Origin of the sequence: Streptomyces sp. Sge12, assembly GCF_002080455.1 — a bacterium.
Lineage (GTDB): Bacteria > Actinomycetota > Actinomycetes > Streptomycetales > Streptomycetaceae > Streptomyces.
In genome coordinates this window covers 1,306,677-1,422,019 of the sequence record NZ_CP020555.1, presented here as the reverse complement: position 1 = coordinate 1,422,019, position 115,343 = coordinate 1,306,677, and the positions used below count along the sequence as shown (strand labels likewise).

The following is a 115,343-nucleotide window of genomic DNA, read 5'->3' as shown; positions in this document are numbered from 1 at the left end:
CGGTACGCCGCTCCCACCCCTTCGCCACGCCCCAGGGAGGTATGAGTGCTGGAGACCGGTGTCCGCCAGGTACGGGTGGCCATGGCGATGGTGTTCGGCCGGCGGCTGAACGTACGGGCCGTCGAGCGACTGGTCGCCGACGCCCTCCTGACGCTCGAGGAGTTCGGCTCCCTCGGCGACGACGTGGACGAACTGGCCGACGGGCCGTTCGCCGACCCCGACGAGCGCCGGGACCTGCAGAACCGCGCGCTCCAGCGGACCGTGCGCCGACTGGCCAAGCACTCCCCCTTCTACCGGGAGCGGCTCGCCGGCATCGACCTCGACGGCCTGACCGCCGAGACGCTCACCCGGATCCCGGTGACCCGCAAGGCCGATCTCATCGCACGGCCCGCCGACTTCCTGTGCAGCACCCCCTACCTGGCGACCCAGACCACCGGCACCACCGGCCGCCCCGTGCAGATCTGGCTCTCCCGCTACGAGATGGAACTCTGGCCCGCGCTGATCGCGCTGTCCCTGGTGCTGCGCGGCGATCTCGGGCCCGGTGACCGCATGCAGATCAACCTCAGCTCGCGGGCGACGGCCGCCGTGCAGGAGGACGTCGAGGTGTGCCGGCTCGCCAACGCCTCGTGCCACGTCGTGGGACAGATCCCGCCGGAGGAGTCGGTCGAGCACCTGCTCACCCCGGTCGGCGGCATCCGGCCCACCATCCTCACCGGCAACCCCAGTTACCTCGGACAGATGGTCACCGCCGCACGCCGACGCGGGTACGGGCCCGACGACTTCGGACTGCGTGCGATCTACGCAGGCGGGGAGATGCTGTCGCGGAGCCTCTCGGACGCCCTGCGCGAGACGTTCGGGGCCAAGACCGTCGGCGACGCGTTCGGGATGACCGAGCTGCTGCCGGTCGGCGGCCGCACCTGCGGCAAGCGGCACCTCCACATCGACCCCAACATGGGCTACACCGAGGTCCTCGACCTGGCGACCGGCGAACCCGCCGGGCCCGGACGGCTCGGCGAACTGACGGTCACGCCCTACTTCCCCTACCGCGAGTGCATGCCGGTCCTGCGCTACAACACCGGCGACGTGGTCCGCACCCTGGACGGCGAACCGGACTGCGAGCTGGCGGCCGTACCCGCCGTCTCCCACATCCTCGGCAAGGCGGGCACGCTGCACCGCACCACCGAGGGCCTGGTGACCCCGCGCGACATCCTGGAGGCGCTGGACGGCACCCCCGGCCTGCCCTGGCCGCTGCGCCACCGGGCCGAGGTCGGGGCCGACGGCCGGCTCCACGTGGAGGTCGCCTCCAAGGAGGTCACCGAGGCGGAGGTGGCCGAGCGGCTGCGGGCCCAGGACATCGACGCCCGCGTCACGGTCCTGCCGGTGGACGACGAGGAGGCGGCGCGCCTCTTCCCCCTCCGCTGCGACCTGTTGGAGCACACCTTCACCCGGAGCCACGCATGACGGTCTTCTTCCAGCTCGCGGTCACCATCGCCCTGGCGCTCGGCGTGTGCGTGGGCGCGATCGCCTACTTCCGTGCCGTGCGCACCCCGAGGCCGCCCGTCGGCGTCTTCAACGGCAGTGACATCTTCATGATGATGGGCTTCGTCCTGGCGCTGCCGTACATCTACCTGACCCTGCCGGGAGCGGTGCTGCCGGTGGTGCTCGCCCTGGTCTTCGCGGGTGGGCTGTCGGTGGGCTACCAGCCCCTGATCGGCAACGGCCGACTGCGGTGGGCGCTGATCGCCCTGCTGATCGCGAGCGTGCTCGTCTGCCACACGGCCTTCGGCGAGACCGCGCCCCCGTACTGGGTGGCGAACAGCGTCGTCGTCGTACTGATCGTCGTCTCCGCCACCAACCTCAACGTGCAGGGCGGCATGCGGCTGAAGAACGTCGCGTGGTTCCTCCTCGCGCTCACCGCGTACGACGCCTTCTTCGCCTGGGTCGTCCCGCTGACCCAGGAACTGTCCGACGCCGTCCAGGGATACCCGTACGCCCCGGCCGCGGGCCTGCGCATCGGGGAGGACCTGGGCGCCGTGGTCGGCATGGGCGACCTGCTGGCCTACGCCCTGTTCACCACCACCGCCTGCAAGGCGTACGGGACCCGCGGGCTGCGGACCGGGATCGCGCTGGTCACGCTCTTCGGGGCCGTGGCCCCCGTGGCCACCCTGCACGTCGTCGCGGCGGTCACCGACCACGCGCCGACCCTCGTCCCGGCCCAGGTGTTCTTCGGCCCGGCGGCCTTCCTCGGCTACCGGTTCCTGCGCCGCGGCGGCCCCGAGCGGCGGATGGCCGACGTGGTGTTCCGCGGGACCCGCGGCACGCGCGGCGCCCGCGGGGGAGCCGCCCCGCAGGCCCCGGCCGGCCGGGGTGCCTCCGTGGAACCCGTCGGCTGAGCGGGCCGCGCGGCCCGGGTGCGGCTAGCCTGAAACTGCGGTGCACCGGCGCGATCGGAGGACCACATGACCGCCGTCACTCCCGGTAGCGCGCAGGTGGGGAGCCGATGCCGTGACACACGCCGACTGGCTCCTGCTCCCCGCTGAACGCGGCAATCCCGCGACGTGCCTGGACCGGCGCCGCCCCGACGGCACGGCCTGGTCCACGGGCAACCACGTACAACCCCTGGTCCACGGCGCCGTCTACTTCGCGGAACTGCTCGCGGCCGTCCGTGCGATGGATCCGGGCGATCTGCTGATGTTCACCGACTGGCGCGGCGACCCCGACGAGCGGCTGGCCGGGCCCGGCACCGAGATCGGCTCCGTGCTGTGCCGGGCGGCCGAGCGCGGCGTCGTCGTCAAGGGGCTGCTGTGGCGGTCCCACCTGGACAGCCTTCACTTCAGCCAAGAAGAGAACCTCCACCTCGGCGAGGAACTCGGTCGGGCCGGCGGAGAGTGCCTGCTCGACATGCGGGTCCGGCCCGGCGGCTCCCACCACCAGAAACTGGTGGTGCTGCGCCACCGCGGCCGTCCGGAGCTGGACGTCGCCTACGTCGGCGGGATCGACCTCTGTCGCAATCGCAACGACGACGCCACGCACGCGGGAGACCGCCAGTCCTTCCCCCTGGCCCGCGCCTACGGGCCGCACCCGCCCTGGCACGACGTCCAGCTCGCCCTGCGCGGGCCGGTCGTGGGTGACGTCGAGGCCGTCTTCCGCGAGCGCTGGCAGGACCCGGCCCCCCTCAGCCGCAGCCCGCTCGTCCGGCTGCGGGAGCGGATGCACCGCGAGGACATCAGCGCGGACCCGCTGCCCCCGCAGACCCCCGACCCGGCGCCCTGCGGCACGCACACCGTCCAACTGCTGCGGACCTACCCGAACCGCCTGCTCTCCGGCTACCCCTTCGCCCCCGACGGGGAGCGCAGCATCGCCCGCGGGTACACCAAGGCGCTCGCCCGGGCCCGGTCACTGATCTACCTGGAGGACCAGTACCTGTGGTCCCCCAAGGTGGTGGCCCGCTTCGCCCGGGCGCTGCGCGATCACCCGCGGCTGCGGGTGATCGCGGTCGTCCCCAGCCTTCCGGATCAGGACGGCCCGCTCACCCTGCCGATGAACCTGATCGGGCGGATCACCGCCCTGGACGAGCTGCGCCGGGCCGGCGGCGATCGGGTCGCGGTGTACGGCCTGGAGAACCGGGCGGGAACACCGGTCTACGTCCACGCCAAGGTGTGCGTGATCGACGACGTATGGGCCTCCGTCGGCTCCGACAACATCAACCTCCGCTCGTGGACGCACGATTCCGAGCTGGGCTGCGCCGTGTACGACGAGCACCCGGACCCGCGGCCGCCGAGCGACCCGGCAGGGCTGGGGGACGGCGCGCGGGCCTTCGCCCGCGAGCTGCGCCTGGAGCTCATGCGCGAGCACGTCGAGGCCGAGGCGGGAGCCGGGACCGGTGTGGTGGACGGGCTGTGCGACCCGGTCTCCGCCTTCGAGGCCTTCGCCGCGAGCGCCGCGGCCCTGGACGCCTGGCACGCTGACGGCCGCCCCGGTCCGCGGCCGCCGGGGCGGCTGCGCGCGTACGAGTCCCCGGAGCTGTCCCTGACCCGGCGGCTGCTCGCGACCCCGCTGCACCACCTGCTCGTCGATCCGGACGGCCGCCCCCTGGGCATGCGCCTCCGCGGCAGGTTTTAGCGGCAAACCATTGAAAAAACGTACAAATTCATGTCACATAGTGCCCGTTCCCGACACGGTGGGTACCGCTTAAGTGACCAAAATGGCGGCGGGTTAGCATATGAGCACCGCCTAGCTCGAAAGATAATCCTGTGACTGTCAATGAGGACTCGTTCACCAGCTGGAAGAACCGCGAGGAGATCGCGGAGTCGATGATCCCGATCATCGGGAAGCTGCACCGGGAGCGGGACGTCACGATCCTGCTCCACAGCCGATCCCTGGTGAACAAGTCGGTGGTCAGCATCCTCAAGACCCACCGATTCGCCCGGCAGATCGACGGTGAGGAGCTCTCGGTCACCGAGACGCTGCCGTTCCTGCAGGTGCTCACCACGCTCGATCTCGGCCCGTCCCAGATCGACATCGGCATGCTCGCCGCGGACTACAAGAGCGACGACCGCGGCCTCTCGGTGGCCGAGTTCACCGCCGAGGCCGTCGCCGGCGCCACCGGCGCGAACAAGATCGAGCGCGTCGAGGGCCGCGACGTCGTCCTGTACGGCTTCGGCCGCATCGGCCGCCTCGTCGCCCGGCTGCTGATCGAGAAGGCCGGCTCCGGCAACGGCCTGCGCCTGCGCGCCATCGTCGTCCGCCAGGGCGGCGACCAGGACATCGTCAAGCGCGCCTCGCTGCTGCGCCGCGACTCGATCCACGGCCAGTTCCAGGGCACGATCACCGTGGACGAGGCGAACAGCACGATCATCGCCAACGGCAACGCCATCAAGGTGATCTACGCGAACGACCCGTCCGAGGTGGACTACACCGAGCACGGCATCAAGGACGCCATCCTCATCGACAACACGGGCAGGTGGCGTGACCGCGAGGGTCTGTCCAAGCACCTGCGCCCCGGCATCGACAAGGTCGTGCTGACCGCTCCGGGCAAGGGCGACGTCCCGAACATCGTCCACGGCGTCAACCACGACACCATCAAGCCGGACGAGCAGATCCTGTCCTGCGCCTCCTGCACCACCAACGCGATCGTCCCGCCGCTCAAGGCCATGGACGACGAGTACGGTGTCCTGCGCGGTCACGTGGAGACCGTCCACTCGTTCACGAACGACCAGAACCTGCTGGACAACTACCACAAGGCCGACCGTCGTGGCCGCTCCGCGCCGCTCAACATGGTCATCACCGAGACCGGTGCCGCCTCCGCCGTCGCCAAGGCGCTGCCGGACCTGAAGGCGCCGATCACCGGCAGCTCGATCCGCGTCCCCGTCCCGGACGTCTCGATCGCCATCCTGAGCCTGCGCCTGGGCCGTGAGACCACCCGCGAAGAGGTCCTCGACTACCTCCGCGACGTCTCGCTGCACTCGCCGCTCAAGCGCCAGATCGACTTCACCACGGCGCCCGACGCGGTCTCCATGGACTTCGTCGGCTCGCGCCACGCCTCCATCGTCGACGCGGGCGCCACCAAGGTGGACGGCGACAACGCCATCCTCTACCTGTGGTACGACAACGAGTTCGGCTACTCCTGCCAGGTCATCCGCGTGGTCCAGCACGTGTCCGGCGTGGAGTACCCGACCTACCCGGTTCCGGCGGTCTGATCCTTCAGAGCGCTCGCCGTTCGACCGGCTGCTTCGACAGGCGGGGGACAGCGGGAGGGCGACCGATGCCGACGCGCACCGGTCCGCCCCGCCCGCCGTCCCCCGCCTGTCGTGCGTCCGGGCCGCGCCCGCGGAGCGCCACGAGGTGGCGGGCCAGGGCGACCGCGGCCAGCACGGCCACCAGCGCGCACACCCCCGGCCAGCCGGCCCGGCCGTGGATCCGCACACCGAGCCAGGACCCGCCGCTGCCGCCCAGGTAGGCGCAGGTCATGTAGGCGGTGTTGAGCCGGCTGCGGGCGTCGGGGCGCAGGGCGTACACCCGCGCCTGGTTGGCGACCATGCCGCACTGCATCGCGACGTCGAGCAGCAGGGTGCCGCCCGCCAGCGCGAGGAGACCGGCCGCCCCGCCCCGGGCGCCCGCCGCGAGGACCGCCGCCGAGACGAGGACCCCGAGCAGGCAGACGAGGTTCACCCGGTCCGCTCCCGTACGGTCCACCAGCCGCCCCGCGTACGGCGTGCACAGCATGGTGACCGCGCCCCCCAGGGCGAGCATGCCCACCGCGTGGGCGCCCAGGCCGTAGACCGGGCCGGTGAGCAGCAGCGCCAGACAGGTCCAGACCGCCGAGAACCCGCCGAACACGGTCGCCTGGTAGAGGCAGGAGCGTCGCAGTTCCGGCTCGGTCAGCAACAGGCGCAACGGCGCGGCCAGCAGTGCCGGGTACCGCTCCCGCGAGCCCGCGGCGGTGACCGGCAGGGTACGGGCCAGCACGGCCGCGAGGACCAGGGCCACGGCGCCGGCCACCAGGTAGGGGGCGCGCCACCCCAGCCACTCGCCGAGCGTCCCGCCGAAGGTGCGGGCCAGCAGCATGCCCCCCGTCGACCCGCTCAGCAAGGTGCCCAAGACGGCTCCCCTGCGCTCGGCGGCCACCAGCCCCGCCGCCAGCGGACCGATGACCTGCGCGGCCACCGTGGTCATCCCGACGACGGCCGCCGCGGCGATCAGCGGGGCCAGACCCGGTGCGCAGCCCGCGGCCAGCAGACCGGCGCCGGTCAGGGCCAGGAGGGTGACGAGGAACGGGCGGTGCGGCAGCCGGTCGCCCAGCGGTACCAGCAGGAAGATCCCGGCCGTGTAGCCGATCTGGATCGCGGTCACCACGAGCGTCGCGGAACCGGGGGACGCGTGCAGGGCCGCGACGACCAGGGGGCTGACCGCCTGCGGGAAGTAGACGGTTCCCACGCCGACGGCGCAGGTCAGGGTGAGGAGCAGGAGCAACCGGCGGCTCATCGCGGGCCGCGCGTGAACCGGGTCCGCCACGGGGGGACTTGTCATGGTGCGAGTTCACGGCACCTCCGCCCCCGCGCCAATCGATGTAGCGTATGCCTCAATGATCAGCTTCGAACTCGGCGTCGAGGACCTCGCCGACACCCGCTTCGCGCTGTCGCCCCTGTACGAGACCGTGCTCAGCCTGCGCGTGCTGCGCGAGCCGGGGCTCTCGGCCCTCCACCTCCCCTGGCGCAGGTCGGTCCTCGGCGCACTCGACGGGCTCGACACCGGACTGCTGATGTCCCTGGTCGCGGCACGGCGCACGCTGCCCGACTTCCTGACCCCCAGGCCCGCGGCCTTCGCCCCCTCCTTCGAGGAGGAACTGGCCACCGTCCGCCGCACCCCCGCCGACCTGGTCCGCCGCGATCTGCTGGCCGCACACGCCCCCGATCCGCTCCCCGGCCCGCTGCACGCCGCCCTCGACCCCGGCGACGGGCCCGTCCTCGCCCTCCGCGACGCCCTGTGCGCGCTCCTGCACCAGTACTGGGAGGTCGCCGTCCGGCCGATGTGGCCGCGGATGCGCCTCCTGCTGGAGGCCGACATGACCTACCGCGCGCGGCAACTGGCCATGGGCGGGGCCCGCCTCCTCTTCGCCGACATGCATCCGAACCTGCGCTGGCAGGGCGGCGTGCTGCACATCGGGCAGATGATCAGCCGGCACCGCGTCGCGGCGTCCGGCCGCGGCCTGCTCCTCGTCCCCTCGGTGTTCGCGCACAAGCCCGCACCGCCGGTCAGCCCGCAGGAGGCGCCGACGCTGGCGTACCCGAGCCGCGGTGTGGCGACCCTGTGGGTGCGCGAGCCGGTCGCCGACTCGGCCGCCCTGGTCTCCCTGCTGGGCGCGCCCAAGGCGAGGCTCCTCGGCCTGCTCGACGAGCCGCTGCCCACGGTCGAGCTCGCCCGGCGCCTCGGGGTCACCGCCAGTGCCGTCTCCCAGCACCTGGGCGTGCTGTACGCCACCGGCCTGGTCTCCCGGGCGCGCCACGGACGGCAGGTCCTCTACCGCCGCAGCCCCCTCGGGGACCGGCTGAGCGGCGGCGGGCAGCAGGAGTGACCCGCGCGCATCACGCACGCGCCCGCGCCGGACGGCGCAGCAGGTACCCGGCCGCGGCCCCGACCAGTACGGCCATGCAGGCGATGAACACCAGCCCGGCGCCCTCCAGGCCGATCGGGTCCACCAGCAGCCCCACACCGATCACCGGCACCGAGATGCCCGCGTACGCCACCACGAACAGCATCGAGATCACCGCCGCGCGCTGATCCGGCGGAGAGGCCGCGGCCACGGTGGACAGCGCCCCGCGGAACGCCAGCCCCTGCCCGGCCCCGCCCACCAACGCGCTCGCGACGATCAGTGCCAGGAGGTCCCACCACAGCGCGCCCGCGAGCAGCGCCAACCCGGCGAGCAGCCCCGCGCAGCCCAGCGGCAGCGACCGCCTGACCCCGACCCGGTCGACGGCCAGTTGCCCGGCGGTCGAGGCGAAGAAGGCCAGCGCGACGATCGCCCCGCTCACGGCGTGGTTGTCCACGTCCAGGGACTGCGCGAGGAAGGCGGGGCTGACCGAGGTGAAGACCCCGAACAGCGCGAAGCCCACGAACGAGGCGGTCGCCGCGGGAGCGAACACCGACCGCACCTGCGGGGGCAGGCCGGGCCGCTGCGGCCGTACGGTGCTCAGCGGTGTGCGGTCCCGGACGGTCTCGGGCAGCCGCAGCAGGACCAGGGCGGACACGGCCACCAGCGCGAGGTGCACGGTGAACGCCAGGTACAGCGGCCAGGGGGCGTACTGCGCGAGCACACCGGCGAGCAGCGGGCCGCAGCCGAGCCCGCCCATGTTGGCGGCCGTCGCCACGAAGGTGGCCTTGGAGGCGCCGCCGGCGGGCGCCAGCTCCATCACGTAGGCCGTGGCGGCCCCGGTGAACAGCCCGGCGGACAGTCCCGACAGCAGCCGGCCCGCGTACAGCCAGCCCACTCCGGTGGCGCACAGGAAGCAGACGGCGCTGAGCGCCGAGAAGGCCAGGCCCGACTGCAGCACCGGACGGCGGCCGACGGCGTCCGAGGCATTGCCGGCGAGCAGCAGTACGCCGATCACCCCGAAGGCGTACACCGCGTACACCACGGTCACCATCAGCTCGGAGAACCCGAACTTCTCCTGGTAGAGGCCGTAGAGGGGGGTCGGCAGCGTGGTGCCGGCCATGCACACGGCGAACACCGCCCCGCTGAGCAAGCACTGGCGCCACCGCCGGCGATCACCGTCCATGCCGCCGACGGTAACCCCGCCGCCGCGGCCCGGCGCGGCGGCCGGGGCCGCCGCTCAGGGGCGGCCCGCGTGGAGTTCCAGCGGGCCGGCGCCCGTGGCGAGGGCGGTGAGGCAGGCGGTGATCTGGCGCCGCAGGGCGGGTTTGACCCAGCCGCGGAGGTCCGCGGGGGCCACCGTGCGCCACTGGAGCAGCTCGGTCTCGTCCAGCCGGATCCGGGCGAGCGCGGGCGCGTCGAGCACGCCGCCGTCGTAGAGGAAGCGGATCCGGGCCGGACGGCCCGCCTTGTGGGACCAGTTCACGGCCAGCAGGCGGCCGGGGGCGAGGTCGAGCCCGATCTCCTCGTGGACCTCCCGCCGGGCGGCGGCCCGCGGGATCTCGCCGAGGTCGCTGTCGATGCCGCCGCCGGGCAGGTTCCACCGGTCGGACCTGCCGTACGCCGGCTGGACCAGCAGGACCCGGCCGCCGGGGTCGGTGAACAGCACGCTCGCCGCGGTGACCGCTTTGGGACGGCTGGCCCGGTGACTGGCCGGGTCGAGGGTGCCCGAGTGCTCCAGGGCGACGCGCCGGGCCGGGTCCAGACCCGCCGGGGAGCCCGGGTGGGGCACACCGTCGACGAGGTGGGCGAAGGAGCCGGTGTGCAGGGCGGCCAGCGCGGCGCGCAGCCGGGCGGCGACCGGGGCGGGCAGGGCGGCGCAGGCCTCGTCGGGAGCCAGCCAGCGCGCCCCGGTGACCGATCCGGCGAGGAGGGAGAGCGCGGCGGCCCGGTGCGGCGGGACCGGTCCGACGAGGTGGACGTGCACGACGAGGGAACGGCCGCCCGCACCGCCCGCACCGTTCGTGCCGGCCGGACCGTTCGCGCTTGCCGGGCCGTTCGCGCCGGCCGGGCCGGGCGGCCGTGAGTCGACCGCCAGCAGCCGGCCCGCCGGCAGGGCGAGGTCCAGCTCCTTCCGCAACAGCCGGGCCAGCCCCTCCTCCGGGGTCTCGGTGTCCTCGACCGTGCCGCCCGGCAGCCGCGGATCCGCCGCGTCCGGGGGAGCCAGTACGAGGACCCGCCCGCGCGTGTCCAGGACGACCCCGGTGGCGGCCACGAGCGGGGAGGGACGGTCGGGCACGGGTGGCTCCTGGGGGTCGGTTCGGCGGCACGAGCACTATGCCCCGGCCGCGGCGGGTGCCCGGCGCCGACATGCGGGGCTCAGGCGCGGGCCAGCAGCAGGCCGCCCATGGTGACCATGGTCGCAGCGACCAGCCCGTCCATGATCCGCCAGGCGGCGGGGCGGGCCAGCAGGCCGCTCAGCAGCCGGGCCCCGTAGCCCAGAGCGGAGAACCAGGCCAGGCTGGCGAGGCCCGCGCCGATGCCGAAGGCCCAGCGCAGGTCGCCCCGGTCGGCGGCGAGGGAACCGACGAGGAGCACGGTGTCCAGGTACACGTGCGGGTTGAGCCAGGTCATGGCCAGGCAGGTCAGCACGGCCCGGCGGGCCGAGCCGCTCGTGGCCCCGTCCGTGGTGAGGGCCGCCCCCGGGGCGGGGCGCAGTACGCGGCGGGCGGCGAGGACTCCGTAGCAGATGAGGAACGTGCCTCCGGCGAGCCCGACCGCCGTCAGGGCGGCCGGCCAGGCGGTGACGAAGGCGCCGACGCCCGCGACGCCGAGGGCGATGAGCAGCGCGTCGGAGACGGCGCAGATGGCGACCACGGCGAGGACCGCGTGACGGCGCGCGCCCTGGCGCAGGACGAAGGCGTTCTGCGCGCCGATGGCGACGATGAGGGAGAGTCCGGTGCCGAAGCCGGCGAGGGCCGCGGTGACGATGCCGTAGTTCATGACCTCGACCGTAGGCAGAGCCTCCCCTTCAGTACAGCTAAAGATTTTTACGTACCATTAGCGCTCGTGATGGACGAACTCCCGCTGGACCAGGTACGCACGCTGCTCGCCGTGGTGGACGAGGGCACCTTCGACGCGGCGGCGGCCGTCCTGCACGTGACCCCCTCCGCGGTCAGCCAACGGGTCAAGGCGCTGGAGCAGCGGACCGGGCGGGTGCTGCTGATGCGGACGAAGCCGGTGCGGGCGACCGAATCGGGGGAGGTGGTGGTCCGCTTCGCCCGCCAGCTGGCCCGGCTGGAGCGCGACGCGCGCGCCGAGCTCGGGATGGCCGAGGGGATGGGCCCGGTGCGGCTGCCCATCGCGGTGAACGCGGACTCGCTCGCCACCTGGTTCCTGCCCGCGCTGACGCGGGTGCCGCAGGATCCGCCGGTGTGCGTCGAGCTCCACCGCGAGGACGAGTCGCACACGACGGCGCTGCTGCGGGAGGGGCAGGTGATGGCGGCGGTGACCTCCTCGCCCGACCCCGTGGCGGGGTGCAGCGTACGGATGCTGGGGCTGGCCCGGTACCTGCCGGTGGCGAGCCCCGCGTTCGCGGCGCGGTACCTGACGGGGGAGCCCGAGCGGGACCTGAGGGAGGCGCCGACGATCGTCTTCGACCGGAAGGACGACCTCCAGGACGCCTTCGTGCGCGCGCTGACGGGGGACAGCACGGCCGCGGCGGGGCGGGTGCGGCACTACGTGCCGACCTCGGAGGGCTTCCGCGACGCGGTGGTCGCGGGGCTGGGGTGGAGGCTGGTGCCGGAGCAGCAGTCGAACCCGCTGGTACGGACGGGGGAGCTGGTGCTGCTGGAGCCCCTGCGGCCGATGGACGTGCCCCTGTACTGGCAGCAGTGGAAGCTCGACTCGCCGGCCCTGTCGATGGTCGCGGACGTGATCGCGACGGCGGCCCGGGAGGCGCTGCGCGCCCCCTGAGCCCGATCCATGATCCGTGAGCCGGCCCACCCCGCCGGACAGCGCCTAAGCTGCGGTCCATGGAGTCCTACACGATCGGTCAGGCGGCCCGGCTGCTCGGTGTCAGCGTCGACACGGCGCGGCGCTGGGCCGACGCCGAACGCTTCCCCACCCACCGCGAGGGCACCCGGCGGATGGTGGACGGTCCCGACCTGGCCGCGTTCTGCGTCGAGGCCGCGCAGGAGGGCGCCGAGGGCGAGGAAGCCGCGTACACCTCGGCCCGCAACGCCTTCCCGGGCATCGTCACCGCGGTGAAGCTGGGCACGGTCGACGCGCAGGTGGAGATCCAGGCCGGACCGCACCGCATCGTTTCGCTGCTGACGCGCGAGGCGGTGGAGGAGCTCGGGCTGGAGGTCGGGGCGCGGGCCACGGCGCGGGTGAAGTCGACGAGCGTGTTCGTCGACCGGGCCTGAGGCGCGCCGGTCGCGGTGAGCCCGGACGCAGGCGTTCCGGCGGCGATGGCAGACTGGCCGCTGATCCGCCGAAGGGGAGTCCGCCGTTGTCCATGTTCAGCAACTTGCGCCGGGCCGTGCGCCGCAGCTACCGGCGGGCCGTGGACCTCAGCCACCCGGCCCGCTCCCCGCTCGGCAGTGCGGTGGTCAACTGCGTGATCTACCGCGAGGGCGTACGGCAGGACGACTGCGCCGAGGTCGAGGAGGCGCTGCGCCGGGTCCGCAAGACGGGCGACGGCTTCGTCTGGATCGGCCTGCACGAGCCGTCGACCCCGGAGCTGGCCGGGCTGGCCGAGCTGTTCGGCCTGCACCCCCTCGCCGTCGAGGACGCGGTGAACGCGCACCAGCGCCCGAAGGTGGAGCGCTACGACGACACGCTGTTCTCCGTCTTCAAGACCGTGCGCTACGTGGAGCACGAGGAGCTGACCGCGACCAGCGAGGTGGTGGAGACCGGCGAGCTGATGGCCTTCACCGGCCAGGACTTCATCATCACCATCCGGCACGGCGGCCGCGGCACCCTGGGCCCGGTCCGCGAGGAGCTGGAGGCGGCGCCGGAGCAACTGGCGAACGGGCCCGCGGCGGTGCTGCACGCCATGGCCGACCATGTGGTCGACGACTACGTGGCCGTCACGGACGCGGTGCAGAACGACATCGACGCCGTCGAGACGGCCGTGTTCAGCGAGGACGGCGGCCGCGGCGACGCGGGACGGATCTACCAGCTCAAGCGCGAACTCCTTGAGCTCCGCCGGGCGGTGGCCCCGCTGAGCCGCCCGCTCCAGCAACTGGCCACGCAGCCGATACCGGTCATCCCGCCGGAGACCCGTGCCTACTTCCGCAACGTGGCCGACCACCTCACCCGGGCCACGGAACAGATCGGCTCCTACGACAACCTCCTCGACTCCATCCTCCAGGCCCACCTCGCGCAGGTGACCGTGGCCCAGAACGAGGACATGCGCAAGATCACGGCGTGGGCGGCGATCGTCGCCGTCCCGACCATGGTCTGCGGGGTGTACGGCATGAACTTCGACCACATGCCCGAACTGCACTGGACCTACGGCTACCCGCTGGTCCTCGGTGTCATGGCACTCGCCTGCTTCGTCATCCACCGGGGCTTCCGGCGCAACGGCTGGCTCTGACCGGACGGGTCCATTCCCTGGGGTGCGCACGGGTATTGAGCTGTCGTCAGCTCTGGTAGTAAAGTTTCCTAACGAAGCCGGGACGCCTCAACCACCCCATGGAGGCCTTGTGTTCACCCCCCACCGCAAGATGCTGGCGATCGGAGCGCTGCTCGGCAGCGCGTTGATCGCCGTCCCCGTCACCGCCCACGCCACCGCGGCCCCCGCCCCCACGGCGCGGACCTCGGCGGCAGCGGCCGCAGGGCTCGACGATCCGGCGAAGAAGGAGATCGCCATGAAGATCGTCTCCAGCGCGGAGAACTCCTCGCTGGACTGGAAGGCGCAGTACAAGTACATAGAGGACATAGACGACGGCCGCGGCTACACGGCCGGCATCATCGGATTCTGTTCCGGCACCGGCGACATGCTCGACCTCGTCGAGTACTACACCCAGGTCAAGCCGGGCAACGTCCTCGCCAAGTACCTCCCCGCCTTGCGCAGGGTCGACGGCAGCGACTCGCACGCCGGCCTCGACCCGAACTTCACCAAGGACTGGGCGAAGGCGGCCCAGGACGCGGAGTTCAGGAAGGCCCAGGACCACGAGCGCGACCGGGTCTACTTCAACCCGTCCGTGCGGCAGGGCAAGGCCGACGGCGTCGGTGTGCTGGGCCAGTTCATCTACTACGACGCCATCGTCATGCACGGCGACGGCACCGACTCCACCAGCTTCCGCAACATCCGGGGGCGCGCCCTGTCCAAGGCCAAGCCCCCGTCCCAGGGCGGCAGTGAGACGGCCTGGCTGAACGCCTTCCTGGACGCCCGGGTCTGGGCGATGAAGCAGGAGGAGGCGCACAGCGACACCAGCCGGGTCGACACCGCGCAGCGGGTCTTCCTGAAGAAGGGCAACCTGAACCTCAACACGCCCCTCGACTGGAAGGTCTACGGGGACTCCTTCCACATCGGCTGACGGCCGATCGGCCGCTGCGGCCCGGGGCCGGAATCCCCCCTTCTGTCCCGGGCCGCGACGGCCCAGGCTGCGGTGAGGTAACGATCTGTGAGCCGAGTCGGCGGGCCGGCGCCCGTCGGGTCGATGAACACCCAGGACAATCCAGGCATTTGGTTGCCCTCAGGGGTGCTGCGCGCCCTCTGTATCCCCCTGGCGACCTGCCATCCCTCCCGAACACGGCCCATTTCGTCACGCCTTGTGGTCAAAGGCGATCGGTGGGTTTCAAGTGACGCCAGGTACGCGTGTGTTTGGTAAGAGAAGTGAAGGAAAGTTCCCATTCCGGTGGGTTGTGAACTGGCTTGACCGCGACGTAAGGGGGGCATAAGTTCTGCCCCGGCTTGCTCCAGCAGGACGGGCCGAACCAACCGTCCTCTGGGGGGACCCTCATGAACCACTACACCGATGTCCTGAAGAAGTACGCCGTCTTCTCCGGCCGGGCCCGCCGCCAGGAGTACTGGATGTTCACCCTCTTCCAGGTGGCCGTCGTGATCGTCCTCGCGATCCTGGACGCCGTCATCGGCGCCAACTCGATCATCGTGGGCCTGTACCTCCTCGGCACCCTCGTCCCGACGCTGGCGCTCACCGTCCGCCGTCTGCACGACCTCGGCAAGTCCGGCGCCTGGTACTTCATCGTCCTCGTCCCCTTCATCGGTGGCATCTGGCTGCTCGTCCTGACCGCCACCGCCGGTCAGCCGCAGCCGAACCAGTACGGCCCGGACCCCAAGGTCCTCGCCGCCTGACATCACGTACAGGCCTGATCCAGGCCTGAATGCCGGAGCGCCGCCCATGGCCGGAAACAGCCGGGGGCGGCGCTCTCGCCATTTCCGGGGCCCGCCGGAGCCCGCGTGACATGCGTCTCCCGGACTGGCGGCAGGGGGCTGTCCAGAGTGGCCCGATCACGAGATATCTTGATGTCGAGCAATGTTGCAGACGAGAGACGCAGACTGTGGAGCGGAGCATCCGGTGACTGACTCGACCATCATCTACACGCACACTGACGAGGCCCCGGCCCTCGCGACGTATTCGTTCCTGCCTGTGATCCAGGCATACGCGTCGACGGCCGGTGTGAATGTCGAGACCCGTGACATCTCCCTGGCCGGTCGGATCATCGCCGTCTTCCCGGAGTACCTCCAGGAGAGCCAGCGGATCGCCGACGCCCTCGCCGAGCTCGGCGAGCTGGCGAAGACCCCGGAAGCCAACATCATCAAGCTTCCGAACATCTCGGCCTCGATCCCGCAGCTCAAGGCCGCGGTCGCCGAGCTCCAGGGCCAGGGCTACGCCCTCCCGGACTACCCGGACGACCCGAAGACCGACGAGGAGCGCGACATCCGCGCCCGCTACGACAAGGTCAAGGGCAGCGCCGTCAACCCGGTCCTGCGCGAGGGCAACTCCGACCGCCGCGCCCCCGCCTCGGTCAAGAACTACGCCAAGACGCACCCGCACCGCATGGGCGCCTGGGTCCCCGAGTCGAAGACGAACGTCGCCACCATGGGCGAGAACGACTTCCGCTCCACCGAGAAGTCCACCGTCATCACCGAGGCCGGCACGCTGCGCATCGAGCACGTGGCCGCCGACGGCGCCACCACCGTGCTGCGCGAGTCCGTACCGGTCCTCGCCGGTGAGGTCGTGGACGCGTCCGTCCTGCACGTCGACGCGCTGCGCACCTTCCTCAACGACCAGATCGAGCGTGCCAAGGCCGAGGGCGTCCTGTTCTCCGTGCACCTCAAGGCCACGATGATGAAGGTCTCCGACCCGATCATCTTCGGCCACGTGGTCCGCGCCTTCCTCCCCAAGACCTTCGCCCGCTACGGCGCGACCCTGGCCGCCGCCGGCCTGTCGCCCAACGACGGTCTGGGCGGCATCCTGAACGGCCTGGGCGCACTGCCCGACGGCGACGCCATCAAGGCCTCCATCGACGCCGAGATCGCCGAGGGCCCGGCCCTCGCGATGGTCGACTCCGACAAGGGCATCACCAACCTGCACGTGCCGTCCGACGTCATCGTCGACGCCTCGATGCCGGCCATGATCCGCACCTCCGGCCACATGTGGGGCCCGGACGGCGCCGAGGCCGACACCCTCGCCGTCCTCCCCGACAGCAGCTACGCCGGCGTCTACCAGGTCGTCGTCGACGACTGCCGCACCCACGGCGCCTTCGACCCGTCCACCATGGGCTCGGTCCCGAACGTCGGTCTCATGGCGCAGAAGGCCGAGGAGTACGGCAGCCACGACAAGACCTTCGAGATCGCCACCGCGGGCACCGTCCGCCTGGTCGACGCCGCGGGCACCACCGTCCTGGAGCAGGAGGTCGCCGCCGGCGACATCTTCCGCGCCTGCCAGACCAAGGACCTGCCGATCCAGGACTGGGTCAAGCTCGCCGTCACCCGCGCCCGCGCCACCGGCGTCCCGGCCGTCTTCTGGCTGGACGAGACCCGCGCGCACGACGCGCAGCTGATCGCCAAGGTCAAGACGTACCTCGCCGAGCACGACACCGAGGGCCTGACCATCGAGATCCTCTCCCCGGTCGAGGCCACCGCGTACTCCCTGGAGCGCATCCGCCGCGGCGAGGACACCATCTCGGTGACCGGCAACGTGCTGCGCGACTACCTGACCGACCTCTTCCCGATCCTGGAGCTGGGCACCAGCGCCAAGATGCTGTCGGTCGTCCCGCTGATGAACGGCGGCGGCCTCTTCGAGACGGGCGCCGGCGGCTCCGCCCCGAAGCACGTCCAGCAGCTGGTCAAGGAGAACTACCTGCGCTGGGACAGCCTCGGCGAGTTCTTCGCGCTGGCCGCCAGCTTCGAGCACCTCGCGACCACCACCGGCAACGCCCGCGCCCAGGTGCTGGCCGACACCCTGGACCGCGCGACCGGCACCTTCCTCAACGAGGACAAGTCGCCGAGCCGCAAGCTGGGCGGCATCGACAACCGCGGCAGCCACTTCTACCTCGCCCTGTACTGGGCGCAGGAGCTGTCCCGGCAGATCGACGACCCGAAGCTGGCCGCGGCGTTCGAGCCGGTCGCCAAGACCCTGGCCGAGCGCGAGGAGGCCATCGTCGGCGAGCTCATCGCGGTGCAGGGCTCCCCGGCCGACATCGGCGGCTACTACCAGCCCGACCCCAAGAAGGCCGCGGCGATCATGCGCCCGTCCGAGACCCTCAACCAGGCGCTCGCACTCCTGGGCTGATGCCGTCGGCACCACCCGCGCGTCGGTGACGACGTGACCCGCTCCGCCCCGGCAGGCCCCGTGCCCACCGGGGCGGAGCCGTATCCACCGCCCCGTTCGCTGCCCGGGCAGGGCGGGGGACGCGCGAAATTCACCGTGGTCGAGCCGGCCGGCGAGGCCCTGCTCCGGGGGTTCTGTGGCACGTCGGTCCGACACGTCCTGCGGCGGTATCGGCTGCGCCGGGCTGCTGCTCGTGCTCCTCGTCCTGCCCACCGTCGGCCATCTGCTGGCCCTGCCGCTGGCACTGCCCGACCTGCTCGCGGAGCAGACACCGCCGCAGCAGCTGGACGGCTTCGGCCCGTACTTGATCGTCCATGCCGTACCGGTGCTCGTGGCCCTGTTGCCGGCACTGTTCGCGGGGCGCCGCCGGGTCGGCGGGTGGTGGCTGGTGCCGGCCCGGGCGGCGGCCCTGCTCGCGCTCGTGGCCGCGGCGCTGTGGTGGACGGAGGGCAGGGCCGGGGACCTCCCGGCGTGGAACCTCCGGGCCACGGCCGAGAGCATGGCCGCCGGACTGGTGGCGCTCGCCTTCGTCGTGGCGGTCCGCCGGTGGGACGCCTCCCGCGGCGGCCCGGTCACCACCATCGGCACCCCGCGGCCGGCGCCGGGAGAGATCTGGCTGGCCATGGTGCCGCTGCGCGAGGACCCGGCACGGCAGCTGCGGCACTACTGCGTGGTGCTGGCCGTCCACCCCGGCCATGCCGAGGTCGCCCAGATCACCACCAAGGACAAGGACGGGCGCACCGACCACATCCGGATACCGAACGACGGCTGGGACAAGGCCTCCGGCCGCGCCCACCGGGTGGAGTTCGGCCGTCCGCCGCGCCGCGTCGACTACGCGATGTTCCTCAGGTCCCGGCCGCAGGGACGCTGCCCCGCCCGGGTATGGCGACAGCTCGGCCGGCAGCAGGGCTGAGGCCGGGGGCCACCGCGTCCGCGGCCACCCGGAAGCCGATGTTCCCGGCGGAGCTGTCCGGGGTGTTGCGGGTACGGGCCGCGACCCGGTAGCGGTTGCAGTACGAGTCGTGGCACATGTGGGAGCCGCCGCGCATGGCCCGCTCCGGTCCGGCGGGTGAGAAGCGGTCGGCGGACCACTCCCACACGTTGCCGACCGTCTGGTGCAGGCCGTACCCGTTGGGCCGGAAGGACCTGACCGGCGCGGTGCCCGCGTACCCGTCCGCCCGGGTGTTGTGGCCGGGGAAGTCGCCGTTCCAGATGTTGCACATGTACCGCCCGCCGGGCCGCAGCTCGTCGCCCCACGGGTAGCGCTTCTGCTCCAGGCCGCCGCGCGCCGCGAACTCCCACTCGGGCTCCGTGGGCAGCCGGGTCCCGGACCAGGCGCAGTACGCCAGCGCGTCGTGCCAGGAGACGTGGACCACGGGGTGGTTCTGGCGGGCGGCGAAGGAGGAGCCGGGCCCCTCCGGATGCCGCCAGTCGGCCCCGGAGACGGCCCGCCACCACGGGGTCCCGGCCACCGAGGGCGAGACGGCGGCGAGTTCGGCGGTGAGGAAGCCCGCGAAGACGAAGCTGAAGCCGAAGGACTCCGCCTCCGTGACATGGCCGGTGGCCTTCACGAAGGACGCGAACTGCGCGTTGGTGACGGTGGTCGGGGCGATGCGGAAGGCCCCGACCACCTCCTCCCGTACCGGCCCCTCGCCGTCCGCAGGGAACCCGTCCGCATCCTCCGTCCCCATCAGGAACCGGCCGCCCGGCAGGGCGACGAGGTCGCGTACGGCCCGCGCCGCCGCGGGGTCCGGCGTCGGGGCCGCCGCCGCCCCGGCGGGCGCGGGTGCCGGCCGCCGGCCCGGGGTCAGGAGCTCGGCGGCGGGCTCGCGGCCGGGGGTGCAGCAGGGCTTGGGCGGCATGGCTCTCTCCTGGGGGCGGTACGGGGCGGGGTCGGTTCGGTCAGCCGGCGCGATCGGCGGCCAGTTGCGCGGCCAGCGCCGGTATGCCGAGGGCCTGTTCCTGCGCCGGGGTGGCCCGGTGGAGCAGGTTCTGCAACTGGTACGGGTCGCTCACGAGGTCGTAGTACTCCCGGAAGGCCACCTGCCCGGTGCCGGAGACCGCGCCCGTCGCATCGGTGTGCAGGTCGTAGTACTCGGTGTACTGCTTGTCCTTGGCCACGTACGAGGCCCAGGTCTTCGGCCCGGCGCCGCCCGTACCCTGCTTCCACCACTGGACCAGCAGGTGGTCCCGGGCGGCCGCGGTCAGCAGCGAGTGCCCGTCGAGGGGCGTGGCGGGGGCGATCCCGGCCGCGTCCAGGATGGTGGGCGCGACATCGATGTTGGCGACGATGCGGCTGTCCGTGGTGCCGGAGCCGAGGCCCCCGGCCGGCCAGGAGAGGTAGAACGGCACCTCGTGGGCGGGGGAGTAGGGCACGGACTTCTTCAGCCAGCCGTGGTCGGCCCAGGTGTAGCCGTTGTCGGCGGTGTAGATGACGAGGGTGTTCTCCAGCTGGCCGAGCGCCACCAGCTTGTCGTGGATGGCCTGCACGGCGTCGTCGACCGACAGCAGCGCGCGCAGCTGGCGGCGGCGCAACTCCTGCGCGTCGGCGAGGGTGGCGGTGGCGTTGCGGATGTACGCGGGCTTGTCGCTGCGGTCGGCCTCCGGGACGGAGGGGCGGCCGTTCCAGGCGGGGACGGGCGTTTCGGCGTACTTGGCCGCCGGGGTGTTCGGCTCGTGGGAGGCGTACGGGGTGACGTACGCGAACCAGGGACGGCTGTCGGTGGCCGCCTTGTCGAGGAAGGCCAGCGTCCTGTTCTTGATGACGTTGGTGGTGTAGCCGGGGAGCTGCTGGACGGTGCCGTCGATGTTCCACCAGGCGTTGTTGAAGCCCGGCCGGAGCAGGGCGAATTCCTCGAAGTGCGGCGGACTGTCCTCGAGCGCCCAGGAGTTGAGGTACTTGCCGAACAGCCCGGTGCGGTATCCGGCCTGCCCCAGCCGGCGCTGCACGGTGGTGGACCGGTCGAGGCTGTGCGAGGCCGCGTTGTTGCGCACGCCGTGGTGGTGCGCGTGGCGGCCCGAGAGGATCGAGGAACGGGAGGGCGCGCACAGGGGGGTCGCGGAGTGCCCGTGGGTGAAGGTGACGCCCTGCCCGCCGAGCCAGTTGATGAGCTTCGGGAGGGCCCAGTCGGTGTGCTTGGGCTGGTCGTCGGTGACGATCAGCAGGATGTTCGGCCGGGCGGCGGCCGCGGCGGCGGGGGCGGCGGCCGCGGCGCCGGCCAGGGCGGGGGTGGCGGCGGCCGCGGCCGCCGCCGCGGCGCCGGCGAGGAAACCGCGCCTGCCGACCGGGCCGGAGCGGGACGAGTCGCGGGGCGCGTTCCGGGGCGTGCTGGTGTGCTCGCTCACGAAGGTCTCCTGTACGTGCGGGGAAGGGAACGTACGCACGGGGGTTCTCGGCGGAGCGCGCGCACCGCCGAAACCCGCAGGTCAGACCCTAGAACCGGGGTGTGGCAGCGCCATGGCAGGGCCGTGGCGGCTCCATGGCGGCGGTGTGCCGCGCACGTAACGGCGCGGCGGGCGGCGGGCGGTCAGAGCCGGTGGATCCGCTCCTGCTCGAAGGCGAGCGGAGACCGCCCGGCGGCCAGGATCCGCAGTCCCGGGGCCACGGCCAGCACTTTCCGCAGCCAGGCCAGGGCGTCCGGGCCGAGCTGCTCCGCGCCGTCCAGGACGAGCAGCATGTCCCGCTCGGCCAGCCAGGAGGCGGTGTCGGTCCTCCCGCACGCCGACTGCGACATGCCGGGTACGGAGCCCAGCTCGGCCGTCAGCTCGCGGACGCCGTAGCCGCCGTGGAGCGGGTCCATTGCGACGAGGGCCACCCCGTCGTAGAAGTTGGACGCGATCCGCCGCGCGATCTCCCGCACCAATAAGCTCCGCGGCTCGCGGAACGCTCCCGCCACGGTCAGGACGCGCCCCCGCCGCACGGCGGTGAGCAGCCGGGACATCTCGGCGGACGTCGCCGGCAGCATTCCGGTCGACCCCTTTTCCCTCATCGACCCGGCTTCCCCCATGGCCCCGGATTCCCTCATCGGCACGATGCCCCCATTGCATGCGTGACCAGGCGCGGCGAGAGGGTTTTTTCTGGCCGCGTGACGTCGATTATGCGCCACTAACGACGCAAGGCTAGGGGAATGTCGCATTCCGAAGAACGGGTTCGCTGCGGCCCAGGTGGGGGCTCCGCACGCGTCGCCGGACGGGCTGCGTAGTTCCCGTGGTCCGTGTGACGTACGTACCGGGGCCCTGGTTCCTTTGAACAGTTGTCCGGAAGCCGGGATTGGGCTCTACTGCTGTCCAGCCCCTCCTCGGGGCATATTCGCGGGAGGGACCAGAATGACAGCGGACCGGCGAACGGACCGGCGGGCACAGCACCGTGCGGCACGGCGGGCCGGGAGCGGGCCGGTCTCGCACCGGCGCCGGCCGGCCTTCCGCGGCCGCCGGCCGCTGCTCGCCACGCTGCTCTCAGCCTTCTTCCTGGTCGGCGTCTGTGCGGCCACCGGAACGGCCTGGGACCCCCTCAGCGGAGCTTCCGTGGAAGGGGCTTCGGCCCAGGGCGGCCTCCCGGCGGCCATCGGGACCGATGCCGCCCCCGGCGCGGCCGTCCCGTCACCCGCCCCGCCCCCGGCCCCCACCAAGGGCGCGGCCGCCAAGGGCAACCCCGAGGGCGCCGTGGACACCGGCGCCGAACGCCCCACCGGCGCCCTGCCCTTCGACATGCCCCAGCCGGCCGCGCTGCGCTCCGGCGCGGCGGGCAAGAAGCTGGTGTTCGCGCACTACTTCACCCCGTACCCGCTCTCCCTCGACAACGCGGCCGCGGACCGCGACTACTACACCCGCAACTACCTCAACCCCGACGGCGAGAGCGGCAAGCACGGCAGGTACGGCGGCCTGCTGCGCGACCGGCCGCTGCCCGTCACCCCCAAGACCGGGGACTGGGAGTACGCCAACCTCCAGCAGGAGGTGCGCACGGCCCGCGCGGCGGGCATCGACGGCTTCACCCTCGACCTGCTCTCCCTCTCCGGCAAGAACTGGGACCGCTCCAACCTGCTGATGGCGGCGGCCCGTTCGGTCGACCCGTCGTTCAAGATCATGCTGATGCCGGACATGACCTCGCTGAAGACCGACGACCCCGCGGTGCTCGCCGAGGCGCTCGCCACGCTCGCCGACGCACCGGCCGCGCACCGGCTCCCCGACGGCCGGCTCGTGGTCTCCCCCTTCAAGGCGGAGGAGAAAAGCGTGGCCTGGTGGACCCGGGCCCTCGACCTCCTCCAGACCAAGCACGGCATCCGCACCGCCTTCGTCCCGCTCTTCCTCGACTTCGGCGCCCACAGCGGCGCGTTCGCCCCGATCAGCCACGGCTTCTCCGAATGGGGCAGCCGCAGCTACGTCGGCCAAGAGAGCTCCACGCGCGACGTCCAGCGGGCCCACGGCATGGGGAAGATCTGGATGCAGCCCGTGTCGGTCCAGGACGCGCGCCCCAACCAGGGCATCTACGACGAGGCGGGCAACACCGCGACGCTGCGCTCCACCTGGACGCGCGCCATCGAGGACGGCGCGGACTGGGTGCAGCTCACCACCTGGAACGACTACTCGGAGGGCAGTCAGTTCGCCCCCTCCCTGCACAACGGGTACGCGTACCTGGACCTGACCTCGTACTACCTGACCAGGTTCAAGACCGGCAGCTGGCCGAAGATCGTCCGGGACACGCTCTACCTCTCGGCCCGCACCCAGTTCGCGGCCGCCGACCCGACGGGCGACCAGTCGCTGGTGATGTCGCTGCGCAGGGGGAGCGCCCCGCCCCGGGACAAGGTGGAGGTGCTGAGCTTCCTCACCGGCCCCGGATCGGTCCGCACCACCGTCGGAACGACCGAGAGCAGCCACGAGGCCCCCGCGGGCATCCACGCGCAGCTCGTGCCGCTGAAGCCGGGGACCAGCGCGGCGCAGGTCGTCCGGGGCGGCAAGGGCGGGGTGCGGGTCGACCTGCCGTACCGGGTGGACCACCAGGTGGAGGTGCAGGACCTCCAGTACTACGCGGCCACCAGCGGACGCGAGTCGTAGGCCGGGACGGAGCCGGGCGGGGCGCCGGGCCCGGCGCCCCGCCCGGCGCGCCGGGCCCGCCGGGGCCGTCAGCCGGTCGGCGGGGCGAATTCGGGCTGGTCGAGCAGGCGCAGCCAGCTGCCGTCGGGCTGGCGCCGGACGACCTGCGCGCGGGCGCCGGAACCGTCCTTCGGCGGGGTCGAGGTGAGGGCGATGCCACCGCTGATCAGCGTCGGCAACGGCTCCTCGGGCTCGAAGACAGGGCGGTGGGCCAGCACCTGCTCCCACAGGGCCTGGATCGCCTTCCGGCCCACGGTCCGCTCCCCGGGCGGGTACGCCAGCACCGCGTCCTCCTCGTAGAGCGCGGCGACCCCTGCCGCGTCCCCGGCGTTGGAACGCTCGACGAACAGGCGGGTGATGTCCTCGGGGCGCATCGCCTTCTCGTACACGACTTCCTCCACGGGTCTCGTCGTCCGCTGCGCGGCCGTGCCGCCGTGCCGCGTACGTCCAGGCTGGATCCCCGGTGATCAGAAGTCCAACAGCTGGTTCTTCTGGAAACTAGAATCCCTGGTCATGGAACTGAGGCAGCTCGCCTACTTCGTCGCCGTCGCCGAGGAGCAGAACTTCACCCGGGCGGCCGAGCGGGTGCACATCAGCCAGTCCGGGGTCAGCGCCCAGATCCGCCGCCTCGAGCGCGAGCTGGGCGCCGAGCTGTTCGACCGCTCGGCCCGCACCGCCACCCTCACCGCCGCCGGAGAGGCCGCGCTCGCACCCGCCCGGGCCGCACTCGCCGCGGCCGAGGCGGTCGGCCAGGCCGTGGGGGACGTGGCGGGCGTCATCCGGGGCCGGATCACGGTCGGCATGGTCGTGGGCTGCACCGTGACCCCGCTGTTCGACGCCCTCGCCGCCTTCCACCGGACCCATCCCGGCGTGGAGATCGCCCTGGTGGAGGAGAACTCCGACCGGCTCGTCCAGGGGGTGCGCGCCGGCGCCGTCGATGTGGCCCTCATCGGGACGGCGACCGCGGCCCCCGCCGATCTGGAGGCCCTCACGATCGTCAGCGAGCGGCTCGTCGTCGCCGTCCCGCCCGGCCACCCACTGGCGGGCCGGCCCCGGGTCACCCTGCGCGACCTGGGCGGCCATCCCGTCATCTGCATGCCCACCGGCACCGGCCTGCGCGCGGTCCTCGACCGGGCCTGCGCCGCTCAGCACCTGCGGCCGGCGATCGCCCTGGAGGCCGGGGCCGCGGACGCGCTGGCCGACCTCGCCGCGCGCGGGCTGGGCGTCGCCGTCCTCAGCGAGTCCATGGCCGAGGCCTACCGCGACCGGCTCACCGTCCGCGTCCTCGACGACGTCGACATCCCGGCCCTGCTCTGCCTGGTCTGGCGCACCGCGCACGGCCCTGCCGTGCGCGAGCTGCTCGCGTACGGGCGTCGCTCCTTCGGCGCTGCTCACGACCGTGCTCCCGGCGGTACCCACGGCGGTGTTCACGGGGACGCGAGCGAGGGCGGTCTACCGGCATCACCGGCGGCGGGGGATGATCCGCAGGACAGCCGCACCGGATCCCCGGAGGAGCAGTGACCGAGACGATTCGTTCCGCCGGGCCCGCCCAGGCATTCCCCGGCGGGCCCGCCCTGTTCCACCTGGACCCCCGCGTCGCCCATCTGAACCACGGCTCCTTCGGCGCGGTCCCGGTCCCCGTCCAGGAGGCCCAGGCCGCGCTCCGCGCCGAGGCACACGCCGACCCCGACGCCTTCTTCATCGCCGTCCCGGACCGCCTCGCCCGGGCCCGCACCCGGATCGCCGCGCACCTCGGCGCCGACCCCGACGGCATCGCCTTCATCGCCAACGCCACCGAGGGCGCCAACCTCGCCCTCGACGCCGTCCCGCTCGCCGACGGCGACGAGATCCTGGTCACCGACCACGGCTACGGCACCGTCGTCGCGGCCGCCGCCCGCCGCGCCCCCGTCACCACCGTCGCCCTCGATCCCCGCCTGCCCGACGAGGACGCCGTACGGGAGACCGTGCTGGCCGCGCTGACCCCCCGTACGCGGGTGGCCGTACTCGACCACGTCAGCTCGCCCACCGCGCGGATCATCGCCTCCCCCCGGCTGCTCGCCGAGCTGCGCGTACGCGGGGTCACCACCGTCGTCGACGGGGCCCACGCCCCCGGCATGCTCGCCGACCCCCTCGCCGGGGGCGCCGACTTCTGGTTCGGCAACCTCCACAAGTGGGGCTACGCGCCCTCCGGCAGCGCGGTCCTGGCCGTGGCCCCACAGCACCGCAGCCGCATCCGGGCGCTCGTACCGTCCTGGGAGGACTCGCACGGATTCCCGCGTTCCGTCGAGAACCGCGCCACCGCCGACTACACCGGCTGGCTCGCCGCCCCCGACGGGCTGGACCTCCTCGAACGCCTCGACGCCGCCAAGGTGCGGGCCCACAACAGCGCGCTGGCCGCCCACGGCGCGGCCCTGCTCGCCGAGCTCCCCGGGCTCACCGCGCTCCCGCACGGCGAGGGGCTCGCGATGCGCACCCTGCGCCTGCCGGCCGGCGTCGCCGAGACCCCGGAGCGCGCCCGCGAACTGCGCGAGCGGATCGCGGCCGAGCAGGGCATCCGGGTGCTGATCTGGCCCTGGCCGGGCGGCGGCGGCATCCGCGTCTGCGGCCAGATCTACAACCGCCCCGAGGAGTACGAACGCCTCGCCGCCGTCCTCCCGTCCTGCCTCAGGCGCGCCTGAGCAGGTACGTGTCCATGATCCAGCCCTTGCGGGCGCGGGCCTCGGTGCGCAGCTCCTCGATCCGCCCGGCGACTTCCGCGAGCTTGCCCTGCACCAGGATCTCGTCCGGGGTGCCGACATAGGCACCCCAGTAGATGTAGAGGTCCTGGTCCAGGTGGGCGGTGAAGGCGTGCCGCGCGTCCAGCATGACCACCACGTCGTCCACGTCCTCGGGCCAGCCCTCGGCCAGCCGGCGGCCGGTGGTGATCTGGACGGGGCGCCCGACCCGGTTCAGGTTGGTCCGGTGCCGCGCCAGCAGCGCCGAAATGCTGCTGATGCCGGGCACGACCTCGTGCTCGAAGGCCACCCGGCCGCGCTCCAGCACCTCGTCGAGGATCGCGAGCGTGGAGTCGTAGAGGGAGGGATCGCCCCAGACCAGGAACGCGCCCGTCTCGCCGTCCGCCAGGTCCTCCGCGATGAAGCGCTCGAAGAGCGCGGCCCGCGCGCTGCGCCAGCCGTCCACCGTCGGGGTGTAGTCGGCGGGAGTCCGGTCCCGGTCCGGGTCGCGGCCCTCCACCAGCCGGTGGCCGGGGCGGGCGTGCGCGTCGAGCATCGCGCGCCGCAGCCCGGTCAGATCCGCCTTCTCCTCGCCCTTCTCCAGGATGAGGAATGCGTCCGCCGCGCCGATCGCCCTGACCGCCTGGAGGGTCAGGTGGTCCGGGTCGCCCGCGCCTATGCCGATCACTGAGAACTTCTTCACCGGGCTATTGTGCCCATCATGCGAGCCGCGCTGTTCGTCACCTGCGTCAATGACGCCCTGTACCCGCGCACCGGCATCGCCGTCGTACGCCTCCTGGAGCGGCTCGGCGTCGCCGTGGACTTCCCGGCCGCCCAGAGCTGCTGCGGGCAGCCGCAGTACAACACCGGCTACCGGTACGAGACCGAACCGCTGGTGCGGCGTACCGCACGGGCCTTCGCCGGGTACCCGTACGTGGTCACCCCGTCCGGATCCTGCGCCGCGATGATCCGCGAGCACTACCCGCGCATCGGCCGGAAGGCGGCGGCGGAGGGGCGGGGCGGCGAGCTCGCCGAGGCGGCCGCCTCGCTCGCACCGCGCGTGTACGAGCTGACCGAGTTCCTGGTGGACGTGCTGGGGGTGACCGACGTGGGCGCGTACTTCCCGCACACCGTCACCTACCACCCCTCTTGCCACGGCCTGCGCGGCCTGGGGCTGGGGGACCGGCCGCGGCGGCTGCTGGCCGCGGTCAAGGGCCTCGACCTGGTCGAACTGCCGGGCGCCGAGGAGTGCTGCGGCTTCGGCGGCACCTTCGCCGTCAAGAACCCGGACGTGTCCACCGCCATGGGCGCCGACAAGATCGCGGCCGCGGCCGGTACCGGCGCCCGCGTCCTGTGCGGCGCCGACAATTCCTGCCTCGCCCACCTCGACGGCCTGCTGCGCCGCGCGGACAGCCCGATCCGCGCCCTGCACCTCGCCGAGATCCTGGCCGCCACCGAGGAGGAACCGCTGCCGTGACCGGTACCCACCTGGGCATGCCCGCCTTCCCCGCCGCCGCGCCCGCCTTCCCGGCCGCCGCGCGGGAGGCCGTACGGGACGAGGGGCTGCGGGCCAACCTGCGGCACGCCACGCACACCATCCGTGACAAACGCCGGCGGGCCGTCGCCGAACTGGAGGACTGGGACCGGCTGCGCGCCGCGGGCCGGGCCGTCAAGGACCACACCCTGCGCCATCTCGACCGCTACTTGCTCCAGTTGGAGGAGGCGGTCACGGCGGCCGGCGGCACCGTCCACTGGGCCGCCGACGCGGACGAGGCCAACCGGATCGTCACGGACCTGGTCCGGGCGACCGGCGAGCGCGAGGTCGTCAAGGTCAAGTCCATGGCCACACAGGAGATCGGGCTCAACGAGGCCCTGGAGGCCGCCGGGATCGCCGCGTACGAGACCGACCTCGCCGAGCTGATCGTGCAGCTCGGCCACGACCGGCCGTCCCACATCCTGGTCCCGGCCATCCACCGCAACCGGGCCGAGATCCGCGACATCTTCCGCGCGGAGATGGGCGGTTGGGGACGGGCGGCGCCCGAACCCCTCGGCGACGATCCGCGCGAACTCGCCGAGGCGGCACGCCTGCACCTGCGGGAGAAGTTCCTGCGCGCCAAGGTCGCCGTGTCCGGGGCCAACTTCATGGTCGCCGAGACGGGCACCATGGTCGTCTTCGAGTCCGAGGGGAACGGCCGGATGTGCCTGACCCTGCCCGAGACCCTGATCTCGGTCGTGGGCATCGAGAAGGTCGTCCCGACCTTCCGCGACCTGGAGATCTTCCTCCAGACGCTGCCGCGCTCCTCGACGGCCGAGCGGATGAACCCGTACACCACGATGTGGACCGGGCTGGGCCCTTCGAGGGGGGCGGACGGCGACGGCCCCTCCGCCTTCCACCTCGTCCTCCTCGACAACGGCCGCACCGACACCCTCGCCGACGAGGTCGGCCGGCAGGCCCTGCGCTGCATCCGCTGCTCCGCCTGCCTCAACGTCTGCCCCGTCTACGAACGCGCCGGCGGCCACGCCTACGGCTCCGTCTACCCCGGCCCCATCGGCGCGATCCTCAGCCCCCAACTCCGCGGCACCGGAAGCGCGATCGACGCCTCACTGCCCTACGCGTCCACCCTGTGCGGAGCCTGCTACGAGGTCTGCCCGGTCGCCATCGACATCCCCGAGGTCCTCGTCCACCTCCGCGAGCGGGTGGCCCAGGGCGGCCCGGTGACCCGCGGCGGCGTCCGCGTCACGCTCCGCCCCGCGGACGGCCACACCGCCGAACGGGCCGCCATGCGGGCCGCCCGGCTGCTCCTGGACCGCCCCGGGGCCCTGCGCGCGGCGGAGCGGCTGCTCGCCCGGGCCCGGCGCCTGGCGCCCCGCAGGCTCCCCGGCGCCGGGCGGGCCTGGACCGACAGCCGCGAACTGCCCACGGTGCCGGCGGAGTCCTTCCGCGACTGGTGGGCCCGGGAACGGAGCGACCCGCGATGAGCAGCAAGGACCGCATCCTGGGCCGGATCCGCCGGGCGCTGCGCGACGACGCCCCCGCGGTGGAGATCCCCCGCGACTACCTCCACGTGCACGGCGCCCGCACCCCGGCCCAGCGGGTGGACCTGCTCGCCGCCCACCTCGCCGAGTACCGGGCCGTGGTCCACCGCACGGACGAGGAGGGGCTGCCCGCCCTGATCGCGCGGCTGCTCGCGGAACGGGGCGCCCGGTCCGTGCTGGTTCCGCCCGGTCTGCCCCCGCACTGGCTCCCGGCCGCGGGCCCGATCCGGGTCCCCGACCGCGTCCCCGACCGGGCGGCTTCCACCCCGTACGAACTGGACCGGGTCGACAGCGTGGTCACCGGCTGCGCCCTGGCCGTCGCCGAGACCGGCACGATCGTCCTGGACGCCGGCCCGGACCAGGGCCGGCGGCGCATCACCCTGGTCCCGGACCACCACATCTGCGTGGTCCGCGTCCCGGACCAGGTGGTGGACTCCATTCCGCAGGCCCTGCCGCTCCTCGACCCGACGCGCCCGCTGACCTGGATCTCCGGCCCCTCCGCCACCAGCGACATCGAGCTGGACCGGGTGGAGGGGGTGCACGGCCCCCGCACGCTCGAGGTGGTCCTCGTCGGCACACAATGAGGGCATGCCCTCCCACATCGCCCTCACGGCACTCCTCGTCCGCGACTACGACGAGGCCATCGACTTCTACACCCGCGCCCTCGGCTTCGACCTCGCCGAGGACACCGCCCGCCCGGACGGCTCCCGCTGGGTCGTGGTCCGCCCGCCCGGCGCCACCGAGTCCGCCCTGCTGCTGGCCCGCGCCAAGGACGAGGCCCAGCGCTCCCGGGTCGGCGACCAGACGGGCGGCCGCGTCGGCCACTTCCTGTACACGGACGACTTCGCCCGCGACCACGCCCGGATGACCGCCGAGGGCGTCCACTTCCTGGAGGAGCCGCGCCACGAGCCGTACGGCTCCGTCGCGGTCTTCGAAGACCTGTACGGCAACCGCTGGGACCTGCTACAGCCCGCCGCCCGCTAGCCGGGGAGCCTCCCGTACGGGGTCGACCGGCCGGCCGCCGGCCTCCACCCGGCCGGCCAGCTCCCCGGCCCACCGCACCAGGCCCGGCACGTCGACCCCGTACGGCACCCCGTCCAGCCCCTCGATCCCGGCGGCCCCGCGCCGCAGCAGCCGCGCCCCGCCGACCGCGTTGCCGCGCGCGGCGTGCGTCAACCCGACGGCGAGCTGCGCGAGGCCCCGCCAGAGCGGCGCCGCGGCCGCGGGCCCGGACTTCCAGGCGTCCTCGAACACCTCGTGCGCGTGGAACGGCATCCCGGCGGCCAGCAACCGCTGCGCCTCCCGCACGGTCTCCGCGGCGGACCGCACCACCCCCTCGGGCTGCCGCTCCACGCCGGCGGCCCCGTACGGCAGCGGCCGCCCCAACCCGTCCCGCGGCCGCGCACTGCGCGCCCGCCCGTCAACGTCCCGATCCCGTGCGTTCACCACCCCATCCTCCCTCTCGGTGATTACCGGTGCATGCACACCCCTCTGCGTGGGGTAATGTTCTGCATGTGCCGCCGAGCGCGGGGAAACCCCAGGTCGCAGGCACAACGGGACGTGGCGCAGCTTGGTAGCGCACTTGACTGGGGGTCAAGGGGTCGCAGGTTCAAATCCTGTCGTCCCGACTCGAAGGAGTCGGTCAGGGGCCGTTTCAGAGCAATCTGAAACGGCCCCTTGATCATTATGGGGGCCGGGGCGGTCCGTGTCCGCGATCTCGGGGCGCGGTCAGCGGCCGGGTGCACCGCCCGGAACGCCCCGCCGATACTCGTGCCGTACCGTCTGGTGGCGGTCCGGCGGTCATGTTTTACGATCCGTCCCATGACTGACGGTACGGATCGTACGAGCACTCCCCAGCCGGACCCCGCCGCGGGGCAGGGGGGCTACGGATACCCCCAGGGGACGCCCGGCGGTTACGGCTTTCCGCAGGTCTGGCAGCCCAATCCGTACCAGCAGCCGCAGCCGCAGCCGCAGTCCCTGCCGGGGACCGACGCAGAGCCGCCGCAGCATCCCCAGGCACCCGGGGCGCAGCAGCCGCCCCTGGAGTCCCAGCCGCAGCCGCAGCCACAGTCGACCGGGTTCACGCCCCCGCCCCAGCCCGACTGGCAGGCGATGGCGGACCGTTCGGAGTCGCAGCGGCGGACGCGCAAGCGGATCTGGATGGCCGCCATCGGGCTGGCGGCATGCGGCCTCGGCGTCGGCGCCGGGCTCTTCATCCTGGAGAGAACCGGCAAGGAGGGGAACGCTCCTGGCCCCGGCGCCTCCCGGTCGGCGACCGCCGCCCCCGGCCAGGACACCAACTCGCCCACTGTCCCCGGCGAGCCGAACCTCTTGCGCGACCGTTCCGGCCAGGTCAACATCGCGCTCAGCCCCGACGCCGTTCTCGGCAAGGTGGACAACGGCAACGTGCTGCGCCTGCGCAGCAACGGCAACTCGTACGCGCAGGCCGCCGAGCAGGTGGTCGACGCGTCCAAGGACTTCACCGTCTCCGCCTGGGTCTACAACGAGGCCGAGGGCGGCTCGCGGTTCGCCATCAGCCAGGGCGACGGCACCTCGTACTCCTTCGAGTTGGGTCGCGAGGACAGCAACGGCAAGAAGTCCTGGGTGTTCCGGATGCAGACCGACGAGAAGGGTGCGGCCTCCACCGCCGTGGCCGCCGCCTCGGAAGGCCTGAACACGGTCCGCACCTGGGCCCTGCTGACCGGCGTGTACGACGCCCAGGCCAAGACGCTGACGCTGTACGTCGACGGCAAGGAGGCCGGCCGTGCCCCGGTGGCGGCCGCCTGGTCGGGCCAGGGGCCGCTGCAGCTGGGCCGCTCCCGCCATCACGGGATCTGGAGCGGGCCCTGGGCCGGTGTCATCGGTCACGTCCTGGTGTGGGACAAGCCGCTGAGTGCGGATCAGGTTCTCGCGCTGAAGGGCGGGAAGCTCGACAAGGAGATCAAGCCTGTCGGTTCGTGGCTCGTCGGTTGAGCTCTTTTCGGCCGGGCCGGCCCTGATCCGATCATTACAGGCGGGTCACCCCGGTGGATCGGCGTCTCACGCGTCGGATAGGGTCACCGCTGGCCCGGACACCGGGTTGACGTCCGTAACAGAAACACCCAGCAGACCGCCCGGCTCGACATGCGGCCGAGACTCCACGATGTGAAGGCCCTCAGTTGCCGGGGCGCTCGTACGGCCGTCGTTCTGTTCCGGCACCGGGGGATGAATTGAATACGCTTTCCGTCGTGATTCCGGCGCTCAACGAGGCGCCCAACCTGCCCACCGTGGTCAACTCGGTGCCCACGGGCGCGCTCCGTGCGCTGGGCTGGGAGACCGAGGTCATCGTCGTCGACAACGCTTCCACCGACGACACCGCCGCGGTGGCCGCCGCGCTCGGCGCCACCGTCGTCTCGCAGCCGGAGCGGGGGTACGGCAACGCCTACCACGCCGGGTTCCGCGCGGCCAAGGGCGACGTCATAGCGACCGGCGACGCCGACTGCACCTACCCGTTCGACTCCCTGCCCGAGTTGCTGGGCACCCTGACCGAGGCCGACGTCGAGTTCATGACGACCAACCGGCTCCGCCGCGAGAACCGTTCGGCGATGAAGCGGTCCCACACCGTCGCCAACTACGCACTGAGCGCCCTGAGCCGGGCCCTGTTCCGCAACGGGCTGCGCGACTCGCAGTCGGGCATGTGGGTCTTCCGGCGCTACGTCTGGGACGGCGTCGACGTGAAGTCGACCGGCATGGCCTTCTCCCAGGAGATCAAGAACGCCGCCACCCGGGCCGGCTACCGCTACCTCGAAGTGCCCATCGAATACCGCAACCGCCAGGGCGAGGTGAAGCTCAACGCGCTGCCCGACGGGATGGCCAATCTGCGCCAGCTCTTCGAGCACCGCTTCCGCCGGCCCGGTCAGGGCCGCCCCGCCCGCTACGAACGGCGGCGCACCCCGGCATGAGGAAGCGCCTGATCCGAGCGGCCCTGGTGTTGGCCGTGGCGGCCGCCCTGTGCGCGGGCGCCTGGTCGCTGCCGCCCGTGCGGACGATCCTGCTGGACTCGTTCACCCGTCGGCAAACCGCCTTCATCGAGCTCTACTTCACCGAGAACCCGCGGTTCGACGGAGCGAGCGTCCTCGTTCCCTTCGCCGTGAACGACCACGGCTCAGGAGCCCGGTCACTGGTCGCGACCCTCACCGTCGAGGCTGCCGACGGCAAGGTGCTGGCGACCGAGACCTACCCCGTCGAACCCCACCAGGGCGCCGCGGTCCCGGTCACGGCGCGGATCCGGGCCAAGGGCAACGACGTCGCCCTGGTCCGGGTCTCGCTCACCGGGCACCCGCAGACCCTTCACTTCCGCTTCGGCAAGCCTCCGGAACTCTGATGCGCACCGTTGTCCAGATCACCCCGTACTACCCCCCGCACCTCGGCGGCCTCGAGCGCGTCGTGCTGCACCTGTCGCGCCACCTCGCCGAACGCCACGACGTCCGCGTCGTCACCACCACGCTGGGCTCCGGCGGCGCACCGCGGCGGGCCCGGGAGGACGGCGTCGCCGTACGCAGGCACCGCGCCGCCGAGTTCGCCCACACCGCGATCGCGCCCGGGCTCCTCGGCTCCCTCCTGGCCGCGCCGCGCGGCGCCGTGCTGCACGCGCACTGCGCGCACGCCCTCCTGCCGGAGACCGTGGCGCTCGCCGCCCGGCTGCGCCGACAGCCGTTCGTGCTCCACTTCCACCTCGACGTGGACGCCAGCGGCCGGCTCGGCGGACTCCTGCCCGCCTACAAGAAGCACGTCTTCGGACGGGTCGCGCGCGCCGCCGCGGCGGTCATCGTCCTGACCGAGCAGCAGGCCCGCTTCGTCGAGGACGCCTACCGGGTGCCGCCCGACCGGGTGCACGTGGTGCCCAACGGCGTCGCTGCGGAGTTCTTCCGGTCCGCCGCCGTCCCGGCCGGCGCAGCCACCGCGACCGCCACCGACCGGCCCCTGCGGCTGCTCTACGTCGGCCGCCTCAGCGCCCAGAAGAACGTGGCACGCCTGCTCGACGCGATCGACCTGACCGAGGCCCCGGTCACGCTCCGCATCGTCGGCGGCGGCGAGCTCGACGCCGACCTGCGCGCCCGTGCCGCCCGCCTCGGCCTCGGCGAGCGCGTCGAGTTCACCGGGCCCCTGCACGGCGGGGACCTCCTCGCCGCCTACGCGGACGCCGACGCCTTCGTGCTGCCCTCCGACCGCGAGGGCATGCCCCTCGCCGCGTTGGAGGCCATGGCCGCGGCCCTTCCCGTCCTGGCCACCGACGTCCCCGGCACCACGGAACTGCTCCGCGGCGTCGGCCTGCTGGCCGCACCGGAGCCGGCCGCGCTCGCCGCCGCCGTGGACCGCCTCGCGTCCGACCCCGCCCTGCGCGCCCGGCTGGCCGGCCGCAGCGCCGAGCGGGCCCGCCGCCACACCTGGGAGGAAGTCACCCGGCAGGTGGAGCTCGTGTACCGGAAGGCAGGGATATGAACCCGCCCCCCTGGCTGCGCGGACGGCTCGGCGTCCTGCTGAGCCTCGGCCCCGCCTGCGCCGTCGAGACGCTGCCCGGCGTCCCCGCCCTCCTGCTCGCCCCGGTCGGCCTGTGGCTGCTCTTCGCCGCACCCGTCCTGCTGCTGCGCGGCTTCACCGACAGGGTGGTCTCCACCCGCAGCGGCTCCCTCCTGCTGGCGGCCGGCCTCGCCGTGCTCCTCGACATCCTCGTGGCGCTGGGCGTCAACACCGTGCTTCCGCTGCTCGGGGTGGAACGGCCCCTGACCCGGTTGGCGCTGGCGTCGGCGACCACCCTCGTGCTCCTCGTCCTCGGAATCCTCGCCCCCCAGTCACCACGGCCCCTCCTGCGCGGCGCACCCCGCCGCGGCGCCCGCCCGGTCGCCTGGACGGCCGGGGCCGCACTCCTGCTGTCCGTGGCCGGACCGATCAGGCTCAACAACGGCTTGGGCGGCGCCGTCAGCACGGCCGCCCTGGTCGTCGTCACGGCGCTGATCGTCCTCCTGCTGGTACGCCGCGGACGCTGCTCCCCGCTCGTCCTGGAGGCCGGGCTCTACGCGGCCTCCGCCACCCTGCTGCTGCTCACCTCCCTGCGCGGCTGGTACATCACCGGGCACGACATCCAGCGCGAGTACCTCTACTTCCGGCTCACCCTCGGCGGCGGCTTCTGGGACATCTCCGCCTACACCGACCCGTACAACGCGTGCCTGAGCATCACCCTGCTGCCGGTCAGCGTGTTCCGGCTCACCGGCATCGAGGACATCTACGTCTTCAAGGCCGTCCTGCCGCTGCTGTTCGCCCTGACCCCCGTACTGGTCCACCGTGCGGTGCGCAATGTGGCGTCCCCGCTCGTGGCGCTGCTCTCCGCCGTGTTCTTCATGGCGTTCCCGACCTTCTTCACCGACATGCCGTTCCTGGGCCGGCAGGCCATCGCCTTCCTGCTGCTGGCCTGCGCGATGCTCGTCCTGACCGATTCCCGGCGCCCGCTGCCCCTGCGGCGCGCGGTGTTCACCGTGCTGCTCGCCGGGGTGGTCCTGTCGCACTACTCGACGATCTACGTGATCGTCGGCACCCTGGCGACCGCGTTCGCCGTGGACAAGGTCTGGCGGCTGGCCTCCCGGCCGGGCCGCGCCCATCCGCACCGCGCCGTCGGCCAAGGCGGGATGCGGACCTTCCTGACCTGGTGGGCCGTGGCCGTACCGGCCGCGCTCGCCCTGCTCTGGGCCGGTCCCCTCACCCACACCGGTGGCCAGCTCGAAAGCACACTGCGGGTCGTCGCGAGCGACCTGTTCGGGTCCGGCGACGCCCGCGGCGGCTCCTCCGACACCCGCTACAGCCTCTTCGGCGGCGCCGGAGTCACCCCGGGGGAGCGGCTCGCCGAATACCGCGAGGACACCATCGGCTACACCCGGGCCGACCGCGCCGAGGGCAAGTACCTGCCGCTGGAGAACCTCGCGAAATACCCCACGCCCGTGGCGGAGAAGGAGAACCTGCCGCTCACCACCGCCGGCCGGGCGCTGGACACCGTCGGCCTGAGCGTGCCCGCCCTCAACGGGGTGCTCCGGCAGGCCGCCGCCCTGCTGCTCCAAGTCCTGGTCCTGGTCGGGTTCGTGATCGCCCTGCGCGGCCGCAGGAGCCCCTTCACGCCCGTTCGCGACCAGGTCACCCTGACCGTGGGCGCCCTCGCGATGATGGGCCTGTTCACGCTGGTGCCGCAGCTGTCGGTCGACTACAGCGTGCTCCGCGCCTTCCAGCAGGGCCTGTTGTTCTTCGCGCCGTTCATCGCCGCCGGCGCCCTGTGGGCGGTGCGCTGGGCCGGCCGCCGCGCCCTGCCCCTGCTGTGCGTCGTCGTCGCCGGGCTGCTGCTCGACCTGACCGGGGCCGTCCCCAAGGCACTCGGCGGCTACCCCGCCCAGCTCGCGCTGAGCAATTCCGGTCCCTCGTACGACATCTACTACCCGCACGCCGAGGACCGCCGGGCCGCCATGTGGCTCAACCAGCGGGCGGCGGGCGACGACCTTGTCGTCCAGACGGACCGGTACTCCTTCAGCCGTCTGCAGACCCTCCTCACCGTCCGCACGCAGGACAGCGTCCACCCGGCGCTGCTGAGGTCCCAGTCCTACGTCCTGCTCGGCTCCACCCCCACCCGCAAGGACGAGGTCACCGTATTCTTCCGGGGCGACCTCGTGACGTACCGGTATCCGCGCGACCTCCTCGACACCACACGCAACCTGATCTACAGCAATGAAGGGGCGGTGGTCTACCGATGAACCACGTCCGGCGACGGCCCCGGGTCCTGCTCGTCAGCCACTACTACCCGCCGCACGTGGGCGGCATCGAGAACGTCGTCCGCAACGAGGCCCTCCACCTGGCCCGGCACGGCGCCGACGTCACCGTCCTCACCAGCGGCGACCGCGCCGGGACCCACCGCGAGGACGGCGTCCGCGTCGTCCGCGTCGCCGCGTCCAACGTGGTGGAGCGCCGGTCGGGCGTCCCCTTCCCGCTGTTCTCGCCGTCGCTGCTGCCCGCAGCCCTTCGCTGGGCCCGCCACGCCGACGTCGTCCACGTCCACGACTGCCTGTACGCCTCTTCCTGGGCCGCCGGACTCGCCGCGGCCGCCACCCGCACCCCCACCGTGGTCACCCAGCACGTCGGCCTGGTGGCGCACCCCTCGGCCCTCGTACGCGGCGTCCAGCGGGCCGTCTACGCCGTCGCGGGCCGGCTCCAGCTCCGCCGCGCCCGCCGGGTGCTCACCGTCAATGGCGACGTCGCCTCCTTCGTCCGCCGGCTCGGCGCCCGCGCCGAGGCCCGCCACCACCTCGCCAACGGCGTGGACACCGGCCTGTTCCGGCCGCCGGCCGACCCCGCGGAACGCGCCGCGGCCCGAGCGCGGCTCGGTCTGCCGGCCGGGCCCACCCTGGTGCTCTTCGCGGGCCGGCTCGTCCCCAAGAAGGGGTACGACCTCCTCCTCGACGCCCATGCCGGCGACGGCGCCTACGAGCTCGTCCTCGCCGGTGACGGGGACGCCGCGGCCCTCGCCGGACGCTCCGGAGTGCACCACCTCGGCTCCCTGTCCGCCGAGGACCTCGCCGACGCCTACCGCGCCTGCGACGTGTTCGCCCTGCCCTCCACCGCCGAGGGCTTCCCGCTGACCGTCCAGGAGGCGATGGCCTCGGGCCTGCCCGTCGTCACGACCGACGACCCCGGCTACGCCCCGTACGGCCTGGACAGCAGCGTCGCCCTGCTGGTGCCCCGTACCGTTCCGGCGCTGCGGGCCGCGCTCGACGGCCTGGTCGCGGACCCCGCCGGGCGGGCGGCGATGGGAGCCGCCGCCCGCGCGTTCGCCGAGGCGTCCTTCGGCTGGGACCGGCACGTGACGGCGCTGCTCGGGCACTACGGGGACGCCGGCCGTGGGTAAGCACGCCCGGCCTGCGGACCAGATGTTCCGCAGCTCGTTCTTCCTGCTGGCGTCCACGGTCACGACGGCCGGGCTGAGCTTCCTCTTCTGGGTGGTCGTGGCGCGCTTCTACCCGCCCGAGCAGGTCGGGCTGGCCACCTCGCTGATCTCCGCGACCTCGCTGCTGTCCTACCTCAGCATGTTCGGCCTCAACAGCACCCTGATCCGCTTCCCCGCCGAGGGCCGGGCCCGCAACGGCCAGATCACCCAGTCCACGGCCCTGGTGCTGCTGGTCTCCTGCGGCGCCGCCGGGATCTACCTGCTGGGGCTGCCCTGGTACGGGCACAAGCTGCTGTTCGTCCGCGACCACGCGCACCTCGCCGCCCTCTTCGTCCTGTCCTGCGCCTGTGCCTCGCTGAACCTCCTGGTCAAGTCGGTCTTCATCAGCGCCCGCATGGCGCAGTACAACGTGCTGTTCGACGGGATCCTCCAAGGCCTCGCCAAACTCGCCGCGCCCGTCGCCCTGGCCGGGTTCGGCGCGGCCGGAATCCTCGGCTCGGCGGGCATCGGCTACGCGGTCGCCGGCGCCGCGGCCCTGCTGCTGCTCCGGCGCCGCCTCGGCTTCCGGTTCGACTTCCGCACCCGGGGCACCCGGCTGCGCGAGCAACTGCGCTTCTCGGTCGCCAGCTACGTCTCCAGCCTGATCAACCTGGCGCCCGTCCTGATCACTCCGCTGATCGTGCTCCAGAAGCTGGGCGCCGCCGAAGCGGGCTACTACTTCGTCGCCTTCCAGATCGCCGCCCTCCTGAACTCCGTCTCCACGGCCGTGGGCGAGGCCGTCTTCGCCGAGGTCTCCTCCGACCCGTCCCGGTTCGGTGAACTCCTGCGCCGCTCCGCGAAGATCATCGCCGCGGTCCAGGTACCCGCCGTCGCCGTCGTCGCGGCCGGCAGCGGACTGCTCCTGATGGTGTTCGGCGGCGGCTACACCACGGCCGCGAGGGGATTGCTCGGCGTGCTCGCCGTCGCCGCGCTCCCCGTCGCCCTCAACACCTGGGCGTGCTTCGGCCTGAAGCTGGCCCAGCGGATGAAGCAACTCATCGCGGCCAACGCCGTCCTCGCGAGCACCACCATCGGCCTGGCCGCGTGGTGGGCGCCGCACGGGCTGGTCCGGGTCGGCTGCGCCTGGGGCATCGGCAATCTGGCCGCCGGACTCTTCGCCACCGCCGCCCTGTTGCGCGGCCGGCCGTCCGCGCCCCGCCCGCCGGAACCGGACGCCGACCCCGGACCGGGCCCGGCCCTCGTCGACACCCTGCCCCTGCGCGCCGTGCGGCTGCCCGGGCCCGCGGCCGCCGCCCCGCCGTCCGCGGCCCCGCTGTCCGCCGCCGCGCCGTCCGCCGCACCACCTGCCGAGAGGTACCGCCCGTGAAGATCGTGGTGATCAACGCCTACGTCCGGGAGAACGCGGGCGACGCCGCGCTGCTCTCCGTCTGCCTGCGCCAGATCCGCGAGGCGTTCCCCGGCGCCGACGTCCGGGTCGCCGGCATGGAGGACCCCGCCGTCCACCCCGCGTTCGAGGACGCCCCCAACCTCGGCTCGATCCGCCGCCACGTCGCCGACGGCACCGCTTCGCGTTCCCGCCGGATCCTGCGGAAGGTGTACGTCGGCGCGGCCGGTGCCGGCCTCCTCCTGCTGCCCCGGACCGCGGCCGCCCTGCTGCGCAGGGCCTTGCCCGCCGAGGCCCGGCGCGAGGCGGACGCCCTGGCCGGCGCCGACCTGGTGGTGTCCACCGGAGGCGCGTACGTCCTGGCCCGCCCGGGCCTCGACGGCCACCAGAACGTCTTCTTCGTCCTGCTGCCCGTCCTGCTCGCCCAGCGGGCCGGCGTGCCCGTCGTCTTCGCCCCGCAGTCCTACGGCCCCTTCCCCTCGCCCCTCCAGCGGCGCCTGGTCGCCCGCGCGCTGGGCCGGTCCCCGCTCGTCCTGGCCCGCGAGGACGTCAGCGCGGCCCAACTGCGCGGCTGCGGCCTGCCCGACACGGTCGTCACCCGCGGCGTCGACTCGGGCTTCGCGTTCGACCCGCCGCCGTCCTCCGACTGGCGGGCCCGGCTCGGCGTGCCACCGGAGCAGCGGCTCGTCGGGGTCACGGCCAGGCGCTGGCTGGCCCCGGCCGCCCAGGACGCGTACGAACGGGCCCTGGCCGCGACGATCGACTCCGTCCAGGCCACCGGAGCCCGCGTCGTGCTGATCCCGCAGGTCAGCACCGACTACCTGGGCGACGACGACCGCATCGTGGAACGCCGGATCGCCGCCCACTGCACCCAGGAGCCCCTGCTGATCGAGGACCGGGTGGACTACCGCGACCTCAAGGGCGTCTACCGGGAGTGCGCCCTGCTGATCGGCACCCGCTTCCATTCGGTGATCTTCTCGCTGACCAGCGGCGTGCCCTGCGTGGCCATCGAGTACGAGCACAAGACCCGCGGCATCATGGCCGATCTCGGCCTCGGCGCCCACGTGCTGGCCATCGAGGACGTCACACATGCCCGGCTGTGGGCGCTGGTCGCACCGCTGCTCCAGGACGACGTGGACTACCGCGAGCAGCTGCGGCGCCGCCTGCCCGGCTACGTCGCCGAGGCGGAGCGCTTCCCCGGCCTGCTGCGGGCCGCCCTGTGAACTCCCGCACGGTGGCCGTCGTCACCCCCTACTACCCGCCGCACCTCGGGGGAGTCGAGCAGTACGCGGCCCGGGTCGCCCGGGCCGTGCACGAGGCGCCCGGCCTCGACGCCGTCGTCCTCACCAGCCGGCCGGGCCTGCGCACCCGCACCTCCGTGGAGGACGGCGTGCGGGTCGTCCGGCTCGGCGCCTGGTTCCGGCTCTCCAACACGCCCGTGAGCCCCCTGTGGCCCCTTCAGCTGCGGTACTGGCTGCGCCGTACGGGCGCCGACGTGGTCCATGCGCACGCCCCCGTACCGGGTCTCGGCGACCTCGCCGTGGCCATGGCGGGCCACCGGCCGGCCGTGCTCACCTACCACGCCGGCCCGATGCACAAGGGCGGGCCCGGAACCGGCGCCGCGGACCGCCTCATCGGCCTGTACGAACGCCGGCTGCTGCCCCGGGTGTTCGCCCGGGCCCGCGCCCTGGTCGCCGTGTCCCCCGTCTCCCTGGCCGCCGGACGGCCCGGAGCCCTGGAGATCAGTCCGGGCGTCGACACCGGCCGCTTCACGCCGGGCCCGCCGCCCTCCACCCGACCGCCGACGCTCCTCTACGTCGGCCGCATCGACCGGTCCTCGGCATGGAAGGGGGTCGATGTCCTCGTCCGCGCCCTGGCCGACGTACCCGGGGCCCGGCTGCGCCTGGTCGGCGGCGGCGACGCGGTCGACGACCAGCTCGCCCTGGCCGCCTCGCTCGGCCTCGCGGACCGGGTCACCGCGTCCGGCGAGCTGACCGGACCCGATCTCGTCCGCGCCGTGCGCGAAGCGGCGGTGCTGGTCCTGCCCTCCGTCACGGCGGCCGAGTCGTTCGGCATGGTCCTCGTGGAGGCGATGGCCTGCGGCACGCCGGTGGTCGGCTCGCGGGTCGGCGGCATCCCGTACGTCGTCGAGGACGGGCGGACCGGCCTGCTGGTGCCGCCCGGCGACCCCGGCGCCCTGGCGGGCGCCTGCCGGCGGCTCCTGGCGGACGGCGCGCTGGCGGACCGGCTGGGCGAGGCGGCGCTGCGCACCGCTCGTGAGCGGTTCTCCTGGGACGGCCTCCTGGCCCGGTACGTGGACCTGTTCCGCTCGCTGTGACCGGCGGCCGCCCCCCGGGGCGACACGCCCCTATTGGGGCTGCTTCTTCGCGTACTCCTCGATGGCCGCCCGGAGCGCGGCGAACGCGGGCTTCGCGGAACCGTCGTAGCGACGCAGCCCGTAGTACTTCGAATGGCTCTTGTCGTTGCCGGTGGCCGTGTCCTGATGGGCGAACCAGAAGGCGGCGGCCACGTACTTCTCCTTCGCGGCGGTGGGCACGGTGTCGGTGGCGATCCGCGCCTGGAACTCCTCGCTGACGTGCGTGATGTTCTCCGTCCGGGACTTCTCGTCGGCGGCGGGGTTGCCCGGACCGTTGGTCGGCGCGCCCGTCTCCGTCAGCCACACGGGCATGCCGGGTGTTCCGTGCCGCTCGGCGATGCCGACCAGGTTCTCCCCGGCGCTGCTGATCTCCGTGAACACCTTGCCGTCGTGCGGGAGCTGGGGCCAGGCGTAGGGGTGGTAGCTGAGCGCGTCCACCACCTTGTTGCCGCCGAGCCGGGAGACCTGTTCCAGGAAGTCCAAGTGGGAGACGTACTTGATGGATGGCCAGGTGCCGACGGCGGCCAGACCGCCCATCAGCACGTACGCCGCCGGGTCGGCCTCGCGCAGGGAGGCTGCGGTGGACTTGAGCAGGGTGGTGTACGCCTTGGCGTCGGGCTCCGGGTACCAGAACTGGGGGAGGTTGGGCTCGTTCCAGACCTCCCACGTGTGCACGCCCTGGGGTGCGTAGCGCAGGGCGGCGAGCTTCGCGAACGCGGCGAACTTCTTGGGGTCGGCCGGCGGACACGTGGGACGGTGCCCGGTACAGGACTCGGCCCGCGCCCATGCGGGGGTGTAGGCGACGGTGGCGAGGACGTCGAGGTTGCGTTCGCGGGCCGCCTTCACGATCCGGTCGAAGCGCTGCCACTGGTAGGTGCGCGGGCTGTCGGGCTGGATGTTGTTCCAGGACAGGTCCACCCGGATCCAGGTGGTGCCCAGGCCGACCGCGTCGTTGAGGGCGGCGGCCAGGCCGTCGTCGGACTTCCAGGTCAGCGTGTCACCGTAGGAGAGACCGAGTCGCAGGTCGTGCTTCTTCGGCGGCTCGGGCGGCCGCTGGGACGCGGCGGCGGAACGCCCGCCCGCGTCGGACGCCGGGCCCGTCGAGGAAGCCGCCGCCACAACCGTCGCGGTGGTTGCCAGGACGAAGGAGACGAAGGCGACGACGAGCCGCTGCCGCGTACTTGAATGCCCCACCATGGGGTCAGCCTAAGCCAAGTGTGCGACTGCTCCTTCCCCGTCCCGGTCCGGGTCCGTGCCCTGCCCGCACGTGTGCGCACGCCCGGCCGCGGCACCCGGCCCCGGCGGATCACGGCGGCGGTGTCAGTGTGCGGGGCTATTCTTCCGGCCACAGACCACCGACTGTAAGGACCATGCGAATTGACCGGCATGTCTGCTTTTCCGCTGCCCTTCCAGGCCTCCCGTTCCCTGTCGTTCGCGACCCCCCGCACCCTGCGGGAACTCGAGGTCATGCAGTGCAGCGCGCACCTTCGGGCGAAGCCGGGCTGGTTCGACAAGATGAACGATGCCGACATCGTCGCCAGGTGGACGAGGGAGGCGATCGACCAGGGCCTCACCGAGGCGCAGGTCCGGTACGTGCTCGCCGAACTCGAGCACTACGCCGCGCTGCGCGACGGGGGAACGGGCATCGAGGTGTCCGCCGTCGACGGTGTGTGGCAGTCGGACACGCTGGTCGACGACAAGCTCACCTCCCGGCTGCGTGAGGCGGTCCGGGTCCTGGAGGAGGTTCCCGAAGAGGAGAGGGACTGGCATCCCGGATCCGGCGGCCAGGTACTGGATCTGGTTCATCCCTCGCTGTTCTGCCTGGTGAGGGATGTGAGCGGCGCACCCGACGGGGCTTGGCGCAATCCCACGGACCGCTGGTCGAAGTACGAGTTCTCGGAGAAGTTCCAGTGGCTGCCCACGGACGTCGACGTGGCCGACGACGGCGGTGCCACCTTCCGTTCGTACGTCAACAACGTCCACCCCGAGACCCACCACGAGCTCGCCGCGGTCCTGCCGGACCTGTTCGCACGCATGCTGCCGCTGCTGGAGAGGGTGCTCACCGATCTGCGCCATCCGCGGCCGCTGCGGATCGAGCCCGATCCCTACGGGTGGTACGACTCGGAACCGCAGCGCCCGGACAAGTCCGCCTTCGATGATGCCGCGCTCTACGCGGAGGCCCTGCGTGCGTGGGAGGCGGCCCAGGACGACTGGTGGGAGAACCGGCGCCCGGTCGTCCCGGACGCCCCGGCCTTCACCCCGCCCGCTCTGCCCGAGCAGTCCGCCCGGGTCGACCTGCGCGGCCGCCGCCTCCAGGTCATCGTCAAGCTGGCCACCATTCATCTCACGCCGGACCGGCCCGAGTACGCGGGCGGCTCCTGGCACGTCGAGGGGATGCTGAACGAGCGGATCGTCTCGACCGGTATCTACTACTGGGACAGCGAGAACATCACCGAGAGCCGGCTGGCCTTCCGGGCGGCGCTCGACGACCCGCACTACGAGCAGAACGACGACAACGGCCTGCGGGACGTCTACGGCCTGGAGGACGAGGATGCACTGAACCAGAGGCTCGGATCGGCGGCGACGCCGGCGGGCCGGTGCCTGGCGTTCCCGAACATCCTCCAGCACCGTGTCGGCTCGTTCCGCCTGGCGGACCCCACCCGCCCGGGACACCGCAAGATCCTCGCCTTCTTCCTGGTCGACCCGTCGGAAAGCATCGTCTCGACCTCCGACGTGCCGCCGCAGCAACCGTGGTCCGACACCTCGACCATGACGCTCGAGGAAGCCAAGGAGCACCGCGAACAGCTCATGCGGGAACGCAAGTTCTTCGTCGACGAGCACAATGAGCAGCTCTACGAACGGGAGTTCTCCCTCTGCGAGCACTGATGCCGCTGTCCGCGCAGGCTCAGGGAGCGCCGTCCGCCGGTGGGGTGGTGCGGGGTTCTGCGCGGATGCCGGCGATGACCACCGTGATGAGGCAGAAGGCGATGACCGTCTCGGCCCAGAGGAAGGCGATGTAGTCCAGCAGGCAGCCGATCGGCGGGGCGCCCGGGGCCGTGTTGCGGAAGGCGGCCAGGGCGAAGAGGGTCGCCGCCATCCAGCCGAGGGCGGGCCAGGTGAGCCCCTTGCGCCGGGTGACCAGGTACCAGCCGCCGATCAGGACCGAGACGGCGAGCGCCCACATCGCGAGCATCATGAAGATCGCGAAGAGGAACACGCTGTTGGACCGGGCCAGTTCGATGTCGAGGACTGCGATGCCCTGCGTCGTCGTGGCGTCGACCGTCGCCGAGAAGAGGACGTCGTTGTTGGAGAGCGTGACGCGGACCGGGACCTTCTCGCCGCCGAGCACCGCGCCGAACTCGACGTCCGCCCCGTACGCGTCGAACGGGTAGTCCGTGATCGAGCCGCCCGTCAGGGCGACGGGCACGTCCAGCGTGGAGATGCGCTGGTGGGCCTTGAAGGTGAGGTCGCCGCGGGTCGCCGTCGAGGTCTGGACGGTGAGGTCCTCGGCGGGGGAGACGCCGCCGGCCTCGGCGAGGGTGCCGCGGGGGGTGACCAGGACGCGCAGGGTCATCTCGCGGCCGGCGGCGTCGACCCGCTGGATCGTGGCGTTGATGTCGATGCGGTCCCGGTCGGTGCGGCCCGCCGTGTACACCGTGTCCAGGGCCTGGCGTTCCCCGAACTGCAGCCACGCCCCCACGGTGACCGCCGCCACGATGGCGATCAGGAGCAGGCCCGGCAGCAGTGGGACGCGGCGTGCGGGGTGTGCGGGGCGGTGCGGGTTCGGCACGGTGGCTCCGGTGGTGCGGGGGCTGGGCGGGGGCGGATCAGGCGGCGGGCTTGCCGGGCTGGTCGTGGGTGGAGCAGTGGATGCCGCCGCCGCCCGAGGCGATGGTGTCGATCTTCACCATGACGACGTCCCGCCGGGGGAAGTGCTCCCGCAGGATCCCGCGGGCGCGGTCGTCCGCCTTGCGGTCCCCGAACTGCGGCATGAAGACGGAGTCGTTGGCCACGTAGAAGTTGGCGTACGTGGAGACGAAGTCGTCGCCCTCGCCCGTGATCCGGTTCAGGTCGGGCTGCGGCAGGTCGATGACCTCGAAGCGGCGGCCGCGCGCGTCCGTCGCCTTCGACAGGACCGACTTGGCCTGGTCGGCGGAGCGCGACCAGGAGTCCGGCGGGGTGCCGGGGTGGGCGCGGTCCAGCAGCACCACGCCGGGGGCGGTGAAGCGTACGAGGCTGTCGACGTGCGCGTCGGTGATGTCCTCCCCGCGTACGCCGGCCAGCCAGATGACCTTCTGGACGCCGAGGGTCTGCTTGAGCTCGGCCTCGATGGTGTCCCGGGACTTCCCCCGGTTGCGGTTGTCGTTGACGATCGAGCTCTCGGTGACCATCAGGGTGCCCTCGCCGTCGGTCTCGAACGAACCGCCCTCGGCGACGAGCGGGGCCTGGGTCCGGGGGATCCCGTACTTCTGCAGCAGCAGGCGTCCGACCTGGGCGTCGTTCGTGTGCTCCTGCTTGTTGCCCCAGCCGTTGAAGTTGAAGTCGACCCCGATGACCTTGCTGCCCTCCTCGACGAACACGGGGACGGTGTCGCGGGCCCACAGGTCGTCGACGGCCAGCGGGACGACCTCGACCTCGGAGCCGCAGGCCCGCTGGGCCGCCGCCACCTGGTCGGGGCGGGCCATCATCACGACCGCCTCGTACTCGCCGACGGCCCGGGCGATCCGGGCGATGTCCTCGCGTACGTAGGGCAGGTCCTGCTCCCAGACCGAGGCGAGGGCCGGCCACGACATGAAGGTGCGGGTGTGGCTCTCCCACTCGGCGCCGAAGCGGCGCTTTCCGTCGGCGGCGGGCTGCGCGGAGCCGTCGGCGCCGGGCTGCGCGCCCGATTCGGCGGGACCGCAGGCCGCGGCGCCGAACACGGCGGCGCCGATACCGGCGAGGGTGCGCAGGACGGTCCGGCGGGTGGGGGGTGTGAACGACACGGGGGACTCCGATCGTGTGCTGGCGGAGCGAGGGGCGTCCGGCCAGGACGGGCACGGGAGGCGTGGCACGGGCCGGCGGGCCGGGCCCTACCCAAAGGGTGCACGCTTTGCACCGAGAAAGGCTGGTACGCACGGGAAAGTGATGCGGCCAGATGTCGTCCACTGTTGCACTGACTGGAAATTCAGTCAATTTGCGCATCGAGGGAACCTAGTCGGCCGATCTCGACTCCGATCGCCCCGCGCATGAGGTCGCGGGCGTGCCCCACCGGCAGCAGGCCGCTCAGCCAGCGGCTGCTCAGCCCCTCCAGGAGGGCGGTCAGCCGCTCGGCGGCGGAGCCGACGGCGGCGGGCGCCGCCGCCGGGCACACGGCGGCCAGCAGTCCGGCCACCTCCTCCACCCAGGCCGCTCCGGCGGCGGAGAGCTCGTCGCGCAGTTCCGGGTCGAAGATCGTGTGGGCCCGCAGCTCTCCCCAGGCCGTGCTGTTCTCGCGCACCTCGGGCAGGTCCTGGAACTCCAGCAGCAGGATCCGTTCCAGGAGCTGCCGCGGGTCGGTGCCGGCGGGCGGGACCCCCGCCCCGTCGGCGGCGCCGGTGTAGCGGTCGGCCCGGTCGGTGATGAAGGCCAGCGCCTGCCGCAGGATGCCGGTGCGGTCCTTGAAGTGGTAGTAGATCAGGGCGGTCGACACGCCGGCCTCGGCCGCCAGCTCGCCCACCCGCAGCCCGCGGACCCCGCGTCGCGCGATGACCCGGGCGGCGCCCTCCAAGATGGCCCGTCTGCGATCCGACACTGGGTGATCCTCCCTTCCGGCGATGTGCGTCTCGCATTGTCCCACATTGACTGAAACTTTAGTTAGCGGCACGATGCGGCCCAGGTCATTGCCGCATCGTTGAAAGAGCCACCGCATGTTCGCTCAGCCTCCCGGCGTACAGCCCGGCCTCACGGCCCTGTCCGCCGAAGACCCCCACGAGATCGGTGGCTACCGCCTCCACGCCCGGCTCGGCTCCGGCGGAATGGGGGTGGTCTACCTGGCGTACACGCCGGGCGGCCGGCCCATCGCGCTCAAGGCCGTCCGGCGGGAGTTCGCGGCGGACCCCGAGTTCCGCGAGCGTTTCGCCCAGGAGGTCGCGAGCGCCCGCCGTATCCACGGCCTCTTCACCGCGCAGGTGGTCGACTCGGGCGAGGACGAGCGGACCCCGTGGCTCGCCACCGCCTACGTACCCGGCCCCTCGCTGCACCAGGTCGTCCAGCGGCACGGACCGCTGCCGGTGCGTACGGTGCTGCTGCTCGTCGCGGGCATCGCCGAGGCCCTCCAGGAGATCCACCGGGTGGGCGTCGTCCACCGGGACCTCAAGCCCGCCAACGTGCTGATCGCGGGGGACGGGCCGCGCGTGATCGACTTCGGCATCGCGCGCGCGGCCGACGCCGCCGCCCTCACCGGTGCGGGCCTGCGCATCGGTACCGCCGCGTTCATGGCGCCGGAGCAGGCGCTGGGCCGTCCGGTGACGTCCGCGACCGACGTCTTCGCGCTCGGGGCGCTCGCCGGGTTCGTCGCGGGCGGGGTCCCGCCGTTCGGGAACGGGCCGGAGTCCGGCGCCCTGTACCGGGTGGTCCACGAGCACCCGGACCTCGGCCGGATCCCCCGTGAACTGCACGAACTGCTGTCGTGGTGCCTGGCCAAGCCTCCGGAGGACCGCCCCACGACCGCCGACCTGATCGCCGCGGTCCGGGCCCACCCCCTGGTGGGCCCGCGGCCGCAGTTCACCGAGGGCTGGCTGCCCGGGCCGGTGCTGGAGGAGGTCGGGGTACGGAGGCAGGCGCCGGGCGGGCCGGCCGGGCCGGGCGGGTCGGCACTGTCCGTCCCGCCTGCGCCGTCTGCCCCTGCCGCCCGTCCCGTACCGGAGCACCTGCAGCCGACCATGGCCGCGGATCCCGCCGCCTACCCGGCACCCGCACCCGCACCCGCCCCGGGTCCGGGGCCGCGCGGGACCATGCCCTACGCCCCGGCCCCGCACCCCCCGGCCCTGCCCCCGGCCGGGCCCGTGCGTCGTGACCGGCGGCGCGGCCGGAGCCGGCTGCCCGTCCTCGCCCTGGCCGCCGCGGCCCTGCTGGCCTGCGCCGGCGGCGCCTACTGGTTCGGCTTCCCGCCCGAGGAGCCGGACCCCGCCGGGGACCCCGCCACCGGCGCGCCCCGTACGCCCGCGGCCTCCGCGTACGTCCCCGGATACGTACAGACCGCGCTCACCGCCCCCGATTCCGGCTACGAGTTCGATCTCCGTGCCGGGAAGGTGGTCCCCGCCGAGAGCGCCGCCTGGTACCTCGCCCGCACCTCCGACGCGTTCCTGCCGTCCGAGGAGTCCGACGCCTTCGTCGCCGACGGAAGCGGAGAGCTGACCCCGGACGACTGCGCGCGGGGGATCGAGACCCGGCCGGTCACGACCCTGCCCTTCAAGGCGCTCGCTGACGAGCGCCCCTTCTGCGTACGAAGCCCTGACCAGCGGGAAGTCGCGATCGTACGGCTCGTCGAAGCGACCTCCGCCGGGTCCGTCACCATCGCCGTCGATCACTTCCGCACGCGCTGACCGGAGCAAGCGGAACCGGTCCGGGGCGGCAGGGCGACCTGCCGCAAAGGTTGACTGAATTTTCAGTTAAAGGGAAGATGCCGTGCATCCCGCCCCTCCTCATCAGGGAGTCACCATGGATGTCCACCCCCGCACCTCGCGCCGCCGCGTGCTCCAGTTCGGCGCGGCCGCCCTGCCGCTCGCGGCCCTCGGCTCCACCGCCCTCCCGGCGTCCCTGGCGCGCACGGCCTCGGCCGCGGAGACCGGCACGCTCCGCATGCCGGCCGAGACCGACCGGCACGTCCGCACGTACATGGCCTGGCCGGCCCTCTCCTCCGTGTGGGAGACCGGCCTCGGCGCGGTACGCCGGGACATCGCCGAGGTGGCGCACGCGATTTCCCGCTACGAGCCCGTCGTGGTGCTGGCCCGCCCCGGCCAGGTCGCCGAGGCCCGCTACCAGTGCGGACAGGGCGCCTACTACGGCATCCAGGTCATCGACATTCCCAACGACGACCTCTGGATCCGGGACTTCGGCCCCACCTTCGTCGTCGCCCCCGGTGCCATCGCCGGTGTGGACACCAACTTCAACGGCTGGGGCAAGGCCGGGACGGCGTACGCCCAGCCCTTCGCCCATGACGCGGCGGCGGCCCGCACGCTGCTCGCCGAGTACGAGGTGAACCGGATCCGGGCCGGTTTCGTCGGCGAGGGCGGCTCCCTGGAGACCGACGGCGAGGGAACCCTGCTGGCCACGGTCAGCTCGATGGTCAATGCCAACCGGAACCCGGGCATGAGCCAGGACCGGGTCGAGCAGGCCATGAAGGCGGCGCTCGGCATCGACAAGGTGATCTGGGTACCGGGCCTCGCCGGCCAGGACATCACCGACTGCCACATCGACTGCCTGGCCCGGTTCATCTCCCCGGGCCGGGTCATCCTCGACAAGCCCGGCCCCGGCGCCGACAAGAAGTGGGTGGCGGTCTACGAGGAGACCAAGCGGGCCCTGCAGAGCGCCACCGACGCCCACGGCCGGCGCCTGGCCATCACCGAACTGCCCGGACCGGACCGGCGCGAGATCCGCGGCCGGGGCGAGGAGTTCCTGTCCAGCTACACCAACTACTACACGGCCAACGGAGCGGTGATCGCCCCGCAGTTCGGCGACGGACCCGCCGACGGCGTCGCCCGCGCCATCCTCCAGGCCGCCTACCCGGGGCACCGGGTCGAGCAGCTCGCCATCGACGGCATCGCCTCCGGCGGCGGCGGAATCCACTGCGCCACCCAGTCGCACCCGGCCGTGCCGCCGGCCGTCTGATGGCCGGGTCGTCCCGGCCGGCGCGGACGGCCCGGCCCGCCGGGGCGGCCCGCGCACCGTCCGGCACTCCTGGTGACGGGCCGCGTACGTGCGCACCCGATCACCCCGGTAGGGTGCGGAGCATGGCGTCTCGTAGTACTCAGATCCTCGAAGCGGCCGCCCGGGTGATCGCCCGGCGCGGTGTACGCGGGCTGCGCGTGGAGGAACTCGCGGCCGAGGCCGGCGTCTCCACGGCCCTGATCTACTACCACTTCAAGGACCGTACGGGCGTCCTGCGCCATACGCTCGAGTTCATCAACGACCGCGCCGAGCGCTACACCACCGAACGGGACCCGGACGAACCGCCGCTCACCCCGCGCGAGGAGCTGGAGGAGACCCTCCTCCTGGAACTCCAGGACACCGTGGACGTACGGGAGAACAGCTCGGCCTGGGGCGAACTGCGGGCGAGCGCCGTCTTCGACGAGGTGCTGCGCGAGGACCTGGCGCGGGCGACCCTGGTGTGGGTCCAGGAGGTGGCCGCGCTGCTGGGCCAGGTCCGGCCGATGGTGCCGGCCTCCGCGCTCGCCGCGGCCGCCGAGCGGCTCACCGCCCTCCTGGAGGGCCTGAGCATGCGCTGGCTGAGCGGCGGTATCAAGATCGACCACGCCCGTGAGCTGATGCGGGGCGCCATCGACGCCGAACTGGCGGGCCTCGCGCAGAACTGACGCCGCCGGACCGGGCTCGTTCCGCCCCCCGCGGCCGGGGCGACGCCCGCCGGATCGCCGTGTTTTCTGCGCTGGAGCCGGGTCGTCCCTTTCGCCCCGCGCCCGCACAGGGGCCGTTCCGCGCCCCCCGGCTCCGCGCCGCGCCGCCCGGCTCCGTGCCGCCCCCGACTCGGCCCCGTACGGGCTCCGCGCGGCTTCTCCCCGTCTCCTGGGCGCCACCTGCCGGTCCCGCGTTCGACTCCTTCGCATCCTTGCGGACCGGGTCCGTTCAGCCTCTTGACTGAATTTTCAGTCAATGTCAGAGTGAGGATTCCGAGCAGGGCGGGCCGAACCCCCCGCCCCTTCGGACCGCCGGCCGGCCCGTGCCACCTCACGGGCCCGTGCCCGGCCCGCACTCCTCGACGCACCCCTTGAGGCGTCCCCCGGCGCGCCATCGGCCTTCGGCCGCCGCCTCGCGCACCACACCATCCGGACGGGCGACGCCCCGGCCCCGGCCGTACCCTCGCCCGCCTTCCGGAGGAAGGAATGATCATGATGGTTTCGACCGGCCCGAAGGCCGGGCGGGACGGCCGGGGGACCTCATGCCCCTGACCCCCACCGAACGCGACCGGCTGCTGCTCTTCACCGCAGCCGAACTGGCACGCGCCCGGCACGCCCGCGGCCTGCGGCTCAACGTGCCGGAGGCGACGGCGCTGATCGCGGACACGGTCTGCGAGGCGGCGCGCGACGGACTGCGCCTGGCCGAGGCCCTGGAGCGGGGGCGTGGCGTCCTCGGTCCGGACGACGTGCTCCCCGGAGTCGTCGACATCGTCACCGAGATCCAGGTCGAGGCCGTCTTCGAGGACGGCACCCGGCTGGCCGCCATCAGCGAGCCCTTCGGCGCCCTGGAGCGCGACGACTCCGCCCCGGGCGCCGTGCTGCCCGCTTCGGACACCGTCGCGGCGCCGGAGCCGGTCGTCGTCCTCACCGTCACCAACACCGCTGCCGTGCCGGTGAGCGTGACCTCGCACTTCCACTTCTTCGAGGCGAACCCGCGGCTCGCCTTCGACCGGGCCGCGGCCTACGGGATGCGCCTGGCCGTGGCCGCCGGTTCGTCCACCCGCTTCGACTCCGGCGCCACCGTCGAGGTCGGCCTGGTCCCCGTGGGCGGCGACCGGATCGCGGTCGGTTTCGCCGGGTTGGTGGACGGGCCCCTGGACGCGCCGGGGGCCAAGGCCCTCGCGCTGAAAAGGGCGGCGGCCTGCGGATATCTCGGTGCGGCCGCCGACCGGAAGGCCGGTGAGCGGGCGTGAGCAAGAAGATCCCGCACAGCGACCACTGTGCGCCGGGGAGCCGGCACATCGATCCGCACGAGTACGCGTCCGTGTTCGGCCCGCGGGCGGGGGACCGGGTGCGGCTGGGTGACTCCGGGCTGACCGTGCGCGTCGAGCACGACGCGCAGAAGCCGGGTGATGAGTTCCTGGCGGGTTTCGGGAAGACGGCGCGTGACGGGCTGCATCTGAAGGCCGCCGCGGTGCGTGAGACCTGTGATGTGGTGATCAGCAATGTCCTGGTCATCGACGCCGTCCTCGGCATTCGCAAGGTGTCGATCGGTATCCGTGAGGGCCGGATCCATGCGATCGGGCGGGCCGGGAACCCGGACACCCTCGACGGCGTCGACGTGGTCGTCGGCACCGGCACGACCATCGTCTCCGGTGAAGGGCTGATCGCGACGGCCGGAGCGGTGGACACGCATGTCCACCTGCTCTCCCCGCGGATCATGGAAGCTTCGCTCGCGAGCGGTGTCACGACGATCATCGGCCAGGAGATCGGTCCGAGCTGGGGCGTGGGCGTCAATTCGCCCTGGGCCCTCAAGCACGGTTTTAACGCCTTCGATGCCTGGCCGGTCAACATCGGGTTCCTGGCCCGCGGTTCCTCGTCGGACGATGCCCCTCTGGTCGAGGCGCTCGCCGAGGGCGGGGCCTGCGGCTTCAAGGTCCACGAGGACCTCGGGGCCCATACCCGGGCGCTGGATACGGCGCTGCGGGTGGCGGAGGAGTACGACGTGCAGGTCGCCCTGCACAGCGACGGCCTCAATGAGTGCCTGTCCGTGGAGGACACCCTGCGGGTGCTGGACGGGCGGACGATCCATGCCTTCCACATCGAGGGCTGTGGTGGCGGGCACGTGCCGAACGTGCTGAAGATGGCGGGCGTTGCGAACGTCATCGGCTCCTCCACCAATCCGACGCTGCCGTTCGGGCGGGACGCGGTCGCCGAGCACTACGGCATGATCGTCTCGGTCCACGACCTGAAGCCCGACCTCCCGGGCGACGCCGCGATGGCCCGCGACCGGATCCGTGCCGGGACGATGGGCGCCGAGGACGTCCTGCACGACCTGGGCGCGATCGGCATCACCTCCTCCGACGCCCAGGGCATGGGCCGGGCCGGTGAGACGATCCGCCGCACCTTCGCGATGGCCGCCAAGATGAAGGGCGAGCTGGGCCCGATGGCCGGCGACGGCGAGGGCGACGACAACGCCCGGGTCCTGCGCTACATCGCCAAGCTGACCATCAACCCGGCCATCGCCCACGGCCTCGCCCACGAGATCGGCTCCATCGAGGTCGGCAAACTCGCCGACATCGTCCTGTGGCGCCCCCCGTTCTTCGGCGCCAAACCCCAGCTCGTCCTGAAGTCCGGATTCCCGGCGTACGGCGTCACCGGCGACCCCAACGCCGCCACCGATTGCTGCGAACCGCTGGTTCTCGGCCCCCTGTTCGGCGCCCACGGCGCCGCCCCGGCCGATCTCTCGGTCGCCTTCGTCAGCCGTGCCGCCGCCGAGTCGGGCTCCTCCGGTGTCATGACCACCCGGCGCCGCAGGGTCGCCGTACACGGCACGCGCGGCATCGGGCCGAAGGACATGATCGGCAACGCCCGCCTCGGTGCCGTCGACGTGAACCCCCGGACCGGTCTGGTCACCCTCGACGGCGAGCCTCTGCGCTCCGAGCCGGCCCAGCAGGTCTCCCTGAACCGCCTCTACTTCCTCTAGCCGCCGCCTCGACGCCCCCACCGCTCGACCTCCTCTCCCCGCATCCTCGCTCTTGACTGAAATTTCAGTCGAGTGGAAGACTCCACCCACGCAAGAAATGAGACACCTGATGACCGAATTCCGTATGCCCGCCGAGTGGTCCCGGCACGACGGCTGCCTGATGGCCTGGCCCACCCGCGAGGAACTGTGGGGCAGCGTGCTCGCCGAGGTGAAGGAGGAGTACGCGAACGTCGCCCGCGCCATCGCCGCGTTCGAGCCCGTGACGATGGTCGCCCCGCCCGGCTTCGTCGAGGACGCCCGCGCGCTGTGCGGCGACGGGGACGGCGTCACCGTCATCGAGCTGCCGCTCGACGACTCCTGGTTCCGCGACTCCGCCCCGCTCTTCGTGCTCGACGGCGACGGCAACCGCGCCGGCGTCGACTTCCGGTTCAACGCCTGGGGCCGCAAGCACCACCCGTTCGACTCCGACGACCGGATCAGCGGTCTGCTGCTGGAGCACCTCGGGGTCGACCGCATCCCCTCCGGAATGATCCTGGAGGGCGGAGCGATCACCGTCGACGGCGAGGGCACGCTGATCACCACCGAGCAGTGCCTCCTGCACCCCAACCGCAACCCCGGCATGAACCGCGACCAGATCGAGGCCGAGCTGAAGTCCCGGCTCGGGGTCACCAAGGTGGTGTGGCTCCCGTACGGCGGCCTGCTCGACACCGAGACCGACGGCCACGTCGACGGCGTCTGCGCCTTCGCCGCCCCCGGCACGGTCGTCATCTCGCTGCCCTCCGACCCGGACCACCCCGACTACGCCCGCATGCGCGCCAACCGTGCGGTGCTGGAGGCCACCACCGACGCCCGCGGCCGCCGCCTGGAGATCATCGAGGTGCCGCAGACGGCCTTCGCCGACGTCGCCGACGGCGAGATCGAGGTGTCCTACCTCAACTACTACGTCGCCAACGGCGGCGTGGTCGTCCCGGTGGCCGGAGTGCCGCAGGACGAGGAGGCCCTCGCCGTGATCGCCACGGCCTACCCGGGCCGCAAGGTCGTCGGGGTCCGTGCGCTCGCCATCGCCTTCGGCGGCGGCGGCGTCCACTGCATCACCCAGCAGGTCCCCACCGTGCGGACCACCGGCTGACCGGCTGACCGGCTGACCGGACCGCCCGACCCGGGAAACCGGCCGCTCCCGGCGGACCGCTCAGGCGGTCCGCCCGCTCCTCCCCCCGCAACCCTCACGGAATAGAGAGCGCGACGATGACCACCTCCCTGCCCCGCACCGGCAGACGCCCGGGCGGCCGGCGCGGCCGGCTCGGCTCCGTTGCCGCGGCCGCGACCGCCACCCTGACGTCCGTCTCCCTGCTCGCGGCCTGCTCCGGGCCCCCGAAGAACGAGAACGGCGGTGTCACCGACCTCAAGCTGTCGGCCACCACCCCCGAGGCCCGCGGCGAGATCGACTCCTTCACCTGGGCCGTGTACGCCGAACCGCCCACGCTCGACTACACGATGGCCTTCGACTACCCGCAGAACACCGTCCTGTCCAACGTGTGCGAGAGCCTGATGCGCTGGACGCCGGGCCTCACCACGGAGCCCGGCCTCGCCCAGAAGGCGTCCAACCCGGACCCCACCACCTGGGTCTACGACCTGCGTCCCGGCGTGCGCTTCCACGACGGCAAGGAGATGACCGCCGACGACGTGGTCTTCAGCCTCGGCCGCCAGACGGACCCCGACAACGCCGCCGCCTGGGCCCAGGTGTTCCAGAACGTCGCCTCGATCACGAAGAGCGGGCCGCTCCAGGTCACCGTCAAGCTCAACAAGCCGGACTCGCAGTTTCCCCAGTACATGGCCACCGCCGCCGGAGTCGTCGCGTCCAAGGCCGCGGTCGAGGCCGCCGGCAAGGACTACGGCACCACGGGCGGCCTCGGCTGCAGCGGCCCCTTCAAGCTCGGCACGTGGAACAAGGGCCAGTCGATCGAACTGGAGCGCTTCGACACCTACTGGGGCACCAAGGCCAAGTCGAAGAAGGCCGTCTTCCGCGTCCTGACCGACCCCTCCGCCCGTACGAACGCCCTGCTCAGCGGCGAGGCCGACGGCGGCTACCTGATCCCCACCGAGAGCTACGCCCGCCTGCGGAGCAGCGGCGCCGGCACCCTCTACTTCGGCGAGGGCCTCAGTACGGTCAACGTCAACGTCACCAACATGCAGGGCCCGCTCGGTGACATCCGCGTCCGCCGGGCGCTGTCCCTGGCACTGGACCGCTCCGGGTTCGTCAAGGCCGGACTCGGCGGAGCGGGCACCGTCACCAACTCCCTCACCACCCGCGCCGCCTGGGCCGCCGCCCCCGAGAGCACCCTGAAAACAGCCTTCGACGGCCTGCCGCCCACCGGCCAGGACATCGACAAGGCCAAGGCGCTGGTCGCGGAGGCCGGCGCGACCGGCAAAACACTGACGGTGGCCACCAGTTCCATAGGCCAAGACGTGTCGCTCCTCGCCACCGCGGTCCAGTCGGCCGGCACCCGCATCGGCCTGGACATCCAGCTGAAGACGATCGCCCCGAACGCCTTCACCGCACTGTTCACCGATCCCCAGGCGCGCGAGGGCATCGACATGTTCCCGCTGACCTACTACGACTCGATCACCGACCCGCTCGACCTGCTGCAGAACTTCAAGACCGGCGCGTACATGAACTTCGCCGGCCACAGCGACCCCGAGTACGACAAGCTCGTCGACCGGGCCAGCGCCGTCTACCCGACCGAGCAGCGGATGGAGATCGAGGCGAAGCTCCAGCACCGGGCCTCGGAACAGCTCCTGTGGATCCCGGTCGCCGAATGGCCCACCGCGCTGTTCCTGAACAAGCGGATCACCGGGGCCCCCACCACCATCTCGTACATGTACTACCCGTGGGCCGCCGACGTGGGGGCCGCGCAGTGAGTTTCGTCCGATTCGCGCTGCGGCGGGTGGCGGAGATGGCCGCCACCCTCCTGACCGCCTCGTTCGTGGTCTTCGCGGCGATGTACCTGGCACCGGGCAACCCGGCGAGCTTCCTGCTCGCCGGCCGCTCGGCCTCCCCGGAGGCCCTCGCCGCGATCAACGCCCAGTACCACCTGGACGATCCCTTCCTCGTCCGGTACTTCCGGTGGCTCGGCGACATCCTCCAGGGCGACTTCGGGCGGTCGATCACCTACCGCACCGACGTCTCGCGCCTCTTGGCGGACCGGCTGCCCACCACCCTGACGCTCATCGTGATGTCGCTCCTCGTGGTCGTCGCCATCGGACTGTTCCTCGGCCGGGTCGCCGCCGTCCGCGGCGGGGCCACCGACTCCACCATCCTCGTCACCACGACCCTCGCCGTCGGCACCCCGTCCTTCGTCGCGGCGGTCCTGCTCCAAGGCCTCTTCGCCGTCAACCTCGGCTGGTTCCCCAGCAGCGGCACGGGGGACGGCGGCCTCGGGGAGCTGCTCCGGCACCTCACGCTCCCCTCGATCGCCCTCGCGCTCTACCTGATCGGCATGCTCGCCCGGGTCACCCGCTCCGCCATGCTCGAAGCCCTCGACAGCGAGCACGTCACCGTGGCCCGCAGCCGCGGCGTCCCCGAACGGCAGGTCATCCGGCGGCACGTCTTCCGCAACTCCCTCGGCACCGTCCTGACCACCGGCGGCCTGATCGTCTCCACGCTGCTGGTGTGCACCATCCTGGTCGAGACGGCCTTCAGCATCGGCGGCATCGGCCAGCTCCTCGAACTGTCCACCACCACCAAGGACTTCCCGACCGTCCAGGCCATCTCCCTGATCATCCTCGCCCTCTTCATGGTCGTGAACCTGGTCGTGGACCTCCTGCTGCCCCTGGTCGACCCCAGGGTCACCCTCGGAACGAGGAGCGCCGCCGTATGACCGCCGTCCTGACCCGCCGGCCCGGCCTCTCCCGGATCCGCGCCGCAGGCTCCCCGCTCCACCTGGTCTGCCTGGCCCTCGTCGCCGTCGTCGTGCTCGCGGCCCTGCTCGCACCCTGGCTCGTACCCCACGACCCCAACGCCGTCGACCTGGGCAACGCCCTCGCCGCGCCCTCCGCCGCCCACCCCTTCGGCGTGGACGCCGCCGGCCGTGACACCCTCTCCCGGCTGCTGCTCGGCGCCCGCACCTCACTGCTCGGACCGCTCGGGGTCGTCGCCTTCTCCACCGTCGCCGGCATCGCCGTCGGCACGGCCGCGGCCTGGCGGGGAGGCTGGATCGACTCCGTCCTCTCCCGCAGCACCGAGCTCGTCTTCGCCTTCCCCGGCATGCTGCTGGCCATCCTGATCATCTCGGTCTACGGAGAAGGACTGCTCGCCCCGGTCATCGCCCTCGCCGTGGCCTACCTGCCCTACGTCAGCCGCCTCACCCGCTCCCTGGTCCTGGCCGAACGATCCCGCCCGTACGTCAGCGCCTACCAGGTCCAGGGCCACTCGGCGCTGCAGATCTGCCTGCGCCACATCCTGCCCAACATCGCCCCCGTCGTCCTCGCCCAGTCCACCATCAACTTCGGCTACGCCCTGATGGACCTGGCCGGACTGTCCTTCCTCGGGCTCGGCGTACCCGCCCTCACCCCCGACTGGGGCCGCATGGTCTTCGACGGACAGACCGCCATCCAGCACGGCTACCCGCTGTCCGCGATCCTGCCCTGCGCCTTCATCGTGCTGACCGTGGTCGCCTTCAACGTGGTCGGCGAACGCTGGGCCGACCGTGTCGCCAGGAGAGACAGATGAACACCACGCCACCGACGCCACCGGCGCCCACCCTCGACATCCAGGGGCTGCGGATCACCCTGCCCGGTACCGCCCGGCCCGTCCTCGACGGAGTCGACCTCACCGTCGCCACCGGTGAGACCGTCGCCCTCGTCGGCGAGTCCGGTTCCGGCAAGAGCCTCACCTCGCGCAGCGCACTGCGCCTGCTGCCGCCCGGAGCCGTCGTCGAAGGAGCCGTACGGGTCGGCGGCGAGGACGTCCTCACCATGAACGCCGCGCAGCTGCGCGCCGTACGCGCCTCCGCCGTCGCCATGGTCTTCCAGGACCCGCGCGCCTCCGTCAACCCGCTGCGCCGCATCGGGGACTTCCTCACCGAGAGCGCCACGCTGACCAAGGCCATGAGCCGGGCGGCCGCGACCGCGCGCGCCACCGAACTCCTGGCGGCGGTGGGCCTGGACGCCGCCGTGCTGCGCAAGTACCCCGGCCAGGTCTCCGGCGGCATGCTCCAGCGCGTGGTGATCGCGGCGGCCCTCATGGGCGACCCCTCGCTCCTGCTGGCCGACGAGCCCACCACCGCACTGGACGTCACCTCCCAGGCCGAGGTCGTCGCGCTGCTGGCCGGACTGCGCGCCCGCTTCGGCACCGGCCTGCTGTTCGTCACGCACGACCTCGACCTGGCGGCGGCCATCAGCGACCGGGTCTACGTCATGTACGCGGGCCGGATCGCCGAGAGCGGGCCCGCCGAGACCCTCTTCGCGCGGCCCCGCCACCCGTACACGGCCGCCCTGCTGGCCTCCACCCCGCGGATGGACGGCCCCCGCGGCCGGCTCGCCGCCATCGAGGGCCAGCCGCCGGACCTGCGCCAGGAACTGCACGGCTGTGCCTTCGCCGCCCGCTGCCCGCTCGCCACGGAGGTCTGCGACCAGCACGTTCCGCTGCCGGTGGCCGCCCGGGACACGCCGGGGCACCTGGCCGCCTGCCACCACAGCGACCGGCTCGAAGGGAGCACCGTCGATGCCCGATAACGGACCCGGACCTCGCGAGACCGTCCTGGAGGTCACGGGGCTCCACCGCTCCTACGGAGCCGTGCGCGCCGTCGACGACGTGTCCTTCGTCCTTCCCGAGGGCGGCTCGCTGGGGATCGTGGGGGAGTCCGGCTCCGGCAAGACCACCACCGCGCGGATCGTCGTCGGCCTGGAACGCGCCGACGAGGGCGAGGTCCTCGTGGGCGGCCGGAACCGGACCGCGCGGGGCGCGGGCCGCCGGCGCGCCCGGCGGCTGGCCCGCGCCCGTGAGGTCCAGATGGTCTTCCAGGACCCCTACCTCTCCCTCGACCCGCGCACCGGCGTCGAGGCGGCCCTGCGGGAGACCCTGCGCCTGCACTTCCCGGGCCGCGACCACGCGAAGCGGATACGGGAGTTGCTCGACCAGGTGGGTCTGGGCACCCGGGCCGCCGACGCCCTGCCGCGCCAGCTGTCCGGCGGCCAGCGCCAGCGCGTCGCCATCGCCCGGGCCCTGGCGGTCGAGCCGTCCGTCCTCGTCCTGGACGAGGCGGTCGCCGCGCTCGACGTATCCGTACAGGCGCAGATCCTCAACCTGCTCGCGGACATCAGGGAGCAGACCGGCATCGCGTACCTGTTCATCACCCACGACCTGGGCGTCGTACGGTGCGTCACCGACGAGATCGTGGTGATGCGGCACGGCCGGATCGTCGAGGCGGGCGCCACGACCGAGGTGCTGGCCGCGCCCCGGCACCCGTACACGCGGCTCCTGCTGGAGTCGGTGCCGCGCCCCGGATGGGACCCCGAGGCGATCGCCGCCGCCCGCAGGGCGCTGTAACGGGGCCCGGGTTCAGGCCCCGGGCCGGCCGGAGCAGGCCCCGGCGGCGAGCGTACGGATCAACGTGCGCAGGACCGGCTCCGTACCGCCGTCGCCGCCGAGGGAGTCCATGGCCGCCAGTCCGTCGACGGCGGCGGCCACGGCCAGCCCCAGGGGGCGCGGGTCGAGGCCGCCGCCGCGCTCGTCGGCCAGGACCTGGAAGAGGGCGACGAAACAGGCGCGCCAGCGCCGGTACTCGACCTCCAGGCTCTCCCGGACCCGCGGGTCGTTGAGGGCCTGCCAGTGCAGGGCGGAATGGAGGTGGGAGAGCTCGGCGCCCTCGGGCCGGCCGAGCAGCTCGACGACGCGCTCGGTGCGCTCGGCGAACGAGCCGGGATCGGACACCGCCGCCTCCAGCGGAGCGATCCACTCGGGGCGGATGTCCTCGATGACCGCGAGGACGAGATCGGTCCGGTCCTGGAAGTGGTAGTGGCACATCCCGTGCGAAACACCGGACAGTGCCGCGACGTTGCGGGTGGTGAAGCCCTCGCTCAGCTCACCCGCGAGCAGGGTCCGTGCGGCGGCGATCAGCCGTGCCCGGGTCTGCTCGCCCTTCGCCGAGGCCCGTGGCCGGCCGGCCCGTACGGGGGGAGCGGGCCGGTCTCCGGAGTCCTTCGCGACAGCTGCCATGGCGTCACTCTAACCAGCCTTTCACGTGCGACCTGGGGCTTTGGGTGATCCACCGGAATCACCTCGTCCAAACTATTGACCGAGCGCTTGGCCAGTTTTAGCTTTCCGGTCAACCCCGCTGTCCCCGCGGGGAGTTGAGCCATCGGAGGAACCCCCACATGAACGATCACGCAGTGAACCGGCCCGCAGGCGAGGGTATGGGCATGGGCAGACGCAGGTTCCTCGCGGCGGCGGGACTCACCGCCGCCGCGGCCGCCCTGGCGGCGACCGAGGGGCGGGCCGGCGCCGCGGCCGCGATCCGCCCGGCGGCGGCGGGCGCCTTCCGTGTGCCGATCGAGGACGTCCGCCACACCCGTACCTGGATGGCCTGGCCGGACAGCACCTCCATCTGGGGCAACACGCTCGGCGGCGTCCAGCAGGACATCGCGCTCATCGCACGCACCATCGCCAAGTACGAGCCCGTCCTCCTCTGCGCCAACTCCGCCAGCGCCGCCAAGGCCCGCTCGATGTGCGGCCCCACCGTCACCGTCATCAGCACCATCCCCGTCGACGACTGCTGGATGCGCGACACGGGACCCGTCTTCCGCACCAACGGATCCGGCGGCCTGGACGCCGTCGGCCTCAACTTCAACGGCTGGGGCAAGAAGCAGGCCCACTCCCGGGACAACCTGGTCGCCGGACGGATCGCCTCCTATGTCGGGGTCCCCTTCACCTCCGCCGCCCTGGTGGGCGAGGGCGGTGCGATCGAACAGGACGGCGCCGGCACCCTGATGGCCACCCGCAGCAGCCTGGTGAACAAGAACCGCAACCCCAACAAGACCCAGGCGCAGATCGAGTCCGCGATGCTCGCCGCGTACGGCGCCTCCAAGGTCATCTGGTTCGACGGGGTGAAGGGCCAGGACATCACCGACGACCACGTCGACGCGACCTCGCGCTTCCTCGCCCCCGGCCGGGCCGCCGTCCAGATGCCCCTGGCCTCGGACAGCGACGTGTACGCCAAGGACGCGCGCCAGCAGTACCAGATCCTGTCGGCGTCCACCGCCGCCGACGGCACGCGCATGACGGTCGATCAGATCCAGGGCCCGGACTACAACCGGATCCGCTCCTCCAACCCGGACTTCCTCGCCTCCTACGCCAACTACTACCTGTGCAACGGCGCAGTCATCAGCGCCCACTTCGGCGACACCCGGGCCGACACCGCGGCCAGAGCCACCCTCGCCCGGCTCTACCCGGGCCGCACCGTCGAGCAGCTCAACATCGACCGGCTCGGCACCGGCGGCGGCGGGATCCACTGCGTCACCCAGCAGCAGCCCGTCCCGTAGCCGTCCCGCAGCCCGGCACAAGGACCACGGGCCGCTCCGGAGCGATCCGGAGCGGCCCGTGGTCCGGCGGGACGATCGGGGACGACATACCGCCATCCGGGAAAATCCTTGGACCCGGCGAACGCTGCCGCGGGAGACTTCGGTTCCTGCAAACCTCCCGCCACACGACAGCACAGGGTTGTAATGGGAACGCCTGGATCGGCCGAAGGTTCACCGGGCAGGGGCTCGGTACTCCTCGCACTTCGCTACTACGGACGGGAGTTGGCCCGCCTTCGCTGGCTGACCGCTCCCGCGATGCTGCTCCCGGCGCTGGGCAACATCGGCATCAACTACATCGCGCCGCTGATCGTCGCCAAGCTCGTCGGCCGCATCTCCGGCGGCGGCAGCACCACCGTCGACGCCATGCTGCCGTACGTCCTCGGCTTCGCCGGGGTGCTGCTGCTCGCGGAAGCGCTGTGGCGCGTCGGGCTGCACTGCCTCAACCGCCTCGACGCCCGCGGCATCGAGCACCTCTACGTGGTCGGCATGGACGAACTGTTCGCCAAGGACGCCGCGTTCTTCCACGACAACTTCGCCGGATCGCTGACCAAACGGGTGCTGAGCTTCGCCTCCCGCTTCGAGGAGTTCGTCGACACCCTGACCTTCTCGGTCATGGGCAGCTTCGTACCGCTGCTGTTCGCCTCCGTCGTGCTCTGGCAGTACGACCCGCTGCTCGTGGCCGGGTTGCTCGTCCTGATCGCCGTGACCGCGCTGGGCGTGGCGCCGCTGATCCGGCGCCGCCAGACCCTCGTCGCCCAGCGCGAGGAGGCCATCGCCCGGGTGTCGGGCCACGTCGCCGACAGCCTGATGAACATGGACACGGTCCGGGCGTTCGCCGCCGAGGAGCGCGAGGCCGCCGAACACCGGTCGCGCGTCGCGCAGTCGCGCCGGCTCACCCTGCGTTCCTGGGACTACGGCAACCTGCGCATCGACACGGTGGTCGCGCCGATGTCCGTACTGACCAACGCACTGGGACTGCTCCTCGCCGTCACGCTGGGCGGGGGCGAACACGGCGTGGAGGCGGTCATCGTCGCCTTCACCTACTACGCCAGCGCCACGCGGATCATGTTCGAGTTCAACCAGATCTACCGCCGCCTGGAGAGCTCGATGACGGAGGCCGGGCAGTTCACCGAACTGCTCCTGACGCCGCCGACCGTGGTCGACCCGGTCTCGCCCGAACCGCTGCGGCCCGGGCCCCGCGACGTCCGCTTCGAACGGGTCACCTTCGCCCACGGCGGCGGGAAGCCCCTCTTCGAGGGACTCGACCTCGACGTGCCCGGCGGGACGAAGATCGGCCTCGTCGGCCGCTCGGGTGGCGGCAAGACCACGCTCACCCGGCTGCTGATGCGGATGACGGACATCGAGGCCGGCCGGATCCTGATCGGCGGCCAGGACATCAGCCGACTGCGCCAGGCCGACCTGCGCAGCCTGATCGCCTACGTCCCGCAGGACCCGGCGATGTTCCACCGCACCCTGCGGGAGAACATCGCCTTCGCCCGCCCGGACGCCACCGAGGCCGAGATCCGCCGGGCGGCCGAGGCGGCGCACGTCACGGAGTTCACCGAGGCCCTGCCGGACGGCTTCGACACCATGGTCGGCGAGCGCGGCGTCAAGCTGTCCGGGGGGCAGCGCCAGCGCGTCGCGCTCGCCCGGGCGATCCTGCGCGACGCGCCGATCCTGCTGCTCGACGAGGCGACCAGCGCCCTCGACTCCGAGAGCGAGATCCTGGTCCAGGAGGCGCTGTGGCGGCTCATGGAGGGACGGACGGCCCTCGTGGTGGCCCACCGGCTGAGCACGGTCGCGAACATGGACCGGCTCGTCGTCCTCGACCGCGGACGCATCGTCGAGCACGGCACGCACCAGGAGCTGCTCGCCTCGGAGGGCGCCTACGCGAAGCTGTGGCAGCACCAGTCGGGGGGCTTTCTCGACGGCACCGCCGCCGCACACTCCGACGTCGGCTGAACGCGGCCCCGCGCCCTCCCCACGGGGGCCGGGGCCGCCGCCCGGCCCCGATCGGCGCACCCGGCGGCGAGGACGAACGCGTCCTCCTTCTCGCAGCGGGTGGCGGCGCCGCCGAGGGCCTCCCAGGAGCGGCACCCACTCTTCGCCAGGGGATATGCATAGTTTGTTCCGATATGAGCATCCATGCTGAAAGTCGCGGCGGCCCCGGGCGGCGCCGGCTGCTCCGGGTGGTACTGACCGGCACGGTGGCCCTGGCGGCCGGCCTGGTGGCCGGTTCCCCCCGCACCCCGGACGCCCCCGTCACCGGGGGGCCCGGACGCGTCCGGCCCGCCACCCCCCGCTCCGCGCTGGTGGAACTGGAGGCGGGGAACGCGCGCTGGCGGACCCTGCACGAGCGGCACCCCGACGAGACGCGGATCGTGCGGCAGACCCTCGTCGGCGGCCAGCACCCCTTCGCCGTCGTCCTCGGCTGCATCGACTCGCGCGTGCCCCCGGAGCTGGTCTTCGACCAGGGCCTCGGCGACCTGCTGACCGTACGGTCGGCGGGCGAGGTACTGGACGAGGCCGTGCTCGGGAGCATCGCCTACGGTGTCCTCGAACTGGGCATCCCGCTGGTCGTCGTCCTCGGGCACCAGTCGTGCGGGGCGGTCGCCGCGGCCGTCCGGGCCGCCGGGGGAGGGGCGCCGCTGCCCGGCCACATGCAGTACCTGGTCGACCAGATCCACCCGGCGATCGACCGCACTCTGCGCGGCGCCGCGCGGATCGACGCCGCGATCACCGCGAACGTACGGCTGGTGCGGGCGCGGCTGGCCGCGGAACCGGAGCTCGCGGCCAAGGTCGCCGCCGGAGAGCTGGCCATCGTCGGGGCCCGGTACGAACTGACGAGCCAGCGGGTGCGCCGGATCCACTGAACCGCCGCGGCCCGCACCGTCCGACGCAGGCGAATGCCCGTTCGTCAGTGTCGCGCGGCACGCACCGCACGTCCGGGTGATTGTTCCCCTTCCGGGCGGCTTTGGGTGATCAAGGCGCTTGGCGGCCGCGAGAGTTGATCCATGATCATTGAACCCGGTTCCGCACCCGACCACACGCCCGGCACCCCGGACGAAACGGCCCCGGCACCCGCCCGCCGCCCCTCCCGCCGCACCGTCATCGCCGGCGCGGCCGCCGTCGCGGGAGCCGGGGCCCTGTCGGTCGCCGCGGCGTCCGCCGGGACCCCGCAGGCGCCGTCCGGCTCCGCGCGCCCCGACTGGGAGACCTGCCTCACCATCGCCCGCGCCGTCCTCGTCCGGGACGAGGACGACGAGCCCCTGGTGCCCCGTTACTCCGACATCCTCCTGAAGCACGGCCTGCCCCGCTCCCGCACCCGCAAGAAGGTCCTGATCGTCGGCGCCGGACCCGCCGGGCTCACCGCCGCCCACCTGCTGCGCGAAGCCGGACACCGGGTCACCGTCATCGAGGCCAACGGCAATCGGGTGGGCGGCCGGATCAAGACCTTCCGGGCCGGCGGCCACGAGAAGTCCGCGGCCCCCTTCGCCGACCCCAAGCAGTACGCCGAGGCCGGCGCGATGCGCATCCCCGACAGCCACCCCCTGGTCACCGGGCTGATCGACAGTCTCGGGCTGAAGCGCAGGCGCTTCCACCTGGTCGACGTCGACGGGTCCGGTCGCCCCGCCTACCGTACGTGGATCTTCGTCAACGGGATCCGCGTCCGCCGCGCCGACTACGCGCGCAGCCCCCAGGCCCTCAACAAGTCCTTCGGGGTCCCCGCGGCCTACGAGGGCGTGCCGGCCGCGCAGATCGTCCGCAACGCCTTCGCCCCCGTGCGCAGGGAGATCGAGGGCAAGAAGGACAAGCAGCTCGTCGAGGGCTGGGCGCGCGTCATCCAGCGCTACGGCCACATGTCGATGTACCGCTATCTGACCGAGGAGGCGAAGCTCGACGAGCGGACGATCGACCTGATCGGAACCGTCGAGAACCTCACCTCGCGCCTGCACCTGGCCTTCGTGCACAGCTTCATCGGAGCCTCGCTGATCAGCCCGGACACCGCCTTCTTCGAACTGCCCGGCGGCACCGCCACCCTGGCCGACGCGCTCTACGCCCGCGTCGAGGACCTCGTACGGCTCGACCGCCGGGCCACCCGCATCACCCACGGGGAGGGCGAGGTCCGCATCGAGACCGTCTCCGAGGGCCGCGGCGGCAGCGCCGTGCAGCGCGAGACCTTCACCGGCGACACCGCGATCATCACCGTGCCCTTCTCCGGGCTGCGCCACATCCCGGTCGCGCCCGCGCTCTCGTACGGCAAGCGGCGCGCGATCACCGAGCTGCACTACGACGCCGCCACCAAGGTCCTGCTCGAATTCAGCCGCCGCTGGTGGGAGTTCGACGAGGCAGACTGGAAGCGCGAGCTGGAGGCGGTACAGCCCGGCCTGTACCGCAAGTACCAGCTCGGGCAGACCCCGGCGGACGGCACGCTGCTGGGCGCCCACTCCTCCGTCTCCGACCGCGGCATCTCCACCGCGCAGCGGGCCCACTACGCGGCCTGCCGCGGGGTCACCCGCGACCAGCCCGAGGCGGCCCACGTCATCGGCGGCGGCTCGGCCACCGACAACCCCAACCGCTTCATGTTCCAGCCCTCCTACCCCGTCGAGGGCAGCGCGGGCGGGGTCGTGCTCGCCTCCTACAGCTGGTCGGACGACGCCCTGAAGTGGGACTCCCTGGACGACGAGGAGCGCTACCCCCGGGCCCTCGCCGGGGTGCAGGAGGTGTTCGGGCAGCGGATCGAGGTGTTCTACACCGGCGTGGGGCGCACCCAGTCCTGGATGCGCGACCCGTACGCCTACGGCGAGGCCTCCGTGCTGCTGCCCGGCCAGCACACCGAGCTCTTCCCCCACGTCCGCAAGGCCGAGGGGAACCTGCACTTCGCCGGGTGCCACACCTCCATCAAGCCGGCGTGGATCGAGGGCGCCCTGGAATCCGCGGTACGCACCGCCCTCGAGGTCCACTCAACCCTCTGAACCCACGCGAACGCGACGACCGATCCGGTGATCGCGACCTTCCGGTGACCGGGACCGGTGGCCGCCTCAGCTCTCGGCGAGCACGATCAGCCAGTCGTGCTCGCCGAAGCGGACCCGCTGCCGCTTGTCCGGATTGAGCCGCACCCCGTACGCGGGGCCCGTGCCGGTCTCGGCGCGCAGCCGGTAGCCGACCGCGCACTCGCGGCGGCGGCGCGCCGACTCGACGAGGGTGGCGAAGGGCACCTCGCGGTCGGTGCGCACGTAGTCGGCGACCGGCTTGAGGTGCAGCTCGTTCCCCTCGGCCCGGAACAACTCGTCGAAGACCTTCGCGAGATGGCGGCTCTCCGAGATCTGGGTCATGAGCAGACTGATCAGTCGGCCGCTGACGATGAAGTCGGCGCCCTCCCGGCCCGGCGCGAGCAGCCGGTTGCCGTCGTCGGACATCTCCGTGGTGAGCGACAGCTCCCGCCCCGCCGCCTGCCCGATGGCCCGCAGGTGCAGCAGCGTGACCAGCGTCCGGTCGTCCGTCCGGGCCCCGGTCTCGAGGGCGAGGTCGATCGCGCGGGCGGGCGGCAGCGGCCCCGGGCAGACGGCCTCGTACTCCGTCTCCCCGATGACGATCACACTGTCGTACGAGGGCACGTCCAGCTTGGCCAGCAGCTGGGGATCGGTGATGTCCCCGCTGCGGAAGTCCACTTCGAGGCGGCTGCGCACTCCCGAGATGCCGGAGGTGCAGCGCATCGTCGTCTCGTCGCCGAGCGAGACCACGTCGAGGGTGGTCCCGGGGCTCACGAACCGGTCGAGCTGCTCCACGACGAGCGGAGCGCGCCGGTTCCAGCCGAGGAGGAGCAGCCGTTGGGCCGCGGGTTCCTCGGGGCGGGCCGTGACGATCGCGTCCTCCTCGACGAAGGGGGACGCGTCCTCCTGCACGGCCGTGTCGTCGTCCCGGGAGACGAGGACGATCAGGTCGTCCGCGCCGATCGCCGTGGCGGGGTCCGGGTTGAGCGAGACCTCGCCGTCGGGGTGCAGCAGGCCCACCACCGAGGACGTGGTGAACGCCAGCAGGGCCTCGCCGAAGGTGCGTCCGGCAAGGCCCCGGGCCGGGGCGGTGTAGAACTCGTCGCCGGCGAAGTCGAGCAGGTCCTGGTAGAGGAGCGACAGCCCGGGCTCGCGGGCGGTCTGGACGAGGAGCCGGGCGATGATGTCGTCGACGCACAGGACGTGCCCGCCGGGCCCGGCGGCCAGCCGGGCGGTGACGTGGTTGCGGGTGTCGCGGACGGCGGCGACCACCACCGCCCCACCGGGCTCGGGGTCCGCCGCGTCGAGGGCGAGCAGGGTCTTCACCACGTGGGCGTCGCCGGTCTCCCCCTCCGGGGGCAGCACGAGCACGGCCTTCGCGGTCCGCGGACTCACCCGGGCGAGCTCCAGGGGGTCGGTGGTGCGGCCGTTGCGGCAGATGATCCTCGTCGTGCCGGTGGCGGCGACGGAGGTGGCGAGCTCGTCCTCCATCTCCACCTTGTCCTTCGGGGCGAGGACGGCGACCACCGACCGGCGCTGGTTGGAATTCGCCGCCACCAGCTCCCCGACCACCGGGAAGATCTGGTCGGACCAGCCCAGTACGACGGTGTGCCCGGACTCCAGCACCGTGGAGTGGCCGAGGCGCAGCTCCATGATGCGTCCGTTGATGCCGGTGGTGATCAGGCCGACCAGCGTGGACACGAACAGCAGGGCGACCAGGGCGAGCGCCACGGAGGCCAGGACGTAGAGGGGCGAGCCCAGCGCGCCGCCGATCTTGAGCGTCTGCCCGACGCTGACCCACACGGCGGCGAGCCGGCCCGACAGGGTCGCCGGGGCGGCCCGGTCGGCCCAGACGAGCACGGTGCTCGCCGGGACCACGACGGCGAGGCAGGCCAGGGCGAACCAGCCGATGAGCGCGGTGGTCCCGCCCGCCACCAGATGGTCGAACCGGTAGCGAAGGCGCAGCCGTAGGGACGTGGTGTGCCGCTGCGCCATGAGAACTCCTTCACCTTCTCGCTGCTAACCCACGGGCGCCCGCCCGGTTACGGGTGAACGCCCCCGGCGTCCGGTTCCGGGTGGTGGAAGCGGTCAGGAGCTCAGGGCCGCGATGACCTCGGCCGTCGTGCTGACCTTGCCGATGCGCGGGAAGATCTTCCCGAAGGTGTGGGCGTGGGAGTCGGCGTCGATGTCGGCGGTGGCGTCCTCCGGGAAGACCAGGTCGTAGCTGAGCTCCCACGCCGTACGGGCCGTGGACTCGACGCCGACGCTGGTGGAGATCCCGCCCAGCACGATGCGGTGGATTCCGCGGCGGCGCAGCTGGAGATCGAGCTCGGTACCGGTGAAGGCGCCCCAGTGGCGCTTGGTGACGACCACGTCCCCGAGGGCGGCGAGCTCGGCGGGGATCTCGGAGAAGGCGGCGGGCGGCGCGGCGGCCGGGCCCGGGCGGTCCACGTTCGCGGTGGGCAGGTCGCCGCCGTCCGGGGACCACGCCACCTTGACCAGGACCACGGGCAGCCGGTGGGCGCGGAAGGCCTCGGCGAGCGCGATCCCCTGCGCGAGGACACCGGCGGAGGGCTTCGCGGTGGGCAGGCCGAGGATGCCCTTCTGGAGGTCGATCAGGACCAGGGCGGTGTCCTCGCCGAGGACGAGGCGGTTCGGTTCGGCAGTCATGGGTTCTCTCCTCGAAGGACGGTGGGGGCGTGCGGACCGGGGCCGGTGCCGCGGCAGGCCGCATAGAATACGAACGTGAGTACGAATGAGACGGGATCCCGGCCCGCCCCGACGGCTGCGCTGTCCGGGGCCGAGCTGCTGCGCTGGTACTGGACACTGGCCGAACTGACCGCGCTCGCGCGGGAGATGGGCCTGCCGGCCGGGGGTGGCAAGGCTGCCGTGACCGCGCGGCTCGCCGCCGCCCTCGACGGACTTCCCGCACCCGCCGCCCCGGCGGCCCCCGCGCCCCGCCGGGGCGGGCGACAGCTCGCCGCCCCCGTCACCGGAGCGACCGTGATCCCGCCGGGCCAGCGCTGCAGCCAGGTGCTGCGCGCGTACTTCCTACGGGAGATCGGACCCGGGTTCCACTTCGACGCCTTCATGCGCGACTACATCGCCCGGCACGCGGGGCACACCCTCGCGCAGGCCGTCGCCCATTGGCACGCCACCCGCGCGCAGGCGGCCGAACCCCAGGAGGTGGGTGCGCAGTTCGAGTTCAACCGGTTCCTGCGCGCCTGGCACGCCCGGCACCCCGACGGAGCCCGCTCCGAGGCCCTGGCCGCCTGGCGGGCGCACCGGTCCCGCCCGCGCGACTGAGCGTCGCGGGATCGGCGTCGGCCGCCGGCCAGTGGTCCGCCATCAGCGCGATCTTCCGCATGGCAACCCACCGTACGCCCCGGGAGTGCCCCGCGGCGGGAGCGGCACGGGACGCGGACATACTGGCCGGTGTGAAGACCGAAGAAGCGAAGGCCGAAGACGCGGACGCCGTGCTGTTCCACACCGACGGCCGGACCGGGGTGGTCACCCTCAACCGCCCCCGGGCCATCAACGCCCTCACCCACCCCATGGTGCTCCGCATCGACGAGACCCTCGCCGCATGGGCGGAGGATCCGGCCGTCCACCAGGTCCTGATCCGCGGCGCCGGTGAGCGCGGCCTGTGCGCGGGCGGGGACATCCGGGCCATCCACGACGACGCCAGGGCCGGGGGGAGGGCCTCCATGGACTTCTGGCGCGACGAGTACCGGCTCAACGCGCGCATCGCCCGCTACCCCAAGCCCTACGTCGCCCTCATGGACGGCATCACCATGGGCGGCGGCGTCGGCGTTTCCGCCCACGGCTCGGTCCGGATCGTCACCGAACGCTCCCGCGTCGCCATGCCCGAGACCGGCATCGGCTTCGTCCCGGACGTCGGCGGCACCCACCTGCTCGGCCGCGTGCCCGGCGGACTCGGCACCCATCTCGCCCTCACCGGCACCGCCGTGGGCGCGGCCGACGCGCTGCTGTGCGGGCTCGCCGACCACTTCGTACCGGCCGACCGGCTCCCCGAGCTGACCGCCGCACTCGCCGGCGCCCCCGCCCACGAGGTGCTGCCGCGCCACGCCGCCGTCCCTGCGCCCGGTGAACTCGCCGACCGGCGGGACTGGATCGACCACTGCTACGCGGCCGACACCGTCGAGGAGATCGTGGAACGGCTGCTCGGCCAGGGGGAACCCGCCGCGAAGGAGGCCGCCGAGGTGATCCTGGCCAAATCCCCGACCGCCCTCAAGGTCACCCTCGCCGCAGTGCGCCGGGCCGCCGCCCTCGGCACGCTGGAGCAGGTGCTGGCCCAGGAGTTCCGGGTCTCCTGCAACGCGCTGGCCTCGCCCGACCTCGTGGAGGGCATCCGGGCGCAGGTGGTCGACAAGGACCGCACCCCGCGCTGGTCCCCGCCGACCCTGGCCGGGGTGAGCGGCGCGGACGTGGAGCGCTTCTTCGCCCCGCTCGGGGAGGACCGCGAACTGCGCCTGCCCTGACCGGGGCCGCCCCCGGGAGACCTCGGCCGCGGCCGCGACCGCCGCCGAGGTCCTCCGCCGAGGTCCTCCGCCCCCGCGCTACCCGCCGACGTACTCCCGCAGGTGGCGGGCGGTGAGCGTGTCCGCCCCGGCCACCAGCTGCGCCGGCGTGCCCTCGAAGACGACCGCGCCGCCGGAGTGGCCGCCGCCGGGGCCGATGTCGACGATCCAGTCGGCGTGCGCCATCACCGCCTGGTGGTGCTCGATGACGATCACCGAGTTCCCGTCGTCGACGAGCCGGTCCAGCAGGGCCAGCAGCTTGTCCACGTCGGCCATGTGCAGGCCGGTCGTCGGCTCGTCCAGGATGTAGGTCGAGGACTTCTCGGCCATGCTGATGGCCAGCTTGAGCCGCTGCCGCTCACCGCCCGACAGGGTGTTGAGCGGCTGCCCCAGCCGCAGGTACGACAGGCCCACGTCGACCAGCCGCCCGAGGACGGCGCGCGCCTGGCCGGTGGGGAAGAACGCGTGCGCCTCCGTGACCGGCATGTTCAGCACCTCGCTGATGTTCTTGCCGCGCAGCCGGTACGTCAGCACCTCGGGCGTGAAGCGCCGGCCCTCGCACTCCTCGCAGACCGAGGCCACCGCGGCCATCATCGCCAGGTCCGTGTAGACCAGCCCGAGGCCGTTGCACTTCGGGCAGGCGCCCTCCGAGTTGGCGCTGAACAGGGCCGCCTTGACGCCGTTGGCCTTGGCGAAGGCCGTACGGATCGGCCCCAGCAGCCCGGTATAGGTGGCCGGATTGGAGCGCCGCGAGCCGCGGATCGGCGACTGGTCGGCGACCACCACCCCGTCCTGCCCGGCCAGGTACCCGTGGACCAGCGAGCTCTTGCCCGACCCGGCGACCCCGGTCACCACCGTCAGCACCCCCAGCGGCACCTCCACGCTGACGTCCTTCAGATTGTGCAGATCGGCGCCCTTGACCGACAGGTGGCCGCGCGGGGAGCGCACCGACTCCTTCAGCCGGGCCCGGTGTTCGAGGTGGCGGCCGGTGAGCGTGCCGGAGGTGCGCAGTCCCGCCACGTCCCCGGCGTAGCAGAGCCGTCCGCCGGCCGTGCCCGCGCCCGGGCCGAGGTCGACGACATGGTCGGCGATCGCGATGACCTCGGGCTTGTGCTCGACGACGAGCACCGTGTTGCCCTTGTCGCGCAGCCGCAGCAGGAGGTCGTTCATGCGCCGGATGTCGTGCGGGTGCAGGCCGGTGGTCGGCTCGTCGAAGACGTACGTGATGTCCGTGAGCGAGGACCCGAGGTGGCGCACCATCTTGACCCGCTGGGCCTCGCCGCCGGAGAGCGTGCCGGAGGGGCGGTCCAGGCTGAGGTAGCCCAGGCCGATCTCCACGAGGGAGTCGAGCAGGTCCCGCAGGTTGGCGAGCAGCGGGGCGACGCCCGGGTCGTCGATCCGGCGGACGAAGGCGGCCAGGTCGCTGATCTGCAGGGCCGAGCACTCGGCGATGTTCATCCCCTCGATGCGCGAGGAGAGCGCCGCCGCACCGAGCCGGGTGCCGCCGCAGGCGGGGCAGTCGGTGAAGACCACGGCGCGGTCGACGAAGGCCCGTATGTGGGCCTGCATCGATTCGCGGTCCTTGGACAGGTACGTCCGCTGGATCTTCGTGACCAGGCCCTCGTAGGTGAAGTTGTTGGAGCCGACCTTCACCTTCACCTGGCCCATGTGCAGGAAGTCGGCCCACTCCCGCTCGGTGAAGTCCTTCAGCTTCGTGTCGGGTGAGTAGAAGCCGGAGTTGGCCATGATCTGCCAGTACCAGGTGTCCACGGCGAAGCCCGGGACGGTGATCGCCCCCTCGTTGAGGGAGAGTTCGCGGTCCACCAGCTGGTCCACGTCGATGTCGGAGACCTGGCCGATGCCCTCGCAGTTCGGGCACATGCCGTCCGGGGAGTTGAAGCTGAAGGCGGTGGAGGAGCCGACGTGCGGGACGCCGAGGCGGGAGAAGATGATCCGCAGCATCGTGGAGGCGTCGGTCGCGGTACCGACCGTGGAGCGGGAGTTCGCGCCCATCCGCTCCTGGTCGACCACGATCGCGGCGCTCAGGTTGTGCAGCCCGTCCACGTCGGGCCGGCCCAGGCTCGGCATGAAGGACTGGACGAAGGCGGTGTACGTCTCGTTGATCATCCGCTGCGACTCGGCGGCGATGGTGCCGAAGACGAGGGAGGACTTGCCGGAGCCGGACACGCCCGTGAAGACGGTGAGCCGGCGCTTGGGGATGTCGAGGGAGATGTCCGTGAGGTTGTTCTCCCGCGCTCCGCGGACCTGGATGACCTGATGACTGTCGGCGGCGATCTGCACGGAACTCCTCGCGGTTGCGGTGTCGCGGTGGCGGCGTTTCGAGGTTACTTTATACATTGTATTCTGTACGGCGTAGTGAATTATGGGGCACGGGATCGGAGGACCGGACATGGTCAAGGACCGCAGTGGGGCGGGCGACCCCGCCCGCACGCTGGAACTGCTGTGGCGCACGCCCGGACAGCCGGATCGGACCGGGCGGCGCGGCCCGCGGCAGGGCCTCAGCGTGGACGCCGTCGTCGGGGCCGCGACCGAGCTCGCCGACGAGGCCGGACTGCCCGCGCTCACCATGCGCGCCCTCGCTCAGCGCCTGGGCGTGACCCCGATGACTCTCTACACGTACGTCCCCGGCAAGGCCGAACTCCTCGACCTCATGCTGGACGAGGCGTACGGGCGCATGGAACGCCCGGCGCCGGGCGCGGCGGACTCCTGGCGGACCCGGGTCGCCCGCGTGGCCGAGGACAACCGCGACCTGCTCACCCGCCACCCCTGGATCGCGGACCTACCGGTCACCCGCCCGCCGCTGGGCCCCGGGGTCATCGGGAAGTACGAGTACGAACTGGCCGCCTTCGAGGGCATCGGCCTCACCGACATCCAGATGGACGCGGCCCTGACCCACCTCCTCGGCTTCGTCCACGCGAACGCCCTGGCCGCGGCCGACGACGCCGCGCACAACAGCCGCCAGAGCCAGGACGAGTGGTGGGCCGTCAGCGCCCCGCTGCTGGAGCAGGCCCTGGACCCGGAGCGCTACCCGCTGGCGGGCCGCGTCGGCAGCGCCGTCGGCGGCTACCACCCGCAGACGCTCTGGGCCTTCGGCCTCCAGTGCGTCCTGGACGGCCTGGCCCACCTGATCGACTCCCGCCGCCCGGCAGGGTGATCCGCCGTCCCGGCCCTCCCCCCAGGAGCGAGTGCGCCCCGCAGGGTCTGCCGTTCGCCCGGACCCTTCAGCGGTAGCCGGTGGTGTCGGCGGGGCGGCCCGGGTCCTGCACCTCGACCATGTAGCGCCAGCAGTCCGGGCGGCTGCCGTCCAGGTCCGTGAAGCCGTACACCTGCGCGAGCTGCCCGCTGGAGAGGGACCGGCCGTTCCACCGCGCCACCTCCGGGTCCGCGGCGAGCGCCGCGACCGCCCGGCCCACGTACGAGGGGGTCTCGGAGATGGCGAAATGCGGGACCTTGGTCAGCGCGTTACGCCAGTTCGCCTCGGTCACACCGAAGTTGTCCAGCATCATCTCCGAACGCAGCCAGCCCGGGGTCAGCGCCACCGCCGTCGCCCCTCGCGTCCCCAGCTCGTGACCCAGCGCGAACGCCATGCGCAGGACCGAGGACTTGGCGATGTCGTAGAAGAAGGACACCCGGTAGTTGGACGCGTTGTACTCGGCGGTGCCGTCCGTCATCTCCACCACCAGCCCGCCCGGCTCGCGCAGCAGCAACGGCACCGCGAAATGACTGGTGACCGCGTGGGTCTCCACCGCCAGCCGCAGCAGCCGCAGCCCGTTGTCGAGGTCGTGCTCCCAGACCGTGCTGTCCCACTCGAAGAGCAGCTCCCCGCCCCAGATGTCGTTGACCAGGACGTCCAGCCGGCCCTGCTCGGCGTCGATCCGCCCGACCAGTGCCTCTACCTCCGCGGGCACCAGATGGTCGGCGACCACCGGGACACCCCGGCCGCCCGCCGCCGTGACCAGCTCGGCGGTCTCCTCGATCGTCTCGGGCCGGCCGTACTCCGAACGGCTGCCCCGGGTGCTGCGCCCCGACACGTACACGGTCGCGCCCTGCGCGCCCAGTTGGACCGCGATGCCGCGGCCCGCGCCGCGCGTCGCCCCGGCCACGAGGGCCACCCTGCCCTCAAGAGTTCGCTGTGTTTCCGGCATGCCCCGACCCTACGACGCCCGCTCCGCGCGGGCCCCTCCTAACACGGCGACCACCGTCAGGGACAGCAGCAGCCCGGCCGCCGCCAGGCCCAGCGCAGCGCCCGGCCCCCACAGCGTCCAGGCCGACCCGAACATCAGGGAACCCGCGAACCGGGCCAGCGCCTGCGCGGTCTGGAGCACCGCGAGCCCGGTGGTGCGCAGCCCGGCGGGCAGCAGCGGCCCGGCGGCGGCCATCAGCACCCCGTCGGTGGCGGCGTAGAACAGGCCGAGCATCGCGAGCACGCCCACGACCAGCAGCGCCCCGCCCGCAGCCGGGACCGGGGCGAGGAGCAGCAGGCAGGCCCCGAGCAGCAGGACGTGCCCGCCGAGGAAGACCCGGCTGCGGCCCACCCGGTCGGCGAGCCGCCCCACGGGCAGCGCGGCCAGCAGGAACACGGCGGCCGTACCGACGGGCAGCAGCGGGAAGAAGGCGGCCGACAGGTCGAGCCGGCGCTGGAGCAGCAGGTAGAGGAAGGCGTCGCCGACGGTGAACAGGCCGAGCAGCGCGGCGGTCAGGCAGAGCCGCCGCAGGCCGGGCAGGCGCAGCAGGGTGCGTACGGGCGGCAGCGGCGGTCGGGCGCGTGTCGGCGCGGAAGCGAGAGGGGGAGCGGGAGGGGGAGCGGGGGCCTCGCGGACGAAGAGCGCGAGCAGCACCACCCCCAGGACGGCGACGCAGCAGCTGACGGTGAACACCGCCTCGTACCCGTCCACCGCCACCCACAGGATCCCGAACGCAGCCAGCGGCCCCAGCAGGGCGCCCGCCGTGTCCAGCGCGCGGTGCACCCCGAAGGCGCGGCCCTGCTCCCCGGGCGGCACGGACAGCGAGATCAGCGCATCGCGCGGCGCGGTCCGCAGGCCCTTGCCCGTCCGGTCGGCGGCGAGCACCGCCGCCACCGACCACGGGGTGGTGGCGAGGAGCAGGGCCGCCTTGCACACGGCCGACAGCGCGTAGCCGGTGCCCGCGACCAGCTTGTGGCGCCGGGTGCGGTCGGCGATCCGGCCGCCGGCGAGGCGGAGCACCGCGGTGGCGCCCTGGTGCAGACCGTCCAGGGCGCCGAACGCGAGCGGGGACATGCCGAGTCCGGCCATCAGGTACAACGGCAGGACGGCGGTGACCATCTCCGCGGAGACGTCCGTGACCAGGCTGACCAGACCGAGCACGAACACCGTGCCGGGGACGGCCCGCAGGGGGCCCTTCGGGGCCGGGGTGTCCCCGGCGATGTCCGAGGCCCGGGTGGTCGACAGGTACACGGATGCCTCCGGGGCCGGATCTAGAACCAGTTGACGGTGAGCGGGAACGCGGCGGTGACGGTGGTGCCCGCGGAGTCGGTGGCGGTCGCGGTGATCTGGACGGTGCCGCTGCCCCACGGCTTGCCGCCGATCCGGCCGGAACCGGCGTCCACGCTCAGGCCCCAGGGCAGGCCGGTGGCCGCGTACCGGACCGGCGGTCTGCCGCCGGTGGCACTGAGCTGCACGGTGCAGGACTGGTTGAACTTGCAGGTCTGCGGGCCGGGATTGGCCAGTTGCAGACCGCCCGCGGTCGGCGTGGGAGTCGGAGTCGGGGTGGGTGTGGGTGTGGGTGTGGGTGTGGGTGTCGGGGTGGGTGTCGGGGTGGGCGTCGGGTTCGACGAGGTGTCGAACACCTCGCCGATCGGCTGGACGTTGGCCGCGTTGCCCGCGTGCGTCGCCGTGCCGAAGAGGTCCTCGAAGGTCCTCAGCAGGTGGTGGTGGTTGAAGGCCGTGGCGTACTTGCCCGTCTTGACCTTCGCCCCGTAGAAGACGGTGGCGATCTGGTTCGAGCCCAGGTAGTTGTCCTCGTCCCAGGTCAGCACCAGCAGACTGTTGTTGGCCTTCGCCCACTGCGCGTACGCGTCGATGTTGTTGCGCGTCCAGGTGTCCCCCGTGCCGACGGAGCACGAGTGCATGTCGTTGCACTGGTTGGGGACCACGAAGGAGAGGTTCGGCAGCGCCGCGAAGTTGTTCTGCGGGAACTGCGCCCAGGTCTTACCGGTGTTCAGCGGCACGTTCTTGAAGGCGAACCACGGGTTGTGCTTCTGCGCGTACTGGCCGTTCGTGCAGGCCGTGGACCCCTCGCCCGGCAGGTCCTCGTTGTACGTCGCGAAGCTCTTGCCGGCCGCGATCAGCTCCTGGCCGAGGTTGGGCGCCGTCATCGACTGCGGGGTGTAACAGCCGTCGCCCGTGATGCCCTGGGTGGCACCGGAGAAGAGGTTGAAGTAGTTCGGCTGGCTGGGGTGGGTCAGCGCCTTCATTCCGGTCAGGCTCGCGCCGCCGTTCGCCAGCTGGTTGATGTACGGGGCGTTCGCGCTGCCGATGATCTCCCCGTACTGCTTGTTCTCGTACACGACGACCACCACGTGGTCGTAGGTCGGCAGCGCGGCGGCGGCTGCCGCGGCGGGCACCGAACGGGTCTCGGCCGCCTCGGAGTTGGCCACGGTGAAGGCGCCCAACAGGCCGAGCGCGCCGAGCCCGGCCACGAGCGCCGGCCACAGGGTCCCGCGTCTGTCGCGGGCCGTCATTGCGGGTGGTGGGGTGGGCATGGGTGTGCTCCTCCTGGACGTCATGTCATGTCGCGTTGTCGGTGTCGTGTCGTTGTCGTGTCGTCGTGCCGTGCAGCCGGGGTCCGGCCCCGGGACGGGGTCACTCCTCGCGCCGCGCCGCACCGGCCACGGTGATGTTCAGGAACCGCGGTACGGGCCGTCCTCGGTCGCGGAAGTCCTCCGCGACCGCCGCCCGCACCGCCGCGAGCCGCCCCTCGGGCAGCAGCACCAGCACGCTCCGCCCCGGGCGCGGCCCCGGCGGCCAGGCGCTCAGCGCCCCCGCCCGGCGTGCGCAGGCCACCGCGCGCGCCAGCTCCCGGGGCCGGTCCGCGGCCTCCCCGCGTACGGCGACCAGCACCAGCCGCGCGCCCGAGCCCGCCGGGTCGAAGGCCACGTACCGCTGCCGCCTACGGGGCTCCGCGCTCAGCAGCAGCGCCCGGCCCGACCGGGCGAAGAGCACGGCCCGCCGCAGCCCGTCGTCCCCGTCCGGCAGGGCTCCGGCGAGCAGCCGGGCCAGCAGCTCGCGGTCCGGCCGCTCGCCCGCCCCCGTGTGCACGTCGGCCACCGCCAGCGCCACCGCGCACTCGGCGGGTTCCGCCGTGGCCAGTCCGGCGGCTCCCGTGAGCGAGCCCTGTACGTGCAGGTCCGTCCCGCCGAGGCCGTACCCGTCCCGGGCCAGCGCCCGCAGCACGGCGTACGGCCCGGCGGCCCAGGCGGGTGCGGCGGGCGGCGGCCCCGACAGGGTCAGCGGCAGATCGCAGCTGTCCGCGGGATGGCCGAGGGAGCTGAGCCGCACCAGGCCATCGGTGCGCGGGGCGGCCGCGGCGGCCGTGGGCCAGCCCGCCGCCGCGACCAGGCCGGGGGAGCCCAGGTGGAAGGCGTACGGGGCGCTCCACACGGCGGCCGGGGGCCGCCCGTGCGCCGCCTCCAGGGCATAGGCGACGAGCCGGTACAGCGGATCGGCCGTCGCCCGCCGGGCCAGATCGCCCCCGGCGCGGTCGGCGGTCGCGGTGGCACCGGCCACCGCAGCGTCCCGGCGGGCCGCCGAAGGGGGGTCGTCGGCGCGGTGCTCCCCGACGGGCGGACCGACGCGGCCGGTCGAGCCCGTCACGGGACGTCCTTGCGGGCCAGCATCCGGTAGGCGTTGCCGCCGTCGGTGCGCCGGGCCGCGGCCGTGCGCAGCGTGTCGAGCGCCACCGCGGCGGCGAAGCACGGCAGCGAGGCCACCCGTACCGCGTGGGCCAGCAGCCGGGTGCGCGGTGTGGGGCCCGGGCCCCACGGCCGGTCCGGGTCCGGGGACACCCGCGCCGCCGCGAAGGCCACCGCGCCGAAGAAGTCGTTGCCCTGGTGGGCGGCCCCGTGCTCCTCGGCGACGACGGTGAACCCGCGGTCGGCCAGCGCCTCGCGCAGATTGGCGGCGGGCATCAGGTGCTGGTGCTGCGGCTGGAACCAGGGCAGCCAGAACGGACCCAGGAGCCGGGCCATGCGGGTCTCCGGATCGGGCAGCTCGATGGCCAGGAACCCGCCGGGGGTGAGCACGGTGGCCGCCGCGTCCAGTTCGGCGAGCGGCTCGCGGGTGTGCTCCAGGTAGTGGTACATGCTGACCACCTCGTACTGGCCGGCCAGCTTCGAGGCGAACTCCGGGAACTGGCCCAGGTATCCGGTCTCCACCCAGCCGCGGCGCTCGGCCTCGCGCACCCCCTCGCCCATGTCCAGCCCGTCGAACCGGGTCCGCGGCCAGACGTCCCGCGCCGCATTGCAGAAGTGGCCGTGCCCGGTGCCGACATCGAGCCAGGACGCCGGGTCGGCGTGCGGGAGGAGCATCTCGGCGCGCCCCCGGTAGGAGGCGCCCTGCGTGCCGAAGACGGTGCCCGTCCCCTCGCCGCCGCGCCCGTCGTAGAAGTCGCGGTAGTAGAACTCCAGCCCCGCCGGCGTCAGCCGGGGGTTCTGGAAGACGTGCCCGCAGTCCCCGCACTGCTCCAGCGTGAAGCGGCCCGGCTTGCCCTGGAGCTGGTCGGGCATGCGGACCCGGACGGTGAGCCGGTGACCGCCGCACCACGGGCAGTCCGTGCGGCGCGGTTCGAGGAAACGCTCCGGGCCCGCCGCGAGGTCCTCCTGGTAGGAGGCGGCCCGCGCGGCGTCGGAGGCGGTGTCCGGTGCCCCGTCCCGGCGGGCCGCCGCGGCCGTACGCAGGCCCGAGACGAGGGCGCGCAGCGGCCGGGCCGCCGTGGCCCGGCCCAGTCCGGCCGGCCGCAGCGGGGAGCCCGGCCCGCCGAGGGCCAGGTACGGCTGGAGCCAGTACAGTCCGGCCGCGGCGGCGCCCCACCGGCCCTGGCGTACGGCGACCCCCGCGAGCAGGGCCAGCCCGCCGAGCTGCGCGGCGGCCAGCGCCGCCGGCGGCAGCCCCTGGGCCCGCAACTCGGCGGCCCGCGCCGGCCCGCCGGGATCCCCGGCCCCGCCGCAGCTCAGGCCGGGGGCGATGGCCAGCCCCGTGGCGTCGGCGGCGTACTCCTTCAACCGCCGGGTCAGCGCCAGCAGTTCCGCCGTGTCCGGGCGCGGCCCGGCCGGATCCACCCCGGCCCGGGCCAGCACCTCCTCGGTGACGAGCACGGCGAATCCGGCTCCGCGCCCTACGGCGAGCCGGTCCTGCCGGTACCGGGCCGGATCGACCAGGCGCAGCAGCCCCAGGGCCCGCTCGGCGGGCAGGTCCGCGGGGAGCAGGTCCAGCACCCGCAGCCCCTCCGCCTCGGCGTGCGCGCAGGCGGCGAGGAAGGTGGGCGCATCCGGTTCGACGCCCCGGGCGGTGATCAGCCGCCACCCGGCGGCGCGCGGCACTCCGGCCGCCGCGCCGGGCGGGGTCACCGGCAGCATCGGGATCGCCCGCAGCCGGCGCCCGGCACGTACGGTGCCCGCGGCGAGGACGGCAAGCAATACGGCGGCGGTCCGGGGGACCCGGGGGAGCGGGGGTGGCGTCATAGCAGTTTCTCCAACCGGTCGGCCGCGGCGGCGGCTCCGCCCGCCGCGGCGAATGAGGCCTGGATCCGCCGGGCGGCCCGGCGCGGGCCGGGGTCGTCCAGCACGGCCGTGAGCGCGTCGCGCAGTTCCTCGGCCCGGGTCCTGCCGAACCGCACCCGGACGCCCGCTCCGGCCTCGACGACCTGCCGGGCCACGATCGGCTGGTCGTCCCGGATCGGGGCGACTACCAGCGGCAGCCCGTGCGCGAGGGCCTCGCAGACGGTGTTGTGGCCCGCGTGGCAGACCACCGCGTCCAGATGGGGCAGCAGCTCCAGCTGGGGGACGCTCTCCTGGAGCAGAAGGTGGTCCGGCGCGTCCCCGATCAGGGTGGAGGGCGCCACGAGGACGAACTGGACCTCTGCGGCGAGTCGTTCGGCGGCACCCAGCACGGCCCCGTAGAAGCGGGCTCCGGCCGCCTGGTTGAGCGTGCCCAGGGACACCAGCACGCGCCGGCGCGCCGGATCCAGCCGCTGCCACGGGAACCCGGGCGTGGCCGGCCGGGCCCCGAAGGCCGGGCCGACGAAGGCGTGGTGCGGCGGGAAGTCCGCGCCCGCTCCCACGAGTTCGGGAGTGGAGAAGACCAGCACCAGCCGCTCCGAGAACCGGGGGTCCCAGTGCGCCCCGGCCCCCGATCCGCCACCCGGTCCCGCGCCGAACTCCGCGAGCAGGCCCGAGATCTGCCCGGCCACCCACTCCCCGACCTTCGGGAAGTCCGCGAAGGGCCGGGTCAGCTCGGCCGAGGTACTGGCGGACGTCACCCACGACACGCCGAGCCGCCGGGCGACCAGCGCTCCGGCCAGGGCCTGCTGGTCCGCGACCAGCACGTCCGGCCCGAAGGCGTGCACGGCCCGGGTCACCCCCGGCACCATCGCCCGGGCCAGCGGCACCAACGCCTCCTCCCACAGGAACCGCAGGGCGCCGACCCCGCGCAGATCGCGCCAGCGGTCGTGCAGCTCCGCGTACCCGCCGCCGAGCTCCTCCCCGGCGGGCAGGATCCGGGCCTGCGGCGGCAGCAGCCGGGCCAGCGCCGCGGCCGGACCCGTCCAGGCGACCTCGTGCCCCCGGGCGGCCAGTTCGGCCCCGACGGCCACGGTCGGATTGACGTGCCCCGCCAGCGGCGGCACGGTGAACAGCACCTTCACGGGACCAGAGCTCCCACCCGCGCCCGCGCGGCCGTCGCGTCGAGGTGGGCGAGCACGGTCTCCCGCAGGACCCCGCTGCTCTCCTTCAGGACGTCGTGCCCCAGGCCCGGCAGGATCCGCAGCGCACCGTGCGGCGCGTGCCCCGCCAATTCGCGGCCGCCCGGCAGCAGTTCGGAGTGCTCGCCGCAGACGATCAGGACCGGGCAGCGCAGCCGGGCGTAGTCCACCGCGGTGAAGGTGCGGCTCGCGGCGATGTCGTCGATGAGCGTCGTGCGGTTGAGGAGGGCGTCGGCGATGGCCGTGAGGTTGGCGGCCTTGCGCAGCCGCAGGGTGAGCAGCTCGGTGGGGACCGTGCTGTCCTCCAGGCTGAGTGCGGCGGCCGACAGGGTGTCCACCATGTTCTCCACCCAGGCTCCACCGAGCGGCGGTTCCAGCAGGGTGAGCCCGGTGACCAGGTCGGGCCGGGCCAGCGCCGCGTGCAGGGCGAGGGTGCCGCCGTAGCTGTTGCCGACCAGGTGGACCGGGCGCCGCCCGAGGTCCAGTGCGCCGAGCAGGGCGAAGAGGTCCCGTACGGCGCTGCGATGGTCGTACCCGGACCCGGGGCGCTCGGTGCGGCCGTGGCCGCGCAGGTCGTAGAGGACGGCCTCGTGGCCGGACCGGGCCACCGGCACGGCCAGGGGGCAGTAGAAGGAGGAGAGGTTGTCGACGACCAGCCCGTGCAGGAACACCACGACGGGCCGGTCGGGGGCGTCGGCGCCGGCGGTGGCCGGGAGCCGCTGGACGTGGAAGCGCAGGGAGCCCGCGCGGACGAAGGCCACGGCGGGCTCAGCCGGCCGACGCGGGGGAGGTCCCCGCCGCGGCCCGGGCCAGCGAGGTGTGCGTGATCCGGCCGATGTGGGTGACGAGTTCGCCCACCGACATGGCCAGGATGGCGTCCATGTCCTTCTCGGCCAGGAAGCCCATCAGGTCGACCTCGGCGCCGTAGCGGTGGTGGAGCAGTTCGGCGAGGGCGACGAACTCGATGCTCTCCAGGGCGAGATCCTCGTTGAAGGTCGTCCTCATCGTGACCTCCTCCGCGAGCAGGTACTCGTCGCCGACGATCTCCACGAGCATGCCGGTGATCTCGGCGAGGATGTCAGTTGCCATGACGGGCCTCCGTGAGGGGGAAGGGGACGGGGGAGGAGTCGGGCGCCGCCGGGTGAGCGGTCCAGGCGACGACGTGGTCGGGCGCCGAGTCGGCGGCGGTCGTGCCGTCGGCGAACGTGGTCCCGGCGAACGTGCCGCCGGCGAGCGTGCTGCCGGTGAGCGGTGCGGTGCGGACCGGGTACGGGTCACCGTCGGGGGAGGTCACCCGCAGGGCGCCGGAATCCGGGTCCCCGGCCACCCGCCAGTCCCGCGGCCGGCCGCCGAGCCCGCCCCCGGCCGCCTTGGCCGCCGCCTCCTTGGCACACCACAGGGCGGTGAGGGCGGCGGGCAGGCCGGTGCCCGCGTGGGCGGCCAGCCCCTCGGCGAGGCGCAGTTCGGCCGGCCCGAGGGCGATCCGGACCAGCGCGTCCGGGTCGGCGATCACCCGCTCCACATCGATCCCGACCGGCCGGGCCGGATGGGCGAGGGCCACCGCGATCCGCTCCTTGTGCGCGATCGACAGCCGGAACCCGCGCGTCGCCGGGGACTCGGCCAGCGGCCGCCCGGCCGGATCGTTGCCGATCGGCACCTCCACGGGGAACACCGGGCCGGCCCCGCCGTCCCACAGCAGCTGCCGCAGCGCGTCCTTGGCCGCGATCCTGCCCAGGAGCCAGGGGCCCCGGGCGCGCGGCGCCAGCCGCTCGTAGGCCGCCCGCTCGGCGGCGCCGAGGTAGCGGCGCATCACCAGCTCCTGCGAGGCCGGATCGTTCCAGCGGCGCCGGGCCAGGCACCAGCCCTCGGGCCGGGGTTCGCCGATGCCGCACACCTCCGGGGTGAACTTCATGGGCCAGACCCGCTCGTCGGCGCCGAACCGGCGGTACGTCCACCCCTCGATCCGGGCCCACACCCCGCCGCCCGCCCCGCGCAGCTCGATGTCGCCGCGCACGGTCACGTCCTGCACCGCGCGGATCCGGGCCGTCGCGGTCACCAGCTCCCGCGCGGCGGGCGGGGGCCCGTAGAAGCGGATGCGGTCCACGGTGGCGGGGAACACCAGCCGGTCGACGGGCAGGCGCAGCTGCATCCAGTGCCCGAAGAGCTGCCCGGCGGCGTCGAGCAGCGCGCCCGGGTCGGGCAGCGCCCGCAGGACCCCGTGGATGCCGTCCGCGCCGACCGACCGCACCTCGTGCACCCCGGCGAAGCGCGGGCCGTGGAACATCCACCGGTCCCGGTAGAGGGCCGCCGCGCTGACCGGGGCCGGACCGGGCTCGCGCAGGGGGGTGTCGTCGCGCGCGGGCGGCGTCCCGTACCGCTCGCCGAGCAGCACGACCACCGAGGCGTACGCGCCGAGTCCGACCCGCAGCCGGCCGGGGCCGTCACCGCGGACGGTGACCTCGACGTCGACGGCCGGTTCGACGGCGAGCCACCGCAGGGCCCGTACGTCCTCGTAGCCGATGACGGCGAGGCCGGGCGGGGCGTGCCGCCGGGCGGCGTCGGCGGCCAGCTCCAGCATGGTGGTCATGGGTACGACGGGGAACCGGTCGGAGTCCTCCGGCCAGCCGTCGGGCTGGAGGTACACGCAGTGGTCCCGTACGTAGGGGAGCGCGGCCAGGGACAGCCGCAGGGTGTGGTGCCCGGGTGCGGGGGACGCTGCCGGGACCGGGACCGGATCCGCCGGTGGCGGTGTCTTCGGGCCTTGTGGGATGCCCGTCGACCAGGCCTCGGCGACGGCCGTGGCGGCCGCCCCGGTGTCGGCCAGCACCGCGTCCAGGGCGGACAGCAGCACCGGTCGGGGGCCGCCCGGTGCCGCGGACGCAGGCTTCGGTCGCGGCGCCGGGGCAGGTCCGAGCAGGCCCGCCAAGGCCGCCCGGGCCGGCTCGCCGAGCCGGACGAGCGGGGACCCGAGGTCGAGCGGCACGCCACGGCCGGGGGCGGGCGCCGGACGCGGTGCGGGCTCCTGCGCCCCCGCCGCTTCCGCTTCCGCTTCCGCTTCCGCTTCCGCTTCCGCTTCCGCTTCGGCCGCGGCCGCGGACGGGGCGTGGGCCCCGGCCGCCAGCAGGTCCCACCGCGGCGCGTACCCCTCGGCCCAGAGCGCGGCGCAGGTGCGGCCGAGCGCCGCGAGGCCCGGCAGCCGCGGGGAGGACGTCGACACCGAGAGGTGGGGACGCTCGCGCAGGCTGTCCTCGACGAAGCCCGGCAGGCTGCCCGGGCCCAGCGTGACGAAGCAGCGCACGCCCTCCTCCTCGTACAGCCGCAGCGTCAGCTCGCGGAAGCGGACCGGCTCCAGCAGGTGCCGGACGACCAGGTCCCGTACGTCCCGCGGCGCGTCCGGGAACGGCGCGCACGTGGTGGCCGACCACACCGGGAGGGAGCCGGGCCTCAGCGGCAGCCGGTCGAAGGCGGCGCGGACCTGCCCGAGGTACGGCTCCCACATCGGGGTGTGGAAGCCCGAGCGGAACGGCAGCTCCTGACCGAGTACCCCGTCGGCGCGCAACCGCGCCACGACCGTGCCCACCTGCTCCGGATCGCCGCAGATCACCGACTGGTGAGGGCAGTTGTCGTGGCTGACCACCACCCGCTCCAGGCCGTGGAGGGCGGCCTGCGCCCGCGGCGCGCCACAACCCAGTGCCGCGTAAACGAGGTCCGGGACCCGCAGGTCACCCGGATGCAGGGAACCGAGGAAGGTGTCGGCCGCCTCCTGCGGGTACATGCCCGCGGCCACCATCGCCGCCCACTCGCCCAGGCTGTGGCCGGCCAGCACATGGGCCTCGATGCCCAGTTCGGGCAGCGCGCGGGCGAAGAAGCGGCCCGTCGCGATCGCGTCGAGGGCCCGTTCCACGAGCGATGCGCCGCGGGTGAGCCGGGGCGCCGTCAGCGCGAGCCGGTCGGCCACGTCGTCCACCACGGGCGCGAACTCCGGCTCCAGGCCCGGGAACAGGAACGCCACCCGGCCGCCCAGCGGCTCCGGGGTGAACCACACGTCCCCGCGCCCCCGCCACGGCCGGCCGCGCGCCACCACCTTCGCGGCCAGCGCGAGCCGTTGGGGCGTGGGCCCGACCACCGCGACCCGGCAGGGTCCGTCGCCCCCGGACACCGGGGCGGCGACCGCCAGCCGCGTCGCGAGCTGCGCCGGAGTGTCCGCACCGATCAGGAGTACGTCGCCCCCTGCGGCGGGACCCACCGGCGCGGCCGCCTCCCCCAGCGGCAGGAAACGGCGCACCGGAGCCACCCGCCCGGCGCCGGGGACCGGGGCGGGTCGGGTGGTGGGGGTCGGGTGCGGGGCCGTCGGAGCCTCCTCCAGCACCACATGCGCGTTGATCCCACCGAAGCCGAAGGCGTTGACCCCGGCCCGGCGCGGCTGCGGCCCGCGCTCCCACGGCTCCACCGCACTCACCGGCCGCATCCGGGTCCGGGCCAGGTCTGCGTGCGGCTCCTCCAGGTGCAGCGTCGGTGGCAGCACCCCCTCGTACACCGCGAGCGCCGCCTTGATCAGCCCGGCCATGCCCGAGGCCTGCATGGTGTGCCCGAGCATCGACTTCACCGAGCCGAAGCCGATCAGGCCTGCGCCCCCCGCCCCGGGCGGCCCGAACACCTGGGCCAGGGTGTCCAGTTCGGCCGCGTCCCCCACCGGGGTGCCCGTGCCGTGCGCCTCCAGCAGGCCGAGCGCCCCCGGCTCCCGCGGATCCAGTCCGGCCTCCCGCCAGGCCCGCTCCAGCGCCTGCACCTGGCCCGCCACCAGCGGGCTCATCAGGCTCGCCGCGCGGCCGTCGCCGGCCACGCCCGTCCCGCGGATCACCGCGTACACGCGGTCGCCGTCGCGCTGTGCGTCCGCCAGCCGCTTCAGCAGCACCACCCCGGTGCCCTCCGACAGCAGGGTCCCGTCGGCCCTGCGGTCGAAGGGACGGATCTGCTCGCTCGGACTGAGCGCCCGCAGCTGCGTGAACACGCTCCACAGCGTCGCGATGTGGCAGTGGTGGACCGCGCCCGCGACGACCGCGTCGCAGCGCCCGGCGGCCAGCAGCCCCACCGCCTGGTCCACGGCCAGCAGGGAGGAGGCGCAGGCCGCGTCCAGGGTGTAGGCCGGGCCGCGGAAGTCCAGCCGGTTCGCGGTCCGGGCCGCCGTGAAGCTGGGAACCAGCCCGATCGACGCGTCCGGCCGCTCCGGACCCAGCGCGTCCTGGAACGCGGAGCGCACCTCCGCGATCCGCCGCTCGCCCAGCTCCGGCGCCAACTCGCGCAGCGTCTGCGCCAACTGATGGGCCGTGCGGACCCGTTGGTCGAGCCGCGCCGTCGCCACGCCCATGAACCCGCCGCGCCCCAGCACCACCCCGATCCGCGACCGGTCGGCGGGCAGCCGGGCCTCGCCGCCCGCGTCGGCGATGGCCTCGGCCGTCGCGTGCAGGGCCAGCATCTGATCCGGTTCCGCCCCCTCTACGGCGGCCGGCATGATCCCGAACCGGGTCGGGTCGAAGGCGGCGAGACCGTCCACGAAGCCGCCGCGCCGGCAGTAGAACCGGTCGCCCGCCACCGGTCCCGTCGCGCCCTGCGGGTCGTAGTACACCTCCGGATCCCAACGTCCCGGCGGGACCTCGCCGATGGAGTCCGTACCGGCCAGGAGGTTGCGCCGGTACGCGGCCAGATCGGCGGCCCCGGGGAACACCGCGCCCATCCCGACGATCGCGGCATCGGTCGGCCGGGGGCCGCTGCGCCGTGCGTCACGCATCGCCCAGGCCCCCCTCCGCCATCAGGACCACCTGGACGTCACTCCCGTGCGCCAGTTCGTCCAGGAACGCGGCGGTCCCCGCATCCGGAGCGATCAGCGGGATCCCGCGCCGGGCGTACGCACGCTCCAGCTCGGGGGTGACCATCCCGCCCGCCTGTGCCGCCCACGGTCCCCAGTCGACGGACAGGACCCGGCCCGGGAAGGACTCCGCCCAGGTGTGCGCGAGGCCGTCGAGGGCGTCGTTGGCCGCGGCGTAGTCGCACTGGCCCCGGTTGCCGTACACCCCGGCGACGCTGCCGAACAGTGCCAGGAACCGGGGCGCGGGCCAGGACCCGTGCTCGGCGGCCGCGGCGGCCAGGTGCCGGGCTCCGGCGACCTTGGTGGTGAACACCGCGGTGAAGTCGGCCGGTTGCTTGTCCCGCAGCAGCCCGTCCCGCAGCACCCCGGCGCCGTGCACGATGCCGTCGAGGCGGCCGTGCCGCTCCCGTACGCCGGCCACGACGGCCCGTACGGCCTGCTCGTCGGTGACGTCCGCGCAGTGGTAGCGGACGGAGGCGGCCGCCGCGTCGAGGGCGCCGAGGGTCGCCCGTACCTCGCGCTCGGCGAGGATCCGCGAGGCAGCGGCCTCGATCTCCGCGGGCGTACGCAGCCCCGCGGCGATCAGCGCGGCGCGCAGCGCGACCCGGTCCCGGGCCTGGCCGAACTCGTCGGCTGCGGCACCCGGTTCGGGTGTGCGGCCGATCAGTTCCACGTGGCATCCGGTGGCGCGGGCCAGGGCGAGCGCGGTGCGGGCGGTGATGCCGCGGGCGCCGCCGGTGAGCAGGACCACCGCGTTCCGGTCCAGGAGCGGGGGGCCGCCGCCGGGGGTGGTCGGCAGGGGGGCGGGGACCGGGAGGCGGGCCACCCGGGTGCCTTCGGCGGTGTACCCGACGGAGGCGCTGCCGGCGCCTCCGTCGGTGCCGCTGCCCTCGGTGCCCCTTCCGTCGGCGCCGCTGCCCAGTTCCGCGGCCAGTTGGGCCGCGATGCGTTCCGGGTCCTCCTTGGGGTGGATGCCCACCGCCCGGACCAGGACGCCGGGGAATTCGAGGGCCGCGCTGCGGGCGAAGCCGTGCAGACCGGCGCCGGAGGTGCCGGGCCCGGTGACGAGCAGCAGCCGCGGGGTTCCGGACGTCAGGGCCCGCCGCAGCCCCGGGAAGGCGTCGGGCAGTACGGGGCCGGCGGTGGTCCGCAGCGCGGAGAGGTCGACGAGGCCGTCGAAGCCGGGCTCGGCCGCGGGGAGGAGTACCGGCTCGGCGTCGAGGTCCTCCAGGGCCGCCGCGAGGGCGGGGGCGATGCCCTGGCCGTCCTCGACGAGGCCGATCCGCAGGCCGCGCAGGGTCTCGGGGGCGGCGTCGGCCGGCGGTACGGGCACGAGGTCCACCCGCAGCCGGGTCACCGGGGTCACCGGGGTCACCGGGATCACCGGGGGCGTCAGGGGCCGGGCGGTGGGGGCGGGGTCGGGCTCCTTGCCGGGTGCGGCGGGTGCGGCGGGTGCGGTCGGTGCGGCGGGGGTGCGGGAGGTGACCCAGTCGACGATGCCGCGCAGGGTCTTGATCCGGGACAGTTCCTCGACGGCGGACTCGGTGGTGCCGCCCGGGTCCTGGGGGAGGCCGATCCGGTCGGCGAGTGCGCCGATGATCTCCACCCGCTTGATGGAGTCGATGGAGAGGTCCGCCTCCAGGTCCAGCTCGGGGTCGAGCATGTCACGGGGGTATCCGGTCCGGGTGTGGACGATCTCCAGGACGAGGTCCATGACCTCCTCGGCGGTGCGGGGGCCCGGGGGTGCGGGTGCGGTGGGTACGGGGCCGGTGGGGGCGGTTCCGCCGGGGCCGGGCGCGCGCCGGGACGTCTCCTCGGACGCCGAACGTGGCCAGGGGTCGGAGGGCGCGGCGGCAGTGCGTTCGGCGCCCTGCGGGGATCGCCCCGACACACTCCCGACCCCGTCGGAACCGCGGCCGGCTCCGGCCGCCCGGCCGAGGGGGCCCGCCGGCGCGGCGCCCAGGTAGCCGAGCAGCACGTCCCGTTGGGCCTCGACCAGTTCGCGCGTGCTGCGCAGGTATTCCAGTACCGCCTCCTCGCGGCGGTCGGGGGGCCCGTCCGTCGCGGGTCCCGAGCCCGTCGCCGCGGCCGGCGCCACGGCGCGCACCCGTTGCGGCGGGCGGAGGCCGCCCGGGACGGGGGTGCCGTCCGCGGTGCGGACCAGGTGGCCGTCGACCAGCCAGCCGGGGCGCCGCGGGGCGCGGTCCGGGAGGCGGGAGGTGCGGCCGCGGAAGAGGGCCTGCGGCGCCACCGGAACACCCGCCGCCATGAGTTCGGCCACCGCCGTGACCAGCCTGGCCAGGCCGTGCTCGCCCGGCACGTCCAGCGGGACCACCGTGTGCGGTCGGCCGTGCAGGATGCGGCCGATCAGGCCGGACAGGACCCGGCCGGGGCCCGTCTCCACGAACGTCCGAACACCGGACGCGTACATGGCCTCCACCTGCTCGACGAACCGGACCGGTTCCGCGACCTGGCGCGCGGCAAGGCCTCGTACCGCTTCGGGTGTCGCCGGGTACCGGTCGGCCGTGGTGTTCGACCAGACCGGGGTGTGGGGCGCCGCCATGCGGGTCGCTGCCAGTTCGGTGCCGAGGGATGCGGCTGCCCCTGCCACCACCTCGCTGTGGAAGGCACAGGCCACGGGGAGGGGTTCGGCCGTGAGGCCTGCCTCGCGCAGGGCGGTCACCGCCGTGGACACGGACTGCGTCGGGCCCGAGATCACGCACTGCCGGGGGGCGTTGTGGTTCGCCACCACGCAGCCGGTACGGGCGGCGATCTCCCGCACCTCCTCGGGCGCGGCCGACACGGCGGCCATCGCCCCCGGGTCGGCGCCTGCGGCCGTCATGATCGCCTCGGCCCGGCGGGCGCTCAGCCGCAGCAGGCTCTCCGTGTCGTAGGCCCCTGCCGCCCACAGCGCCGTGAGCTCCCCGTAGGAGTGCCCGGCCACGCAGTCCGGGCGTACGCCGAGTTCGCCGAGCAGCAGGTGCGCCGCCGCCCCGGCGAGGCCGAGGGCTGGCTGTGCCACGCGCGTGTCGGTGACGGCCGCCCGCTGCGCCGTGCGCTCCCCGGCGGTGAACGCCGCCGGCGGGAACATCGCGGACACCACCCGGGCCGGGGCCGAGTCCAGGAGGGCGCGCAGGGCGGGGAAGGACGTGAAGAGGTCGGCGAGCATGCGCGGGCGTTGGCTGCCCTGCCCGGGGAAGACGAAGGCCACCGTGCCCGGCTCCGCCGCCTCCTCCCGTACGTGGACCCCCGCGGCCGGGGTGAAGGTACGGGCCTGCTCCAGGCGGGCCGCCAGTTCGTCGTGATCGGCCGCCACCACCGCCACCGTCACCGGGCCGCTCCCGCCGGAGGCGGTCTCCGCCGCGAGGTCCCGCAGCGCCCAGGGGCGCCCGGCCGCGTCGTTCTCCTCCAGCCGCGCCGCCAGCCGGGCCATCGCCCGGGTCACGGCCCGCCGGTCCTCGCCGCGGAAGCAGAACAGCTCGGCCGGCCACTCCTCCACCGCGTGCCGGGGCTCCGCCGAGCCGCCGTGACCGGCCAGCACCGCGTGGTAGTTGGTGCCGCCGAAGCCGAAGGCGCTCACCCCGGCGATCCGCCGCTCCACGGGCACCGCCCAGGGCCGGGCCTCGCGGTCGAAGGAGAACGGGCTGCTCTCCGCCCGCCAGGCCGGATTGGGCGTGTCGATGTGCAGGGTCGGCGGCCGCACGCCCGTGTGCACCGCCCGGGCGGCCTTGATCAGCCCGGCCAGTCCGGCCGCGCACTTGGTGTGCCCGAGCTGCGATTTCACGGAGCCCAGGGCGCAGGACCCCGGTTCGGCCCCGGACGCGGTGAACAGTGCGCTCAGCACGGAGAGTTCGGTGCTGTCCCCGACGACGGTTCCGGTGCCGTGCGCCTCGATCAGGCCCACCTCGCCGGCCGTGATCCCGGCCCGTGCGTAGGCCCGTTCCAGCGCCCGCCGCTGTCCTTCCGGCCGGGGCGCGGTCAGGCCGAGGGACCGGCCGTCGCTCGCGGCGCCCACCGCCTTGATCACGGCGTACACGCGGTCTCCGTCGCGCTCCGCGTCCGCGAGCCGCTTCAGGACGAGCGCGCCCACGCCCTCGCCGAGCGCGATCCCGTCGGCGGCGGCGTCGAAGGGGCGGCAGCGGCCGCCGGGTGACAGGGCCCGGACGGAGGCGAACATCAGGTAGTCGTTGATGCCGTTGTGCACATCGGCGCCGCCGCACAGCACCATGTCGCTGTCGTGGTCGCGCAGTTGGCGGCAGGCGAGGTCCAGTGCGGCGAGCGAGGAGGCGCAGGCGGCGTCGACCGTGCAGTTCGCGCCACCGAGGTCGAGGCGGTTCGCGACCCGCCCGGCGATGACGTTCGCGAGGATCCCGGGGAAGGAGTCCTCGGTGAGCCGGGGCAGCTGCTCGTCCAACTCGGCCGGGAGTTCGCCCAGGTAGGCGGGGTGCAGGGCGCGGAGCCCGTAGGCGCCCGCCAGTTCCGTACCGGCCTCAGCGCCGAAGACCACCGAGGTCCTGGAGCGGTCGAAGGCGCGTTCCTTGCCGTAGCCCGCGTCCCCGAGGGCGCGGGCCGAGATCTCCAGGGCCAGCAGTTGCACCGGCTCGATCCCGGCGAGCGAGGCGGGCGGGATGCCGTGCGCGAGGGCGTCGAAGGGCACCGGGCCGAGGAAGCCGCCCCAGCGGGAGGGGGTGCGCTCGCCGGCCCGGGCCGGGTCGGCGTCGTAGTAGAGCGCCGGGTCCCAGCGCTCGGCCGGCACTTCGGTGACCGCGTCGGTGCCGGCGAGGACCATCGCCCAGTAGGCGGCCAGGTCGGGGGCGCCCGGATAGGCGCAGGCCATGCCGACGATCGCGATGTCGAGGGGGTCGGCGGCCTGCGGGGGCTCCGCCGACGGCGCGACGGCGGCGAGTTCGCGGGCCCGCCGCTCCAGCAGGGCGGTGGCCCCGTCGGTGACCTGCGCGTGCAGCGCCGCGATCGTGGTGGTTCCCGTGCGCAGGGTGGCGGCCTGGCCCAGCATGAACAGCCCGTCGCTGTGCTGCTGTTCCTCGGTGACCGGTTCGAGGCCGCTCCCGTCGGGGTTGCGGCGCATGCCCTTGCTGGCGATCCGCAGCCGCCCCAGGTTCAGCCGCTCCAGCTCCTCCCACATGGTGCGCGGCTCGATCCCGCTGTCCACGAGCCGGAGACGGGTCGCCTCGAAGGTCCCGGCGTACGGGGTGGCCGCGCACCGGGTGGCGTGGCCGGGCGCGGTGCGCAGCAGGACGGTGTCCGCGCACTCCACCGCCGCGCGCTGGAAGCCCGGCCGGATCGCGCCCGCCGCCACGGCCTCCTCGGTGAACAGGTAGGCGGTGCCCATCAGCACCCCGATCCGTGCGCCCCGGGCGGCGAGCGGGGCCGCGGCCGCCACCGCCATCGCGGCGGACCGTTCGTCGTGGATCCCGCCCGCGAACAGCACGTCCAGGGCCTCCGGTTCGGGGCAGGCCAGCAGCCGCTCGATCTGCTCCTCCCACAGCGGGAAGGAGGCGCGCGGCCCGACGTGTCCACCGCATTCCAGCCCCTCGAAGACGAACCGCCGGGCCCCCTCGGCGAGGTAGCGCTCCAGCAGGCCCGGGGAGGGTACGTGCAGGTGGGTCCGGATCCCGGCCGCCTCCAGAGGGGCCGCCTGCGCCGGGGTGCCGCCGGCGATGATCGCGTGGGGCGGACGGGCCCCGGTCACGGCCGCCAGTTGTTCCCGGCGCAGCTCGGGCGGGGCGAAGCCGAGCAGGCCCACGCCCCAGGGGAGGTCCCCGAGCCGCTCGGCCGTCTCCGCCAGCAGCCGGCGTACGTCGGGGCCCTCCATCACCGCGAGCGCGAGGTACGGCACCCCGCCCGCGGCGGCCACCGCCGCGGCGAAGGCCGCCTGGTCGCTCACCCGCGTCATGGGGCCCTGGGCGACGGGGAGCGGCTGCCCGAGAGGCCGGGCCCGTACGGCAGCCTCCAGGTGCCCGGCCATGGCCGCCCGTACGGCCTGGAGGACTCCGCCCGTGGTCCGGTAGCGCGCGGCCAGGCGGGCCGCCGAGGCCCCGTCCTGCCCGACGGGCAGCAGCTGCGTCCGGAGGTCCCGGGCGCCGAGCAGGGCGGGTACGGGCCCCTCGGGCGGGGTCAGGTCGGGCCTGGCGAACACCCGGTGCCCGTCGGCCAGCCGGGTCTCGGAGCCGTCCATCGACCGCAGTGCGTCGGTGACTTCCTCCGGCAGCTCGGCCTCGCCCTCGGCCGTCAGGGCCAGTTGTACGTCGAGCAGCACCCCGGCGGCGCCGCCCGCGACGGCCGCGGCCGCCGTGTGCGGCCCGATCCCGCCGCAGGCCCGTACGGGTACCCGGATCCCGGGGTCGCCGAGGAGCTGCTGGAGCAGGACGAAGGTGGTGGCCGACCCGACCCGGCCGCCCGCCTCGTGGCCCTTGGCGACGAGCGCTCCCGCCCCGGCGGCCACGGCGCTCCGGGCCTCGGCCGCACAGGTGACCTCGGCCCACACCCGGGGCCGCCCGGCCGCCGCGGCCCAGGCGGCCACCTGCTCGGGGGCGTGCGCGGCGGGGTCGGCGAGCAGCACGGTGTCCACCGCGGCGGGGAGTTCCGCGGGTCCGAGCGGGCAGCCGACGGGCACCCGCACCCCGTACCGGGCACTGCCGAGCCTTCTGCCCAGTTCCGCGAAGGCACGCCGTGCCGCGCCGGGGTCCCGGCCGAGGTCGAGCAGTCCGAGGGCCCCGGCGCGCTCGGCGGCGGTCACGACGGCCGGATGGGGCTCCTCGAAGGGGCTGACCGCGACGACCAGGTCACGGGTGACGGCGGGCTGCGGGTGGGGGGTCACGGGCGCTCCTCTTCCAATGCTGTGTGACATGGCGGAGTGCAGGACGAAAGAACGGACGAGCAGGCGGGCGGGCGAACGACGAGCGGGCGAACCGACGAGCCGACGAGCCGACGAGCCGTGCAACGGCGGTGCGGGGCAGGGCGGGAGAAGGGGGAGTGCGGTGGTCGCGCGCACCGGCCGGGGCACCCACCGCGGGTACGGCGGGCTTGAACCGTGGTCAAACACCCGCAATGCCGCGTTGCATCGTGCGGTGACCGCCGTGCACTGTCAACAGCCATGCGGAATACGGTGCTTCGCACCCGCGGCCTACACGTGCCACCCGAAATCCCACCCGGGCGGGCCCTCGACACCCCCCGGCCGAGCCGGTGGCCTGCGGTGTTCTCCGCCGGGCCGGACCGACCCCGCCGCGCGGGCCGGCGTACCGCGCCCCCCGTGGGCATGCCGCACGGGCATGCCCACTCGCCGACCGGGCATGCCCGCCATCCGGGACTCGGGCAGTTGTTCACCCGACGGGCCCTTACAGGTACAGCCTCACGCGGTTACCGTCCGGTCATGACCCCCACCCTCGCCCAGCTCCGCTACCTCGTCGCCGTCGCCGACTGCCGGTCCATCACCGGAGCCGCAGCTTCGGTCTTCGTCGCCCAGTCCGCGCTGTCCAGGGCAGTTCAGGCCATGGAGCGCGATCTCGGCGTCGAACTCCTGGCCCGCCGGGGAAGGGGGGTGGACCTCACGCCGGAGGGGGCCCGGGTCGTCCGACTGGCCCGCACCGTGCTCAACGCGGTGGAGGCCATCGACGACATCGGGACCCCGCACGGCGGGGACACCCGGGCCGTCCTGACCCTCGCCACCACGCCCACCCTGGCCCTTGACCTGGCCGCCGACCTCATCGCCGCCTTCACCGGACGGCACCCGACCGTCGACGTCCGGCTCCAGCAGCACGGCAGCAGGGAGGCGCTGGTCGAGGAGGTGAACCGGGGGCGCTCGGAGCTGGCCCTGGTCGACCTGCCCGTCGACAAGGAGCTCTCCACACACTTCATCCAGGAACGCGAGGTGGTGCTCATCTCGCCCCCGGGCTCCCGGCTGCCGCACCCGATGCCCCTGCGCATGCTCGACGGGCTGCCGATGGTGCTGCCCACCCCGGGGACGGGCCGGCGCACCGAGATGGAGGCCATGTTCAGCTGCCTCGGAGTACGGCCCGTCCCCACCCTGGAGGTCGACGAACGCCTGGCCTGGGTGACGGGAGTGACGGACGGCCGCGGCTCCCTCATCTGGTACCGGGACGTGGTGTCGAGAGCCTTCGGGAGCCGGGCCGAGATCCGCTCCTTCACCCCTCCGCTGCTGCGTCCGGTGGGCATAGCCCACGCCCGGCGGCCGCTCAGCCGGGCGGCCCGGGCGTTCATCGCGCAGGCCGGGCACAAGGCACCGGTCCGGGAGCCGGTGCGCTGACCGGACATGCCCGCGCGGCATTGAACGATGCTCGAACGGGAGGGGATTGCCTCTGGCACACCGATTGATGTCCCCTCAGATTGTGGGCATGTCCCGTCTCCTGACACCTCCACGGGCCGCCGCCCTCGCGACCGCGGCCCTCGCGACGATCCTGACCGCGTCGGCCTGGCTGGCCACCGCCACCGCCAGTGCCACCGCCTCCACTGCCACCGCCTCCACCGCCGTCCCCGGGGCCTTCGCCGTCCCGCCGGCCGCCGCCGGGGCCCAGGCGCCGGAGAAGCGGTGCACCCTGCCCGGCGGCCTCGCCGAGTTCAGCGGCCTCGCCATGAGCCGCAAGCACCCCGGGGTCTTCTACGCCGTCAACGACAGCGGCAACACCAACCAGGTCTTCGCCGTCGACTGCAACGGCCCCACCGGCCGGCTCCTGGCCACCCTCACCGTCTCCGGCGTGGGCAACACCGACTGGGAAGGCCTGGCGCTCGGCAAGGACGCGGCCGGCGGCCCGGCGATCCTGGTCGGCGACATCGGGGACAACCTCGGCGGACGCGCGGAGATCACCGTGCACCGCTTCGCCGAGCCCGACCGGCTCACCGACGCCACGGTCACCCCCGTGACCTACCGCTTCTCCTACGCCGACGGCAGGCACGACGCCGAGTCCCTGCTCGCCGACCCCGTGAGCGGCCGGCTCTACGTCGCCAGCAAGCTCATCGGGGCCGCCGGCCGGCTGTACCAGGCCCCGCTACCGCCGGTGACCGGGCAGGTCAACACCCTCACCGCGGTCCGTCCCGGTCCCGTGTTCGCCACCGACGGCGCGTTCTCGCCCTCGGGTGCCTCGTACGCCCTGCGCAGCGGCGGGCCGCTGGGCGCCAACACCGCCTCCGTCTATGACACCTCCGGCGTCAAGCTCGCGGACGTGGCCCTCCCGGCCCAGTCGCAGGGGGAGACGCTGACGTACGCCGACTGCGCGAACCTGCTCGTCGGCTCGGAGAACGACCCGCAGATCTGGCGGGTCCCACTGCCGCCGGAGGCCACCCCGGGCTGCGACAGCACACCGACGCCCACCCCCACCCCCACCCCCACGCCGACCCCGACCCCGACCCCTACACCGACCCCCGGCGGTCTGAAGTTCACCGACCCCGGTCCGCAGACGTGCAGGTTCAACCAGTCCTGCACCGTCCAGCTCACCACCACCGGCGGGAAGCCCCCCGTCCGGTACGCCGCCACCGGCCTGCCCTGGGGCCTCACCCTCGACAGCGCCTCCGGACGGATCAGCGGCAAGCCCTGGGGCAGCGGCGCGTTCCAGGTCACCGCCACCGCATCCGATGCCACCGGAGCCACCGCCGGCACCAGCTTCACCCTGACCCTCAACTGGTTCTGAGGCGGGACCGGGACGGGGTTGTCCAACCCGCCCCCGAGGCCGCACTGTTGACCGAGTTCCGTCGTCCTCAGGTCAGGAGAACCGGCTTGTCGTCCCCCATCCCACCCGTCCCGCAGGGCTCGGGCACGCCGCACGTGATCGACCCCGCCGGTGGCTGCCCGCACGCCCTCAACGCCAGGCTGCGCGCCGAGCAAGGCCCGGTGGCCCAGGTCGTGCTCCCCGGCGGGGTGCCCGGGGCGGTCGTCCTCGGGCACGACGCGCTGCGGGAGTTCCTCGCCCACCCCGACGTGGCCAAGGGCCCCCGGCACTTCCCGGCCCTGGACGACGGCACCATCCCGGCCGACTGGCCGCTGCGCGTCTTCGCCAACGCCGTGGGCATGCACACCGCCGACGGCGCCGACCACCGCCGGCTGCGCGCCCTGGTCGGAAAGGCGTTCACGATCCGCCAGGTGGAGCGGCTGCGGCCGCGCGTCGAGGAGCTCACCGCCGAGCTGCTCGACGACCTCGGGCGGGCCGCCGCCGGATCCCCGGACGGAGTCGCCGACCTGTACGCGCACTTCGCCCTCCCGCTCCCGATGAACGTGATCTGCGAGCTGCTCGGCGTGGACCCCGAACACCGGGGCCGACTGCACGAACTGGCCAACACGGTGGTCGTCGCCACCGACATCACCCCGGCCGAGAAGACGGCCGCCCTCCAGGAGCTCATGGCCCTGACCGCCGCGATCGCTGCCGCCCGCGCCGCGAACCCGGGCGAGGACCTCACCAGCGCCCTGATAGCCGCCCGCGAGGACGGCGGGGACCGGCTCACCCAGGCCGAACTCGTCGGCACCATGCGGCTGATGCTCGTCGCGGGCCACGAGACCACCCTCAACCTCGTGGTCAACGCCGTCCGCGCGCTGTGCGCCCACCGCGACCAGCTCGCCCTGGTCCTGGACGGCAAGTCCACCTGGTCGGACGTGGTGGACGAGACCCTGCGCTGGGACACCCCCGTCAGCTGGTTCCCCTTCCGCTACCCCACCCGCGACCTGACCGTCGACGGGTCCCTGATCCCGCAGGGCACCCCGGTGCTCGCCGGCTACAGCGCGGCCGGCCGCGACGAGGCCTTCCACGGTCCGGACGCCGACCGCTTCGACATCACCCGCCCCACCGCCGCGCGCAGCCTCTCCTTCGGCCACGGCGCCCACTACTGCACCGGGGCCCCGCTCGCCCGGCTGGAGGCCACGATCGCCCTGGAGCGGCTCTTCACCCGCTTCCCCGACCTCGACCTCGCGGTACCGGAGAACGATCTCCCGTACCAGCGCAGCTTCCTCAGCAACAACGTCCGGTCACTGCCGGTCCGCCCCGGCCGGCGGGCCACCGCCTAGCGCCCGCACGTTCACGTTCACCGTGTGCCAGCCCGTCGCGCCGTCCGGGACGGTGCCGGTGCGGGTTCCCGTCTGGAGGGCGCCCGTGCCGTCCGTCGCGCGGACCTCCAGGGTGTGCGGTCCGGGGGCGGCCTCCCACGGCCAGACCCACTGGCGCCACGTGTCGACACCGTCGGAGGCCCCGAGCCGGGCCTCCTGCCAGGCGCCTCCGTCCACCCGTACCTCGACCCGTTCGATCCCGCGGTGCTGGGCCCACGCCACCCCGGCGACCGCCACCCGGCCCGGGGACAGGCCGGCGTACGGGCGGGGGGTGTCGATGCGCGCCTGCGTCTTGATCACGGCCTGCTGCGCCCAGGACCGGCGCACCCAATAGGCGTCGTAGGCGGCGAAGGTGGTCAGCCGCAGCTCGGTGAGCCACTTGCAGGCGGAGACGTACCCGTACAGGCCCGGTACGACCATCCGGACGGGGAAGCCGTGGGCGAAGGGCAGCGGCCGGCCGTTCATGCCGACGGCCAGGAGCGCCGCCCGGCCGTCCATCACGGCCTCCACCGGCGTCCCGATGGTCATGCCGTCCACCGAACGCGCCACCAGCTGGTCGGCCGGACCGCCCCGGGACGGCGGCCGCACCCCGGCCTCGCGGAGCAGGTCCCCGAGGCGGACACCGAGCCAGCGGGCGTTGCCCGCGTACGGGCCGCCGACCTCGTTGGACACACAGGTCAGGGTGATGTCGTGCTCGACCACCGGGCGGGCGAGCAGCTCCCGAAGATCGAGGGTCAGGGGCCGGGCCACCCCCTCCCCGTGGATGCGCAGCCGCCAGGTGTCCGCGTCCACGCGCGGGACGACCAGCGCCGTGTCCACCCGGTAGAAGTCCTGGTTCGGGGTGAGGAAGGGGCCGAGCCCGGGAACCTTCAGGTCCGCCCCGGCGGGCACCGGCGGCGCGGGCACGGTGGGCCGGGGGAGCACGAAGCGGGCCCGGGAAGCGGTGGCGTCGGCGCTGCCGTGCGCGCCGAGGCGCCGCGCGCCGAGTCCCACCCCGGCCGACACCGCCAGGAAGGCGACCACCAGCCGGCCGAAGCCGCGCCGGTCCATCTCCGGGGCCCCGCCCGGCGTGGTCCCGCCCGGTGAGGCCCTGCCTTGCGAGGTCACGGCCGGGCGGGACCGCTGCCCGGCCGTGACCAGCAGGTACAGCGCCCCGGCCGAGACCGCCGCGCCCACCAGTGAGGGCAGCGCATCCTGCCAGGACGCATCCGGCCGGCTGAGCGCGGCCAGCGCCCCCACCAGCCCGAGACCGCCCGTGACGGCGATCGCGGCCGGCAGGTGGCGTACGGCGAGCAGCCCGGTGCCGATGGCGCATGCGGCCACGGCGGCGAGGATGCCGAGGCCCAGCACCAGCTTGTCGGAGGTGCCGAACAGCCTGATGGCCCATTCCCGGACGGCCACCGGCGTCAGGTCGACGACGGCCCCGCCGACGGCCGTGACCGGCGAGGCCTCGGGCCGGCCGGCCGCCGCGGCCAGCTGCGCGACCGCGAGCCCGGCGACGGCCGCGACGATCCCGCTGACGGCGCCCATCACGCGCCGCGGCCGTGCGGAACGGCTCGGGTCTGCCTCCACACCGCCAGTGTGCCGCGCCGGGGAGCTCCGGCGGCGACGCCGTGCCGCCGTCGGTGGACGGACCGGGGCGGCGGTGGGGCGCGGGGCAGCGATGACGGCGCCGCGCGCTACCGGCCCGTGATCACCCACGGGTCGCCGTGAGCCGGCCGGCGATCGGGATCGCTCGGGCGGCGCAACGCGGCATGCGGGCTGCGCTTCCGGCGTTCCGCCCCGCGGGAGCTGCCGGCGCGGACCCCGGCCGCGAGTCCGGCCGTCTCGATCACCGCCCTCGGTCCGGGGGCCGCCGGGGCCACCCGGGCCGCCGCACGGGCACGGGCGGGGCGGTGGCCCGCGGCGGTGCGCCGAGGGCCACGGCGCACCGCCGCGGGCCCGGCCGGATGCCCGGCCGGGCCCGCGGCGGTGGTCAGCGGGTGGCGGCCGCCGACGGCAGGGCCCGCGCGATCGCCTCGGCCAGCCGGTACGGGTCACCGGCCGGCCGGCTCGGATGGCGGGTGGTGCGTCCCGCCCACTCCGCCTCGAAGGCGTGCCAGTCGATCTCCCGCGGCGCCGTCCCGCGGACCAGCGCCTCGTCCAGCGAGGCGAAGTACCGTTCCCACCGCGGGGCGTACAACTCCGAGATCAGGCCGCTCCATTCGCGGTTCGCGTAGTCGTGCAGGAAACCGGCCTCGCTGGTGCTGCGGCGTCCCCACACGCTCAGGAGCGAGCGGGCGTCGTACTCGTACCGGTCCTGCTCGGCCCGGTCGCCGCCCCACGAGCGGGCCCCGGAGAGCCAGTTGCCGAGGAGGAAGGCCGGGTCGGACCCGGTGACCGCGTCCAGCTTCCGCATGCCGTCCTGCCATTCGGCCGTCAGGGCGCGGAAGCGGGTCAGGTCCTTGGCCTCGTAGGCCGCCTTGATCTTCGGCAGCAGTACCCGCGAGTGGTTGGCGAGGGCCTGCCGGGCGGTGTCCACCAGGTCGAAGCGGTAGGCGCTGGAGGCGCGCAGCGCCGGATCCACCTTCAGCAGGTGGTCCAGGGCCCGGCGCACCGAACCGGCCTGGTAGCGCATGGACTTCGGGCTCCAGTACGCCGCGCCGGCCGCGGTCAGGCCCGGCCGGGCGGTGAACAGGCTGTCCTGCGACTCCGACCACAGACCCGAGGAGGTGCTGTACGGCCCCGTGCGGAGCTCCTCCCAGGCCGCGGCGGCCTCGGCGTCGGGACGGCCGTATCGGCGGGCCGCGAAGTCGGCGAACCACGCGCGCTGGTCGATCGGCCCGTGCTCCCAGGCCAGGTCGGTGAAGAGGTCGAAGGCGGCCGGGTTGGTGCCCGTGGCCTCCGGCAGGTAGGCGATCCCGGCGAGCGCGCTGCCGGCCTTGTCCCGCCAGGGCCCGAACCGCTCGATCCACACGGAGCTGTTCGCGCCGACCGTGGTGTGCCCGCCGAAGTTGTAGATGGTGCCCATCGCGTACGGGGTCCCGCCCCAACGGGTCTCGCGGTCCAGCCGGTTGTACCGGTCGGAGAGCCCGTCGAGGATCAGCAGCTTCGAGGTGTCCACCCCGGCCAGCAGCTCGGCGGTGGGGTCGTCCTGCCAGCCCAGCACCGCCCACAGCGCTCCGGGGTGCGCGGCGTGCAGCGCGCCCTGGATGGCGCCCGCGGCGGCGCCGACGTCGACGGAGCCGGTCCGACCGCCCTCGTGCAGCGGGCTCATCCGGTACATCGTGCTGTCCCCGAACACCTCGCGCTGCTCGGCGTAGTACGCGGCGGCCAGCTTCCCGAAGGCGGGCGAGGCGGGGTCCAGCCAGTCCGGGCGGTCGAACCCCGCCCAGTCGCCCTGCGGCACCGTGGCCGACCCCGGGTTGCGCGCCGCGAATCCGGGCGGCACGGTCCCGAAGTAGCCGGGCAGCACCGGGGTCATGCCGAGCCCGCGCAGCTGCTCGGCGATCCGTCCGCCCAGCTCGGCGCGCTCGCGCATCAGGCGCTCGGTGACCGGGCCGCCGAAACCGCTCAGGTTCTGGAGCAGCCACCAGCTCTGGTGGGCGGGGCCCGGGATCCACTGCCGCAGCTCCTCGGCGGAGTAGCCGAACCCCTGGAGCGCCCGGTAGTACGGGTACTCGGCGCCCACCTGCACGAACACCTCGTTGATGCCGTGCAGGGCGAGCAGGTCGATCTGCCGCTGGTGCTCCTCGAAGGAGCGGTACGGGCCGGAGTACCCGTCGTCGGTGTCGTTCAGCGCGTACCGGTGGGGCACCTGTGCGCTGCGGGTGACCGGCGCGGGTACCGCGGGCAGCCGGGCGGGCAGCATGCCGAGGCTGTCGCCGGGCCAGCCGATGTCGACCCCGGCGACGTGCTGGAGGTACCAGCCGACCCCGGTGAGCAGGGTGGCGCCGGTGCTGCCGCGCACGGTGATCGCGCCGGCGGTCCCGGACACGGTGAAGGTGTCGGCGCCGGCGGTGGTGCCGGTGTCGGGCACCAGGGTGAACTGCCCCCCGTGGCGCGGGAGGAGCCGCTCCAGGGCGGCCCGGGCGGGTGCGAGGTCGAAGGCACGGGCCCGACCGGGGCTCCGGGACGCACCCCCGGGCACGAGGGCCCGTACGGCGGGGCGCGCGTCCGTCGTTACGCCGGCACGTGCGGGCGACCCCGCGCCCGGGGCGGTGGCCCCGGGCGCGGGCCCCGCGCAGATCAGCGCCAGCAGCGCCGCCGGAAGGGCGGCGAGGGCCAGCGGGCGCGGCACGGCCGGCCTGCGCCCGCTGCGCGGCATCGGGTTCCTCATCGCTCGGCCCGGGCCGTCAGACCGGCAGGGCCCAGGCCTGGTCGACCCGGTGGTCGCCGCAGTCGGTCAGCCGCAGCCGCTCGGCCGGAGCGGTGGCCGCGGGAGCCGTCAGGCACATTCCGCTGACCTCCTCCACCAGGGCCCCGCCACGGCGCTGCGACCAGCTCTGGCCGGGCTGCTCCTCGGGGCGGGCCGCACAGTCGGCCAGCTCCACGGTGCGGTCCTCGCCGACCGACAGGCATTCGCCGGCCAGCCGCAGGCGCGCGTCCGTGCCCACGGTCCAGCGCTGGTCGGGGGCGCCGGTGCAGGCGGCCATCACCACGGCGCCGACCCCGGTGGTGTTGGCGCCGTCGGCGCACCGGGCGCCCTCTCCGACGATCTGCCCGGTCGGTGTGGCCTCGGCGCAGCCGCGCGGGGTGAGCCGCCAGACGCCGGTGTCGTGCCCGGCCACCTTCCCGGTCAGCGTTGCGGAGACCTCGCGGCGCGTGCCGCTCCACAGGTCCTGGGCGTCGGCGCCGACGGTGCAGTCGGTCAGGCCGATCTCGTCGAGCGGCACGTTGATGTCCCGGGTGGCGGCGGAGCGGTTGAGCACGGCGACCGCGCGGTCGCCGTTCGCCAGCGGCCGCACCAGGATCTCGAAGGTGGCGTTGGAGGAGACCACGGCGCCCTGACGGCCCATCGGGTCCTGGTCGAGCCGGATCATCCGGGTGTTGCCGAGCGCGGTGAGGCCCGCGGGGGTCAGCTTCGAGACGTCGGAGGACAGGATGAAGGGGGAGGCCATCATGGCCCACAGGGCGACCTGGCTGCGGCTCTCGGCGGCGGTGAGCCCGGGGGCGCCCGCGATCAGGAAGTCGGGGTCGTTCCAGTTGCCGGGGCCCGCGTACCGGCCGAGCCAGCGGTTGTAGCCGTAGTTGCCCATGACCGCGCTCCACCGCGAGGCGGTGGGCGCGGCCGGGTTGTAGACCTTGATGTCCTTGCCCTCGCGCCACAGCTGGCCGGTCTCGCCGACCCAGCCGAGGACCTTGTGCCAGTCGGAGCCGCCCCACTCGCCCTGCTGGAAGTAGGCGGGTGCGGAGGCCGACAGGACCATGTCCCGGCCGCTCTCCCGCAGGGCCTTCGCCACGGCGTTGTAGGCGTCGCGGTAGGCCTGCTCCTTGGTCCTGCCCTCCGGGACCCACAGGTTGCAGCCGTCCATCTTGACGTAGTCCACCTTCCAGGAGGCGAACTGCCGTGCGTCCTGGGCGTAGTGGTCCGCGCCGCCGCCCTGGGGGGCGCCGCTTCCCGGGTACTTCTCGCAGGTGAGGGAGCCCGCGTCCTGGTAGATGCCGAACTTCAGGCCCTTGGCGTGCAGGTACTCGCCGAGCCAGGCCATGCCGTGCGGGAACTTCGCCGTGTCGACGACGAGCGCGCCCTGCGCGTCGCGGCTCCTGGTCATCCAGCAGTCGTCGACGGTCACCGTGTCGTAGCCCTTGGCGGCGAGCCCGGTGGACACGAGCGCGTCGGCGTTGGCGACCACCTTCGCCTCGTCGATGTCGCACATGTAGTGCGCCCAGTTGTTCCAGCCCATGGGAGGGGTGAGCGCGAGCGGGGTGTCCGAGGTCGCCCGCGGGTCGGCCGCCACCGGGGAGGGGGAGAGCGCGAGGGCGAACAGGGCGGCCGCGGTCAGGCAGGGGAGCGTTGCGCGCAGGCGAGGCGGCACGGGGTCTCCTTGACGTGGGGACAGTCGTGCGCCCAGTGCAGCGAGGTGATCACCCAGTGTCAACAGAAGTCGTTGATTATCGGCGGATGACCAGCAATATGGCTGCAACCGCTGTCACACGAAAGTGAAGATACGTCGTATGTTACGGTGTATCTATGCCGCGAAGATCAGCCGCCCTGGACCGTGCGACCCCCGAGGCCATCGCCGTCGCCGCCCTGCGGATCCTCGACGAGCAGGGCCCCGGCCACCTCAGCTTCCGCAGCCTCGCCGAGCGGCTCGAGGTCTCCCACGCGACCGTCCAGCGCCGCTGCACCGACCTCGCCGGCCTGCTCGACCTGTGCACCGAGCACCTCGCCGCGCAGCTCCCCGAGATTCCTGCCGGCACCGACTGGGCGCAGGCCACCGAACAGCGGTTCCGCGCCCTGTACCTGCTGCTCACCGCACACCCCGGACTGCTGGTGCTGCGCGGCGGCCGGCCCTGGCTCGGGCGCCAGCTGCTGGCCCGCCTCGTCGAGCCCGCCCTCGCCGACAGCGTGGCCGCGGGGATGACCGCCGCCGAGGCCATGACCGTCTACCGCCGCATGTACCTGCTCACCCTGGGCAGCGCGGCCTTCGTGGACCACCGGGATCCGGCCGCTGCCACCGCCGCCTCGCGGGCGGCCCTGGCCGCCCTGGATCCGGAGGAGTTCCCCGTGCTCTCCGGCGGACTGCCCGACGTACTGCCCGCCCTGACGGACCACGAGGTGTACTACGTCGCCCTGCGCCAGCTGATCGAGGCCGCCCGGCCCACCCGGCCCGCCCACGGTGCCCGTACCGCCCCGCCCGCCCCGCCCACCACCTGATGGGGAGACAGCCCATGCACGCAGCACCGGCCCACCGGCTCGACTACGCCGCCGTACGCGCCGCCGCCGCCCGGATCGAGGGAGGGGTGCGACCCGTCACGGTGGCGCCTGCGGCGGAAGGCGTCTGGTACGCGCTGGAACACCTCCAGTACACCGGCACCTTCAAGGCGCGCGGCGCCCGCAACTTCCTCGCCGCCCACCACGAGGCCGGCACCCTCCCCGCCGCCGGCGTCACCATCGCCTCCGGCGGCAACGCCGGACTCGCCTGCGCCTGGGCGGCCCGGGCGCTGTCCGTGCCCGCGACCGTGTTCCTGCCCGCCAACGCCCCGCGCGTGAAGGTGGAACGGCTGCGGAGGTACGGGGCCGATGTGCGGCTCGTCGGCGACCGGTACGCCGAGGCACTGGCCGCCTGCGAGGAGTTCGCCGCGCAGAGCGGGGCGCTCAGCAGCCACGCCTACGACCACCCGCTCATCGCGGCGGGCGCCGGAACCCTGCTCGACGAGATCCGGGCCGCCCTGCCCGGACTGGACACGGTGGTCGTCGCGGTCGGCGGCGGCGGACTGTTCGCCGGCGTCGCCACCGCCGCGCGTGAGCACGGCGTACGGGTGGTCGCGGTCGAGCCGGAGAACTGCCGGGCCCTGAACGCGGCCCTGGCGGCGGGCCGGGTCGTGGACGTACCGGTCGAGTCGGTCGCCGCCGACTCGCTGGGGGCCACCCGGGTCTCGGCGGACGCACTGGCCGCCGCGCAGGAGAAGAACGTGACGTCCGTCCTCGTACCGGACACGGAGATCACCGCCGCCCGGCAGGCGCTCTGGGAGGACCACCGGATCGTGGTCGAGGCGGCCGCGGGCACCGCCCTGGCGGCGCTGCGCCGTGCGCCCGAGCCGCTGGGCGACAGGGTCGCCGTGATCCTCTGCGGGGCCAACACGGACCCCCGGGACCTGGTGACTTCGCAGACCCCGGGGACCAGCGGGGCCTGAGCCCGACCGGTCCGGTCCGGTCCGGTCGTTCAGTCGTCGGCGGCCTGCTCCTCGCGGACGATGACGACCGTGCCGGCGGAGTACTGCACGACCTGCTGGCTCACCGACCCCAGCAGTGCGCCCTTGAAACCGCCGTACCCGCGGGTGCCGACCACCGTCAGGTCCGCCTCCTTGGAGGCGTCGACGAGGACCTGGGCCGGGGACCCCTGCTCGACGCGCCGGAACACCGGCACGCCCGGCGAGGTGCCGACGGCCGCGGCGACCGTGTCCGCCAGCTTCCGGCGGGCGGCCTCCTCGGCCGTCACCGCCTCCGCCTCGGCGGCCTCGGCGGCCGTCGGGCCGATGGCGAACGGATTGCGGTTCCACTCCCAGGCCATGACGGCGTGCACCCGGCTGCCCGTCATCGCGGCCTGTGCGACCGCCCAGCGCAGGGCCTCCTTCGAATGGTTCGACCCGTCCACGCCGACGACGATCAGCGGCTCGATGGTGCGCTCACTCACGGTGGTTCCTCTCGCTTCGCCCGAATAGTCGATCTCCTCCCTGTATACACGGACCAGGGGGTCCGACCTCGAACGACGATCGTTGCAAGATCCGACGACTTTCGAGGACAGCCCGCAGCCCCTGCCCCTTGCGAGGGTGTGAGTGTCCAGGCGACCGACGCCGGACGCGAACGACTTGGAGGAACGGGCGTGGCTCAGCGCAAGGGTTGTCTGATCGGGTGCGGGGTGGCGCTGGTGCTGGGCGCGGGCCTGATCGTGGCCCTGTTCTTCGGTGTGGGCAAGTTCCTCGACATGGCCGACAAGAGCATGGTCGACCCCGCGGTCTACGGGGCCGTGAAGACCGGCGACGCGGAGAGCGAGGTCCGCGACCGGCTCCCCTCGGGCGAGAGCTTCGTCAAGAGCGCCCTCAAGGAGGGCGGACCGGCCGAGCCCGAGGGCAGCACCTGCGCCTGGTACATCTCCAGCGGCGAGCCGAAGAACGGCGAGGAGACCGTGCTCCGCTTCTGCTTCAAGGACGGCAGGCTCGCGGAGAAGGCCCAGTACCCCATGAAGTAGCCGGGGGTTCGCCGGCTCCGGCTCCGGCTCCGGCTCCGGCTCCGGCGCCCGCGGTACTGCGGATGTCGCGGGGCGGCCGCCCCTCCCAGCGGCGCACCGCCCGGCGCAGTGCGCGCACGTCGCTGAAACCGACCCGGGCCGCGACCGAGCGCAGCGGCAGGTCGGTGGTGCGCAGCAGCTCCAAGGCGTGCTCCTGGCGCACGGATTCGACCTCCTCGCGCCAGGTCGTGCCGTGCTCGCCCAGCCGCCGCTGGAGAGTGCGCGGGCTCACCGCCAGCCGCTGCGCCACGTGTTCCAGGCTGACGGCGCCCTCCCGGAAGGCGGAGTCCAGGGCCATCCGGAAGCGGTCCTGCCAGAGCAGGGCCGGCCGTGCGGCCGCGAGCGTCAGCTCGGCGTGCCGGACCAGGAGGCGGTCCAGGCCCGGCTGCGCCCGGGGCAGCGGCGCGCGCACGTCGTTGTCGTGGAAGGTGATCGAGTTGTACGGGGCGCCGAAATCGATGCGGGTGGTTCCGAAGAACTCGGTCAACTGCCGGTGGCGCCCGGACGCGCCGTGCGTCACGGAGACGCGCAGCGGGACGAGGGGACGCCCGGTGGCGGCCCGGGACCGGGTCAGGAACAGGCCCAGGACGAAGAAGTCGATCGCCTCCACCACATCGGGACCCCAACTGCCCGTCGCATGGCGGATGTTGAAGGTACGGCCGTCCTCCTCCACGAGGAGCTTCTCCTGGGCGGCATCACCGATGACGGCGTTGTACTCCACCGCCTGCCGCAGGGTCTCGCGCAGGCTGGGGCCGGTGGTGATCAGGTAGTCCCACAGTCCGAAGGTACCGATCGGCGCCTCATCGGTGATCAGCGCACCGATGGCCGTTCCCGGCCCCGCGAGGGTCAGCTGCTCCCACACGGCCAGCGCCGACGCGGTCGAGACCCGGGCCAGATCGTTGCCCAGCACCTCGGGCCCGAGGTCCGGCAGCCGGGCCACCCGTCCCGGTTCCACACCGGAGCGGCGCAGCGCGTCGACGACGAACCGCGCGAGCTGGACGGAGACGGTGCCGTCGGTGGCAGGAGACCGCATAGGACATTCGAGGCTACCAGCCGGTCGTGGGCTGGCGCCCGAAGTCCCCTCGTTGTCGTGTGCGGGTCCTTAACAACACCCTCTGGAACGGCCTACGTTGACGTTGATCGCGGCGAGTGGATCAAGGGGCATGCGGCGATCCGTCCGAGACCACCGAGCCGAAGGACCCGACGTGACCTTCTCCTGCGCCCACTGGCAGAACCGCCTCGACGCACTGCGCGCCGCCCACCGCGTGCCGGGAGCCACCCTCGCGGTGTTCACCGAGGGGAAGATCCACGAGCTGGCGAGCGGCATCCTGCACCGTGGCACGGGGGTGGAGGCGACCACCGACTCGGTGTTCCACCTGGGGTCGATGGCGAAGCTCTACACCGCCACCCTGGTCATGCAGCTCGCCGCCGCGGGCGAACTGGACCTGGACGCGCCCGTGATCGAGGTGCTGCCCGAGTTCTCCGTGGCCGACGCGGAGGCCGCCAAGGCGATCACCGCCCGCCGACTCCTCAGCCACACCAGCGGTATGACCTGTGACTTCACCTACGACAGCGGCCGCGGTGACGACTGTCTGGCCACCTACGTGGCGGCCGCCCGGAACGTGGCGCTGGACTGTCCGCCCGGCACCGCGGTCTCCTACAGCAACGTCGGCTACAACATTCTCGGCCGCATCATCGAGGTCCTCACCGGACGCAGCTGGGACCGGGCCCTCAAGGAGCGGCTCCTCGCCCCCCTGAGCCTGACCCGCACCATGACCCTGCCCGAGGAGGCGCTGGCCTTCCGGACGGCGATGGGACACGTCCCGGGCGACGGCCCCGACCCGGAGCCGGCGCCGGCCTGGGACATGATGCCCCGCTCGGCGGGACCGTACGGACGGGTCCTGGCCACCGCTGCCGACGTGCTCCGCCTGGCCAAACTGCACCTCGACGGCGGCTCCGCCCCGGACGGCACACAGGTCCTGGGCGCCCGGGCCGTGGCGGAGATGCAGCGGTGGGCCGTCGACGTCCCCGACCGGTGGACGGTGAGCGCGGACGGCTGGGGGCTGGGCTGGTCGCTCTACGACTGGAACGGCATCCCGGGGTACGGCCACGACGGCGCCTCGATCGGCCAGTACGCCTTCCTGCGCGTGGTCCCCGGCGCCGACCTCGTCGTCGTCCTGCTCACGAACGGGGGCGCCGCCCGCCCGCTCTACGCCGACCTGTTCCGCGAACTCCTCCTGGAACTCGGGGGAGTCCACATGCCGCCCGCCTTCGCACCGCCCGCGCGGCCGCCGCTCGTCGACTTCGCCCCGCTGGTCGGGACCTACCGCCGGGAAGGGGTGGTCATCACCGTCAGCGTGCGGCCCGACGGCGCACCCCACCTGCTGTACGAATTCGCCGACGGGATGCAGGACTTCTCGCCGCCGCTGTCCATGGACCTCACCCCGCTCGGCGACACGGTCTTCGCCGCCGCCGACGCCGGTTCCTCCTGCGGGGACTGGACGCCCGTGGTCTTCGGCACCCTCGTGGACGGCACCCCCTGCTGCTACATCGGCATGCGCTGCGCGCCGCTGGCCACCCGCTGAGGCCGCGCGCCACCGGCCACCCGCCGGGACCGCGGCCCCGCACGGGGGCTCGGCAGGGCTGCCGGCGGTCATGGGATCAGCGTACGCAGTCATGGTAGGAATTCAGGATGACCTTTCCTGTCCATGCGTGTCACGCCACGCGGGAGCGGGCGAAGTGGGCACCCGGAACGGGGAGTTAGGTGTGCGGTGCGCCATGGCAAGGGTCAAGTCCCCTGCGTCGCCGCGCTGTTGCGCGTAGTGGGGGTCGGCTGCCGACCGTCCGACCACAGCCAGCCAGCACAGACCGGGAGCTCCAGCATGATCCTCGAACTCGCCGTGATCTACACGACCCGCCTCGACGCCTGCCGGGACTTCTACCGCGGGATCGGCCTCGACATCGTCACCGAACGGCACGGCAACGGCCCCGAGCACTATGCGGCGACGCTCGCCGACGGCGGCGTCCTGGAGCTCTACCCGGCCACCGGCCGCCCGGAGACCGGGTATCTGCGCCTCGGCCTCACGGCGCCGCCGAACGGCGCCGGGTTCCTGCCGTCGGGCCGGCACACGCTGACCGATCCCGACGGCCGCACGGTCGTGCTCACCGTCGCCGATGCCCCGGAGGGCCGGCCCCGGCCGGCCGGCACCGCCCCCGCCGAGTCGAAGGCAGGCGCCGGCGGCCCCGTCCCTCCCGAGGGCCGCCCGGGCGTGACCTACACCGAGATAGCCGAGCACTACGGCATGAGCGCCCGCTACCTGTCGGAGAACCCGCGGTGGGGACGGCACCCCGGGTGGCCGCCCGCCATCGGCAGGCGCGGCAGGACCATCGAGTTCGACGCCGAGGCCGTCGCCCGGTTCTTCGGCGAACATCACACCCGCGAGGCCACCGAGCTCGATCCGTCCCGCCGGTACACCGTCGTGGAGATCGCCGAGGCGTCGGGCCTGCAGCCCGACAGCATCCGCTCGGACATCAGCCGCGGCCGGTGGCCCGCACCGGACGAGACGGACGGCGACCGGAAGCTGTGGCGGGGCGAGACGGTCACCGCGCACCTGGCCGGCCGCCGCATCTACCGCAACAAGCCCAAGTAGTCACCGGCTCCGAGTGAGTCCCGGCCGCACGGGCCGGTTCCGGCTAAAGCGCATTAGTGCAGGCTCGGGTGAACCGTCGATAAGAAGTCAAAGTTCGACGGGCGGACCGCTCCGTTATCGAATCGATACCCTCCCCGACTCCCTTTGTACTAAAGCGCATTAGTGCAGGTCGTCATGGAACTGATCAAGGTCTTCGCGGCGGGTCCGGCCCCGGTGCGCCATTCGCTGCCTATGCACCACCGGCCAGCCTTCCACCTGCCTCATTGACGAGGTGTTGCTTTCGGACGACCGTGGGCACCGCCTCCGGCAATGAGGCCGGACTTCTGCAAAGGCGGCGACGATGACGCGTTCGAACCCGACCCGAATTGCTGTGGCCCTGCTGGCGGCCGGCGCCCTCCTGTCCAGCGCGGGCTGCGGCCTGAGCGGCGGCGGCTCGGGCGAGGCGAAGCAGTCCGCGAGGACGGGCGAGGTGTCCGGCCGGATCACCTTCCGCACCCTCCAGTTGAAACCCGCCTTCACGGCCTACGTCCAAGGGGTCATCGACGCCTTCGAGAAGCAGTACCCGCAGGCCGAGGTCGTCTGGGAGGACGTCCCCGGCGACGGCTACAACGAGAAGCTCGTGGCGGACGCCCAGGCCGGAGCCCTCCCCGACGTGGTCAACCTCTCCACCGACTCCTTCCAGCTGCTCGGCGACCGGGGCATGCTCGCCGACGTGGCCGAGCTCGACGGGGCGCTGGCCAAGGAGTATGTGCCGGGCGCCTGGGAGCAGTTCAAACTGCCCGGCCGGGGCGACAGCGTGTACGCCTACCCCTGGTACGTGACCCCCGAGATCCTCACGTACAACAGAGAGCTCTTCGAGAAGGCCGGCCTGGATCCGGACCGGCCGCCCACCAGCGTCGAGCAGTTCTTCGACTGCGCGGAGCGGATCGCCGCCGCGTCCGGCGGCCGGTACTCCGCCTTCATGGCCGACCCCAAGGGCCGGCTGCCCGGGGACTGGCAGAAGATGGGCATCCCGATCCTCAGCGAGAAGCAGGACCGGTTCACCTTCGACACGGACAAGGCCGTGGAATGGGTGGAGCGGATGAAGGACCTGTACGCCAAGGGCGCCATGCCCAAGGAGTCCCTGCTCAAGTCGGACGACATCAACCAGCTCTACGGCAGCGGCAAGATCGTCTTCGGTCCGGGCTCACCGGGCTTCGTCAAGGACATCAAGCAGAACGCCCCGCAGATCTACGCCAAGACCCAGGTGGCCGGTGCCGTCACCGGAAAGCTCGGCCACATCGGCATCTACGCCCAGTCCCTCGGCATCAGGAAGGACACCGAACACCTCGACGCCGCGGCCGAGTTCGCCCAGTGGGTCACCAACGGCCCCAACCAGGTGGAGTTCTCCCGGAAGGCCACCATCTACCCGTCCAACGCCCAGGGCCTCGCCGACCCGTTCTTCTCCGACAAGGGCGACGGCAAGGACGCGGAGACCCTCGCCCGCGCGGTCGGCGCCGACCAGCTGAAGACCGCCGCCCTCGACGCCAACACCCCCGTCCAGTGGACCAACCAGGTCGGTGATGCCGTCGTACGCGAGATGCAGAAGGCCATCCAGGGCGAGCAGGACCCCCGGACCGCCGTGCGGAAGGCCCAGGAAGCGGCGAACAAGCTCCTCGCCGCAGCGGCCGAGAAGTGACCGGCCTCGCCGCCGGCGAGCCTCGGGG

Annotated in this window: 89 protein-coding genes and 1 tRNA gene; 57 read left to right on the top strand and 33 right to left on the bottom strand. The window is 73.5% G+C overall.

Translation table 11 applies throughout. The features are described from left to right. Nucleotides 1-45: 45 nt before the first annotated feature. From B6R96_RS06375 to B6R96_RS06360, 4 genes are all read left to right on the top strand, one after another. On the top strand, nt 46-1,461 hold the full coding sequence (locus B6R96_RS06375) for a phenylacetate--CoA ligase family protein (protein ID WP_053168892.1): 1,416 nt from the start codon (nt 46-48) through the stop codon (nt 1,459-1,461). Further along, nucleotides 1,458-2,393 (top strand): hypothetical protein, encoded by a 936-nt coding sequence (locus B6R96_RS06370; protein WP_081521911.1) that lies wholly within the window; start codon nt 1,458-1,460, stop codon nt 2,391-2,393. The genes B6R96_RS06375 and B6R96_RS06370 overlap by 4 nt, the downstream gene beginning before the upstream one ends. A 112-nt stretch (nt 2,394-2,505) precedes the next feature. Further along, on the top strand, nt 2,506-4,122 hold the full coding sequence (locus B6R96_RS06365; protein WP_081521910.1) for a phospholipase D family protein: 1,617 nt from the start codon (nt 2,506-2,508) through the stop codon (nt 4,120-4,122). Nucleotides 4,123-4,253: 131 nt separating this feature from the next. Beyond that, nucleotides 4,254-5,699 carry a glyceraldehyde-3-phosphate dehydrogenase gene (locus B6R96_RS06360; RefSeq protein WP_081521909.1) on the top strand — a complete coding sequence of 482 codons (1,446 nt, stop codon included), beginning with the start codon at nt 4,254-4,256 and terminating at the stop codon, nt 5,697-5,699. 4 nt (nt 5,700-5,703) lie between these two features. Here the strand turns inward: B6R96_RS06360 and B6R96_RS06355 are convergent, their stop codons facing one another. Then, complete coding sequence (locus B6R96_RS06355; protein WP_081525006.1) at nt 5,704-6,984, bottom strand: MFS transporter; 1,281 nt, start codon at nt 6,982-6,984, stop codon at nt 5,704-5,706. 100 nt (nt 6,985-7,084) lie between these two features. On the opposite strand from B6R96_RS06355, the gene B6R96_RS06350 reads away from it, so the two are divergent. Beyond that, entirely contained in the window at nt 7,085-8,074 is a 990-nt protein-coding gene (locus tag B6R96_RS06350; RefSeq protein ID WP_081521908.1) for an ArsR/SmtB family transcription factor, read from the top strand. A 10-nt stretch (nt 8,075-8,084) separates the two neighbouring features. Here the strand turns inward: B6R96_RS06350 and B6R96_RS06345 are convergent, their stop codons facing one another. The 3 genes from B6R96_RS06345 to B6R96_RS06335 form a co-directional block, all read right to left on the bottom strand. After that, nucleotides 8,085-9,275 (bottom strand): MFS transporter, encoded by a 1,191-nt coding sequence (locus tag B6R96_RS06345; protein WP_081521907.1) that lies wholly within the window; start codon nt 9,273-9,275, stop codon nt 8,085-8,087. 54 nt (nt 9,276-9,329) lie between these two features. Then, nucleotides 9,330-10,388, bottom strand: a complete 1,059-nt coding sequence (locus B6R96_RS06340) for an NUDIX hydrolase (RefSeq protein ID WP_081521906.1) — start codon at nt 10,386-10,388, stop codon at nt 9,330-9,332. Between the two features lie 80 nt (nt 10,389-10,468). Further along, entirely contained in the window at nt 10,469-11,092 is a 624-nt protein-coding gene (locus B6R96_RS06335; RefSeq protein WP_081521905.1) for a LysE/ArgO family amino acid transporter, read from the bottom strand. 69 nt (nt 11,093-11,161) lie between these two features. On the opposite strand from B6R96_RS06335, the gene B6R96_RS06330 reads away from it, so the two are divergent. From B6R96_RS06330 to B6R96_RS06300, 7 genes are all read left to right on the top strand, one after another. Next, nucleotides 11,162-12,064: a LysR family transcriptional regulator ArgP gene (locus B6R96_RS06330; RefSeq protein WP_081521904.1), complete on the top strand. Its 903-nt coding sequence runs from the start codon at nt 11,162-11,164 to the stop codon at nt 12,062-12,064. Nucleotides 12,065-12,123: 59 nt separating this feature from the next. After that, nucleotides 12,124-12,516 carry a TOBE domain-containing protein gene (locus B6R96_RS06325; RefSeq protein ID WP_030385130.1) on the top strand — a complete coding sequence of 131 codons (393 nt, stop codon included), beginning with the start codon at nt 12,124-12,126 and terminating at the stop codon, nt 12,514-12,516. Between the two features lie 92 nt (nt 12,517-12,608). Next, complete coding sequence (gene corA, locus B6R96_RS06320) at nt 12,609-13,691, top strand: magnesium/cobalt transporter CorA (protein WP_051779067.1); 1,083 nt, start codon at nt 12,609-12,611, stop codon at nt 13,689-13,691. A 130-nt stretch (nt 13,692-13,821) separates the two neighbouring features. After that, nucleotides 13,822-14,637: a chitosanase gene (locus B6R96_RS06315; RefSeq protein ID WP_081525005.1), complete on the top strand. Its 816-nt coding sequence runs from the start codon at nt 13,822-13,824 to the stop codon at nt 14,635-14,637. A gap of 425 nt (nt 14,638-15,062) precedes the next feature. Then, complete coding sequence (locus B6R96_RS06310; protein ID WP_030385127.1) at nt 15,063-15,416, top strand: DUF805 domain-containing protein; 354 nt, start codon at nt 15,063-15,065, stop codon at nt 15,414-15,416. Between the two features lie 223 nt (nt 15,417-15,639). After that, on the top strand, nt 15,640-17,859 hold the full coding sequence (locus B6R96_RS06305; protein WP_053168908.1) for an NADP-dependent isocitrate dehydrogenase: 2,220 nt from the start codon (nt 15,640-15,642) through the stop codon (nt 17,857-17,859). Nucleotides 17,860-18,034: 175 nt separating this feature from the next. Then, complete coding sequence (locus tag B6R96_RS06300; RefSeq protein WP_081521903.1) at nt 18,035-18,811, top strand: hypothetical protein; 777 nt, start codon at nt 18,035-18,037, stop codon at nt 18,809-18,811. On the opposite strand, the gene B6R96_RS06295 is transcribed toward B6R96_RS06300, so the two are convergent. The 3 genes from B6R96_RS06295 to B6R96_RS06285 form a co-directional block, all read right to left on the bottom strand. After that, on the bottom strand, nt 18,744-19,760 hold the full coding sequence (locus tag B6R96_RS06295; protein WP_081521902.1) for a formylglycine-generating enzyme family protein: 1,017 nt from the start codon (nt 19,758-19,760) through the stop codon (nt 18,744-18,746). The genes B6R96_RS06300 and B6R96_RS06295 overlap by 68 nt on opposite strands. 40 nt (nt 19,761-19,800) lie before the next feature. Next, nucleotides 19,801-21,243 (bottom strand): sulfatase family protein, encoded by a 1,443-nt coding sequence (locus B6R96_RS06290; RefSeq protein ID WP_081521901.1) that lies wholly within the window; start codon nt 21,241-21,243, stop codon nt 19,801-19,803. 182 nt (nt 21,244-21,425) lie between these two features. Further along, nucleotides 21,426-21,863, bottom strand: a complete 438-nt coding sequence (locus B6R96_RS06285) for a hypothetical protein (RefSeq protein WP_030385122.1) — start codon at nt 21,861-21,863, stop codon at nt 21,426-21,428. 361 nt (nt 21,864-22,224) lie between these two features. Between B6R96_RS06285 and B6R96_RS06280 the strand changes: the two genes are divergently transcribed. After that, nucleotides 22,225-23,949 (top strand): glycoside hydrolase family 71 protein, encoded by a 1,725-nt coding sequence (locus tag B6R96_RS06280; RefSeq protein ID WP_078937783.1) that lies wholly within the window; start codon nt 22,225-22,227, stop codon nt 23,947-23,949. Nucleotides 23,950-24,017: 68 nt separating this feature from the next. Here the strand turns inward: B6R96_RS06280 and B6R96_RS06275 are convergent, their stop codons facing one another. After that, a complete protein-coding gene (locus B6R96_RS06275; RefSeq protein WP_053168967.1) occupies nt 24,018-24,362 on the bottom strand; it encodes a YybH family protein in 345 nt (114 codons plus the stop codon). Between the two features lie 139 nt (nt 24,363-24,501). Between B6R96_RS06275 and B6R96_RS06270 the strand changes: the two genes are divergently transcribed. Continuing rightward, on the top strand, nt 24,502-25,509 hold the full coding sequence (locus B6R96_RS06270; protein ID WP_081521900.1) for a LysR family transcriptional regulator: 1,008 nt from the start codon (nt 24,502-24,504) through the stop codon (nt 25,507-25,509). Continuing rightward, entirely contained in the window at nt 25,506-26,666 is a 1,161-nt protein-coding gene (locus tag B6R96_RS06265; RefSeq protein WP_081521899.1) for an aminotransferase class V-fold PLP-dependent enzyme, read from the top strand. The genes B6R96_RS06270 and B6R96_RS06265 overlap by 4 nt, the downstream gene beginning before the upstream one ends. On the opposite strand, the gene cobF is transcribed toward B6R96_RS06265, so the two are convergent. Then, nucleotides 26,653-27,405: a precorrin-6A synthase (deacetylating) gene (gene cobF / locus B6R96_RS06260; RefSeq protein ID WP_081521898.1), complete on the bottom strand. Its 753-nt coding sequence runs from the start codon at nt 27,403-27,405 to the stop codon at nt 26,653-26,655. The two genes, B6R96_RS06265 and cobF, sit on opposite strands and share 14 nt — an antisense overlap. Before the next feature lie 18 nt (nt 27,406-27,423). Here cobF and B6R96_RS06255 point away from each other — a divergent pair, with 18 nt between their 5' ends. From B6R96_RS06255 to B6R96_RS06240, 4 genes are read left to right on the top strand one after another with little or no spacing between them, the layout of a single operon-like run. Beyond that, nucleotides 27,424-28,179: a (Fe-S)-binding protein gene (locus B6R96_RS06255; protein ID WP_081521897.1), complete on the top strand. Its 756-nt coding sequence runs from the start codon at nt 27,424-27,426 to the stop codon at nt 28,177-28,179. Continuing rightward, a complete protein-coding gene (locus B6R96_RS06250) occupies nt 28,176-29,681 on the top strand; it encodes a lactate utilization protein B (RefSeq protein ID WP_081521896.1) in 1,506 nt (501 codons plus the stop codon). The genes B6R96_RS06255 and B6R96_RS06250 overlap by 4 nt, the downstream gene beginning before the upstream one ends. Further along, nucleotides 29,678-30,322, top strand: a complete 645-nt coding sequence (locus tag B6R96_RS06245) for a LutC/YkgG family protein (protein WP_081521895.1) — start codon at nt 29,678-29,680, stop codon at nt 30,320-30,322. Before B6R96_RS06250 ends, B6R96_RS06245 begins: the two co-directional genes overlap by 4 nt. A 4-nt stretch (nt 30,323-30,326) precedes the next feature. Further along, nucleotides 30,327-30,722, top strand: a complete 396-nt coding sequence (locus B6R96_RS06240; RefSeq protein ID WP_030385113.1) for a VOC family protein — start codon at nt 30,327-30,329, stop codon at nt 30,720-30,722. Here B6R96_RS06240 and B6R96_RS06235 read toward each other — a convergent pair. Beyond that, complete coding sequence (locus B6R96_RS06235) at nt 30,702-31,184, bottom strand: DUF309 domain-containing protein (RefSeq protein ID WP_081525004.1); 483 nt, start codon at nt 31,182-31,184, stop codon at nt 30,702-30,704. The two genes, B6R96_RS06240 and B6R96_RS06235, sit on opposite strands and share 21 nt — an antisense overlap. A 108-nt stretch (nt 31,185-31,292) precedes the next feature. Between B6R96_RS06235 and B6R96_RS06230 the strand changes: the two genes are divergently transcribed. The 10 genes from B6R96_RS06230 to B6R96_RS06185 all read left to right on the top strand — a co-directional run bounded on the left by B6R96_RS06230 (nt 31,293) and on the right by B6R96_RS06185 (nt 42,416). Beyond that, a tRNA-Pro gene (locus B6R96_RS06230) sits at nt 31,293-31,366 on the top strand. A gap of 193 nt (nt 31,367-31,559) precedes the next feature. Further along, nucleotides 31,560-32,711: a LamG domain-containing protein gene (locus tag B6R96_RS06225; protein ID WP_159396293.1), complete on the top strand. Its 1,152-nt coding sequence runs from the start codon at nt 31,560-31,562 to the stop codon at nt 32,709-32,711. A gap of 254 nt (nt 32,712-32,965) precedes the next feature. Next, nucleotides 32,966-33,679: a glycosyltransferase family 2 protein gene (locus tag B6R96_RS06220; protein WP_051779065.1), complete on the top strand. Its 714-nt coding sequence runs from the start codon at nt 32,966-32,968 to the stop codon at nt 33,677-33,679. After that, a complete protein-coding gene (locus tag B6R96_RS06215) occupies nt 33,676-34,101 on the top strand; it encodes a hypothetical protein (RefSeq protein ID WP_159396292.1) in 426 nt (141 codons plus the stop codon). The genes B6R96_RS06220 and B6R96_RS06215 overlap by 4 nt, the downstream gene beginning before the upstream one ends. After that, nucleotides 34,101-35,219 (top strand): glycosyltransferase family 4 protein, encoded by a 1,119-nt coding sequence (locus B6R96_RS06210; RefSeq protein WP_081521892.1) that lies wholly within the window; start codon nt 34,101-34,103, stop codon nt 35,217-35,219. Before B6R96_RS06215 ends, B6R96_RS06210 begins: the two co-directional genes overlap by 1 nt. Continuing rightward, on the top strand, nt 35,216-37,507 hold the full coding sequence (locus tag B6R96_RS06205; RefSeq protein ID WP_081521891.1) for a DUF2206 domain-containing protein: 2,292 nt from the start codon (nt 35,216-35,218) through the stop codon (nt 37,505-37,507). The genes B6R96_RS06210 and B6R96_RS06205 overlap by 4 nt, the downstream gene beginning before the upstream one ends. After that, nucleotides 37,504-38,655, top strand: coding sequence for a glycosyltransferase family 4 protein (locus B6R96_RS06200; protein WP_081521890.1), 1,152 nt, complete (start codon nt 37,504-37,506; stop codon nt 38,653-38,655). Before B6R96_RS06205 ends, B6R96_RS06200 begins: the two co-directional genes overlap by 4 nt. After that, nucleotides 38,648-40,060, top strand: coding sequence for a lipopolysaccharide biosynthesis protein (locus B6R96_RS06195; protein ID WP_159396291.1), 1,413 nt, complete (start codon nt 38,648-38,650; stop codon nt 40,058-40,060). The genes B6R96_RS06200 and B6R96_RS06195 overlap by 8 nt, the downstream gene beginning before the upstream one ends. After that, nucleotides 40,057-41,301: a polysaccharide pyruvyl transferase family protein gene (locus B6R96_RS06190; RefSeq protein WP_107475474.1), complete on the top strand. Its 1,245-nt coding sequence runs from the start codon at nt 40,057-40,059 to the stop codon at nt 41,299-41,301. The genes B6R96_RS06195 and B6R96_RS06190 overlap by 4 nt, the downstream gene beginning before the upstream one ends. After that, a complete protein-coding gene (locus tag B6R96_RS06185) occupies nt 41,298-42,416 on the top strand; it encodes a glycosyltransferase family 4 protein (RefSeq protein ID WP_081521887.1) in 1,119 nt (372 codons plus the stop codon). Before B6R96_RS06190 ends, B6R96_RS06185 begins: the two co-directional genes overlap by 4 nt. A gap of 30 nt (nt 42,417-42,446) precedes the next feature. On the opposite strand, the gene B6R96_RS06180 is transcribed toward B6R96_RS06185, so the two are convergent. Then, entirely contained in the window at nt 42,447-43,652 is a 1,206-nt protein-coding gene (locus tag B6R96_RS06180) for a cellulase family glycosylhydrolase (protein ID WP_081521886.1), read from the bottom strand. 180 nt (nt 43,653-43,832) lie between these two features. Between B6R96_RS06180 and B6R96_RS06175 the strand changes: the two genes are divergently transcribed. Continuing rightward, the gene (locus tag B6R96_RS06175; RefSeq protein ID WP_081521885.1) at nt 43,833-45,341 is read left to right on the top strand and encodes a DUF4246 domain-containing protein; all 1,509 of its coding nucleotides are present in this window, start codon (nt 43,833-43,835) and stop codon (nt 45,339-45,341) included. 19 nt (nt 45,342-45,360) lie between these two features. Here the strand turns inward: B6R96_RS06175 and B6R96_RS06170 are convergent, their stop codons facing one another. From B6R96_RS06170 to B6R96_RS06160, 3 genes are all read right to left on the bottom strand, one after another. After that, the gene (locus B6R96_RS06170; RefSeq protein ID WP_237291349.1) at nt 45,361-46,245 is read right to left on the bottom strand and encodes a DUF4436 family protein; all 885 of its coding nucleotides are present in this window, start codon (nt 46,243-46,245) and stop codon (nt 45,361-45,363) included. A gap of 37 nt (nt 46,246-46,282) precedes the next feature. Further along, nucleotides 46,283-47,440 carry an agmatine deiminase family protein gene (locus B6R96_RS06165; protein ID WP_081521884.1) on the bottom strand — a complete coding sequence of 386 codons (1,158 nt, stop codon included), beginning with the start codon at nt 47,438-47,440 and terminating at the stop codon, nt 46,283-46,285. A gap of 182 nt (nt 47,441-47,622) precedes the next feature. Further along, on the bottom strand, nt 47,623-48,228 hold the full coding sequence (locus tag B6R96_RS06160; protein ID WP_237291348.1) for a TetR/AcrR family transcriptional regulator: 606 nt from the start codon (nt 48,226-48,228) through the stop codon (nt 47,623-47,625). Nucleotides 48,229-48,343: 115 nt separating this feature from the next. On the opposite strand from B6R96_RS06160, the gene B6R96_RS37960 reads away from it, so the two are divergent. The 11 genes from B6R96_RS37960 to B6R96_RS06105 all read left to right on the top strand — a co-directional run bounded on the left by B6R96_RS37960 (nt 48,344) and on the right by B6R96_RS06105 (nt 61,581). Then, nucleotides 48,344-50,020 carry a serine/threonine-protein kinase gene (locus B6R96_RS37960; protein ID WP_237291347.1) on the top strand — a complete coding sequence of 559 codons (1,677 nt, stop codon included), beginning with the start codon at nt 48,344-48,346 and terminating at the stop codon, nt 50,018-50,020. A 115-nt stretch (nt 50,021-50,135) separates the two neighbouring features. Next, nucleotides 50,136-51,305 (top strand): agmatine deiminase family protein, encoded by a 1,170-nt coding sequence (locus tag B6R96_RS06150; protein ID WP_081521882.1) that lies wholly within the window; start codon nt 50,136-50,138, stop codon nt 51,303-51,305. A gap of 122 nt (nt 51,306-51,427) precedes the next feature. Beyond that, a complete protein-coding gene (locus B6R96_RS06145; RefSeq protein ID WP_203351597.1) occupies nt 51,428-52,009 on the top strand; it encodes a TetR/AcrR family transcriptional regulator in 582 nt (193 codons plus the stop codon). A gap of 581 nt (nt 52,010-52,590) precedes the next feature. Then, nucleotides 52,591-53,301 carry an urease subunit gamma gene (gene ureA / locus B6R96_RS06140; protein ID WP_081521880.1) on the top strand — a complete coding sequence of 237 codons (711 nt, stop codon included), beginning with the start codon at nt 52,591-52,593 and terminating at the stop codon, nt 53,299-53,301. A gap of 47 nt (nt 53,302-53,348) precedes the next feature. After that, complete coding sequence (locus tag B6R96_RS06135) at nt 53,349-55,034, top strand: urease subunit alpha (protein WP_081525002.1); 1,686 nt, start codon at nt 53,349-53,351, stop codon at nt 55,032-55,034. 109 nt (nt 55,035-55,143) lie between these two features. After that, nucleotides 55,144-56,163, top strand: a complete 1,020-nt coding sequence (locus tag B6R96_RS06130) for an agmatine deiminase family protein (RefSeq protein ID WP_081521879.1) — start codon at nt 55,144-55,146, stop codon at nt 56,161-56,163. Nucleotides 56,164-56,279: 116 nt separating this feature from the next. Next, entirely contained in the window at nt 56,280-57,953 is a 1,674-nt protein-coding gene (locus B6R96_RS06125) for an ABC transporter substrate-binding protein (RefSeq protein ID WP_081521878.1), read from the top strand. Then, nucleotides 57,950-58,912: an ABC transporter permease gene (locus tag B6R96_RS06120; protein WP_081521877.1), complete on the top strand. Its 963-nt coding sequence runs from the start codon at nt 57,950-57,952 to the stop codon at nt 58,910-58,912. Before B6R96_RS06125 ends, B6R96_RS06120 begins: the two co-directional genes overlap by 4 nt. Further along, nucleotides 58,909-59,763: an ABC transporter permease gene (locus B6R96_RS06115; protein ID WP_053701674.1), complete on the top strand. Its 855-nt coding sequence runs from the start codon at nt 58,909-58,911 to the stop codon at nt 59,761-59,763. The genes B6R96_RS06120 and B6R96_RS06115 overlap by 4 nt, the downstream gene beginning before the upstream one ends. Continuing rightward, nucleotides 59,760-60,767 (top strand): ABC transporter ATP-binding protein, encoded by a 1,008-nt coding sequence (locus tag B6R96_RS06110; RefSeq protein ID WP_081521876.1) that lies wholly within the window; start codon nt 59,760-59,762, stop codon nt 60,765-60,767. Before B6R96_RS06115 ends, B6R96_RS06110 begins: the two co-directional genes overlap by 4 nt. After that, nucleotides 60,757-61,581, top strand: a complete 825-nt coding sequence (locus B6R96_RS06105; protein ID WP_081521875.1) for an ABC transporter ATP-binding protein — start codon at nt 60,757-60,759, stop codon at nt 61,579-61,581. Before B6R96_RS06110 ends, B6R96_RS06105 begins: the two co-directional genes overlap by 11 nt. Before the next feature lie 12 nt (nt 61,582-61,593). On the opposite strand, the gene B6R96_RS06100 is transcribed toward B6R96_RS06105, so the two are convergent. Beyond that, nucleotides 61,594-62,250 carry a TetR/AcrR family transcriptional regulator gene (locus B6R96_RS06100; protein WP_053168581.1) on the bottom strand — a complete coding sequence of 219 codons (657 nt, stop codon included), beginning with the start codon at nt 62,248-62,250 and terminating at the stop codon, nt 61,594-61,596. 158 nt (nt 62,251-62,408) lie between these two features. Between B6R96_RS06100 and B6R96_RS06095 the strand changes: the two genes are divergently transcribed. The 4 genes from B6R96_RS06095 (at nt 62,409) to B6R96_RS06080 (ending at nt 68,587) form a co-directional block, all read left to right on the top strand. After that, nucleotides 62,409-63,572, top strand: coding sequence for an agmatine deiminase family protein (locus B6R96_RS06095; RefSeq protein ID WP_081521874.1), 1,164 nt, complete (start codon nt 62,409-62,411; stop codon nt 63,570-63,572). A 183-nt stretch (nt 63,573-63,755) separates the two neighbouring features. After that, entirely contained in the window at nt 63,756-65,573 is a 1,818-nt protein-coding gene (locus B6R96_RS06090; RefSeq protein ID WP_078626705.1) for an ABC transporter ATP-binding protein, read from the top strand. A gap of 173 nt (nt 65,574-65,746) precedes the next feature. Further along, nucleotides 65,747-66,484 (top strand): carbonic anhydrase, encoded by a 738-nt coding sequence (locus tag B6R96_RS06085; RefSeq protein WP_081521873.1) that lies wholly within the window; start codon nt 65,747-65,749, stop codon nt 66,482-66,484. 141 nt (nt 66,485-66,625) lie between these two features. Then, nucleotides 66,626-68,587, top strand: a complete 1,962-nt coding sequence (locus B6R96_RS06080) for a flavin monoamine oxidase family protein (RefSeq protein ID WP_081521872.1) — start codon at nt 66,626-66,628, stop codon at nt 68,585-68,587. 66 nt (nt 68,588-68,653) lie between these two features. On the opposite strand, the gene B6R96_RS06075 is transcribed toward B6R96_RS06080, so the two are convergent. Continuing rightward, nucleotides 68,654-70,600: a CASTOR/POLLUX-related putative ion channel gene (locus tag B6R96_RS06075; protein WP_081521871.1), complete on the bottom strand. Its 1,947-nt coding sequence runs from the start codon at nt 70,598-70,600 to the stop codon at nt 68,654-68,656. A 93-nt stretch (nt 70,601-70,693) separates the two neighbouring features. Next, nucleotides 70,694-71,275, bottom strand: coding sequence for a hydrolase (locus B6R96_RS06070; RefSeq protein WP_081521870.1), 582 nt, complete (start codon nt 71,273-71,275; stop codon nt 70,694-70,696). 75 nt (nt 71,276-71,350) lie between these two features. On the opposite strand from B6R96_RS06070, the gene B6R96_RS06065 reads away from it, so the two are divergent. Both B6R96_RS06065 and B6R96_RS06060 read left to right on the top strand, forming a co-directional pair. Beyond that, nucleotides 71,351-71,911, top strand: coding sequence for a DUF6434 domain-containing protein (locus B6R96_RS06065; RefSeq protein WP_081521869.1), 561 nt, complete (start codon nt 71,351-71,353; stop codon nt 71,909-71,911). Between the two features lie 131 nt (nt 71,912-72,042). Next, nucleotides 72,043-73,107 carry an enoyl-CoA hydratase/isomerase family protein gene (locus B6R96_RS06060; protein WP_053168588.1) on the top strand — a complete coding sequence of 355 codons (1,065 nt, stop codon included), beginning with the start codon at nt 72,043-72,045 and terminating at the stop codon, nt 73,105-73,107. 78 nt (nt 73,108-73,185) lie between these two features. Here the strand turns inward: B6R96_RS06060 and B6R96_RS06055 are convergent, their stop codons facing one another. Continuing rightward, nucleotides 73,186-75,447, bottom strand: a complete 2,262-nt coding sequence (locus tag B6R96_RS06055) for an ATP-binding cassette domain-containing protein (protein ID WP_053168589.1) — start codon at nt 75,445-75,447, stop codon at nt 73,186-73,188. 109 nt (nt 75,448-75,556) lie between these two features. Between B6R96_RS06055 and B6R96_RS06050 the strand changes: the two genes are divergently transcribed. Continuing rightward, nucleotides 75,557-76,321 (top strand): TetR/AcrR family transcriptional regulator, encoded by a 765-nt coding sequence (locus tag B6R96_RS06050; protein ID WP_081521867.1) that lies wholly within the window; start codon nt 75,557-75,559, stop codon nt 76,319-76,321. Nucleotides 76,322-76,388: 67 nt separating this feature from the next. On the opposite strand, the gene B6R96_RS06045 is transcribed toward B6R96_RS06050, so the two are convergent. The 10 genes from B6R96_RS06045 to B6R96_RS06000 form a co-directional block, all read right to left on the bottom strand. Continuing rightward, on the bottom strand, nt 76,389-77,312 hold the full coding sequence (locus B6R96_RS06045; protein ID WP_081521866.1) for an SDR family oxidoreductase: 924 nt from the start codon (nt 77,310-77,312) through the stop codon (nt 76,389-76,391). Nucleotides 77,313-77,321: 9 nt separating this feature from the next. After that, nucleotides 77,322-78,602: an MFS transporter gene (locus B6R96_RS06040; protein ID WP_081521865.1), complete on the bottom strand. Its 1,281-nt coding sequence runs from the start codon at nt 78,600-78,602 to the stop codon at nt 77,322-77,324. 20 nt (nt 78,603-78,622) lie between these two features. Then, entirely contained in the window at nt 78,623-79,909 is a 1,287-nt protein-coding gene (locus tag B6R96_RS38750; protein ID WP_335755519.1) for an alkaline phosphatase family protein, read from the bottom strand. A 100-nt stretch (nt 79,910-80,009) separates the two neighbouring features. After that, nucleotides 80,010-81,020 (bottom strand): galactokinase, encoded by a 1,011-nt coding sequence (locus tag B6R96_RS06030; RefSeq protein ID WP_237291346.1) that lies wholly within the window; start codon nt 81,018-81,020, stop codon nt 80,010-80,012. Continuing rightward, on the bottom strand, nt 81,017-82,885 hold the full coding sequence (locus tag B6R96_RS06025; RefSeq protein WP_081521863.1) for a class I SAM-dependent methyltransferase: 1,869 nt from the start codon (nt 82,883-82,885) through the stop codon (nt 81,017-81,019). Before B6R96_RS06025 ends, B6R96_RS06030 begins: the two co-directional genes overlap by 4 nt. Beyond that, entirely contained in the window at nt 82,882-84,066 is a 1,185-nt protein-coding gene (locus B6R96_RS06020) for a glycosyltransferase (RefSeq protein WP_443069884.1), read from the bottom strand. The genes B6R96_RS06025 and B6R96_RS06020 overlap by 4 nt, the downstream gene beginning before the upstream one ends. Then, the gene (locus tag B6R96_RS06015; protein ID WP_081521862.1) at nt 84,063-84,884 is read right to left on the bottom strand and encodes an alpha/beta fold hydrolase; all 822 of its coding nucleotides are present in this window, start codon (nt 84,882-84,884) and stop codon (nt 84,063-84,065) included. The genes B6R96_RS06020 and B6R96_RS06015 overlap by 4 nt, the downstream gene beginning before the upstream one ends. A gap of 7 nt (nt 84,885-84,891) precedes the next feature. After that, nucleotides 84,892-85,212, bottom strand: a complete 321-nt coding sequence (locus tag B6R96_RS06010; RefSeq protein WP_037861623.1) for a hypothetical protein — start codon at nt 85,210-85,212, stop codon at nt 84,892-84,894. Then, nucleotides 85,202-89,911 carry a type I polyketide synthase gene (locus B6R96_RS06005; RefSeq protein ID WP_081521861.1) on the bottom strand — a complete coding sequence of 1,570 codons (4,710 nt, stop codon included), beginning with the start codon at nt 89,909-89,911 and terminating at the stop codon, nt 85,202-85,204. The genes B6R96_RS06010 and B6R96_RS06005 overlap by 11 nt, the downstream gene beginning before the upstream one ends. Next, complete coding sequence (locus tag B6R96_RS06000) at nt 89,904-96,827, bottom strand: type I polyketide synthase (protein WP_237291345.1); 6,924 nt, start codon at nt 96,825-96,827, stop codon at nt 89,904-89,906. The genes B6R96_RS06005 and B6R96_RS06000 overlap by 8 nt, the downstream gene beginning before the upstream one ends. A gap of 552 nt (nt 96,828-97,379) precedes the next feature. Here B6R96_RS06000 and B6R96_RS05995 point away from each other — a divergent pair. The 3 genes from B6R96_RS05995 to B6R96_RS05985 all read left to right on the top strand — a co-directional run bounded on the left by B6R96_RS05995 (nt 97,380) and on the right by B6R96_RS05985 (nt 101,015). Beyond that, a complete protein-coding gene (locus B6R96_RS05995; RefSeq protein ID WP_030389954.1) occupies nt 97,380-98,273 on the top strand; it encodes a LysR family transcriptional regulator in 894 nt (297 codons plus the stop codon). An 88-nt stretch (nt 98,274-98,361) separates the two neighbouring features. After that, nucleotides 98,362-99,651, top strand: coding sequence for an Ig domain-containing protein (locus tag B6R96_RS05990; RefSeq protein ID WP_159396290.1), 1,290 nt, complete (start codon nt 98,362-98,364; stop codon nt 99,649-99,651). An 86-nt stretch (nt 99,652-99,737) separates the two neighbouring features. After that, a complete protein-coding gene (locus tag B6R96_RS05985) occupies nt 99,738-101,015 on the top strand; it encodes a cytochrome P450 family protein (RefSeq protein ID WP_081521857.1) in 1,278 nt (425 codons plus the stop codon). On the opposite strand, the gene B6R96_RS05980 is transcribed toward B6R96_RS05985, so the two are convergent. The 3 genes from B6R96_RS05980 to B6R96_RS05970 form a co-directional block, all read right to left on the bottom strand. After that, complete coding sequence (locus tag B6R96_RS05980) at nt 100,977-102,584, bottom strand: molybdopterin-dependent oxidoreductase (protein ID WP_081524999.1); 1,608 nt, start codon at nt 102,582-102,584, stop codon at nt 100,977-100,979. The two genes, B6R96_RS05985 and B6R96_RS05980, sit on opposite strands and share 39 nt — an antisense overlap. Before the next feature lie 445 nt (nt 102,585-103,029). Continuing rightward, complete coding sequence (locus B6R96_RS05975) at nt 103,030-105,360, bottom strand: alpha-N-acetylglucosaminidase (RefSeq protein ID WP_081521856.1); 2,331 nt, start codon at nt 105,358-105,360, stop codon at nt 103,030-103,032. Nucleotides 105,361-105,388: 28 nt separating this feature from the next. Further along, on the bottom strand, nt 105,389-107,071 hold the full coding sequence (locus B6R96_RS05970; protein WP_237291344.1) for an alpha-galactosidase: 1,683 nt from the start codon (nt 107,069-107,071) through the stop codon (nt 105,389-105,391). 155 nt (nt 107,072-107,226) lie between these two features. On the opposite strand from B6R96_RS05970, the gene B6R96_RS05965 reads away from it, so the two are divergent. Together B6R96_RS05965 and B6R96_RS05960 are read left to right on the top strand one after the other, a co-directional pair. Next, a complete protein-coding gene (locus B6R96_RS05965) occupies nt 107,227-107,913 on the top strand; it encodes a TetR/AcrR family transcriptional regulator (RefSeq protein ID WP_081521855.1) in 687 nt (228 codons plus the stop codon). Between the two features lie 14 nt (nt 107,914-107,927). Continuing rightward, nucleotides 107,928-108,893 (top strand): serine/threonine dehydratase, encoded by a 966-nt coding sequence (locus B6R96_RS05960; protein WP_107475473.1) that lies wholly within the window; start codon nt 107,928-107,930, stop codon nt 108,891-108,893. A 29-nt stretch (nt 108,894-108,922) separates the two neighbouring features. On the opposite strand, the gene B6R96_RS05955 is transcribed toward B6R96_RS05960, so the two are convergent. Then, nucleotides 108,923-109,393, bottom strand: coding sequence for a universal stress protein (locus B6R96_RS05955; protein ID WP_081521853.1), 471 nt, complete (start codon nt 109,391-109,393; stop codon nt 108,923-108,925). Between the two features lie 189 nt (nt 109,394-109,582). Here B6R96_RS05955 and B6R96_RS05950 point away from each other — a divergent pair, with 189 nt between their 5' ends. Beyond that, the gene (locus B6R96_RS05950; protein WP_081521852.1) at nt 109,583-109,948 is read left to right on the top strand and encodes a hypothetical protein; all 366 of its coding nucleotides are present in this window, start codon (nt 109,583-109,585) and stop codon (nt 109,946-109,948) included. On the opposite strand, the gene B6R96_RS05945 is transcribed toward B6R96_RS05950, so the two are convergent. Beyond that, on the bottom strand, nt 109,902-111,020 hold the full coding sequence (locus B6R96_RS05945; protein ID WP_081521851.1) for an AraC family transcriptional regulator: 1,119 nt from the start codon (nt 111,018-111,020) through the stop codon (nt 109,902-109,904). The genes B6R96_RS05950 and B6R96_RS05945 overlap by 47 nt on opposite strands. Nucleotides 111,021-111,192: 172 nt before the next feature. Here B6R96_RS05945 and B6R96_RS05940 point away from each other — a divergent pair, with 172 nt between their 5' ends. The 3 genes from B6R96_RS05940 to B6R96_RS05930 all read left to right on the top strand — a co-directional run bounded on the left by B6R96_RS05940 (nt 111,193) and on the right by B6R96_RS05930 (nt 115,315). After that, a complete protein-coding gene (locus B6R96_RS05940; protein WP_237291343.1) occupies nt 111,193-112,572 on the top strand; it encodes a serine hydrolase domain-containing protein in 1,380 nt (459 codons plus the stop codon). 297 nt (nt 112,573-112,869) lie between these two features. Continuing rightward, nucleotides 112,870-113,637, top strand: a complete 768-nt coding sequence (locus B6R96_RS38745) for a hypothetical protein (RefSeq protein WP_335755518.1) — start codon at nt 112,870-112,872, stop codon at nt 113,635-113,637. A gap of 340 nt (nt 113,638-113,977) precedes the next feature. Further along, nucleotides 113,978-115,315, top strand: coding sequence for an ABC transporter substrate-binding protein (locus tag B6R96_RS05930; protein WP_237291342.1), 1,338 nt, complete (start codon nt 113,978-113,980; stop codon nt 115,313-115,315). Nucleotides 115,316-115,343: the final 28 nt, after the last annotated feature.

What these genes read in the sequence shown, in the direction of transcription:
- B6R96_RS06285 (WP_030385122.1), bottom strand. Translation starts at nt 21,863, where the DNA reads ATGCTGCCGGCGACGTCCGCCGAGATGTCCCGGCTGCTCACCGCCGTG.
- corA (WP_051779067.1), top strand. Translation starts at nt 12,609, where the DNA reads ATGTTCAGCAACTTGCGCCGGGCCGTGCGCCGCAGCTACCGGCGGGCC.
- B6R96_RS06075 (WP_081521871.1), bottom strand. Translation starts at nt 70,600, where the DNA reads ATGGCGCAGCGGCACACCACGTCCCTACGGCTGCGCCTTCGCTACCGG.
- B6R96_RS06070 (WP_081521870.1), bottom strand. Translation starts at nt 71,275, where the DNA reads ATGACTGCCGAACCGAACCGCCTCGTCCTCGGCGAGGACACCGCCCTG.
- B6R96_RS06270 (WP_081521900.1), top strand. Translation starts at nt 24,502, where the DNA reads ATGGAACTGAGGCAGCTCGCCTACTTCGTCGCCGTCGCCGAGGAGCAG.
- B6R96_RS06240 (WP_030385113.1), top strand. Translation starts at nt 30,327, where the DNA reads ATGCCCTCCCACATCGCCCTCACGGCACTCCTCGTCCGCGACTACGAC.
- B6R96_RS06090 (WP_078626705.1), top strand. Translation starts at nt 63,756, where the DNA reads ATGGGAACGCCTGGATCGGCCGAAGGTTCACCGGGCAGGGGCTCGGTA.
- B6R96_RS05975 (WP_081521856.1), bottom strand. Translation starts at nt 105,360, where the DNA reads ATGCCGCGCAGCGGGCGCAGGCCGGCCGTGCCGCGCCCGCTGGCCCTC.
- B6R96_RS06080 (WP_081521872.1), top strand. Translation starts at nt 66,626, where the DNA reads ATGATCATTGAACCCGGTTCCGCACCCGACCACACGCCCGGCACCCCG.
- B6R96_RS05990 (WP_159396290.1), top strand. Translation starts at nt 98,362, where the DNA reads ATGTCCCGTCTCCTGACACCTCCACGGGCCGCCGCCCTCGCGACCGCG.
- B6R96_RS05945 (WP_081521851.1), bottom strand. Translation starts at nt 111,020, where the DNA reads ATGCGGTCTCCTGCCACCGACGGCACCGTCTCCGTCCAGCTCGCGCGG.
- B6R96_RS06200 (WP_081521890.1), top strand. Translation starts at nt 37,504, where the DNA reads ATGAACCACGTCCGGCGACGGCCCCGGGTCCTGCTCGTCAGCCACTAC.
- B6R96_RS06215 (WP_159396292.1), top strand. Translation starts at nt 33,676, where the DNA reads ATGAGGAAGCGCCTGATCCGAGCGGCCCTGGTGTTGGCCGTGGCGGCC.
- B6R96_RS06295 (WP_081521902.1), bottom strand. Translation starts at nt 19,760, where the DNA reads ATGCCGCCCAAGCCCTGCTGCACCCCCGGCCGCGAGCCCGCCGCCGAG.
- B6R96_RS37960 (WP_237291347.1), top strand. Translation starts at nt 48,344, where the DNA reads ATGTTCGCTCAGCCTCCCGGCGTACAGCCCGGCCTCACGGCCCTGTCC.
- B6R96_RS06180 (WP_081521886.1), bottom strand. Translation starts at nt 43,652, where the DNA reads ATGGTGGGGCATTCAAGTACGCGGCAGCGGCTCGTCGTCGCCTTCGTC.
- B6R96_RS06315 (WP_081525005.1), top strand. Translation starts at nt 13,822, where the DNA reads ATGCTGGCGATCGGAGCGCTGCTCGGCAGCGCGTTGATCGCCGTCCCC.
- B6R96_RS06225 (WP_159396293.1), top strand. Translation starts at nt 31,560, where the DNA reads ATGACTGACGGTACGGATCGTACGAGCACTCCCCAGCCGGACCCCGCC.
- B6R96_RS06205 (WP_081521891.1), top strand. Translation starts at nt 35,216, where the DNA reads ATGAACCCGCCCCCCTGGCTGCGCGGACGGCTCGGCGTCCTGCTGAGC.
- B6R96_RS38750 (WP_335755519.1), bottom strand. Translation starts at nt 79,909, where the DNA reads ATGCCCACCCCACCACCCGCAATGACGGCCCGCGACAGACGCGGGACC.
- B6R96_RS05960 (WP_107475473.1), top strand. Translation starts at nt 107,928, where the DNA reads ATGCACGCAGCACCGGCCCACCGGCTCGACTACGCCGCCGTACGCGCC.
- B6R96_RS38745 (WP_335755518.1), top strand. Translation starts at nt 112,870, where the DNA reads ATGATCCTCGAACTCGCCGTGATCTACACGACCCGCCTCGACGCCTGC.
- B6R96_RS05930 (WP_237291342.1), top strand. Translation starts at nt 113,978, where the DNA reads ATGACGCGTTCGAACCCGACCCGAATTGCTGTGGCCCTGCTGGCGGCC.
- B6R96_RS06145 (WP_203351597.1), top strand. Translation starts at nt 51,428, where the DNA reads ATGGCGTCTCGTAGTACTCAGATCCTCGAAGCGGCCGCCCGGGTGATC.
- B6R96_RS06255 (WP_081521897.1), top strand. Translation starts at nt 27,424, where the DNA reads ATGCGAGCCGCGCTGTTCGTCACCTGCGTCAATGACGCCCTGTACCCG.
- B6R96_RS06110 (WP_081521876.1), top strand. Translation starts at nt 59,760, where the DNA reads ATGAACACCACGCCACCGACGCCACCGGCGCCCACCCTCGACATCCAG.
- B6R96_RS06150 (WP_081521882.1), top strand. Translation starts at nt 50,136, where the DNA reads ATGGATGTCCACCCCCGCACCTCGCGCCGCCGCGTGCTCCAGTTCGGC.
- B6R96_RS06280 (WP_078937783.1), top strand. Translation starts at nt 22,225, where the DNA reads ATGACAGCGGACCGGCGAACGGACCGGCGGGCACAGCACCGTGCGGCA.
- B6R96_RS05980 (WP_081524999.1), bottom strand. Translation starts at nt 102,584, where the DNA reads ATGGGCGCCGTCAGCGGGATCGTCGCGGCCGTCGCCGGGCTCGCGGTC.
- B6R96_RS06025 (WP_081521863.1), bottom strand. Translation starts at nt 82,885, where the DNA reads ATGACGCCACCCCCGCTCCCCCGGGTCCCCCGGACCGCCGCCGTATTG.
- B6R96_RS06275 (WP_053168967.1), bottom strand. Translation starts at nt 24,362, where the DNA reads ATGCGCCCCGAGGACATCACCCGCCTGTTCGTCGAGCGTTCCAACGCC.
- B6R96_RS06355 (WP_081525006.1), bottom strand. Translation starts at nt 6,984, where the DNA reads ATGAGCCGCCGGTTGCTCCTGCTCCTCACCCTGACCTGCGCCGTCGGC.
- B6R96_RS06095 (WP_081521874.1), top strand. Translation starts at nt 62,409, where the DNA reads ATGAACGATCACGCAGTGAACCGGCCCGCAGGCGAGGGTATGGGCATG.
- B6R96_RS06210 (WP_081521892.1), top strand. Translation starts at nt 34,101, where the DNA reads ATGCGCACCGTTGTCCAGATCACCCCGTACTACCCCCCGCACCTCGGC.
- B6R96_RS06350 (WP_081521908.1), top strand. Translation starts at nt 7,085, where the DNA reads ATGATCAGCTTCGAACTCGGCGTCGAGGACCTCGCCGACACCCGCTTC.
- B6R96_RS06045 (WP_081521866.1), bottom strand. Translation starts at nt 77,312, where the DNA reads ATGCCGGAAACACAGCGAACTCTTGAGGGCAGGGTGGCCCTCGTGGCC.
- B6R96_RS06100 (WP_053168581.1), bottom strand. Translation starts at nt 62,250, where the DNA reads ATGGCAGCTGTCGCGAAGGACTCCGGAGACCGGCCCGCTCCCCCCGTA.
- B6R96_RS06325 (WP_030385130.1), top strand. Translation starts at nt 12,124, where the DNA reads ATGGAGTCCTACACGATCGGTCAGGCGGCCCGGCTGCTCGGTGTCAGC.
- B6R96_RS06005 (WP_081521861.1), bottom strand. Translation starts at nt 89,911, where the DNA reads ATGCGTGACGCACGGCGCAGCGGCCCCCGGCCGACCGATGCCGCGATC.
- B6R96_RS06010 (WP_037861623.1), bottom strand. Translation starts at nt 85,212, where the DNA reads ATGGCAACTGACATCCTCGCCGAGATCACCGGCATGCTCGTGGAGATC.
- B6R96_RS06130 (WP_081521879.1), top strand. Translation starts at nt 55,144, where the DNA reads ATGACCGAATTCCGTATGCCCGCCGAGTGGTCCCGGCACGACGGCTGC.
- B6R96_RS06125 (WP_081521878.1), top strand. Translation starts at nt 56,280, where the DNA reads ATGACCACCTCCCTGCCCCGCACCGGCAGACGCCCGGGCGGCCGGCGC.
- B6R96_RS06050 (WP_081521867.1), top strand. Translation starts at nt 75,557, where the DNA reads ATGGTCAAGGACCGCAGTGGGGCGGGCGACCCCGCCCGCACGCTGGAA.
- B6R96_RS06345 (WP_081521907.1), bottom strand. Translation starts at nt 9,275, where the DNA reads ATGGACGGTGATCGCCGGCGGTGGCGCCAGTGCTTGCTCAGCGGGGCG.
- B6R96_RS06245 (WP_081521895.1), top strand. Translation starts at nt 29,678, where the DNA reads ATGAGCAGCAAGGACCGCATCCTGGGCCGGATCCGCCGGGCGCTGCGC.
- B6R96_RS06105 (WP_081521875.1), top strand. Translation starts at nt 60,757, where the DNA reads ATGCCCGATAACGGACCCGGACCTCGCGAGACCGTCCTGGAGGTCACG.
- B6R96_RS06335 (WP_081521905.1), bottom strand. Translation starts at nt 11,092, where the DNA reads ATGAACTACGGCATCGTCACCGCGGCCCTCGCCGGCTTCGGCACCGGA.
- ureA (WP_081521880.1), top strand. Translation starts at nt 52,591, where the DNA reads ATGCCCCTGACCCCCACCGAACGCGACCGGCTGCTGCTCTTCACCGCA.
- B6R96_RS06085 (WP_081521873.1), top strand. Translation starts at nt 65,747, where the DNA reads ATGAGCATCCATGCTGAAAGTCGCGGCGGCCCCGGGCGGCGCCGGCTG.
- B6R96_RS06330 (WP_081521904.1), top strand. Translation starts at nt 11,162, where the DNA reads ATGGACGAACTCCCGCTGGACCAGGTACGCACGCTGCTCGCCGTGGTG.
- B6R96_RS06310 (WP_030385127.1), top strand. Translation starts at nt 15,063, where the DNA reads ATGAACCACTACACCGATGTCCTGAAGAAGTACGCCGTCTTCTCCGGC.
- B6R96_RS06370 (WP_081521911.1), top strand. Translation starts at nt 1,458, where the DNA reads ATGACGGTCTTCTTCCAGCTCGCGGTCACCATCGCCCTGGCGCTCGGC.
- B6R96_RS05965 (WP_081521855.1), top strand. Translation starts at nt 107,227, where the DNA reads ATGCCGCGAAGATCAGCCGCCCTGGACCGTGCGACCCCCGAGGCCATC.
- B6R96_RS06115 (WP_053701674.1), top strand. Translation starts at nt 58,909, where the DNA reads ATGACCGCCGTCCTGACCCGCCGGCCCGGCCTCTCCCGGATCCGCGCC.
- B6R96_RS05995 (WP_030389954.1), top strand. Translation starts at nt 97,380, where the DNA reads ATGACCCCCACCCTCGCCCAGCTCCGCTACCTCGTCGCCGTCGCCGAC.